This window comes from Brevibacterium sp. 239c (assembly GCF_900169365.1).
GTDB lineage: Bacteria > Actinomycetota > Actinomycetes > Actinomycetales > Brevibacteriaceae > Brevibacterium.
In genome coordinates, this window is record NZ_FXZH01000001.1 from 172,571 (window position 1) to 287,913 (window position 115,343).

At 62.9% G+C, this 115,343-nt stretch carries 92 protein-coding genes (2 of these 92 running past the window's edge); 56 read left to right on the forward strand and 36 right to left on the reverse strand.

Annotation, left to right across the window (positions count from 1 at the left end):
- Together BSP239C_RS00815 and BSP239C_RS00820 are read left to right on the forward strand one after the other, a co-directional pair.
- On the forward strand, positions 1 to 960 hold the 3' portion of the coding sequence (locus tag BSP239C_RS00815) for an ATP-binding cassette domain-containing protein (RefSeq protein WP_101569901.1). The gene continues 51 nt to the left of window position 1, outside the view; the window shows 960 of its 1,011 coding nt (coding positions 52-1,011); its start codon lies off the left edge, out of view; the stop codon is at positions 958 to 960.
- A complete protein-coding gene (locus tag BSP239C_RS00820) occupies positions 957 to 1,811 on the forward strand; it encodes an ABC transporter permease (protein ID WP_101569717.1) in 855 nt (284 codons plus the stop codon). Before BSP239C_RS00815 ends, BSP239C_RS00820 begins: the two co-directional genes overlap by 4 nt.
- A gap of 47 nt (positions 1,812 to 1,858) precedes the next feature.
- On the opposite strand, the gene BSP239C_RS00825 is transcribed toward BSP239C_RS00820, so the two are convergent.
- A complete protein-coding gene (locus BSP239C_RS00825; RefSeq protein WP_180958870.1) occupies positions 1,859 to 5,026 on the reverse strand; it encodes a BTAD domain-containing putative transcriptional regulator in 3,168 nt (1,055 codons plus the stop codon).
- A 145-nt stretch (positions 5,027 to 5,171) separates the two neighbouring features.
- Between BSP239C_RS00825 and BSP239C_RS00830 the strand changes: the two genes are divergently transcribed.
- From BSP239C_RS00830 to BSP239C_RS00850, 5 genes are read left to right on the forward strand one after another with little or no spacing between them, the layout of a single operon-like run.
- On the forward strand, positions 5,172 to 6,125 hold the full coding sequence (locus tag BSP239C_RS00830) for a zinc-binding alcohol dehydrogenase (RefSeq protein ID WP_101569719.1): 954 nt from the start codon (positions 5,172 to 5,174) through the stop codon (positions 6,123 to 6,125).
- Positions 6,126 to 6,509: a 6-carboxytetrahydropterin synthase gene (locus BSP239C_RS00835; protein WP_101569720.1), complete on the forward strand. Its 384-nt coding sequence runs from the start codon at positions 6,126 to 6,128 to the stop codon at positions 6,507 to 6,509.
- The gene (locus BSP239C_RS00840; RefSeq protein WP_101569721.1) at positions 6,506 to 7,498 is read left to right on the forward strand and encodes a glycosyltransferase family 4 protein; all 993 of its coding nucleotides are present in this window, start codon (positions 6,506 to 6,508) and stop codon (positions 7,496 to 7,498) included. Before BSP239C_RS00835 ends, BSP239C_RS00840 begins: the two co-directional genes overlap by 4 nt.
- On the forward strand, positions 7,495 to 8,475 hold the full coding sequence (locus BSP239C_RS00845) for a class I SAM-dependent methyltransferase (RefSeq protein ID WP_101569722.1): 981 nt from the start codon (positions 7,495 to 7,497) through the stop codon (positions 8,473 to 8,475). The genes BSP239C_RS00840 and BSP239C_RS00845 overlap by 4 nt, the downstream gene beginning before the upstream one ends.
- Complete coding sequence (locus BSP239C_RS00850) at positions 8,472 to 9,344, forward strand: lysylphosphatidylglycerol synthase domain-containing protein (protein WP_101569723.1); 873 nt, start codon at positions 8,472 to 8,474, stop codon at positions 9,342 to 9,344. The genes BSP239C_RS00845 and BSP239C_RS00850 overlap by 4 nt, the downstream gene beginning before the upstream one ends.
- Here BSP239C_RS00850 and ribA read toward each other — a convergent pair.
- Both ribA and BSP239C_RS00860 read right to left on the reverse strand, forming a co-directional pair.
- The gene (gene ribA / locus BSP239C_RS00855) at positions 9,274 to 10,704 is read right to left on the reverse strand and encodes a GTP cyclohydrolase II RibA (protein WP_101569724.1); all 1,431 of its coding nucleotides are present in this window, start codon (positions 10,702 to 10,704) and stop codon (positions 9,274 to 9,276) included. The two genes, BSP239C_RS00850 and ribA, sit on opposite strands and share 71 nt — an antisense overlap.
- A complete protein-coding gene (locus BSP239C_RS00860; RefSeq protein WP_101569725.1) occupies positions 10,701 to 11,522 on the reverse strand; it encodes a CDP-alcohol phosphatidyltransferase family protein in 822 nt (273 codons plus the stop codon). Before BSP239C_RS00860 ends, ribA begins: the two co-directional genes overlap by 4 nt.
- 143 nt (positions 11,523 to 11,665) lie before the next feature.
- Between BSP239C_RS00860 and BSP239C_RS00865 the strand changes: the two genes are divergently transcribed.
- Complete coding sequence (locus BSP239C_RS00865; protein WP_257929987.1) at positions 11,666 to 12,967, forward strand: amidohydrolase; 1,302 nt, start codon at positions 11,666 to 11,668, stop codon at positions 12,965 to 12,967.
- Positions 12,968 to 13,020: 53 nt separating this feature from the next.
- Entirely contained in the window at positions 13,021 to 14,526 is a 1,506-nt protein-coding gene (locus BSP239C_RS00870; RefSeq protein ID WP_101569727.1) for an acetyl-CoA hydrolase/transferase family protein, read from the forward strand.
- Between the two features lie 37 nt (positions 14,527 to 14,563).
- On the opposite strand, the gene BSP239C_RS00875 is transcribed toward BSP239C_RS00870, so the two are convergent.
- The 3 genes from BSP239C_RS00875 to BSP239C_RS00885 form a co-directional block, all read right to left on the reverse strand.
- Entirely contained in the window at positions 14,564 to 15,859 is a 1,296-nt protein-coding gene (locus BSP239C_RS00875; protein WP_101569728.1) for an ArgE/DapE family deacylase, read from the reverse strand.
- A 131-nt stretch (positions 15,860 to 15,990) separates the two neighbouring features.
- The gene (locus BSP239C_RS00880) at positions 15,991 to 17,109 is read right to left on the reverse strand and encodes a helix-turn-helix domain-containing protein (RefSeq protein ID WP_101569729.1); all 1,119 of its coding nucleotides are present in this window, start codon (positions 17,107 to 17,109) and stop codon (positions 15,991 to 15,993) included.
- Between the two features lie 78 nt (positions 17,110 to 17,187).
- Complete coding sequence (locus tag BSP239C_RS00885) at positions 17,188 to 18,501, reverse strand: SLC13 family permease (RefSeq protein ID WP_101569730.1); 1,314 nt, start codon at positions 18,499 to 18,501, stop codon at positions 17,188 to 17,190.
- Between the two features lie 359 nt (positions 18,502 to 18,860).
- On the opposite strand from BSP239C_RS00885, the gene BSP239C_RS00890 reads away from it, so the two are divergent.
- From BSP239C_RS00890 to BSP239C_RS00915, 6 genes are all read left to right on the forward strand, one after another.
- A complete protein-coding gene (locus BSP239C_RS00890) occupies positions 18,861 to 19,328 on the forward strand; it encodes a nuclear transport factor 2 family protein (protein ID WP_101569902.1) in 468 nt (155 codons plus the stop codon).
- Positions 19,325 to 20,695 carry a cytosine permease gene (locus BSP239C_RS00895; RefSeq protein WP_257929988.1) on the forward strand — a complete coding sequence of 457 codons (1,371 nt, stop codon included), beginning with the start codon at positions 19,325 to 19,327 and terminating at the stop codon, positions 20,693 to 20,695. The genes BSP239C_RS00890 and BSP239C_RS00895 overlap by 4 nt, the downstream gene beginning before the upstream one ends.
- 231 nt (positions 20,696 to 20,926) lie before the next feature.
- Positions 20,927 to 23,278, forward strand: coding sequence for an HNH endonuclease signature motif containing protein (locus tag BSP239C_RS00900; protein WP_101569731.1), 2,352 nt, complete (start codon positions 20,927 to 20,929; stop codon positions 23,276 to 23,278).
- 212 nt (positions 23,279 to 23,490) lie between these two features.
- On the forward strand, positions 23,491 to 24,966 hold the full coding sequence (locus BSP239C_RS00905) for a sensor histidine kinase (RefSeq protein ID WP_101569732.1): 1,476 nt from the start codon (positions 23,491 to 23,493) through the stop codon (positions 24,964 to 24,966).
- Complete coding sequence (locus tag BSP239C_RS00910; protein ID WP_101569733.1) at positions 24,963 to 25,730, forward strand: response regulator transcription factor; 768 nt, start codon at positions 24,963 to 24,965, stop codon at positions 25,728 to 25,730. The genes BSP239C_RS00905 and BSP239C_RS00910 overlap by 4 nt, the downstream gene beginning before the upstream one ends.
- A gap of 87 nt (positions 25,731 to 25,817) precedes the next feature.
- On the forward strand, positions 25,818 to 26,969 hold the full coding sequence (locus BSP239C_RS00915) for an acyl-CoA desaturase (RefSeq protein WP_226830668.1): 1,152 nt from the start codon (positions 25,818 to 25,820) through the stop codon (positions 26,967 to 26,969).
- Between the two features lie 149 nt (positions 26,970 to 27,118).
- On the opposite strand, the gene BSP239C_RS00920 is transcribed toward BSP239C_RS00915, so the two are convergent.
- Together BSP239C_RS00920 and BSP239C_RS00925 are read right to left on the reverse strand one after the other, a co-directional pair.
- Positions 27,119 to 27,946: a hydrolase gene (locus BSP239C_RS00920; protein ID WP_101569735.1), complete on the reverse strand. Its 828-nt coding sequence runs from the start codon at positions 27,944 to 27,946 to the stop codon at positions 27,119 to 27,121.
- A gap of 129 nt (positions 27,947 to 28,075) precedes the next feature.
- Positions 28,076 to 29,284, reverse strand: a complete 1,209-nt coding sequence (locus tag BSP239C_RS00925) for a hypothetical protein (RefSeq protein WP_101569736.1) — start codon at positions 29,282 to 29,284, stop codon at positions 28,076 to 28,078.
- A gap of 122 nt (positions 29,285 to 29,406) precedes the next feature.
- Between BSP239C_RS00925 and BSP239C_RS20645 the strand changes: the two genes are divergently transcribed.
- From BSP239C_RS20645 to BSP239C_RS00955, 6 genes are all read left to right on the forward strand, one after another.
- A complete protein-coding gene (locus BSP239C_RS20645) occupies positions 29,407 to 29,976 on the forward strand; it encodes a TetR/AcrR family transcriptional regulator (RefSeq protein WP_180958871.1) in 570 nt (189 codons plus the stop codon).
- A 144-nt stretch (positions 29,977 to 30,120) separates the two neighbouring features.
- The gene (locus BSP239C_RS00935) at positions 30,121 to 30,717 is read left to right on the forward strand and encodes a TetR/AcrR family transcriptional regulator (protein WP_101569737.1); all 597 of its coding nucleotides are present in this window, start codon (positions 30,121 to 30,123) and stop codon (positions 30,715 to 30,717) included.
- 253 nt (positions 30,718 to 30,970) lie between these two features.
- Positions 30,971 to 32,377: an MFS transporter gene (locus BSP239C_RS00940; RefSeq protein WP_180958872.1), complete on the forward strand. Its 1,407-nt coding sequence runs from the start codon at positions 30,971 to 30,973 to the stop codon at positions 32,375 to 32,377.
- A gap of 13 nt (positions 32,378 to 32,390) precedes the next feature.
- Positions 32,391 to 33,740, forward strand: a complete 1,350-nt coding sequence (locus BSP239C_RS00945; protein ID WP_257929989.1) for an amidohydrolase family protein — start codon at positions 32,391 to 32,393, stop codon at positions 33,738 to 33,740.
- Positions 33,741 to 33,750: 10 nt separating this feature from the next.
- Complete coding sequence (locus BSP239C_RS00950; RefSeq protein WP_101569740.1) at positions 33,751 to 35,412, forward strand: amidase; 1,662 nt, start codon at positions 33,751 to 33,753, stop codon at positions 35,410 to 35,412.
- A 102-nt stretch (positions 35,413 to 35,514) separates the two neighbouring features.
- Positions 35,515 to 36,705 (forward strand): M20 family metallopeptidase, encoded by a 1,191-nt coding sequence (locus BSP239C_RS00955; protein WP_101569741.1) that lies wholly within the window; start codon positions 35,515 to 35,517, stop codon positions 36,703 to 36,705.
- Between the two features lie 18 nt (positions 36,706 to 36,723).
- Here the strand turns inward: BSP239C_RS00955 and BSP239C_RS00960 are convergent, their stop codons facing one another.
- Genes BSP239C_RS00960 through BSP239C_RS00970 form a run of 3 tightly spaced genes read right to left on the reverse strand, consistent with a single transcriptional unit; the run spans position 36,724 to position 39,139 of the window.
- Positions 36,724 to 37,461, reverse strand: coding sequence for an MgtC/SapB family protein (locus BSP239C_RS00960; RefSeq protein WP_101569742.1), 738 nt, complete (start codon positions 37,459 to 37,461; stop codon positions 36,724 to 36,726).
- A gap of 29 nt (positions 37,462 to 37,490) precedes the next feature.
- Positions 37,491 to 38,549, reverse strand: coding sequence for a saccharopine dehydrogenase NADP-binding domain-containing protein (locus BSP239C_RS00965; RefSeq protein ID WP_101569743.1), 1,059 nt, complete (start codon positions 38,547 to 38,549; stop codon positions 37,491 to 37,493).
- Positions 38,546 to 39,139: a hypothetical protein gene (locus tag BSP239C_RS00970; protein ID WP_101569744.1), complete on the reverse strand. Its 594-nt coding sequence runs from the start codon at positions 39,137 to 39,139 to the stop codon at positions 38,546 to 38,548. The genes BSP239C_RS00965 and BSP239C_RS00970 overlap by 4 nt, the downstream gene beginning before the upstream one ends.
- 82 nt (positions 39,140 to 39,221) lie before the next feature.
- On the opposite strand from BSP239C_RS00970, the gene BSP239C_RS00975 reads away from it, so the two are divergent.
- On the forward strand, positions 39,222 to 39,788 hold the full coding sequence (locus BSP239C_RS00975; RefSeq protein ID WP_101569745.1) for a TetR/AcrR family transcriptional regulator: 567 nt from the start codon (positions 39,222 to 39,224) through the stop codon (positions 39,786 to 39,788).
- Positions 39,789 to 39,878: 90 nt separating this feature from the next.
- Here BSP239C_RS00975 and BSP239C_RS00980 read toward each other — a convergent pair whose 3' ends face one another.
- A complete protein-coding gene (locus BSP239C_RS00980) occupies positions 39,879 to 42,362 on the reverse strand; it encodes an ABC transporter permease (RefSeq protein ID WP_101569746.1) in 2,484 nt (827 codons plus the stop codon).
- Positions 42,363 to 42,565: 203 nt separating this feature from the next.
- Here BSP239C_RS00980 and BSP239C_RS00985 point away from each other — a divergent pair, with 203 nt between their 5' ends.
- A complete protein-coding gene (locus tag BSP239C_RS00985) occupies positions 42,566 to 43,222 on the forward strand; it encodes a TetR/AcrR family transcriptional regulator (protein ID WP_101569747.1) in 657 nt (218 codons plus the stop codon).
- A 26-nt stretch (positions 43,223 to 43,248) separates the two neighbouring features.
- On the opposite strand, the gene BSP239C_RS00990 is transcribed toward BSP239C_RS00985, so the two are convergent.
- The 3 genes from BSP239C_RS00990 to BSP239C_RS01000 form a co-directional block, all read right to left on the reverse strand.
- The gene (locus tag BSP239C_RS00990) at positions 43,249 to 43,998 is read right to left on the reverse strand and encodes a DsbA family oxidoreductase (protein ID WP_101569748.1); all 750 of its coding nucleotides are present in this window, start codon (positions 43,996 to 43,998) and stop codon (positions 43,249 to 43,251) included.
- 60 nt (positions 43,999 to 44,058) lie between these two features.
- Complete coding sequence (locus BSP239C_RS00995) at positions 44,059 to 45,162, reverse strand: Rv2578c family radical SAM protein (protein ID WP_101569749.1); 1,104 nt, start codon at positions 45,160 to 45,162, stop codon at positions 44,059 to 44,061.
- 77 nt (positions 45,163 to 45,239) lie between these two features.
- A complete protein-coding gene (locus tag BSP239C_RS01000; RefSeq protein ID WP_101569750.1) occupies positions 45,240 to 45,812 on the reverse strand; it encodes a flavin reductase family protein in 573 nt (190 codons plus the stop codon).
- A 321-nt stretch (positions 45,813 to 46,133) separates the two neighbouring features.
- On the opposite strand from BSP239C_RS01000, the gene BSP239C_RS01005 reads away from it, so the two are divergent.
- From BSP239C_RS01005 to BSP239C_RS01030, 6 genes are all read left to right on the forward strand, one after another.
- On the forward strand, positions 46,134 to 47,474 hold the full coding sequence (locus BSP239C_RS01005; protein ID WP_101569751.1) for an MFS transporter: 1,341 nt from the start codon (positions 46,134 to 46,136) through the stop codon (positions 47,472 to 47,474).
- Between the two features lie 99 nt (positions 47,475 to 47,573).
- On the forward strand, positions 47,574 to 48,953 hold the full coding sequence (locus BSP239C_RS01010; protein WP_101569752.1) for an LLM class flavin-dependent oxidoreductase: 1,380 nt from the start codon (positions 47,574 to 47,576) through the stop codon (positions 48,951 to 48,953).
- A gap of 159 nt (positions 48,954 to 49,112) precedes the next feature.
- Positions 49,113 to 50,399 carry an MFS transporter gene (locus tag BSP239C_RS01015; RefSeq protein ID WP_101569753.1) on the forward strand — a complete coding sequence of 429 codons (1,287 nt, stop codon included), beginning with the start codon at positions 49,113 to 49,115 and terminating at the stop codon, positions 50,397 to 50,399.
- 114 nt (positions 50,400 to 50,513) lie between these two features.
- Complete coding sequence (locus BSP239C_RS01020) at positions 50,514 to 52,010, forward strand: MFS transporter (RefSeq protein WP_101569754.1); 1,497 nt, start codon at positions 50,514 to 50,516, stop codon at positions 52,008 to 52,010.
- A 293-nt stretch (positions 52,011 to 52,303) separates the two neighbouring features.
- Positions 52,304 to 53,821: an NCS1 family nucleobase:cation symporter-1 gene (locus tag BSP239C_RS01025; protein ID WP_101569755.1), complete on the forward strand. Its 1,518-nt coding sequence runs from the start codon at positions 52,304 to 52,306 to the stop codon at positions 53,819 to 53,821.
- A 13-nt stretch (positions 53,822 to 53,834) separates the two neighbouring features.
- A complete protein-coding gene (locus tag BSP239C_RS01030) occupies positions 53,835 to 54,560 on the forward strand; it encodes an aspartate/glutamate racemase family protein (protein ID WP_101569756.1) in 726 nt (241 codons plus the stop codon).
- A gap of 2 nt (positions 54,561 to 54,562) precedes the next feature.
- On the opposite strand, the gene BSP239C_RS01035 is transcribed toward BSP239C_RS01030, so the two are convergent.
- The gene (locus BSP239C_RS01035) at positions 54,563 to 55,315 is read right to left on the reverse strand and encodes a GntR family transcriptional regulator (protein ID WP_257929990.1); all 753 of its coding nucleotides are present in this window, start codon (positions 55,313 to 55,315) and stop codon (positions 54,563 to 54,565) included.
- A 24-nt stretch (positions 55,316 to 55,339) separates the two neighbouring features.
- Positions 55,340 to 57,010 carry a DUF885 domain-containing protein gene (locus BSP239C_RS01040; RefSeq protein WP_101569757.1) on the reverse strand — a complete coding sequence of 557 codons (1,671 nt, stop codon included), beginning with the start codon at positions 57,008 to 57,010 and terminating at the stop codon, positions 55,340 to 55,342.
- 287 nt (positions 57,011 to 57,297) lie between these two features.
- Here BSP239C_RS01040 and BSP239C_RS01045 point away from each other — a divergent pair, with 287 nt between their 5' ends.
- The 4 genes from BSP239C_RS01045 (at position 57,298) to BSP239C_RS01060 (ending at position 62,160) form a co-directional block, all read left to right on the forward strand.
- Positions 57,298 to 58,494 carry an MFS transporter gene (locus tag BSP239C_RS01045; RefSeq protein WP_101569758.1) on the forward strand — a complete coding sequence of 399 codons (1,197 nt, stop codon included), beginning with the start codon at positions 57,298 to 57,300 and terminating at the stop codon, positions 58,492 to 58,494.
- A 116-nt stretch (positions 58,495 to 58,610) separates the two neighbouring features.
- Positions 58,611 to 59,408: a carbon-nitrogen hydrolase family protein gene (locus BSP239C_RS01050; RefSeq protein ID WP_101569759.1), complete on the forward strand. Its 798-nt coding sequence runs from the start codon at positions 58,611 to 58,613 to the stop codon at positions 59,406 to 59,408.
- 71 nt (positions 59,409 to 59,479) lie between these two features.
- Positions 59,480 to 60,313, forward strand: coding sequence for a TetR/AcrR family transcriptional regulator (locus BSP239C_RS01055; RefSeq protein WP_101569760.1), 834 nt, complete (start codon positions 59,480 to 59,482; stop codon positions 60,311 to 60,313).
- Positions 60,310 to 62,160 (forward strand): MDR family MFS transporter, encoded by a 1,851-nt coding sequence (locus BSP239C_RS01060; RefSeq protein ID WP_257929991.1) that lies wholly within the window; start codon positions 60,310 to 60,312, stop codon positions 62,158 to 62,160. The genes BSP239C_RS01055 and BSP239C_RS01060 overlap by 4 nt, the downstream gene beginning before the upstream one ends.
- A 241-nt stretch (positions 62,161 to 62,401) precedes the next feature.
- Here the strand turns inward: BSP239C_RS01060 and BSP239C_RS01065 are convergent, their stop codons facing one another.
- Both BSP239C_RS01065 and BSP239C_RS01070 read right to left on the reverse strand, forming a co-directional pair.
- Positions 62,402 to 62,680, reverse strand: coding sequence for a hypothetical protein (locus tag BSP239C_RS01065; RefSeq protein WP_101569761.1), 279 nt, complete (start codon positions 62,678 to 62,680; stop codon positions 62,402 to 62,404).
- The gene (locus tag BSP239C_RS01070) at positions 62,677 to 64,257 is read right to left on the reverse strand and encodes an acyl-CoA carboxylase subunit beta (RefSeq protein ID WP_101569762.1); all 1,581 of its coding nucleotides are present in this window, start codon (positions 64,255 to 64,257) and stop codon (positions 62,677 to 62,679) included. The genes BSP239C_RS01065 and BSP239C_RS01070 overlap by 4 nt, the downstream gene beginning before the upstream one ends.
- 67 nt (positions 64,258 to 64,324) lie before the next feature.
- On the opposite strand from BSP239C_RS01070, the gene BSP239C_RS01075 reads away from it, so the two are divergent.
- Positions 64,325 to 65,272: a biotin--[acetyl-CoA-carboxylase] ligase gene (locus tag BSP239C_RS01075; RefSeq protein ID WP_101569763.1), complete on the forward strand. Its 948-nt coding sequence runs from the start codon at positions 64,325 to 64,327 to the stop codon at positions 65,270 to 65,272.
- Complete coding sequence (locus BSP239C_RS01080; RefSeq protein WP_101569764.1) at positions 65,269 to 66,891, forward strand: adenylate/guanylate cyclase domain-containing protein; 1,623 nt, start codon at positions 65,269 to 65,271, stop codon at positions 66,889 to 66,891. Before BSP239C_RS01075 ends, BSP239C_RS01080 begins: the two co-directional genes overlap by 4 nt.
- 353 nt (positions 66,892 to 67,244) lie before the next feature.
- Here BSP239C_RS01080 and BSP239C_RS01085 read toward each other — a convergent pair whose 3' ends face one another.
- The 3 genes from BSP239C_RS01085 to BSP239C_RS01095 all read right to left on the reverse strand — a co-directional run bounded on the left by BSP239C_RS01085 (position 67,245) and on the right by BSP239C_RS01095 (position 73,791).
- Positions 67,245 to 69,983 carry a DNA topoisomerase (ATP-hydrolyzing) subunit A gene (locus BSP239C_RS01085; protein WP_101569765.1) on the reverse strand — a complete coding sequence of 913 codons (2,739 nt, stop codon included), beginning with the start codon at positions 69,981 to 69,983 and terminating at the stop codon, positions 67,245 to 67,247.
- Between the two features lie 307 nt (positions 69,984 to 70,290).
- A complete protein-coding gene (locus BSP239C_RS01090; protein ID WP_101569766.1) occupies positions 70,291 to 70,845 on the reverse strand; it encodes a TetR/AcrR family transcriptional regulator in 555 nt (184 codons plus the stop codon).
- 273 nt (positions 70,846 to 71,118) lie between these two features.
- Complete coding sequence (locus tag BSP239C_RS01095; protein ID WP_101569767.1) at positions 71,119 to 73,791, reverse strand: bifunctional GNAT family N-acetyltransferase/acetate--CoA ligase family protein; 2,673 nt, start codon at positions 73,789 to 73,791, stop codon at positions 71,119 to 71,121.
- Between the two features lie 122 nt (positions 73,792 to 73,913).
- Between BSP239C_RS01095 and BSP239C_RS01100 the strand changes: the two genes are divergently transcribed.
- From BSP239C_RS01100 to manA, 9 genes are all read left to right on the forward strand, one after another.
- Positions 73,914 to 74,501: a DUF5998 family protein gene (locus tag BSP239C_RS01100; protein WP_101569768.1), complete on the forward strand. Its 588-nt coding sequence runs from the start codon at positions 73,914 to 73,916 to the stop codon at positions 74,499 to 74,501.
- On the forward strand, positions 74,501 to 75,664 hold the full coding sequence (locus BSP239C_RS01105) for an alkaline phosphatase family protein (protein ID WP_101569769.1): 1,164 nt from the start codon (positions 74,501 to 74,503) through the stop codon (positions 75,662 to 75,664). Before BSP239C_RS01100 ends, BSP239C_RS01105 begins: the two co-directional genes overlap by 1 nt.
- Positions 75,665 to 75,699: 35 nt before the next feature.
- On the forward strand, positions 75,700 to 76,986 hold the full coding sequence (locus BSP239C_RS01110) for a methyltransferase (RefSeq protein ID WP_101569770.1): 1,287 nt from the start codon (positions 75,700 to 75,702) through the stop codon (positions 76,984 to 76,986).
- Between the two features lie 130 nt (positions 76,987 to 77,116).
- Positions 77,117 to 78,298 carry a 5-(carboxyamino)imidazole ribonucleotide synthase gene (locus BSP239C_RS01115; RefSeq protein WP_374701006.1) on the forward strand — a complete coding sequence of 394 codons (1,182 nt, stop codon included), beginning with the start codon at positions 77,117 to 77,119 and terminating at the stop codon, positions 78,296 to 78,298.
- A gap of 121 nt (positions 78,299 to 78,419) precedes the next feature.
- Positions 78,420 to 78,893: a 5-(carboxyamino)imidazole ribonucleotide mutase gene (gene purE / locus BSP239C_RS01120; RefSeq protein ID WP_180958884.1), complete on the forward strand. Its 474-nt coding sequence runs from the start codon at positions 78,420 to 78,422 to the stop codon at positions 78,891 to 78,893.
- Positions 78,894 to 78,930: 37 nt separating this feature from the next.
- Complete coding sequence (locus BSP239C_RS01125; protein ID WP_101569772.1) at positions 78,931 to 80,079, forward strand: acyl-CoA dehydrogenase family protein; 1,149 nt, start codon at positions 78,931 to 78,933, stop codon at positions 80,077 to 80,079.
- A 262-nt stretch (positions 80,080 to 80,341) separates the two neighbouring features.
- Positions 80,342 to 81,862: an LCP family protein gene (locus BSP239C_RS01130; RefSeq protein ID WP_101569773.1), complete on the forward strand. Its 1,521-nt coding sequence runs from the start codon at positions 80,342 to 80,344 to the stop codon at positions 81,860 to 81,862.
- Positions 81,863 to 82,124: 262 nt separating this feature from the next.
- A complete protein-coding gene (locus BSP239C_RS01135; protein WP_257929994.1) occupies positions 82,125 to 85,025 on the forward strand; it encodes an NlpC/P60 family protein in 2,901 nt (966 codons plus the stop codon).
- Positions 85,026 to 85,387: 362 nt separating this feature from the next.
- The gene (gene manA / locus BSP239C_RS01140) at positions 85,388 to 86,701 is read left to right on the forward strand and encodes a mannose-6-phosphate isomerase, class I (protein WP_101569775.1); all 1,314 of its coding nucleotides are present in this window, start codon (positions 85,388 to 85,390) and stop codon (positions 86,699 to 86,701) included.
- Between the two features lie 399 nt (positions 86,702 to 87,100).
- Here manA and BSP239C_RS01145 read toward each other — a convergent pair whose 3' ends face one another.
- Genes BSP239C_RS01145 through BSP239C_RS01160 form a run of 4 tightly spaced genes read right to left on the reverse strand, consistent with a single transcriptional unit; the run spans position 87,101 to position 90,460 of the window.
- Positions 87,101 to 87,766, reverse strand: coding sequence for a CoA transferase subunit B (locus tag BSP239C_RS01145; protein ID WP_101569776.1), 666 nt, complete (start codon positions 87,764 to 87,766; stop codon positions 87,101 to 87,103).
- Positions 87,767 to 87,778: 12 nt separating this feature from the next.
- On the reverse strand, positions 87,779 to 88,567 hold the full coding sequence (locus BSP239C_RS01150) for a CoA transferase subunit A (RefSeq protein ID WP_101569777.1): 789 nt from the start codon (positions 88,565 to 88,567) through the stop codon (positions 87,779 to 87,781).
- On the reverse strand, positions 88,555 to 89,280 hold the full coding sequence (locus BSP239C_RS01155) for a hypothetical protein (protein ID WP_101569778.1): 726 nt from the start codon (positions 89,278 to 89,280) through the stop codon (positions 88,555 to 88,557). Before BSP239C_RS01155 ends, BSP239C_RS01150 begins: the two co-directional genes overlap by 13 nt.
- Before the next feature lie 52 nt (positions 89,281 to 89,332).
- Positions 89,333 to 90,460, reverse strand: a complete 1,128-nt coding sequence (locus BSP239C_RS01160) for a coenzyme F420-0:L-glutamate ligase (protein ID WP_101569905.1) — start codon at positions 90,458 to 90,460, stop codon at positions 89,333 to 89,335.
- Positions 90,461 to 90,957: 497 nt separating this feature from the next.
- Between BSP239C_RS01160 and BSP239C_RS21255 the strand changes: the two genes are divergently transcribed.
- Genes BSP239C_RS21255 through BSP239C_RS01175 form a run of 3 tightly spaced genes read left to right on the forward strand, consistent with a single transcriptional unit; the run spans position 90,958 to position 96,022 of the window.
- Positions 90,958 to 91,401: a WhiB family transcriptional regulator gene (locus tag BSP239C_RS21255; RefSeq protein ID WP_308298048.1), complete on the forward strand. Its 444-nt coding sequence runs from the start codon at positions 90,958 to 90,960 to the stop codon at positions 91,399 to 91,401.
- The gene (locus tag BSP239C_RS01170) at positions 91,398 to 94,568 is read left to right on the forward strand and encodes a glycosyltransferase (RefSeq protein WP_180958874.1); all 3,171 of its coding nucleotides are present in this window, start codon (positions 91,398 to 91,400) and stop codon (positions 94,566 to 94,568) included. The genes BSP239C_RS21255 and BSP239C_RS01170 overlap by 4 nt, the downstream gene beginning before the upstream one ends.
- On the forward strand, positions 94,565 to 96,022 hold the full coding sequence (locus tag BSP239C_RS01175) for a DUF5719 family protein (RefSeq protein WP_101569779.1): 1,458 nt from the start codon (positions 94,565 to 94,567) through the stop codon (positions 96,020 to 96,022). Before BSP239C_RS01170 ends, BSP239C_RS01175 begins: the two co-directional genes overlap by 4 nt.
- A gap of 36 nt (positions 96,023 to 96,058) precedes the next feature.
- On the opposite strand, the gene BSP239C_RS01180 is transcribed toward BSP239C_RS01175, so the two are convergent.
- Positions 96,059 to 96,418, reverse strand: a complete 360-nt coding sequence (locus BSP239C_RS01180; RefSeq protein ID WP_101569780.1) for a metallopeptidase family protein — start codon at positions 96,416 to 96,418, stop codon at positions 96,059 to 96,061.
- Between the two features lie 130 nt (positions 96,419 to 96,548).
- On the opposite strand from BSP239C_RS01180, the gene BSP239C_RS01185 reads away from it, so the two are divergent.
- From BSP239C_RS01185 to ahcY, 3 genes are read left to right on the forward strand one after another with little or no spacing between them, the layout of a single operon-like run.
- On the forward strand, positions 96,549 to 96,899 hold the full coding sequence (locus BSP239C_RS01185; RefSeq protein ID WP_374701004.1) for a DUF3499 family protein: 351 nt from the start codon (positions 96,549 to 96,551) through the stop codon (positions 96,897 to 96,899).
- Positions 96,896 to 98,389 carry a phosphomannomutase/phosphoglucomutase gene (gene manB / locus BSP239C_RS01190; protein ID WP_101569782.1) on the forward strand — a complete coding sequence of 498 codons (1,494 nt, stop codon included), beginning with the start codon at positions 96,896 to 96,898 and terminating at the stop codon, positions 98,387 to 98,389. The genes BSP239C_RS01185 and manB overlap by 4 nt, the downstream gene beginning before the upstream one ends.
- Positions 98,390 to 98,433: 44 nt before the next feature.
- Positions 98,434 to 99,894, forward strand: a complete 1,461-nt coding sequence (ahcY, locus tag BSP239C_RS01195) for an adenosylhomocysteinase (RefSeq protein ID WP_101569783.1) — start codon at positions 98,434 to 98,436, stop codon at positions 99,892 to 99,894.
- A 106-nt stretch (positions 99,895 to 100,000) separates the two neighbouring features.
- Here ahcY and BSP239C_RS01200 read toward each other — a convergent pair whose 3' ends face one another.
- Positions 100,001 to 100,825 carry an RDD family protein gene (locus BSP239C_RS01200; protein WP_257929995.1) on the reverse strand — a complete coding sequence of 275 codons (825 nt, stop codon included), beginning with the start codon at positions 100,823 to 100,825 and terminating at the stop codon, positions 100,001 to 100,003.
- A gap of 93 nt (positions 100,826 to 100,918) precedes the next feature.
- Here BSP239C_RS01200 and BSP239C_RS01205 point away from each other — a divergent pair, with 93 nt between their 5' ends.
- Positions 100,919 to 101,917: a stage II sporulation protein M gene (locus BSP239C_RS01205; protein WP_101569785.1), complete on the forward strand. Its 999-nt coding sequence runs from the start codon at positions 100,919 to 100,921 to the stop codon at positions 101,915 to 101,917.
- Positions 101,918 to 101,985: 68 nt separating this feature from the next.
- Here the strand turns inward: BSP239C_RS01205 and BSP239C_RS01210 are convergent, their stop codons facing one another.
- The 5 genes from BSP239C_RS01210 to BSP239C_RS01230 are packed head-to-tail and all read right to left on the reverse strand — an operon-like array spanning position 101,986 to position 107,355.
- Entirely contained in the window at positions 101,986 to 103,272 is a 1,287-nt protein-coding gene (locus BSP239C_RS01210; RefSeq protein ID WP_101569786.1) for a DUF58 domain-containing protein, read from the reverse strand.
- On the reverse strand, positions 103,273 to 104,391 hold the full coding sequence (locus BSP239C_RS01215) for a MoxR family ATPase (protein WP_101569787.1): 1,119 nt from the start codon (positions 104,389 to 104,391) through the stop codon (positions 103,273 to 103,275).
- The gene (locus BSP239C_RS01220; protein ID WP_101569788.1) at positions 104,388 to 105,653 is read right to left on the reverse strand and encodes a DUF4350 domain-containing protein; all 1,266 of its coding nucleotides are present in this window, start codon (positions 105,651 to 105,653) and stop codon (positions 104,388 to 104,390) included. The genes BSP239C_RS01215 and BSP239C_RS01220 overlap by 4 nt, the downstream gene beginning before the upstream one ends.
- Positions 105,650 to 106,306, reverse strand: a complete 657-nt coding sequence (locus BSP239C_RS01225) for a hypothetical protein (RefSeq protein WP_101569789.1) — start codon at positions 106,304 to 106,306, stop codon at positions 105,650 to 105,652. The genes BSP239C_RS01220 and BSP239C_RS01225 overlap by 4 nt, the downstream gene beginning before the upstream one ends.
- A complete protein-coding gene (locus tag BSP239C_RS01230; RefSeq protein WP_101569790.1) occupies positions 106,303 to 107,355 on the reverse strand; it encodes a hypothetical protein in 1,053 nt (350 codons plus the stop codon). Before BSP239C_RS01230 ends, BSP239C_RS01225 begins: the two co-directional genes overlap by 4 nt.
- 136 nt (positions 107,356 to 107,491) lie before the next feature.
- Here BSP239C_RS01230 and mtrA point away from each other — a divergent pair, with 136 nt between their 5' ends.
- The 5 genes from mtrA to hpf all read left to right on the forward strand — a co-directional run bounded on the left by mtrA (position 107,492) and on the right by hpf (position 113,401).
- Positions 107,492 to 108,172 carry an MtrAB system response regulator MtrA gene (gene mtrA / locus BSP239C_RS01235; protein ID WP_101569791.1) on the forward strand — a complete coding sequence of 227 codons (681 nt, stop codon included), beginning with the start codon at positions 107,492 to 107,494 and terminating at the stop codon, positions 108,170 to 108,172.
- Positions 108,169 to 110,199, forward strand: coding sequence for an MtrAB system histidine kinase MtrB (gene mtrB / locus BSP239C_RS01240; protein ID WP_101569792.1), 2,031 nt, complete (start codon positions 108,169 to 108,171; stop codon positions 110,197 to 110,199). The genes mtrA and mtrB overlap by 4 nt, the downstream gene beginning before the upstream one ends.
- The gene (locus tag BSP239C_RS01245; protein ID WP_101569793.1) at positions 110,196 to 111,917 is read left to right on the forward strand and encodes an LpqB family beta-propeller domain-containing protein; all 1,722 of its coding nucleotides are present in this window, start codon (positions 110,196 to 110,198) and stop codon (positions 111,915 to 111,917) included. The genes mtrB and BSP239C_RS01245 overlap by 4 nt, the downstream gene beginning before the upstream one ends.
- A 35-nt stretch (positions 111,918 to 111,952) precedes the next feature.
- Positions 111,953 to 112,675, forward strand: a complete 723-nt coding sequence (locus BSP239C_RS01250) for a ComF family protein (protein ID WP_101569794.1) — start codon at positions 111,953 to 111,955, stop codon at positions 112,673 to 112,675.
- A 66-nt stretch (positions 112,676 to 112,741) separates the two neighbouring features.
- Entirely contained in the window at positions 112,742 to 113,401 is a 660-nt protein-coding gene (gene hpf, locus BSP239C_RS01255) for a ribosome hibernation-promoting factor, HPF/YfiA family (RefSeq protein WP_101569795.1), read from the forward strand.
- A 108-nt stretch (positions 113,402 to 113,509) separates the two neighbouring features.
- Here hpf and BSP239C_RS21015 read toward each other — a convergent pair whose 3' ends face one another.
- From BSP239C_RS21015 to BSP239C_RS01270, 3 genes are all read right to left on the reverse strand, one after another.
- Positions 113,510 to 113,620, reverse strand: a complete 111-nt coding sequence (locus BSP239C_RS21015; RefSeq protein WP_257929997.1) for a DUF418 domain-containing protein — start codon at positions 113,618 to 113,620, stop codon at positions 113,510 to 113,512.
- A 253-nt stretch (positions 113,621 to 113,873) separates the two neighbouring features.
- Entirely contained in the window at positions 113,874 to 114,506 is a 633-nt protein-coding gene (locus BSP239C_RS01265; RefSeq protein WP_101569907.1) for a response regulator transcription factor, read from the reverse strand.
- 52 nt (positions 114,507 to 114,558) lie between these two features.
- Positions 114,559 to 115,343, reverse strand: the 3' portion of a protein-coding gene (locus tag BSP239C_RS01270; RefSeq protein WP_101569796.1) for a sensor histidine kinase. 352 nt of this gene lie beyond the right edge of the window; 785 of the gene's 1,137 nt are visible here — the last part of the coding sequence; its start codon lies off the right edge, out of view; it ends in the stop codon at positions 114,559 to 114,561.

The window sequence follows — 115,343 nt, forward strand, 5'->3', positions numbered from 1 at the left end:
TCGGCGGTACGCATTCGCGGACTCGTCAAGACCTTCGGCGACTACACCGCTGTCAACCACATCGACCTCGACATCCGCAGGGGAGAGATCTTCGGCGTCCTGGGCCCCAATGGGGCCGGCAAGACGACGATGATCAACATGCTGGCCACGCTGCTGCCCATCGATGACGGGAGCGCGGAGATCTTTGGTGTTGACGTCGCCCGCGAACCCCATAAGATCAGGCAGCTCATCGGAGTGACAGGACAATACGCCTCGGTGGACGAGAAACTGACCGGACGCGAGAACCTCCAGCTGATCGCCCGACTCCAGGGATTGAGCAGGACCGCGGCACGCTCCATCGCCGTCGAACTCCTCGAGGAATTCGGGCTCGGCGCTGCCGCCGACAAACCGCTGTCGACGTTCTCCGGCGGCATGCGCCGACGCCTTGACCTTGCCGCCAGCCTCATCACCCGGCCTCCTCTCATCTTCCTCGACGAACCCACCACCGGACTCGACCCCCGCACCCGCAACCAGATGTGGGAGACGATCCGCAACCTCGTCGCCGGTGGCGTCACCGTGCTGCTGACCACGCAGTACCTCGAAGAAGCCGACCAACTGGCCGATCGCATCGCCGTCATCGATCGTGGACAGATCGTGGCACAGGGCACGCCCAACGAGCTCAAAGCCTCCATCGGCGGCTCCAGCCTGCAGCTGATACTCAGCGAGGCCGGCGAGGAAGAGCAGGCCCGTGGTGTCATCAGTGAGCTCTTCGCCGGCGACGTCGTCCACGTCCCGAACGCTGGAGCGATCACGGTCGCCCTGCATGACGCCAGCGATGCTGCCACCGTGCTGATGGCCCTGCGTGAGCATTCGATCGACGTCGTATCGATCAATGTCCAAGAGCCCAGCCTCGACGATGTGTTCCTCACCATCACCGGCGAAACCGCCACTGAAGCAGACAGAGAAGAGATCTCAGCATGAGCACCACAAAGACCGCGCCGACCACCCACGCCGCACGCCGTGCACCCATCGGCCCGGTCAGCACCGACACGAGCCAGCTCTCGGCCCGCCCAGGACCCGTCGATACCTGGAATCAGACCATGGGTTTCGCTTCCCGTGCGCTCAAGCGCATGCGCCGCGAACCCGAGCAGTTCTCCGACGTCGCCATCCAGCCGATCCTCTTCACTGTCATGTTCGGCTTCATCTTCGGCGGCGCCATCAGCGGCGACATCGCGAATTACCTGCCGCTCATGGTTCCGGGAATCCTCGCGATGACCTGCCTGACCGCGAGCATGGCCACCGGCGTGCAGCTGCGCGAAGACATGGACACCGGCATCTTCGACCGCTTCCGCACCTTGCCCGTCGCCCGCATCGCGCCCCTGGCGGGGCCGATGGTCGCCGACCTGGTCCGCTACGCGATCGCCGCATCATTGACGTTCCTGACCGGGATCGCCATGGGCTACCGACCCGAAGGCGGTGCCCTCGGCGTGATCGCAGCGATCATCCTCGTCGTCGTCACCGGTTGGTCGCTGTCCTGGGCATTCGCCTACATCGGCACCGTGGTCCGCTCCGCCCAAGGCGCCCAGGGCATCTCGATGATGATCCTCTTCCCGCTGACATTCCTGTCCAACGCCTTCGTCCCTGTCGAGTCTCTGCCGAACTGGCTCCAGTGGTTCGTCACCATCAACCCGATCTCACACGTCGTGTCCGGGGTCCGCGACCTTGCGAACACCGGTGCCGTGACCGCCGAGGTGGGATGGGCGCTCGTCGGATGCGCCGTCGTCATCGCGATCTTCGCTCCGCTGGCGCTGCGGTCCTACCAGCGCAAGTGATCATTAAGGGTGTGCGCGATTTCAGGACCTGCGTGAGTGGAGACCGTTCACGGTGTGCACAGGCGACCGTTCATGGTCTGGGCGCAGTCGTGGAGCCTGACGATCACCTCGGCAGAGGCGAGGTCTGCGAGCGTGCGGGTCTCGGATTCCAGCAGAGCTATCTGGTCCGTTGTCAGGCCATCGGCCAGGGTCCGCCAGTTCAAGGAGGGGAAGCCTCGGTTGTAGCTGAGCCTGTCCGCCAAAGCCATCAGCGTGGCAATCTGATCCTCATCGACGCCCCCGCGGTGGTGTCCCCACGCCGCAAGCGCAAACGCGACGGTACCCAGCACCGGGAAGTCATAGTGACCCCGGTGCTGGGCCGTTGCGCGTTCTGCCTTGTCGAGCAGGACCAGATACTTCTGCTCCGCGTCCCGAAACGCATTCTCCCTCTTCTGCTCGTCCACCTCGGCGGGGGAGCAGCGGGCACGGACAGCCGTGCTCACCGCGGCACTGACGAGAATCCACGGGTCGAGGCCATCGCTGGTGGGAACACCAGGCAGGGACGCATGGTCACTTCCGGCCTCCAGCGCACGATCGAGCAGAGTGAGTCCTTCGTCGACCCGACCGCGCATGAATGCGAGCTCGGCCCGACCTAACATGAGCATGTACCGATGACGGTAGGGCTCGTCATGGTCATTCGACATCGCGAGCGCATCGAGTTCGGCTTCGGCCGCAGCCATCTCGCCGAGGTTGAGGTGGGCGAATGCGAGCACCGACCGGCATTCGACGGTGTCACCCAGATCATTCAGCGTCGGGAGCGCGATCCGGGCGTGCTCGAGCGCCTCAGCGAAGTTCCCGAGCTGCAGATGCAGCTGAGACAGAGACTCCCGGTAGCGCGTGGACAGCCATGGCGGATCGTCGGCACGGATATCGGCCATGGCATCTTCGAGCAGCGTGATCGAGGTGCCGACCTCACCCGCGTTCTCCTTGATCCCGGCGAGGAACGGCGCCGCCAAAAGCCGTGTGAAGCGATCGTCTGATTCGCTGAGCGCGTGAAAGCGGGCAAAGTCCTCCGCTGACTGTCCTGGCTCTTCTGCTTCGATGATCGCGATGCCCAGGCGGGCCAGGGCGCGGATGAAGGGCTCGTCCGAGTCCGGACCCAGCTGCTTGAGCACACGCCGTGTCTCGGGAAGCTCATGCCAACGCGGGAGCATGCCCCACGTGGTCGTCTCGACTGCGAGAACCTGACGAGTCATCTCCGCGAGGTGATCGGGCATCGTCCAAGTCGAGAGGAACCGTTCGATGAGGTCGAAGTGCGTGACGATGTGGATGTGCTCGCCGGTGACCATCCAACACGGCAACAGGGCCGCGAGCATGGTGACCGTGTCATCGTCCCGACGATCGAGGAGGCGGCGCAGGACGTGCACGAGGTTGTGCTCCTCGGAGCGCAGAACTCCGACCGCACGCAGCTGAGCAGATCCCATGATGTCGGGGACCGCTTCGGCGCAGAGGCTGATCGCCCAGTTGTCGACGGCGGCCTCAGCCTGCGCGCGCCCGCCTGACTCGTCGAGTTTGAGCAGACCGTATTCGCGGATCGTCTCGAGCATGCGGAAGCGGACCTCGTCACCGCGCTCGATGACCGTGATGAGCGATTGGTCGACGAGGTCGGTGACGGAGTCGAGGGGGTTGACACCACGGAGGGGGCTGGTGACTGCTGGTTGTGTCGTACGGGAGCCGAGCACCGCCTCGGCACAGTCGGCACTGAACGCATCGGGCAGGAGCGCAAGATGGGCCAGTGCCCGGCGGGAATCCTCGCCGAGCAGCTGCCACGACCAATCGATGACGGCCGAGAGCGTCTGGTGGCGCGCCGGTGCGCTTCGATCACCACCGCGCAGCAGTTCGAATCGGCGGGCCACATTGTCGAGGATTGTTTCAGGGGAGTGCGTGCGCGTGCGTGCAGCCGCGAGCTCGATCGCCAGCGGTAGGCCGTCGAGGTGCTCGACGAGTTCGGCGACGACCGGCCGGTTGAGCGTGACGCTCGGGCGCACGGCACACGCCCGCTGGGTGAAGAGCTCGATGGCTTCGGTACCCGGGAGCTGATCGAGGTAGTAGGTATGCTCGGCGGTCAGGCGCAGCGGAGTGCGGCTCGTGGTGAGGATGCGCAGATCGGACACCGCCGAGAGCAGGTCGCTGACGAGGTCCGAGACTGCGCCGACGAGGTGCTCACAGTTGTCGAGGACGAGCAGATTGGGCCCCATGCTCAGCTGGGCGACGATGCGAGACTGCAGGTCGGGTAGAGGAGTCTGGCGGTCGATGCGCGAAATCGTCTCCCGCACCTGCAGGGCTTCAGCCACGGCCCCCATGACCTCATCGGGTTGGCGGACGGCGGCGAGCTCGACGACGCGCACATGCGGCAGGGGACTCAGCCGCGCCAGCTCTTGGGCCAGGCGGGTCTTGCCCAGGCCGCCGGGGCCGACGATCGTGACGAGCCTGGCAGACGAGAGAAGACCGGTGACCCGGTCGAGGTCGTCGTCGCGGCCGAGCAGGCTCGTTGCCGGATAACGCACGCCGGAGCGGACCGGGCGGTCCAGAGCGAGGAGTTCCTCGTGGACGGCCTGCAATGCGGGCCCCGGTCGTGAACCGAGGTCGTCGGCCAAGCGGGTCTGGATATCGGCGTAGGCGTGGAGAGCGGCGGGCGTTCCCTCCGCACCGGCGAGGGCACGGAGGTATTCGGCGGTGAGCTCTTCGTCGAAGGGGGCGGACTCGTGGAGTCGGGTGAGCTCGGGCAGGGCCTCACGGTGGCGGCCCTGCTTCGACGTGGCGAGAGCGATGACGCGAACGGCACGGGAATCGACGTCGAGGTCGATGGCAGTGCGAGCCAGCTCGAGCGCTCGGGTGATGTCACCGGAGGTCAGTGCAACCTCGGCGTCCGTGGTCAGAATGTCGAGAGCCCAGAGGTCGATGTCATCGGTCGGCAAAGCCAACCGATAGCCGGTCGCGGTGCGTTCGATCGCCTCGGCTGTGGTTTGGGTCCGGGTTCGGGAGACGAGGATCTGCAGCGCTTTGCTCGGGTGGTCGGGTGGATCATCGGCCCAGATGGCGTCGATGAGGGCGTCGGCGGACAGACCCCGGGGCCCGGCCTCGGCGAGGGTGAGCAGCAGTGCCCGCAGGCGCTCGCCCGGGATGGGTCGCGAACACCAGGAGACGGTGTTCAGAAGTTTCAGCCGGGGGTCCACGTGTCCCAGTTTACGGAAGCTCGGACGAATCGGTGACCCGTGGGCGCTGTCGAACGCCCTCACCCGAGCTCACCTGCGCTGTTAGGATGCTCATATGGCTTGGCAGTACTGGACCGAAGCCCACCGACAGGGATGTTGGAGGGAGGTGACGACCCCTCATACAGGTGCTGAGACCGGGGCCGACGGACAACAGATGATGCGGGTCCGCACAACTGCCTCGGCCGTGTCGAAGGGGACCGAAACACTGGTCCATGCCGGCCGAGTGCCACCACGAGTCGCAGAGCTCATGGCCGCCCCACACCAACTGGGTGATTTCCCCTATCCTGTCTCCTACGGATATCTCACTGTCGGCGTCGTCGATGAGGGCCCGGCCGCATGGATCGGAAGGCGCGTATTCGGGCTGCTGCCCCACCACAGCCATCACCTGGTGACCCCGAACGATGTTCATCCGATCCCCGAGGGCATCTCCGACCATCGGGCGCTGCTGGCCGGAGCCGCAGAAACCGGACTCAACATCCTGTGGCAGTCACCCCCGTACTACGGGGACCGAGTGGCGATCATCGGTGCGGGCATGATCGGAACCGCCACCGCGCTGCTGGCTTCACATCTTCCGCTCGAGCGCCTCGAAATCATCGAAACCAACCCCGTACGGCGCACCTTCCTGACCCGTCTGGGACTGACTGCTCTCGCACCCGAAGATGCCGGAGATGACTGCGATATCGTCATTCACACCTCAGGGAGCGAAGGAGGTCTGGGGCGCGCCCTCGAGATCGCCGGCGATGACGGGACTATCGTCGAAGCCTCGTGGTACGGGGACACAGAGCCCCAAGTGGCACTCGGCTCTGATTTCCACGCGAGGCGACTGGCGATCGTCGCCAGCCAAGTGGGCCAGATCCCGGCCGGACACCGCGCGCGGAGGACCCGCAGCGAGAGACTGGGTGCCGCACTGAGCGCACTCCACGACGACCGCTTCGACGCCCTCATCACCGGAACTTCGGGGTGGCAGGACCTGCCATGGCTGATGGACGAACTCGGCAGCGACACTGCGCTCTCGACAGCCACCCTGTGCCATGTGCTCGACTACGAAGAAGGATCCTGAATGTTCACCCTCAGCGTCAACGACCACGTCATGATCGCCCACAGTCTGCCGCACGAATTCTTCGGGCCAGCGCAGGCTCTCCACGGTGCCACCCTCGCAGTCGAGGTGACGTTCACCCGGGAGGAGCTCGACGAACATCGTGTCGTCCTTGACATCGGTGAGGCTCTGGCGCTGCTCGACGAGGCCCTGACACCGCTGCGGTACACGAACCTCGATGAGCATCCCGATTTCGCAGGCCGTCTGTCGACGAGCGAGGCGATCGCCGAATACATCGGCACCGGCCTCTCCACTTCCCTCGCAGACCGTCCCGAGATCGGGATCACGGTCCACCTGCGCGAGAACCCGCGCGCTGCGGTGTCCTTTACCGTTGCGAATCGGCCGTGACCTACACCCTCATCGAACCGGACCTCGGCCGCACCAGCGGGGGACTGCGCTTCAACTCCGAACTCGCCGCCGCGGCCGAGGGGCGGATCGAGCGCATCACCGCGCCTGGAACCTGGGCAGAACCCGCGGGCGAGGATGTGGCCAGGTTGCGCCAGCTGGTTGCACGATGTCAGGAAGCCGGCGATGCTGCAGCTGGGCGGGACCGCCCGGTCCTCATCGACGGGCTCATCGGATGCAGCCTCCCTACACCTCTGCAGGGTCCGATCGTGATCCTCCAACATTCGCTGGCACAGACACCTGCCGCTGCCCGTCGTGAAGCCGTCTGCCTGCGGTCCGCATCCGCTGTGGTGACGACGAGTGCATTCGCCGCCGCCGAGGTGGCCCGGAAGTACGGCATCACCGCCGAGGTGGCCCTGCCCGGAACGCATCCACGTTCCGTGACGCAACCCGGTTCGCCAGCCCACCTCATCTGCCTCGCAGCGATGGAGAACAACAAGAACCAGCTGTTCCTCGCACACGTCTTTCAGGAGCTGAGACGACGCGGCATCACCGATTGGCGTTGCACCTTCGCCGGGCCCATCACCGACACCGACTATGCCGCGGACGTGCGTGATGCACTGAGTGGACTGAGCTCGGTGGATTGTGTGGGCGAACTCGACGGTGCCGCCGTCGATGAGCTCTACCGGCACGCGGACCTGCTTCTCCTGCCTTCGAAGGCCGAGACCTTCGGGATGGTCGTGCGCGAGGGCGCCGCCGCTGCTATTCCTTCACTCGTGAGCGCGGGCACCGGGGCACAGGAGGCTCTGGTTGCCGGGCACGCACTGGAACTGGACGTCCCCACATGGGCAGATGCCCTGGGACGGTGGATGAGAGACGCGACCTACCGAACCGAACTTGCAGCCACGGCGCTCGAAGCTAGGGAATCCTCTGTGCACGGGTGGGACGAGACTGCGCGCACCATGCTCTCCGTCCTGGAGAGCGTCTCATGAACGCCGCAGAACCGGACTGGCTGGATCTGCGGGTGCCCTTCGATGATGCTGCACGACAGTATGCACTTCCGCTCCTGGACAAGGCGGCCCGCGCGCTGAGCCTCGACGCAGAACGACAAGTCGGCACAGAACGACCACTGGTCGTCATCGACCTCGGAGCCGGAACCGGCAACTCCATGCGCTTCTTCGACCGCCACCTCGCTCAACGACTGCCGGAGCGTCCTCTGCACTGGGTGCTCGTCGATGCCGATGAGTCCGCACTCGAGATCGCGGCCGGCAGATTTGGTGCAACGGTGCGCACGGTGGCGGCCCCAATCTCCTCCCTGCCGGCCATCGCTGCCGAAGTGCTGGATGAGGTGGCGACGGAGGTGGGCACAGCCAGCCTGACGGAGGTGGGCACAGTCAAGCCAAGGGGCGAGCGGCGAACAGCAGCCGCTGCGTCGCCAGATTCGTGTGATCTCCTCATCACCGGCAGCGCTCTGCTCGACGTGCTCACACGCGAGGACTTGGCGACCATCGTCGAGACGCTGCATCGCTTCTCCGGGGCCGGGCTCTTCCTGCTCAGTATCTCCGGGCAGTGGCGTCTGAGGCCATCACACCCAGATGACGATACCCTCGACGAGGCATTCGGTCGCCACCAGCGCCGCGAATCACGCCTCGGCACCCACGCAGCGACGGTGCTGGAGACGATGGCGCGCAGCACAGGTGCACGAGTGGAGACATCGGCCAGCCCCTGGCAACTCGAAGCACCAGGGGACGCGGAGTTCCTCACCCGATTGCTCACCGAACGCGTCGATGCCGCCATCGAGGAGGAACCCCGTCTGCGGGCGAGGGGCCGGGCATGGCTGGAAGACCGGTGGGCACAGTCTGGGCTCCGCGTCGTCATCGACCACACCGATGTGCTCATCGACGCCACGGACCAACGTGGCCCGAGGAGACCTCAGTTCAACCCTAGGAAAGGTGAGCCGAAGCGATGAGGAAGATGTGGGCGCGGCGCGGGCTCATGCTGCTCATCACCGTCGTCCTGCTCGTTCTCACCGCTCGCATCGTCGGGGTCCAGGCCCTGCTCGAAGGCGGAGAGGTGGTCACGCCGATGACGGTCCTCGCGGCGCTGGTCCTCGGACTGCTCGCCACGACCGCCCAGGCCATGCGGTTCTCTCTGCTGCTGAAGCAGACCGGAACACAGGTGACTCGGCGCCGAGCCCTTGCCGACTGCTACTCGGCCGGTCTGCTCAACACCCTCCTGCCCGGTGGACTGAGCGGAGACCTGGCTCGTGTCGCCGCCTACCGCAATACCGGGCCACGCCGGTGGCTGTCTCCGCTGACCGTCGTCGGTGCCGAACGGCTGAGCGCAACCGCTCTGCTCTTCATCACGGCCACGCTCGCTCTTATCCCCGTGGCCCCGGCCTTCGCTTGGATCGCCGCAGCTGTTGCCGTGGTCACCGGGGTTCTCTCAATAGTGGGCATGCGGGGGATGACAGCAGCAACCATCGGGCTCGTGTGGCTGATGGCGGCGGTGACCATCGGGTCCTTCCTCGCCCTCTACCTCATCGCGATGTTTGCCCTCGGAGGTCCCGTGATCCCGGCGCTCGCCGTCGTCGGCTTGGCAGCGATGAGCATCCCACTTGGCGTCGGCGGCTGGGGAGTGCGCGAGGTCAGCGTGAGCATCCTTGCCGGCAGTCTCGCGAGCTCGGTCGAATGGGCGGTCACCTCATCGGCGGGCTACGGTCTCCTGGCCGCTATCTCAACACTGCCAGGCGCGATCACCCTCATGGTCAGGCTGTGGAGGCGTCACCAGGAGAGCGATCAGCATTCTCCGTCGACCCGCCGCTCGCCGACTTGCTGAGCAGGTATTCGGTGCACATGTCCTCACCGAACCGGTAGCGGCGGAACGGGCGGCGCAGCGCTTCAGCCATGACCTCAGTGCCCTCGAAGCGGATGCCTGGGACACCATTGCCGATGAGTACGGGCGCCGAGGTGAGGAACAGTCGGTCGAGCACGCCGGCCGAGAGGAACGATGACACCGTCCGTCCGCCGCCCTCGACAAGGATCGATCCCGAGGCATGCTCACGAATGAGCGAGATGATGGTGGCGGGAGAGATCTCACTGTCCGCCGTCGCCGGCAGGCGAACCATACGGACGTGGTCGCCGATGTCCTTTGGGGGGACAACCTCGGCGCCGGTGAGCCACAGCGTGGGAGCCTCGGGCGAGGTGAGGACGGTCGCTGTGGCCGGGATCCGACCGTGGGGGTCGAGGATGACGCGGACGGGGTTCTTCCCGGGGACGGCACGCACCGTCAGCTGGGGATCGTCGGCCACGACCGTGCCGCAGCCGACGAGGACGGCACCAACAGACGCTCGGACCCGATGGAGATGGGCGCGGTCGATCTGCCCGGAGACGAACTGTGCGTCACCATTGGACGTCGCGATGAAGCCGTCCTCGCTCTGGGCCAGCTGTGCGACGACCTCGTCACCACCGGCGATCGTGTCGTAGACGGCCAGCGTGTCCTCTTCGACGACTGTGCTGATTGTGCCGACTGTGCTCGCGGTGTCCTCGGTGTTCGCCTCCGTTGTGTCGACGTGTGGGTGCTCGGCAGGGGCGATATGGTTCATAAGGCGGCGTTTGGCCTCGAGGTATCCGGCGCTCTCCGGCCGGTCCGGCACCTGGAGGCTGAGGCGGTCGGCCACCGTGATGGACATGCCCTCAAGGGCGGTGACCTTGCTCGGGTTCGAGGACAGCAGGGTGATCTGCGGGCAGTCGAGATCGTGAAGGATCGCTGCCGCCGCCGTGTAGTCCCTTGCATCATCAGGCAGGTTGAGAGCACGGTTCGCGGCGACGGTGTCGAGACCGGCGTCCTGGAGGGCGTAGGCGCGCAGCTTGTTCTCAAGTCCGATCCCGCGGCCCTCATGCCCGCGCAGATAGATCAGAATACCGGTGCCGGCGTGAGCAATGGCGGCGAGCGAAGCAGAGAGCTGGTCACCGCAGTCACAGCGATGCGAGCCGAGGGCATCGCCGGTGAGACATTCGCTGTGGACTCGCACGAGGGGAGCATCCACCGCGGCCGGGTCGCCGATCGACATCACTGCGTGGGACGTTCCATCGTGAGTGTAGGTGCGGAGAGTGAAGAGCCCGTGGACGGTGGGCAGCTTGCTCGGCGGCCCGCCGACCAGGACGGTTGAGTCCGTGCTTCTGTGCAAGGCAGTCATGGTCCAAGTCTACGTACAGGCAGGCGTTCTGAGTCTTCTGCATTCCCCGAAACAGCTTCTGCCTTCTGCGAAGCAGGCTGGAGCCGGACGGAGTATTCTGCATGTCTGTGGGTGGTGCCTGGCGTCAAGGTTCCGGCATGTCGCTCGAGCCATACGATGTCGCGGCCGAAGGAGAACACGAGTGCAGCGAGGGCGATCACTGCACTCATGATGCCGAGACTCGGATTCGCCAGAGCCACTGGTGATCCAGCGGTGAGGAGGAGGATTCCTTGGCTTGCCGCGATCGTTTTACGCAGGGCCGAGGGCGGCAGCTGCTGCTGTCTCCAGGCGGGCCGCAGCAGAGCTGCCCCGCGGAAGAGATAGTAGAAGGTGCCTGGCAGAACAACCCACCATCCCCAGATAGGGACGAGTGCGACGGAGAGGACGAGCACAACGAGAGCATCGACGGATTCGTCGAAGTCGGCCCCCGCCGAGGTGGCTCCGGTTCGCCGTGCCACGTAGCCGTCGCAGGCGTCGAGGATGAGCGCCAGCCCACCGACGACGATCGCCGTCCACGAGAAGCCATCATCGCGGATGACGAGGGCGGTGAAGACCATGATGAGTCCGAGCCGCACGGTCGTGACGTCGTCGGCTGGCCGCCACGTCTCAGCGCGGAGCAGACTCCGTCCGGCGCCGAGGCCGAAGAGTGTGAGCACGATGAGAATCGTTGACCACTGCGGATGGAGCGCCGCAGAGATCAGGGTCGCAGCGCTGAGCATGGCCAGCGGCGAGAGGAGACGGAGGCCGGGAGACGTTCCGGAGGAGTGGGAAGAGCGCATGCTTCCGTTCTACCAGAGTTGAGGAGGCTGTCAGCGGGCGACAGCCCAGCCTGTGGCTATCACGATCAAATCTATGACGATCACCGCCATGGAGGAATAGGATGCGAAGGTACCCTTCTGCCGATCGAATCGAGGCTGTGCACGTGAGTGTGCCATTCCAACTCCATGACCAGCTCGTCGCTTGGCGACGGGACTTCCACCGGTTCGCAGAGCCGGGATGGACGGAATTCCGGACCACCTCGGCGATCATCACAGTCCTGCGTGATCTGGGCTGGGACACGGTCTACGGACCTGAGCTCCATGAGGCAGATGCCCGGTTGGGCGTCCCCAGTGCAGAGGTGCTCGCTGTCGAACGCGAGCGGGCTGTGTCGCAGGGAGCCGACTCAGAATTGGTCGAGGTGATGGGTGACGGGTTCACCGGTGTTCTGGGCGTGCTGGAGACCGGGCGCCCCGGACCGGTCGTGTGCTTCCGCTTCGACATCGACTCGAACGACTTGGTGGAACTGGCCGATGAGACGCATCGGCCCTTCTCCGAAGGATTCGCCTCCATCAATGACGGTGCCATGCACGGCTGTGGCCACGACGGCCATGCCGCCATCGGATTGGGTCTGGCCACGACGCTGACGAAGCTTCAGAACGAGCTGAGCGGGACAGTGAAGATCATCTTCCAACCCGCCGAGGAGGGTGTGCGTGGCGCTCATTCGATTGTGGCCGCGGGCTGGTTCGACGACGTGGACCTGTTCGTCGCCACCCACCTGAAATCCGATGATGGGAAGGGCAATGTGCTCACCGGGTCCGATGGATACCTTGCCAGCACGAAACTCGACGTGACCTTCACGGGTGTTGGCTCTCATGCAGGAGGAGACCCGGAGAAGGGTAAGAACGCGCTGCTCGCGGCCGCCTCGGCGACGTTGAACCTGCATGCGATTCCCCGGCACTCCGAGGGCGCCAGCCGCATCAACGTCGGCACCTTCCAAGCTGGTGAAGGGCGTAACGTCGTGCCGCGGACGGCGACGCTGCGCGTCGAGACTCGGGGCGAATCGAGCGCGATCAACTCGTTTATGTATGACAGAGCGCAGGACGTCATTGCCGGTGCTGCCCGGATGTATGACGTCGATGCTTCGGTCACGGTGGTCGGGAAGGCGGACCAGGAGTCGCCGAGCCCGGAGCTCTTGCCCTATATCCGCACGTGCTTCGAAGGCGTCGACGGAGTCGCCGAGATCAGAGATGCCGGTGGTCTGGGCGGATCCGAGGACGCGACCGCGATGATGAAGCGGGTCAAGGAGCGCGGCGGCCTGGCCACCTACGTCCAGATCGGTATGGATACCTCGTGGGGCCACCACACCGAACGCTTCGACGTCGACGAGGACATGCTCGATGTTGGAGTGGAAGCTGAGGCCGCTATTGCGATTGGTGCGGGGGAGTTCCTGGCTGGGCTGAAGTGACCAGAGCACGGGCAGTCGTAACAGCGGAAACGGCATCGGATAAACTCATGTGAATGTCGAGAATTACCTGCTCAGCCCTGAGTTCGAAGGTCGTCACCGCGGATGCAGCGGCTGTTCACATCGGCCACGGCGATCGCGTCGCCATGAGCGGGTTCACCGGTTCGGGGTATCCGAAGGCTGTGCCCGGTGCCATCGCCGCGCAGGCTCGCACCGAGCATGATCAGGGTCGTGACTTCGGCATCGAGCTGTGGACCGGTGCCTCGACCGCACCGGAACTCGACGGTATCCTCGCCGAGGCGGGAGCTGTGAGTAAGCGACTGCCCTTCCAGTCGGACCCGGCAATGCGGAAGTCCATCAACGCGGGCGACACCGAGTACGTTGATACCCACCTCAGTCACTCCGCCCAGCAGGCCTGGTTCGGCTTCTATGGCAACCTCGATGTCGCTGTTGTCGAAGTCGCAGCGATTCTGCCCAATGGTCTGCTGGTCCCCGGCAGCTCAGTGGGCAATTCGAAGACCTGGCTCGACCTGGCCGACAAGGTCATCCTCGAGGTCAACTCCTGGCACCCACGCGCCTACGAGGGATTCCACGACGTCTACTACGGCACTCGCCGGCCACCCGAGCGTCTGCCCATCCAGCTCCTGGAACCCATGCAGCGCATCGGCGACCCCTACCTGCGTGTCGATCCTTCCAAAGTAGTTGCCATCGTCGAGACCAAGGCGCCAGACAGGAATCTGCCGTTCAAACCCGCCGACGAGGACTCGAAAGCCATTGCCTCCCACCTCGTGGACTTCCTGCGCCATGAGATCCAAGCCGACAGGCTGCCTCCCGAGCTGCTGCCGCTGCAGTCGGGTGTCGGCAACGTCGCCAATGCCGTCATGGGCAATCTGGCCGACAGCGAATTCGAAGGCCTGACCGCCTACACGGAGGTCATCCAGGACGGGATGCTCGACCTCATCGACAACGGCAAGCTCGCCTCTGTCTCGGCGACGGCCTTCTCACTCTCGGCCGAGCGCGCCGCCGACTTCAACGAGAACATCGAGTCCTACAAGGGGCGCATCCTCATGCGCACACAGGAGATGTCGAATCATCCGGAAGCCATCCGCCGCCTCGGCGTCATTGCGATCAATGGGATGGTCGAGGCCGACATCTACGGCAATGTGAACTCCACCCACGTGATGGGCTCATCCATCATCAACGGCATCGGCGGGTCCGGCGACTTCGCTCGCAACGCCTACCTCAACTTCTTCGTGTCGAACTCGATGGCCAAGGACGGAGCGATCTCCTCCATCGTGCCCTTCTCCAGCCATATCGACCACACCGAACACGACACCCAGATCCTCGTCACCGAGCAGGGGCTGGCCGATCTGCGCGGTCTGTCCCCGGTCGCGCGAGCACGCAAGATCATCGCCAACTGTGCGCACCCGAGTTACCGCGACCGCCTCGGCGACTATCTGGATCGGGCGATCGCAGAGAACCCGAACGGACGTCATACCCCGCACCTGCTGGGCGAGGCTTTGTCCTGGCACGGGAACTTCCAGGCCAACGGGAGCATGTGAAGCCTGCCTGTGAGGGTTGCAGATCCAATGTGCCGAACTATTCGTCGATGCCGCACCATTCGGCGATGAAGAGCGCCATGGATTTCGTGCATCTACGCACTGATTCGATGCTCACTCGTTCGTCGAAGCCGTGGATGTTCTCCGAGACAGGGCCGTAGACCAGAGTCGGCATATCGCCGTAGTTGACGAAGACGCGACCATCGAGATAGCCAGGAGTGGTGAAGCTCGTGAGCTCCGCACCGAACGCCTCTCGGTGGGTGCGTTCAAGCAGCTCTTCGGCGGCGCTGCCGGGTTCGAGGACATAGCCGTCGGCGTAGAAGCCGTTCGGTGTCAGCACCGTGTCGAAGGTCGGGCGTGATGGGGAACCGACGACCGTCGACCGTCCGGCTCCAGCATCTCTCACGCACTTCTCGACCTCGGCCCAGGCGTCGTCGGCTCTCGTACCCGGGTAGGTGGCGACGCGGACCTGGAGTTCACACCAGGCCGGCACGCTTGATGGCCAGTCGCCCCCGCGGATCTCACCGAAATTGAAGTTGATCGGGTGGTCGAGGTCTTCGAAGTACGGGTGCTCGCTTTTCCTATCGTTCCATGTCTGTTCGAGGACGCGCAGAGCCTGCATCACTTCGAAGGCGGCATCGATGGCGTTGAAGCCGTTGGCCATCTCGCGTGGGTGCGTGGGATTGCCGCTGACCCGGACCGTGAACCACAGGACGCCGACGTTGGCTCTGACCAGGGCATCTTCCTCCGGTTCCGAGATGATGACCGCGTCTGCGGTGTAGCCGCGCAGCCAGGCGGCCAAGGACCCGTTTCCGGTGCATTCCTCCTCGACGACGGATTGCAGGTGGACCCGACCGGTGAGGTCGAATCCGGCCCGGCGGACCGCGTCGAATGCGAACAGATTGGCGATCAGTCCGGCCTTCATGTCACCGGCACCGCGGCCATACATCCATCCATCTCGCACCTCGGCGTCCCAGGGTGAGCGCGACCATTTGTCCTCCGGTCCCTGCGGCACGACATCGATGTGGCCGTTGAGGATCAGGGACTTTCCGCTGTCTCGGGCAGGCGTATAGGTGCCGACGATATCGGTCATCCCCGTGTAGTCGACGGTGGAGGGGCCGAAGCCAGGGTGGGCCTCCAGCTCGGGCGAGTCGATGACCCACCGGTCGATATCGAGGCCCAGGTGCTTAAGGTGGGTTTCGATGAGATCCTGCGCAGGTTCCTCATGCTCACGACGTGAGGGGGAGCTCACCAGTTCGGCGGTGGCCGTCAGCTGGTCATCGAACGCGGAATCGACCGCTGCAAGGATTCGTTGCTTGGCGTCGTTGGTGATCATGGGTTCTCCTTCGAGCGCAGCTCGTTTTGGTTTCGGGCGCTGTTTCGAGATTAGGGGAGTGCAGGCCAATAGGCAGTGGATGGATGTCTCGACTTCGAGCACCTCGGTGTGCATTTCAACCCCTCGGCCGATCAGTCGTCCTGCGTCAGGATCAGGGCGATCGCTGCATCCCGGGGGATGGTCACGTCCAAACCGGTGATGTCGTGGAAGGACTGCAGACGTTTGAACACAGTGTTCCTATGGACAAAGAGCGAGTCGGCTGCTTCTTGAACGGAGCCGTGTTCCAGGTATGCGGCGATGGTTGTGGCCAGACGGCTCAGTCTCTCAGTGCGCTTCTCACCGGCCGGGGTCGCAAAGTCACCGAGCAGTTCATGCTCGAAGCCGCTGATGCGCGATTGAACTGCGGTACGTGCAATGGCGGCGAATCCTTCCCTCACATTGACCGCAGACCTGCCCGGGTGAAGCTCGCCGAGGTGTTTGGCCAGTGCCGCTGCGCGCGGCACCTGACCTATTCCGTCGATCTTTGCTATGTAACCGCCTGGTAGACCGGGTAGTTCATCGACTAAGGTGATCAGCTTGCGCCGGTGACGGAACAGATAGGTCATCTGTTCGTCTCCGTAGGAGTGCACTTCGAGCGTCGAGAATCTCTGCCCCAACTCATCGGTCACGACTTTGGTGGGCACTGCAATGAGTTCGAATTCACCGGTGTGCCTCATCCCAAGCACTGTGGCGATGGCAGTTATCTCGTTCTCGTCGGCATAGCCGGAGAACAGTTTCGTCAGGGCACGTTCGCGGGCGGTCCTGCGCGAGCGTGCCATCTCCTCTGTCTCGTTGAGGAACGACCGCTGCACCTCGGTCGCATAGCGTTCCACCACATCGAGGACGCGTTCTCCATTGTCCATGAGCACACTGGTGAGATCTGGCTGCGCTGCCCGATGGAGTGCTCGCCACAGGACCCGAAAATTGATGCGCACAGCCTCTGTGAAGTGGTCGACTCGCAGACCTTGCCGGGCTCGTCGTCGTCCCAAAGCATCCGGAAGTGCCGAATCTTCGGCTACGTGTTCCGCAGCCGAGAGCCGACGGAGGAAGAGGTCGAAGACCTGCTCAGCGGTTCCGTTGAGGTCGGACTTGGGCACGCGACCGTGGGTGTAGCCCTCATGTTCAGTGAGTTCGCCAAAGAAGTCCTCGAGAAGCTGCGGAGTGTCTTGTCGCACTCGCTCGAGGAGCTCATGCCAAAGCGGATCGGTCATACTGCATTGTTGCACCGTGGGGCGTCAGCGAGGTGGGATGAGGAGGCTGGCAAGACGGACACGCTCGAGAGAGACTTCTCATTTCATCAGCATTGTCGGCACAGCGGCCACCACCCAGGCCAGTCCGGGACCGATCAGGCACATGAGGCCCGCGTAGCCGATCATCTGCTTGTAGTAGCGATCACGGATCGTCGAGTGAACATTGGCCAGCAGCATTGCTCCGTTGGTCGAGAAGGGGCTGATGTCGACGATGGTTGCCGCAATCGCCAAAGCTGCGACGAAACCGCCCACATGCACGTCCCCCGATTCGAGGAATGGCACGGCCAAGGCGATCACGACGCCGATGATCGCCAGCGATGAGGCCAGCGCAGAGATGAGGCCCGACATGTAGAAGAGCAGGAGGGCAGCCAGCAGAGGAATTCCGATCGCCGAGATCCCCGTGGAAACCCACTCAACTGTGCCTGCTTCCTGGAGCACAGCGATATAGGTGAGGACACCAGTGATGAGAATGACGACTGACCATGACACTTTCGTCATCGCAGCCTTACCCGCGGCTGGGTTGATGAAGGTGAGGACGACGGCGATCGTAATCGTCACGATCCCGACGTCCCAGCCGAAGATCAGTACGGACAGTGCCATGGCGATGAGTCCGATCAGGGTCGGAACCTGGCTCAGCGTCAACCTTATGGTGCTTGTTGCGACGGCGGAGTTTCCGGTCCCCGAACTTCCTGTTTCAGAACTCTCGATATCGGAACTCGCATTTCTGGCGGACGGGGCGTCGTCTACCTCGGCGCGCAATCCGGGTCGACGACGGAGGACAACGTAGACGACGAGAGCGAAGACCACGTTGAAGATCAGCGGCGCGAAGAACAGTGACACTGGAGTCGGAGCCAGGCCGTTCCTGGCGAGGTAGTCGTTGATGAAGATGCCGTAGACGCTGATGGGGGAGAAGGCCCCCGCCAGCGCGCCGTGGACGACGAGGAGACCGACCATGAACTGGTTGATCCGATGCTTGCGTGCGAATGACAACGCCAGCGGCGCGATGATGGCGACGGCGAAGAGCGCACCCAGGGAGATGAGGATCGCGGTGAGCGCGAAGAAGATCCACGGCATGAGCGCAGTCCGACCGCCGACGAGCTTGACGCACCAGTTGACGATGACCTCAATGACCCCGTTGTTCTGGGCGAAGCCGAACAGATAGGTCAGACCCACAAGCGTGAGGAAGAGGTCGACGGGGAAGCCGGCGAGGAACTCCTCTGGGGCCTGGTGGAGGACGAGACCGCCGACTCCTGCCGCTGCGACGAAGCCCAGCAAGCCCATGTTGATGTCACGCCAAGTGCCGATGACGAACATCAGGCCGAGGACGATCACGCAGATCAGTTCCGCACTCATGGAAGCAGTGTCTCCTTCATCTTCACTATGACGATCATCGACGCACGGTTGCGGCGGGAGCTGCGGATGCAGCCGCACGTCACACGCTCTTCAACCTAAGCGAAATCTCAATTGCTGACAGCGCTATCTCGCGATGCAGGCAGTGGCTTGGGCGTGGAGTGCGCCGCTGCGGGTGGTCGGTGGCGCTGTCCGCAGTGGATGGTCAATTCCAAAATCACTCCACTGCGTACAGTGTGCTGGGTCACCAAATCACTAGAGTTTCACTCGGCCCATCAGCTCTGCCTGCGGCTGGCTGTGAGAACCTGCGACCGCCCGCGAGAACCTGCGAGAACCTGCGACAAAGAAAGTTGACGATCGTCATGCCCAACGATGTGAATGAACCCAGCCACGCCGAGGTGCTTCGCGCCGCCGACGCCATCGTCGCCGCCTTTGCGACGACCGATGCGAAGGCCTACTTCGCAGCATTTGCCCCAGACGCCACATTCATCTTCCACCCCGAGGACAACCGCTTGGACTCACGTGCGGAGTACGAGGAGACCTGGGACTCATGGATAGCCGACGGATGGTCAGTAGCCGACTGCGTCTCCTCAGCCAGGCTCGTGCAGACCTTCCCGGGCGGAGCGGTCTTCTCTCATACCGTCGATACGACGGTGACGACGAGGGAGGGCGCAGAATCGTATCGGGAACGTGAGAGCATCATCTTCCGCCACCTCGGCGACGGAAATCTCCTGGCGATACACGAACACCTGTCGACCGTCCCCGACGCTGTGCCTGCCGATGAGTCTGCTGATGCAGAACCCAACGTCGCCGAGGTGGTCGCCCAGTGAACTGGTACCGCAGCCTCGAGTCGCGCTTGGAATCCGGAAGCGACGATTCCGGAGTCATCCGCGGGCACTTGGGCACCAGACGAATGTTCATGATCTGGTTGGCCGCCAACCTCGTCGTGACAACCATGCTCACCGGCACACTCTTCGTCCCGGGCATCGACTACGTCACCGCCGTCATCGTCATCATCGCAGGCACAATCATCGGCACAATCGTGCTCACTCTGATCGGGAACATCGGCACCCGCACCGGGCTGGCCACCATGGCGATCACCAGGGGAGCATTCGGCCCCAATGGCAGCTATCTGCCCGTCGCAGCCAACGTCGTCATCCTCATGGGCTGGAGCTGGGTCCAAGCCATGCTCGCCGGCATCAGCGTCAACTTCGTCGTCGCGCAGACGACCGGATTCTCCAACCCGATCCTCTTCTCCGTTCTGTGCCAGGCTCTGGTCGTCGGGCTTGCCATCCTCGGGCATGAGGGCATTGAGAAGGCCGAACCTTGGTTCGCGCTCCTTATCCTGGCGGTCATGGCCTATGTCTTCGTCATCGCCTTCAGCGGGCACTCACCGAGCGAATACACTGCGGTTCAGGCCGATCCCAGTCTGGAATTCACCCCGGTGCTCGCTCTCGACATCGTCATCTCGACTGCGATCTCGTGGACTGTGCTCTCTGGTGACCTCAACCGCCTGGCCAAGAGTCAGAAGTCAGGGATCATCGGTTCCGGCCTCGGCTATATCGCCTCCACGGTGCTTGCTATGGTCCTCGGTCTCACCGCCTTCAGCTATATCCTCCTCGACGGCGCAGGCGCGGCTCCCTTCGACCCGACTGCGCTGGCCGCGGAATTCGGGTGGGCGTTGGCGATCGTCATCTTCCTGTCCGTGATGGCGACGAACACGATGGTTGTCTATGGGATGGTCAACTCAGTCGTCGGCGCGCAGCGGCGGACGAAGCTGAAGTTCCTGCCAGTGGCATTGGTGCTCGGGATCGTCTCGATTCTCGGGTCGACCTGGCTGGCCCTGCTCGACCAGTACACGGACTTCCTCACAATGATCGGGGCCTTCTTCGTTCCCGTGTTCGCGATCCTCATCGTCGATTACTACATCATCAAGCGCCGGACCTATACGAGAGACATCTTGAGTGACGCCGGCGGAATCTACGCTTATACACGTGGCGTCAACTGGGCCGCCGTTGCTGTGTGGGTTATTGGTGCGCTTGTGTCCTACCTGTTCACCTATGCTTTCCTGAGTCCGATTGGGGCGACTATTCCATCGTTCCTCGCCTCGTTCCTGTTGTATCTGGGGCTCTCCTGGCGTTCGCGCCACCGATTCGCCGAGGTTGCCGGCGGGCATCTGTCCGAATTCCGTAAGTGAGTTGTCCGGGCCCCAGCCGCCGTGTGAAGGATCGCGTGTCAGTGCCGTCTGAGAGCATGAATAAACGAACTGAGCTGCGCGTGATTAAAGCGTCATAGAGTGAATCAGAAGTTTTCTTTGAAAAGCTATATACAATTAACAATCGAATAACATAGAATATAATTAGCAGTTGACTCACTCAATGTTCTACTCACTCCTCCCGACGATGACGTACGAGGCAGGTGACACACAATGAAAAACACATCCGCAACCCACAATGAGAAGCATCGCGAAGGCAACGGAAAGGCCGACCCCGCTGGCGCAGACGTCGGCACGGGTAAAGACGACAGCGTGTCTCCTCGCTACAGCGTTCGATACGAATCCAGCGTCACCGATCTCGGGAGTGCATCTGCAGAGTACGACCAAGCTCAGCTGAAGGTTTATAAGGTCAGCTCTGGAGTCATTCTCGAACAGGTCATTCAGCACTACGGCACCGACGTTCCTGCGGGGGACGCCCCGTACACGTTCACCACGATCGCCGGTTCGGTCGATCGCTGCAAAAAGTCCTCCAACGAAGAGCACGTTCGGGATGCCGATCGGCGAACGACCGTGAGCGATCTTGCGTGGACTTCGGCACCGCCGGACGAATTCGAAAGCTACCGAGGCTGTACTGATCTCGTGATGGTCGGCGACACACCGACGACGGTGATGCACTACGACGCCGAATTTGCGCGGAGTGTCCGATCACCCGAGGTTGAACCTGAGCCCGAAATCGTCGAATCTCCAGACTTTCCCGGCTTCAAACCTGACACCGATTTCTCCAGGTGGGTTCACGACAATGTGTTCACCGAGGACATTGTCGAGATCTCCGCGGTCTTCGGAACTTCCACGCCGCGCACCTACCGTCGCCTGACCGCGGCCATGACGGTCATTCACGGACTCCCACGATTCGCCGACCGCGTCAGCAACGGCGAATTCACCCAAGCTCACGTGGATGCGGCCGCCGATCTATGCCAAACGGTTGCCATGCGGTTTCTGCCCAGGTTGGATGAGCATCTCGCAGTCAGGAGGGCCGATGTGACGAGCGAGTACTTCCGCACCGCACTGCGCAAGAAGATCCAGCTCCTCGAACCAGCAGAAGACCGTGCCGAAACAGTCGCGCGTCGTCGCCGAGTAGATGTCGACACTTTCAAGGATGGAACCGCATGCATGTCGATAACGGGCCCTGCAGCTGAGGTTCATGCCAGCTTTCAGCGCATCCAAGCCATGGCACGAGCGATCCATGCAGGACAGGCCAACACTTTCAACCTGGCACCTGGTGTCGAAGTCATCGACGAGCGCACCATCAGCAACCTCATGTTCGACATTGTCACCCGCCCACAGCCGAAACTCAGCATCAAGGTGAAACGGATCGACCCGGTGACGGGCATTCAGGGCACTTCCGAATCATCACTTCTTGACGACAGCGGGAGTCCGTTGTTTGACTACGACGGCCAAGGAGTTAGCGGGCTAACTGACTGTGTCAAAGACGCGGCAACACCACCTGCGAGTGGAAGAGCCTTCGCCCCGGGTTTGCCTCGGCAAGAAGAAGTCACAGAATATGACATTACCGTCGGCATGCCCACCGACCAGTGGTGGATGGCGAATCAAGCCGCAGTCGTGGTCACGGTTCCGTATCTGACGCTGACCGGTGTATCGGAACTGCCTGGAACAATGGCCGATGGTTCGCCAGTGCCGGCGGAGACCGCACGACGCATTGGGGCCCGTTCGAAAACGCTGACGAGAATACTGACCGATCCAGCCACAGGCACACCAATCGACGCAAAAGCCACCACCTACAGGATTCCAAGCGATGTTCGGAAAACACTCGTCGCCAAGTGGGCGATCTGCACGGTACCTGGGTGCAACCGAAGGGCAGAGAAGTCAGAGATCGATCACATTATTCCGTTCGACCATGACCATCCCGACCAGGGCGGACTCACTCGCTTCAGCAACTTGCATCCACTGTGCAAAAAACACCATGCGGTGAAGACTGCCCGAAGCTACTCGGTGCGGATGCCGCAATCTGGCCTGGTCGAATACGAGTTCTCTCACGGCGTGACGGCAACAGTTGCGGCACCCGATCAGCCCGTCGACGCAGCTCAAGCCCTCGAGTTCTATGCACTGACTGAGATCGGTTTGAAAAAGTGGTGGCTCCCAACGGAAATGGTTCCTCCGCCGCCGTATATTTTGGAGCTCATGCCCGGGGAGACCACGATTCGAAAACGTGAGGATGCGAGGCAGCGTGAACAAGAACGTGCCGACCACCGCCGACGTTTGCAGAAGGACTATGATCTGACGAAGGTCAGACGCCGACAACTGATGGTCGATCGCATGTTGGATTGGGACAATGCAGCATTCCAACCCTGCCTGCCACCGGGGTCGAACTCTGTAACTATGAAGCGACTTCCGCGGGGCCGTCGCAGAGGTTACCCAAGCTCCAGGGCGAAGAAGAGACTAGATGGCTGGTCTTCGAAGGCCGAATACATGCGTATGAGCAGAGAGTGGCAGGCTGCGCGCGTGCAATGGGAACACGACCTCGCGAAAGACCCTCCACCATTCTGAACGTCACTGATTCGGACTGACTGGCTGGCAGAAGCCAGGGACCACCTCGGCGGTCTCTGGCTTCTGCTGTGTCATTGGACGAATAGAAATAGGACCGGCTCGGAACTCTCACGGGACGCATAGCCGTGTTTGCTAGTGTCGCACTGACAAAGTGTGCCAGGTGATTCGACCTATCGGGTCGGCTCGCGGCCGCAGAAGGAGAACCGGAATTCGTGCTGCTCAGTAAGCTGTTCGACAGATTCCTGCCACCGGACCGCAGATTCAACCCTGAGGCGCTGGCCTGGGTGGCGGTGATCTTCACTGCTATCGTGATGCTCGCCGTCGAGTCCTCAATCGCGGTCGGGGTCCATGAAGCCCCCGTTGCGCTGGCATTCATCGTCACCGTGATCCACGCGGGGTCGATGCCGCTGTCGATGTTGCGCCCACTCTTCGGTGCGATCCTCTCGGTCATCGCGTGCGGTGTCCTGCCGTTGCTCGGCCCTTACCTTTCGGGTGCTCCCTGGCCATGGATGGTCCCGATGATGATCACGCAGATCCTCATCATCCTCATCGTCGGACTCCGCGCCCATTGGGGTGTGGCGTTGGCCGCGCTGCTGGCGAGCATCGCGATCTCTGCTGCGGCCGCCGTCTTCGGCCATATTCAGTACCCCGAAAGCGGGTCGGATTCCTCGATCGTCAATATCGTGGTGTTCTCCTGCATCGCGGGTGGATTCTATGTGGCCGCAGTCATCGTTCAGCAGTGGCATCTGATCCGGTCACAGCTGTTGCAGGAACAGGAGAACACCGCCGAGGAGCATTCGAAGCGTGTCGTGGTCGAGGAGAAGACGCGGATTGCCCGCGAACTGCACGATATCGTCGCCCACAGCATGTCGATTATCAACATCCAGGCTTCGAGTGCACCATTCCGCCACCCCAGCATCGATTCGGACGTGGTGAAGGAGTTCGAGGACATCTCCGTGTCTGCACGCCATGCTCTCACCGAGATGCGCGGACTGTTGGGCGTGCTGCGCAATGACGATGCGGGCCAACAGCTTGCCCCGCAGCCGAAGTTCTCTGAGGTGGAAGGCCTGGTGAACAAGGCGCAGCAGGCCGGTGTCAACGTCACTATGGAACGCAGCGGGGGACCGCTTGATCGCAGCTTGCGCGACAGCACCGGGCTTGCCGGGTACCGCATCGTTCAGGAAGCGCTGAGCAACGCCATCCGTCACGCCACCGATTCCCACATTCACATCATGATCGACAGCGGCGGCACCGCACTGTGGATCAACGTCGTCAACACTGCCGGGAACGGCACTTCGGAGGTGACGAAGAACGAGCTCCACCGTCATCAGGGACTGATCGGGATGCGAGAACGCGCCGCCTCGGTCGGAGGCGAGCTGCGAACCGGTTGGAACCGCGATGGCGGTTTCGAAGTCGAAGCGGTGCTGCCGTTGGCTGTGGCCGATTCGCGCAAAGATAACTCAGCTAAAAACGACTCGGGAAAGGGCACGTCGCTTAAGACTGACTCAGATAAGACGGGCTCAGACAAGACGGGCTCACACACAAATGCGGGTGCGGACAGCAGAAACGCAGGTGCAGACACCTCAGACACAGGTGCAGACACCTCAGACACAGGTGCAGACAGCACGGGCACCGGCATAGACGAGGCATCAGTTCAATCGCAGGGCGACGAGAGGAGCAACGCGTGATTCGCATCGTGATTGCTGATGATCATGCAATGGTTCGAGCAGGCTTTGCCGCGCTGCTCGACGTTCACCCCGACATCGAAGTCGTGGGCCAGGCGCAGGACGGCGTCGAATGCGTCAGCCTCGTCGCCGAGCTGAAACCCGACATCGTCCTCATGGATGTGCGCATGCCAGAACTCGACGGCATCGAAGCCACCCGGGAGATCCTCACCTCCGGGACCCGGCGGGTCGCTCGACAGAATGATCGGGTGCCTGTGGGGCCGCAGACCGCCGATTCCCGAAGGTCGAAGTCGACATTGAGCACGATGGGTACAAGCACCATCGACGACGATGTTCCGCGCATCATCATGCTCACGACCTTCGACATCGATGACTATGTCTTCGATGCGATCCGCGCCGGTGCCAGCGGCTTCCTCCTCAAGGATGCTCCACCCAGTGAACTCGCCGAGGCGGTGCGGGTGGTGGCATCGGGCGACGGGTTGTTGGCCCCGAGCGTGACCCGCCGCGTCATCGAACACTTCGCCGCAGGACCTCAGGTATCAAACGCGGCCGCACTGCCGGATCTCACCGACCGCGAACGGGAGATCCTGGTGTTGGTGGCCCGCGGTGAGACCAATACGGAAATCGCTGCCTCACTCTTCATCGCCGTACAGACCGTGAAGACCCACATGTCGCGGATTCTCTATAAACTCGACGCTCGAGACCGCGCCCAAGCGGTCATCGCCGCTTACGAATCGGGACTCGTTGTGCCCGGCGCGCAAGTCTGATGACACAACCCCCTACCTGGGTAGGGGGTGAAATACGGTGCTCTGGGGTGACGCCAAAGCGATGGTCGCCCTCGTACTGTAAGTAATATGGAACCAGTAGATGTCGTGAATAGGTCGCTGTCGACACCCACCCTTGGGAAAGAGTCAAGGGCCGAGGTGCTCGAACGAAGGCGCGCCAACCGCGGCACCGACAAACAGGAATTCACCAGCGACTTCAGTGCGCTGATGGCCCAGGTGAAAGAGGCCGGCCTGCTGGCACGTCGCCCCGGGTGGAACACCCTGCGCTTCGTCCTCTTGGGACTCTCCTATGTCGTCGCATTCGCGATGCTCTTCCTAATCGGCGAAAGCTGGTGGCAGATGGCCACAGCAGTCGTCTTCGGAATCCTCTTCACCCAGACCGCATATGTCGCCCACGACGCGGCACACCGTCAGATCTTCACCAATGGCAAGGTCGGCGAGTGGGTCTCCACGATCGTCGGCAACCTATTCATCGGCCTCAGCTATGGCTGGTGGCTGAAGAAGCACAACGCACTCCACCACGCCAACCCGAACAAGGCTGGCGTCGACGGTGACATCGCCCCGGGCGCCCTGATCTTCGACCCTGAAGACGCTCACGGACTCACCGGACTTCGGAAATGGCTCGCCGCGCACCAAGGGTGGTTCTTCTTCCCTCTGCTCACACTGGCTGGTCTGCAGCTGCACGTGAACTCGGTCAAGGCGATCATCGTGGGTCAGTCTTCGATCAAGCGCCGTTTGATCGAAGGCATCTTCATCGGAATCCGGCTCATCGGCTTCCCTCTCATCGCCATCTGGGCCGCCGGGCCCCTCATCGGCATTGTGTTCACGATCGTCCAGGTCATGGTCTTCGGTCTGCACATGGGCGGCTCGTTTGCGCCCAACCACAAGGGGCAGCCGATCGTTCCCAAGGACGTGAAGATCGACTTCCTGCGCCGCCAGACATTGATGTCACGCAATATCTCGGGAGGGCGTCCGATGGGCTTCCTCATGGGTGGACTGAACTATCAGATCGAACACCACTTGTTCCCCAGCATGCCCAGCGTCAACCTGCACAAGGTTCAGCCGATGGTCCGCGAATACTGCGCCCAGAAGGACATCAAGTACACAGAGACGACGCTCTTCGAATCATTCGGCATCATCGTCCGCTACCTCAACCGGGCCGGACTGGGTCAGGCCGACCCCTTCGACTGCCCAGTCACAGCACAGTTCCGCTCACGCTGATTCCACGCTAGGTCAGTCACAGCGAACGAACCGACCAGCGGATCCTACAGGCGTACCCCCACTGCCCACCTCGGTGGTGGGGGTTTTCTGCCTCATACATGAGACTCAAGTACGCGGGTCCGGTCAGATGGTCAGGTCAGGTGGTCGTGTCAGGTCAGGTGGTCGTGAACTCCTGAGACCCACTCGGCGTAGCGTTCGGCTGAGGTTGCCACTGCCTCTTTGGCTCCGGTTGAGATCATCTGTCCGAAGTTGCCGTACATGCGATCGAAGTCGAGGTCGGTCACCGAAGCGGCGATGGCTCTGACAGCTCGTGCCGATAGCGGCAGATAGTTGGGGAAGCTGCGCATGAACGTTACCCAGCCCGACCGGGCGACCGGTGCGATCGAGTCTCCGCTGAGCATGACACCGCGGCCGTCCTGGCCGGTCCACAGGGCCACAGCACTACCTGGGAAGTGGCCACCCGTGCGCTGCAGGCGGACTCCGGGAACGGGTTCCGCGACGTGATAGTAAAGCCAGATGTTGGGGCCCTCACGCTGGACCCAGTCGGCATCTGCACGGCAGACGAAGATCGGGGCATCGTCGAAGGCTGCGCTCCACTCGAGCTGCAGGCCGAACATGTGGGGGTGGCTGGCTGCGATAGCCTGAACGCCGCCGAGGTCTGCTACTGCGGCGATGACGTCTTCGTCGATATATGGCGGGACGTCGAAGAGGACATTGCCGTGCTCGGACTGCGTCAGATAGCACGTCTGCCCGATGCCCAGTTTCGGTTCCACGCGCAGAGCGTAGAGACCGGGTTCTCGCTCGACGATGGAGACGCTGTGGTATTCGGATACTAATTCTTCTCGCGTCGTCCAGTCCTGACCAGCCGAGGGCAGCCACTGGCGCTCATCTGCACAGATCGGACACACGTCCGGGGGAGGCGTGCACGTCTCGACACCGCACGTACGGCAGATTGTCACGTTCGTCAGTGCTGTCATCGGGGTGTACCTCCTGCACCCGAGGATAGTCCTCGAGTGCAGGTGGGGCCAGGTACCCGATGATTGGTGTGGCGCGACCTGCCTTCATCGGCTTCTCACCGCTGGAGGAGTTCTGGCAGATCAGGCAGCTCAGCTCACGGCAACGCGCTTCCTCGAATGAGCCTTGAGGTGACCGACGAGAATGAGGACGATGCCTAAGACGAACCATCCGATGAGCACCCACCACTGCATCGCCATGGGTGCGTCCGGGAAGTAGGAGAGGTCGCGCAACAGCGTGCCCGAGGCGCCCGGGACCAGGAACTGTCCGATGTCGCCCCAAGCCCCTGCGAGGAACTCCTTCGGTGCCTGGAGAGAAGCGATCGGGTTGCCGATGAACATCGTGAGCACAGCGCCGATCGCAATGCCGCCGGGGCCTATCAGCGAGACGAAGCCGTTGATGAGTGCCGCTGTCGCCGCTACAGCAAGGCCGGCCGCCAGCATGTTGAGCCCGAAATTGCCCTGCAGAATGCCGAACCACGACTGCAGGACGAGAGTCAGTGCGAGTCCGCCGATTGCGCCGTAGGCCACCACCGCGACGGCCCGCATGCGGCGGGAGTGGACGATCATGCTGGTCAGCACACCGCCGACAATTCCACCGATGGTCAGGGGCAGGCCGGCGATCGCGAGACCAGCACCGGTGGAGTCGTTGTCGTTGAGCGGCACGACGTCGGTGACCATGACCTGAGGTACCTCCATCGCCGGGGCGGCTGGGGCCTGTGCCTGATCACCTGGGTTTCCCTGTGGTCCGCCAGGACCTTGAGACGCAGCCATTGCCTTCTGCATCTTCTTCATTCCATCGTGCATGCCGGAGATCGCCTGCTTGTCGATCTTCTGCTGCATCTGGGTGGCGATCCCATTGAGCTGCTGGGCCACCGGTGGGGAGGCCGCGGTCGAAGTGAGAATCTCGGGTTCGTCGCCTAAGACGAATGCCCCGTAGACCTCACGCTCTCGGATGAGCTGCTGCGCCTCGGCGCGAGAATCGACCTTCTTGAGATCGAGCATGCCATCGGGCGCGTTGGACACGACCTGATCAATCTGCTCCTGATCGCCGACGGCGGCAATCGGCAGATCTTTGGGTTCAGACGTGACCGTCGGCCAGCTGAACGCCAGCAGAATGATGGTGACGATGGCAGCAGCGAAGACAGCGGCGAGCAGAGCCTGCTTGATGCTGGGCTTGGGTGCCCTCTCATTGGCAGCGGCCGCTTCCTTATCGGTTTCGGCGGCGGCCTTGTTGGCCGTGCTCTCGGTGTCGTGGCCTTTCCCGGCGCCGTCCGAGGTGCTGAGGATTCTCGTCTGCATGCCTGTCCAATCATTGAAAACGAATACTCGTTCTTTTTACTCCTGCGGGTACGATATATCAAGAATGGTCATTCGTTTTTGGGGGATTGGTGCCGAAGGTCACGGACGAACACAGGGAAGCCATGCGCACGCGAATTCAGGATGCCGCGCTTACATGCTTCTTTCGCAAAGGCTTTGCCGGCGCTTCGATGGCCGACATCATCAAGGAGGCGGATCTCTCCGCAGGGGCAGTCTATGTCTACTATTCGTCCAAAGCTGAGCTCACGCTCGATGCCGGCAGGCGAATCATGGAGCAACGCGCAGCCGAACTTCAGGATTTCGGATCAGCAGGCGAGGTTCCACCACCGCAACAGGTCTTCCCGCAGCTTCTGAACACGATCCTCCACGACACCCCATTCGCCCCACTGCTGCTGCAGGTGTGGGGAGAAGCAGCGCATTCCCCAGACTTCGCTCAGATCGCCGCGGAAATCTACAACGATCTCATCGAACGCTTCGCGGCATACCTGAGCGTGTACTACCAGCGGGGCGCAGGGCTGGCTGAAGGTGAGGCAGAGGCCAAGGCACACCAGATCGCCCCGGCGATCCTCGCTGTGATGCAGGGAGCCATCGTCCAGACCACGGTCCTCGGGGATGAGTCACGAGGGCGGATCACGAGCGCGATCGAAGCACTCCTGACCGAGCTCGTGGACTGAGACTCGCTGGTTCGAAGCCCTGCTGGCTGACCTCGAGGACTGACCTCGAGGACTGAAATGATCCACTCCGGCGCCTGTCTGTCTGCATATACGAAACGGAACGTACTGTTGCACAAGTCACTGTGAGTGTGCCAAGATGCAGATATGACGCAAGCCACACCAAGGGGTCGACCGCTCGACGACGAGCTGACCGGACGGGTGCTCAACGAAGTGCGCGAGGCCCTCGATGCTGTGGGTTACGTCAATTTCAAAATTGAGAAGATCGCAGCGGCCGTCGGCTGCGGCAAAACTACGATCTATCGCCGCTGGCCGACTAAGGCCGAGCTCGCGGCGGCGGCAATCCTCGATGGAGTCGACCCCGGAGAAACTCCGGACACAGGCGACGTCGTTGAGGACCTGGTTGAGCATGCGTGGCAGCACCTCAGGAACTTCAAACAGGAGGGACAGCAGAAAGCGACACACAACCGTACTCTCCTGGCGATGTTCGACGCTGAGGTCATTCCACTGATCGAGGCTCGCTACATGAAGAAGCGTCACGAGATGGGTCGCGAAATCCTGGATCGTGCCGTTGCTCGTGGACAGTTGAGTGAAAGCCTCGATCAGGATCTCATCATCGACACCATCGCCGGTCTGACCTTGTTTCGTCTGTCGCTCAAGCCCGATGCCAGGGTCCACAGCGATGTCGAACTCAAGGACTCCTACCGACGACTGATCCGATCTCTGGTCGCATCGCCGGACTGACTTCCTGACGGGCTGACGTTCCCTCCTCTGCCCGAGCCTGTTTGTTGAACCTGGTTCGTGATCCGTAACCCGGTCATCGAGCCGCCATTTGTGCACCACACCTCGCACTACGATTCGCATCACTATCACTGGCGCCACAATCCGCGCTACCTCTTTGCCGAAACGCATACATATCTGCCAAAACAAAGACACGCTGACCGCATGGCACTGCCGCCATGTGGTCGACGGTCGAACCCGAAAGAAAGGAATCAGTGTGTCCACTCCTCCGACTTCACTGGTGAACAAGTCACAGAAACGTGTGCTGGCGGTCGTTGGCTTCCTCGTCTTCGTCGAATTCTCCAGCGGTTTCCTGCAGGGCTACTACGTACCTCTGTTGAACAATATCCGCGACCACCTCGGCGTCACCGATGCATCGATCGCCTGGTTCATCACCGTGCAGACGCTGGCCGCAGGTGTCTGCGTGCCGATTCTGGCCAAACTCGGCGACATCTTCGGCCACCGGCGAATGCTGCGGATCGGAATCGTGTCCGTCCTTGTGGGCACCGTGCTCGTGGCGTTTGCTCCCAGCTTCCCCCTCGTCCTCGTGGGCCGCATCCTCTCCGGACCGCTGGCAGTCTGGCTGCCACTGGAACTGGCGATCGTCCATAACCAGATCCAAGGCGAGACCGCACGCCGAGCCATCGGCATGCTCATCTCCTCGCTGACCATCGGTGCTCTGGCCGGAACACTGTGCGCCGGATTCTTCTCCTCGTTTCTGGAATCACCGGCAGCCCGTCTCAGCGTGCCAGTCGTCATCGTGGCCGTTTCGGCCGTTCTCGTGTTCACAGTGATTCCCGAATCCACCGTCCGGACCTCACGAGCCATCGACTGGCCAGGGTTCATCCTCCTCGCTGTGTTCATGCTGGCGCTTCTGTCGGGAATCAGAATGCTCGGCGCGGAACCCGGTCTCGCCGTCGCCGTCCTTGTGATCGCGCTCGTGCTGATCGCGGTCTTCGTCTGGTGGGAACTGCGTTCCAAGACCCCAGCTCTCAACCTCCGGGTCCTCTTCTCCAACCGCCTCTGGCCCGTCTACCTGACCTCATTCCTCTTCGGCATCGTGCTGTTCGGAACCCAGAGCATCACCACGACTTTCCTCGCCGGCCAGCCGGATACTCTCGGATACGGGTTCGGCTTCAGCGCCGGACAGATCTCCCTCGTCACCGGCCTCAACATGCTGCTGGCCGCAGTGGGTGCGATTCTCTATTCCAGCATCGCCGCGAAGATCACGCTCAAAGGTGTCCTCATCCTCGGTACGATCAGCGTCGCCGTCGGACAGGTGATGCTCATCGTCGGGCACCTGGCGTTCCCCGTGGTGCTGGTGTCCATCGCTCTGTCGGGTCTGGGCGGAGGCCTCCTGCTGGGCGGCCTGCCCGCAGCCACCACCGAGGCATCGCCAGACGATGAGACCGGTATTGCCACCGGCGTCTACAACTCGGTGAAGACCCTGGGCGGCGCCATCGCGGGCGCAGTCTTCGCCTCGACATTGGGTCTCTTCCTTATCCCGGAAGCCGGAGCATCCAGCATCGGCGGCTACATCACCGTGTGGGTCATCTGCGCGGTCGCCACCGGAATCTGCCCAATCTTCCTCGCCATGATGCGATCACATCGCACCGCTGTGTGAACAATGATCAACAATGGCACCTGAAACGCTTGTTCTCCCGATGAAAGGATCATCACCACTCATGTCGACCGCCTACCTGCCCACCACGAACAGCGATTCCGAGCACATCCTCCTGCGCGGAGCCACCCTCATCGACGGAAACGGCGGCGACCCGCTCACCGACTCCGAGATCGAGGTCGAAGACGGACGCATCGTCTACGCCGGTGCCCAGCGCACCCAAGGGGCCGCCTCGGCGGGGGAGAGGCCTCGGATCATCGACCTGCAGGGCAAGACGATCATGCCCGGCTTCATCGACTCCCACGTGCACTTCGGACTCTCAATCGAGAACCAGATGGCGAACCTCGCCCGCTTCGCCTCGGAACGCATCGTGCGCAGCGCAGTCAATGCTCGGAACACGCTCATGGCCGGGGTCACCACGGCCCGCGACCTCGGCGGAACGGACCGCGGCGTGCGCGACAGCATCACACAGAGCCTGATCCTGGGGCCGCGGATCCACCTGGCCATCACACCGCTGTCGCCGACCGGTGGGCACACCGACTTCACGATGCCCAACGGCATGTCGACCATGCCGGAGATGCCCATCAATCCGATCATCGACACCGATGACGATGTCCGCCGGACCATTCGCACACTCGTACGTTCGGGGGCAGACGTGATCAAGGTCTGTACCACCGGCGGCGTTTCGAGCCCTTCGGACACACCCGATGACATCGGAGTTCCCGAGGAGCATGTGCGGCTCATCGTCGAAGAGACAGCCAAACGTGCAGGTCAGCCCGTCGCCGCCCACGCTCAGGGGGCCGAAGGCATCAAGGCGGCTATCCGCGGCGGCGTCCGGTCCGTTGAGCATGGGTACGGCATCGACGACGAAGGAATCGATCTTATGCTCGAGCATGGAACGTTCCTTGTCCCGACGCTGAGCAGCGCACTGCGGGTCCCGGACCCGAAGAACGTCCCCGGCTACCTGTATGAGAAGAAGGTCAAATGGTCCGCGATCGCCCGTGAACGCGTGGCTGTGGCGATGTCGGCAGGTGTGAAGGTCGCGCTGGGCACCGACGCCGGCGTGTGCCCTCACGGACTCAACCTGCGCGAAGAGATGCATGCCGTCGAACTCGGCCTGACACCGATGCAGGCGATCGTGGCGGGCACGAAGAACGCGGCCGAACTGCTTCGCCTGTCGGCAGATGTGGGCACCCTCGAAGAGGGCAAGCTCGCCGACCTCGTCGTCGTCGACTTCGATCCGCTGGCCGATATCACCCAGTTGGCCGAACCCGACAACGTCAAGGCTGTTGTCCAGGGAGGCTCCCTGGTCAAGGACTCCGCCGGATGGTTCAACGCCGCAATCGCGGCCTCGGCACTGGGCTGACACGGTGACCATGCACGACCAGACGGGCACAGCAGACGACCAGACGGGAAAAACCGTCTCGGCGCGGGGAGGAGCGGGAGACATCATCCGGGCCTATCCTGACCTCACGGCACAGGTGGAAGCTGTGGCCTCTGGTGATATCAGTGCGGTGGAGCTGCTGCAGGATTCGCTCGCCCTCGCCGAGGAGGTGGGAAAGGACGCAGGTGTCTTCCTCTGCCGCTTCGACGAAGGGGCGATGGCAGCGGCGGAGGACGCCGACCGCGGGGGTGGGAGTTCGAATGCCGGAACCCGGCCTGGTGGCATGTTGGCCGGTGGCCCATTGTCCGGTGTGCCCGTGGGAATCAAACCGATGATCGCAGTCGCCGAAACAGCGACGACGGCGCAGAGCCAGGTCTTCGACCCGACATTTCACTCGGGCCAGGACGCTGAGGTGGTCGCTCGTCTGCGCGCAGCCGGTGCGGTCATCGAAGGAACGACGAGCATGGCCGAGCATGCCGCTGGTCGCCCGGACCCGGCGCTGAGCTTTCCGATTCCCCGGAACCCCTGGGATCTCAACCGGTGGCCCGGCGGCTCCAGCTGCGGAACGGCGATTGGAATCAGCCTGGGCATCTTCGCCGGAGGGCTGGGCACAGATACCTCGGGCAGCTGCCGCATCCCGGCGGCGTACTGCGGTATCACGGGACTTCGTCCAGCGCGTGGAACGGCGCCCATGGACGGCATTCTCCGGGCCAGTCCCACACTCGATGTGGTCGGGCCGATGGGCAGGAGCGCCCGCGACTGCCGTCTCCTGCTCGACATCATGGGCGGCAGCGACACAGCAGCGGGGGAGGGCGCTGCTCAGCGCCACCGGCTGCATGCCGGAGACCCGAACACGGTCAGACGGGTCGGCGTTCCTTCACAGGTCCTCGAATCCGACCGTATCGCCTCGGCTGTGAGCACCGCTTTCTCCCGGGCACTGGTCGATCTCGTCGCCAGCGGTGTCGACGTCGAATACGTCGACCTGCCCATCATCGACGATCTCATCGCCACCACGATGGTCATCATGGTTCGTGAGATGTTCGAGGTTCATCGGCACACGCTGTGCACGCGGTGGGGTGACTATGGGCGATCCTTCAGGCGGCTGGCCGTGCTCGGAGCTGCCGTCCCCGATGTGGTCTATCACCGAGCATTGGATGCGGCAACGCCGCTGGGCGCTCGCCTCGACGAAGCACTGTCCGGCGTCGATGCCCTCGCTCTGCCGACGTGGCCAGACTCCGCACCACCCTATGTGTTCAAGGGCGGCACTCCGCAGGAGGAATGGAATCTCACCGCAGCGTTCTGCGCCACCGGGCACCCGTCCCTGGCGCTGCCGATGGGCTTCGACCAACGTGGGCTGCCACTGTCCCTGCAGCTGGTCGGTCCCCTCGACGTGCAGAACCCGCACCGGGGAAACTCGGTGATCCTCGACATCGGTGAGGCATTCCAGACCAAAACCGACCACCATCAGCATTTCGCACCCACCGATCCTCGTGCACGCGTGAATGCCATTCCCGATCCCGACGATGGAATTGCTGACGATGGTGGCGCGTTCGATCGTCTGCCTGAATCCCTCAAGAAATTGGACATCCCATTCGACGCAGCCGACATCGCCACACTGCACTCGCTGTCTCGTTTCATCGGCAGCCTGAGCTGATCCCCATTGGGTGCATTGACTCATCGGCACCACCACAGACATCGACATCAACACTGAAATCAACACCAACACTGAAATCGACACCACTTAAGAGGAGCCACAATGACGACTGAATTCCGGACAGAGGCCCTGTCGCTGACGACCGAACTGCGTGACCTGCGCCGTGAACTCCACCGCAACCCGGAGCTGGGGCTCGAACTGCCCTTCACCCAGCAGAAGATCCTTGACTCACTTGAGGGGCTGCCCCTGGAGATCACGACCGGCACCAGCCTCAGCTCTGTCATCGCCGTACTCCGCGGCGGCAAGCCCGGCCCCACGGTTCTGCTGCGCGGAGACATGGATGCCCTTCCCGTCACCGAAGCAACCGGCCTCGACTTTGCATCGATCAACGGAAACATGCACGCCTGCGGCCATGACCTGCACGTGACAGGACTCGTCGGTGCCGCCAAACTGCTGTCCGCGCACCAGGCTGATCTAGCCGGAACCGTGGCGTTCATGTTCCAGCCCGGCGAAGAAGGACAAGGCGGAGCGAAGATCATGCTCGAGGAGGGAATGTTCGAGTCCATCGGAACGACACCGGACGCTGCCTACGCCATCCACGTCGCTCCAGGCGTTCCCGGCACGTTCGTCAGCCGCCCGGGCACCGTCATGGCTGGAGCCAACACTCTGCATGTGACGATGCACGGCAAAGGCGGCCACAGCTCACGACCCGAGGACTCCACCGATCCCATTCGTCCCCTCATGGAATTCGGCCAGGCACTGTATTCGATGATCACCGGATCCTTCAGCGTCTTCGATCCCATCGTTGCCGAGGTGACTCAGCTTGAGGCCGGAAACGCAGTCAACATCATCCCTGCGACAGCGAAGCTCGGCGCTTCCGTGCGCACACTGTCAGCCGAGACGACGAAGAGGTTCCCTGTCGTGGCCACCCAGCTGGCCCAATCGATTGCCGCCGCTCACGACTGCACTGCCGAAGTGGTGTGGAACGAGCAGTATCCCGTGACGATCAACGATGCGGAGGAAACCGAGTTCGTTGCGGCGACGCTCAGGGAGACCTTCGGCGACGGCCGTTATGTCCAAGCTCCGGATCCGGTCATGGGCTCCGAGGACTTCTCCTTCGTGCTCAATGAAGTGCCCGGAACGTTCCTCTTCCTCTTCGTCTCGCCAGAGGACGTGGACACGGAGACGGCAGCGACGAACCATTCGCCCGAGGTGCTTTTCGATGACGCTCACCTGTCGGATCAGGCCGCGGCGCTCGCCACTCTCGCCTGGAATCGGTCGCTGCGCGGTTGAAAGACCTGACCGGCTGTATCAGACGGTGTCGCCGTCCTCGTCGACCGAGTGGACCTGATCCTCGCGCATACTCACCTTGTCGACTCCCTCGAGCTCCATGAGCTGGGGGATAAGCAGATGCAGGGGCGGCTTGCCCTCGAACTTGCCGTCGATCTGGACCATGCGCACGCCGTCCTCGTTCTCGAAGCGCTTGGAGTCGACGATCGTGTTGGCGAAGCCCATCGTGGACGCCACCGCGAGGATGTCGCGGAGGATCCCCGAACCGTCCTGATACGTGATCCGCAGCAGCTTACGATGATCACTGTCGGGGATCCGCTTGATCAGGGGCGCGATGACGAACAGCGTCAGCAGGTGCAGGGTCGTGAGCATCACGGCCAAGGACACCATGCCCGCGCCGCACGCCATGCCCACGGCCGCCGTCACCCAGATGGTGGCGGCGGTGGTGAGGCCGCGTACCATGTTCCGACCCTTGAAGATCACGCCCGCGCCCAGGAAGCCGATGCCCGAGACGATCTGGGCGGCGATCCTCGAAGGGTCGAGGCGAACGTCGTTCTCGAGCACACCGGCGAACCCATAGGCCGAGACCAGAGTGAACACGCACGTGCCGATGCCCACGAGCACATGTGTGCGATATCCGGCGCTCTTCTGCCGGAACTGTCGTTCGAATCCGATCAGTGAACACAGGACGAAACTGGCCAGAAGCAGTTTGGCTTCGATGAAACCGGTCGTGCCGAAGAATTCGATGTGAGAGCCCATAGTCCCTCCGACTGTAGTCGCATTGCTGCTCAGCTGCCCATGAGGTGTTCACCACCGCACGAGGTGACGATATCGGCGCCGAACAGTGCTGCGGGAGTGAAGACGCCCGGGCGCCCCGAGCCGGTGAGCAGTCGCTGCGCGATCTCTGCCGGAACGGCTCCGGTGAACTCTTGCGCCTCGCCCAGCCGAAGCCAACCTTCACGGGTCGTACCATCGGCCCAGGTCGCGACTGCGTGGCCCCACGAGTGTTGGCGTGGGGCGTCCTTTGCTTTGACATGAATGCGCCCGAGCTGGCGAGTGGCGACCGAGCGCAGCCAGTCCCAGCGCATGAGTGTGCTCAAGGCAGTGACCGCCGTGCGGGCAGGGAGAGAGGACGGCGCCGCACTGGAGGCAGAGACGACAGAGGGCGCCCCGCTTGCGCGGTGAGCGGCCAACAGCTCCCCGAGCGGCATGCCTGCTGTCGTTGCTCGTGTGCCGTCCGGCAGGGTCAGAGTCATCGCCTCGGCGCCTATCGGTGCAGGCACAAGTCGGCCATCACTGATTCGACGGCCCTGCAGGCTGCCGAGAAGCGAGCCGACCAGGGCTTCACCGGCAGTGCCCTCGGCTGTTGCCATCGACGGCAGCATATCGACCCGAACGTGGAGGGGCGCGGGACGTCCTGCACAGAGCTTCACAACGATGCTCTCGGTGGCAGTCACGCCGAACCCTGCGCCAGTGATGACGCTGTGTTCGGATTCAGCGGCTCTCGACTGGCGTTCGAATGCGGCAGCGAGCGAGTCGGGGTCATTCGCCAGGTCGATGTAATGGCTGCCAGTGTCGTGACAGGCGTCGATGATGAGCGGGGCTGTTGCCGTGAATGGGCCTACGGTGTTGATGACGACCCGAGGCCGCTGCTGTCGAATCTTCTCCGCTGTTGCGACGATCGATGGGCTCACGAGCAGCTGTCCACCAGTCTGCTGCGCAGCGGCTTCGAGACGCCCAGCGTCGCGGCCGACGAGGACTGCCTGACGATTGCGTTGAGCCAATTGCGCTGCGATCGTTTGTCCGCTGCGGCCGGTGGCGCCTATTATCCAGATTTCGTCAGTCATGGTGTGGTTGCTCCTGCTATCGTGACGACGAGTTTGCCGCCCTTTGTTCTACCGAGGTGTTCGGGGTCTGAGGTGCTCGGTCGAGTCACGAGCACCCGGAATGGTTCCGGAACTGCTGCGCGCGCAAATGCAGCGGCTGTTGGGTGAATGCAGACGATGCGCCCACCAGGTTTGCCGAGGGCTCGCTTGATTGCTGGAGACAGTGTGTCAGCAGTGTCGATGGCAACATGGAAATTCGCGCTGAGTACTGCCGGATGGACATCGGGGTCGACGACCGGGTCGATGCCCAGCTTTCGTGCTTTCTGGTGTGCGCTGGCACGGCCGCTTCCACCGACCGACGCTCCGCGTGCCAGCGCGAGTTCACCAGCAGCTCGATCGACTCCGTCCAGCCTCCCGTGGTTGAAGATCGATTGTCCGGGCCGCAGCCTCCTGAACCTGGTCAATGCCCGCAGGGCTGTGGGACCCGCCGTCGGACGTGTCGTAGCCATGACACGGACAAGTACCTCGCCGGTGCGCGGGCGAGAGAGCGCACACTCTTCCGGGACCAGCACTTCTGGTCCTCCGTATCGATGGTGTTGAGTGCGTTTCATCTGTGCCTCTCCTTGTTATGTCACTGTGTGACATCACAATATCACTGCGATGTCACACAATGACATCGGCTAGGCTCGGACCATGGGACGTTGGAGGCCGGGAGCTGGAGAGCGACTGCGAGAGGCGGCGGTGTCGCTGTTCGCGGAGCGTGGCTTTGAGCAGACGACTGTGGGGGACATCGCCGAGCGGGCAGGAGTGAGTGCCCGTACCTATTTCCGTTACTTTGCCGACAAGCGCGAAGTTCTCTTCGCTGACACCACTGACCTGCAGGATCGTATGATGGCGGGTATCGATAGCGTGGCGGCCACTGCTTCGGCGGCGGAAGCAGTGGCCGCCGCCCTTGAGGTGGTTGCAGAAGCAGCGGGCGATGATCGCGAGACCTCGAAGATGCGTCAGCTCATCATCATGGACCATGCCGATCTGCGAGAGCGCGAGCTGATGAAGCTGGCTTCTCTGTCGGCGGCCCTGTGCGAGAGGCTGCGAGACCGTGGCAGCGACGATATCGAAGCCGAGCTTGCTGCGGAGATGAGCATTGTCGTGTTCCGTATTTCCTTGTCACGGTGGATCGATGCCACTGACGACCTCGACCTGCGGGCCATCATTCACCAGACACTGGATCACATGCGGGTCTTCGCTGCTCACAGCTGAATGCAGGCAGGCCGTCGCGGAAGGTGGTTGTCCACCTCGGCGACGGCCTGAGCATGTTGTGCCTGTGATCCATCAGATGCTGCCAGGGAATCACACGGTGGAGGGGATCCACTCCCGATGGTCCACCGATTCTGAATCCGTGGCAGTCCGAGGGACGGGATCGGGATTCTCACCGGCTGCCTCGGCGGACTGGTGCTTCAGTCCGTCGCCGGCAGTGGGTGCAGCTGTGTATTCACTCGAATCCGTGGATGGTGTTGGTGCCGTGAAGTCGATCGATTCGTCTTCGACGATTGTCGACTGCACGGTCTGGCCGGACTGTCCGGTTCGGGCAGGCCGTGATCCTTCCAGTGACCTGGCCTGCTGCCGGGCCTGCTTCTTCCGCTCCCTCTCGTGTTCGAGATGGAGGTTCCCGAAGTCGTGTTCGGTCCGCAGCGGCTTGATGCTGTCGATGAGGAACACCAGTGCCAGGGAGATCAGGCCCCAGAGTCCGAGGACCTGCATATGCTCGGTGACGACATCACTGTCGAAGTAGATGATCGACCGGATAGTCTCCACAGCGGCTGCCATCGGCAGGAAGTCGTGCAGCGTGGCGAAAAACGACGGAATCATGTACTCGGAGATCGCCCCGTTCGAGGCAGGCATTCCGGCGAACATGAGGGTGCCGATGACCGGAATGATCGCGAGCATGCCGATGAGTCTCTCGAAGACCATGGCGAACATGGCGATGCAGAAGACCGCGATGATTCCGGCACCCCACAGCTGAGCGAAGTGACCGTCGACTGCTCCGGTGATCGGACCCGCGATGAGAGCGACCACAAGCGACATGAACGGTGCATAGAGTGCGGTCAGCGGCACCATCCGCTTGAGTGGGCGGCTCCAGGGGTTGGCATTGGCACCGACGATGACGACCATGAATCCGGACATGATCCAGCCCATGGCCACATACATGACGGTGACGCCGTTCTTGTCGCGATCCGGCAGTGCCTTGACGTTGTCGACCTTGAGGTCCATGTCCTGGGCCGAAGCGACCTGATCGAAGATCCGGTTGACGACCTGATAGGCGCTGTTGTTCGCGGCTTCGTTCGCAATGAGACCGAAGTCTGGGTTCTTCTTCGTCGGCAGCACGAGAGCTGCGACCTCGTCCCGGTCCTTGACCTGAGCCCGTGCCTCTTCCTTATCTGTGGTCGCGGTGAAGTCGAACATATCATCGCCCATGGACTTCTCGAGGTCGGCGATCGTCTCCTTCGCCTGCTCGGTCGAGGAGCCGACCACTGTGACCGGCATGTCCTTGGGTGTGGGCGAACCCATCGTGCCCAGCATGAACGAAAGCATCATCGTGACCATGGCCAGTGGGAAGACGATGAGCGAGATATAGCGCCACACCCTCGAATCCGGGCGTCGGCCGCCGTGCAGCGACGGGATGTTGACCGTCAGCGGCTTCGGATCGGGATTGCGTCGATGGGAGATGAAGTCATAGGCCTTCGTGGCCAGCAGGCCGGCGACGGCCCCGACGGCCAGCACCAGGAGATGCCCGGTGACGCCGGCTCCGTCGAAGTAGAGCACCGAACGCAGGGACTCTCCGATGGCGGGCATCGGGAGGAATTCGTGAGTGAAACGGTAGAACGCCGGCATCGTGTACACGGGCATGGACAGGTTCGATGACGGCATGCCGAGGACCATGAGGAAGAGGATGCCGAAGAGCACCCCCATGGCGCCGAAGATCCGGGTGATGAACAGCTGCACGCAGGAGATCGCGAAGACTCCCAGCCAGGCAACGCCGAGAACGGCGACAGTGTCCTTGATATCGACGATGTCGAGGATCGGACAAGCGACCGTCCAGACCAGGCCGGCGATCACCGCAGCCCAGGTTCCGACGATCGGGACGATGCGTTTGAACTTGAGAAGCTCGGGCGAGTTCGAGCGCAGAACGCTGAAGGGCAGGTAGCCGGCCATGACGATCGCAGTCATGAGGAACATCGCGCCGAGGCCCGACGGATCGTTGTCCGGCAGGGGAGCGATGTCCTCGGTGCTGATGTCAAAGCCCTCCTCTTGCAGGGCGGGCATTATGAGTCCGGTGACCGTCGTCGCCTGCTGGACTCCGGCCCCGCCCGCGGTGTAAAGAGTGGCCTTGTTGCCCTTGATGACGACTGCTGCTGAGGCCTCGCGGTCATAGACCTTCTCACGGGCGGTGTGAGCGTCGTCGACTGTCTCCACGTCGAGTGCGTCGGGTTCGGAACCGTTAAGCGCGTACTTCATGTCCGCGGCCTTCGACTCGGAGCCGGTGACGACCACGGGCATGTCATTGGCCTGCGGGGAGTGCATTGTACCCAGGTATCCCGTAATCATCATGCCCACCATGATGAGCGGCATGATGAAGATCGCGACGGTCCGGCCGATCAGTTCGGCTTTGGCACGCTTGGCCGCTGCGGCCTCCGAGTCGACTCCATCGGTGGTATCGGAATCGGTATCGGTATTCTGCTCGGCGCCGCGGGCATCATGATCGTGTACGCCTGGCCCATCGTGAGGGTCGAGCTCACGCGCCTCTCGGCGTGTGCGCGGTGGTGGGGTGGTCACTGTCGTCCTCCTGGTGTTTCGGAAGTCGAGTGATCACCGTTGACCACCTTGAACTCGTCTACTTTAAGACACGTGACTTAGAATTGTGAAATCGGGAGAGGTTTGCCAGGGTGAGGGAAGCGCTCGCCGAGGTGGTCGGGCCGCTGAAATCGCGGCAGACCGTCCGCATCAGGAAGCGGCATTGAGAATGAAAGACAGGGATCATGGGAATCCAGAGTGATCGAGCGCGCGAGGTGCTGCTCAACTCCGCCGAAGAGCTCTTCGCCGTCCACGGCATCGACGCGGTGTCGAATCGTCGCATCGTCGATCACGCCGGGGCGGCAAATCACTCCGCGATCTCGTATCACTTCGGTGGGCGCGAGGGTCTGTTGCGTGCGCTTGTGGAGCGTCATGTCGCCGAGGTGACACTTCGCAGGGATGACTATGTCGAGAGCTTAGGCGCGAGCCCGAGCATTCATGATTTCGTCCGCTGCAGAATGGCTCCGCTGTTCGATGTGTTCGCCGATCTGCCGCGGCCCAGCTGGCGGGCACAGTTTCTCGCGCAGGTGGGAATCATGCCCTCTGCCGTTGAGATCATGAAGTCCGTGGTGGCCGAGTCTTCCTTGCCTGAGGACTTGAGGTTCATCCATGGCGAGATGGACGGTATCCCCGAAAGCGTCCTGCGCGGCAGGGCGTATCTGCTGGCTCATATGGTCACCAACGCATGCTCGGATCAAGAAGTGAAGATGAACGAGGGGACCCACAGAGGCGATTGGGAGCAGGTGGGGCGGTTCCTCATCGATGCCGCAGCAGGAATGCTTGCCGGCCGTGTGACATCACCCGACGGCGCGATCCGCTATCCGTCGACGCCCCTCCTCTGAGCAGTTTTGAGGATCTGAGCAGAGTCTCAGTCGCAGCCCTCGGAGCCGCATACTGCTCCATCGTGGAAAGTCTCGCCCCCACCCTTGCCTGATGTGGCGGTCTCCGAGCCCGAACCGCCGCCGGCGAGCACCGTGAGCTTCTGGCTTTCGCCCCACGCGGTCGCGAGTGCCTGAGAGAAGACTTCGGGTGGCTGTGCGCCGGAGATTCCGTACTTGCGGTCGATGACGAAGAACGGGACACCATTGGCGCCCAGTGCCTGAGCCTCGGCGATGTCGGCCTTCACCTCGGCGGTGTATTCGTCGGTGGCAAGGATTCGGCGGGTCTCGTCGGCATCGATGCCAACGCTTTGGGCCACCTCGGCGAGATAGTCGACATCACCGATGTTGCGGCCCTTCTCGAAGTGACCGGACAGCAGCTCCTCCTTGGCCTGGCTCATGACGCCGCGGGTCTTGGCTAGGTGGAGGAAGCGATGGGCGGTGAAGCTGTTGGCCACGACGATGGAATCGAAATCATAGTCCAGCCCCTCATCGGCGGCCTGTGCAGTGACATGGTCGAACATCTGGCGGACCTGATCGGCTGGCAGGCCCTTGGCCTGACTGAGGTACTCGGTTTCAGTGCCTGCGTACTGATCGGGCAGGCTCGGATCGAGCTGGTAGCTGCGCCATTCGACCTCGACGTCGTCCCTGTGTGCGAAGCCATCCAAAGCGGTCTCGAAGCGACGCTTTCCGATAAAGCACCAAGGGCAGGCGATGTCCGACCAGATTTCAATCTTCATATGAGCTTGAACCCGAGGGCGGGGTGGGTTATTCCCCGTCTGAGCACCGGTGAGCTCGAATCAGAACAGTGCTTCTTGGGGTGGGGGAGTCAGGCTCGCGACTAGTGGCATGTTCGAAGTTGCGGCGCCGCTCTGTGCTCGGCTCCCGCGCTTGGTCATCGGGTAATCATCGTCGGCGCTTCCGCGCAGATCGTACTTATCGATGAGTGGATTGATGCGTCGGCTCAGCCAGGCCCGGTACTCCTTCGAAGCGTATGAGGACTTCGCGTACATGCGACGGTAGCGGGTGAGTAGTTCGGGGTGTTCACGTTCGAGCCATTCGAAGAACCATTCGCGGGCACCCGGACGCAGGTGCAGGGCCCCGTAGACCACCCTGCTTGCGCCCGCCTCTTTAACGGCGCGGAGTGCAGTGTCAAGATGTTCCATCGAGTCGGTGAGCTTCGGCATCACCGGCATCAGGAAGACTGTGACGTTGAAGCCGAGGTTCGCGGCGGCTCTGACTGTGGCCAGACGTGCGGTTGTCGTCGGTGTGCCCGGTTCGACCGTCTGCTGGAGCGCATCATCGTAGACGGCGATCGACATGCTGATCTCCACATCGACCTCCTCATCGGCGCGTGCGAGCAGGGGCAGGTCACGGCGCAGAAGGGTGCCCTTCGTGAGAACCGACATCGGAGTCCCATGCTCGGCTAAAGCGGTGATGATTCCCGGCATGAGGGAGTAGCGTCCCTCCGCACGCTGATAAGGATCAGTATTCGTGCCCAACGCCACCAGCTCACGTGACCACTTCGGTTTGGCCACCTCGGCGGTGAGGACTTCGGGAGTGTTGACCTTGACGATGACCTGCCGGTCGAAATCCTCACCGGAGTCAAGGTCGAGGTAGCGGTGAGTGCTGCGAGCGAAGCAGTACACGCAGGCATGGGAGCACTCACGGTATGGATTGATCGTCCAGGTGAACGGCATCGAGCTGGCAGCGGGCACCTTGTTCAAGGCCGACTTCGCCAGCACTTCGTGGAACGTGACGTCGGCGAACTCCGGTGTTCGAACACTGCGCACCAGGCCTTTGACGCCGAACAGCTCGGCCGGAGGGGCTGCGCCTGTTCCTGTTTCAGTACCGGCCCCTGATCCGGGAGCTGATCCTAGAGCGCTCTGCTGATTCCACCTCATGACTACATTCGAACACGTGTTCTAGTCGGCGTCAAGGGTGCGTGACACAGGCACGGTGTGAAGTGTGCAGGCGTGGGCTAGGGGGCCGTCATGCCCTTGAAGGCGCTGCGGTGGAAGACGAGCGCGTCGGTGGCGGCCACGTCGGCGGCCGGAATGCGGGCATCAGTGCCAGCGCCGGTATCAGTACGTCTGTCGGCGTCGGTGCGACTGCTGGTGTCGAGAACCTCAAGGAATGCGACAGTGTGATCGCCGGCTTCGACCTCGCTGTAGAGGCGAGTCCACAGGTGCGCGGGGCCGCCCGGAATGGTCAGCGCGCCATCGGGGGTGATCTGGGGGTCGATCCCAGCGAAGCGCGAGGTGCGGTCCTTCGATGCCAGCTGCCTAGCCAGGAGTGATTGGTGGGTGCCGAGGAGGGAGATTCCCAGTGCGGGTGCGGTCCGCAGGAGCGGCCATGTGCTCGAGGTGGTCTGGACCGCGACGCTGATCAGGGGCGGGTCGAGTGAGACACCTGCGGTCACTGTCGAGGCAACCAGCCCGAGGGGAGTTCCGGCGACCTCCGCGCCGATGAGTGCGACACCCTGCGGGAAATGCGAAAAGGTCTCGCGCAGTGCATCCGGGGACACGGCTGCGGCTCGTGTGATCGTCGTCATGAACTTGCCTCCGGTGGAATGTGAGTGTTGAGGAGTCGTGAATGCTGGCGTGTTCCGCTCAACAATGCTCCATTGACCTCTTGTGATCATCACAGAGTTTGCGGGCAGGTGCATCCCACTATGACGCAACCGAGTCAGCGTATGTCCCAATGTGACGATCAAAGTCCAACAGTGACGGGGCCGCGGCGCAGAGCACGGCGGAGTCCCTAGATTGCTCAACGAAACCCTGGCTTTGAAGCGAAAGTCCGACCCGGATGCGGAATCTGACCCTGCTTAGAGCACCCTGCTTAGAGCCCTGACCATGTCGATGAGGGAGACCCCATGCCACAGTCCTCCGTAACGGAGACGATCACCCAGGACCCACCTCGGCGGCTTTTGGACGGGAAGAAGCGGGTCCTCGCCTCGGCCTTCGCCGGTACCACCATCGAGTGGTACGACTTCTATCTCTACGGCACTGCGGCGGCACTGATCTTCAACGTTCAGTTCTTCCCCAGCGGCAGCGAACTCGGCAGCAGCCTGGCCGCATTCGCCAGCCTCGCCGTCGGATTCTTCGCCCGACCGTTGGGCGGCATCATCGCCGGACATCTGGGCGACCGAGTCGGGCGCAAGGCACTGCTCGTCGTGTCCCTGCTGTCCATGGGCACCGCCTCGACGCTCATCGGTCTGGTGCCGAACTTCAACGCCATCGGCTGGTGGGCCGCGGCCGCACTGGTCGTGCTGCGGATCGTGCAAGGGCTCTCCGCCGGTGCCGAATGGGGCGGCTCCGCGCTGCTCTCGGTCGAACACGCCCCACCGCGCAGACGCGGACTGTTCGGATCCTTCACCCAGATCGGATCCGCAGCGGGAATGCTCCTGGCCACCAGTGCCTTCTTCGCTGTGCAGAAGCTCCTCACCCCCGAACAGTTCGAAGCCTTCGGCTGGCGCATTCCCTTCCTGGCCTCGGCACTGCTCGTGGCCCTGGGGCTGTGGATCCGCCTCGGCGTCTCCGATGCACCGCAATTCCAGGAGCTCAAGGCCTCGGGCAATGTCGCCAAGGCTCCGCTGCGTGACGTCTTGACCAAATACCCGCGCATCCTCCTGATCACGATCGGACTCCGCTTAGCCCAGAACAGCGTCTTCTACCTCATCACGGTCTACATGCTCAGCTATCTGGCCGATCACCGTGATGACTCGACCGCCGGTGTCACCGCCGTCATGATCGCCTCCGGCATCGGCCTCTTCACCGGGCCTCTCTGGGGGTGGGTCTCTGACAAGGTCGGTCGCAGACGGGTGACGATCGGAGGCATCGTTGGGGTCGCCGTCTTCGGGTGGATCTTCTTCGCTTTTCTCGACGCCGGCCCATTGGCCTTCCTGCCCATCGTCGTCATCCTCGGCATGAACTTAGCCCACGACGCCATCTACGGACCCCAAGCGGCTTGGTTCGCCGAACAGTTCCCCATCGAGATCCGTTACTCAGGAGTCAACATGGGCTACCAGTTGGGCACCGTCATCGGCGGAGGCATCATGCCGATGGTCGCAGCTCTGCTCTACGTCGTCGGCGGGCATTCGCCGTGGCTGATCTGCGGGTACCTCACTCTGCTGTGCCTGCTCTCACTCATCGCGGCATCAGCGGCGAACGACCCCGCTCGCGAACTGGCGCTCAGCACCGAGGTGCGCGGCTGACCGCGCGCCCGGCTGCCACCGCCCACTACCCGTCACCTGACACCCGATACTCGACTCCAGCTACGTGCCACACGACTCCGAATAGGAAAGAGACACACTATGACGAAACCCATTATCCTCAACGCCTTCGACATGATGACCCCGGTCCACCAGTCACCCGGACTGTGGCGCCACCCCGAATCCAGAGTCGAGGAGTTCACCCAGCTGAACTTCTGGACCAACCTCGCCACGACACTCGAAGACGGTGGATTCTCCTCCCTGTTCCTTGCCGACATCCTCGGTGTCTACGACGTCTACGGAGGCAATGCCGACGTCACCAACCGCGGGGGAGTCCAATTCCCCCTCCTCGACCCGCTTGTGGCAGTTCCCGCCATGGCCGCAGCGACGAAGACCCTGGGATTCGGCGTGACCGCCTCGGTGACCTACGAACAGCCCTACCTGCTGGCCCGGACGCTGACGACTCTTGATCACTTCACCAATGGGCGTGTGGCCTGGAACATCGTCACCAGCTACGTGGACTCCGCAGCACGAAACCTGGGCCTCGAGGGGCAGATCCCACACGATGAGCGCTACGACCGGGCCGACGAGTACATGGACGTGATGTACAAACTCTTCGAAGGCTCCATTGCTCCCGAGGCTCTGCGCGCCGACGCCGAGGCCAACGTCTTCGTCGACCCCGAACAGGTCCACGACATCAACCACGAGGGCAAATTCTTCACTGTCCCCGGTCAGGCGCTCGCCGTACCCGGACCACAGGGAACGCCGCTGCTGTTCCAGGCTGGTGCCTCCAAGCGCGGACAGGAGTTTGCCCTCGACCACGCCGAGGCGATCTTCTTCTCCGGACCCACACCGCAGATCCTGCGCACATGGGTCGACAAGGTCCGCGACGGACTCGAGGAACGAGGACGCAGCCGCGACAGTGTGAAGATCTTCGCGCTCGCCACCGTGATCGTCGATGACACCGACGAAGCTGCCGAGGGCAGGCTCGCCGACTACACACGCTACGTCGACACCGAATCGGCCCTCTCACTCTTCGGCGGCTGGACCGGCGTCGACCTCTCCGGCGCCAAGCCAGACGATCCGCTGGAATACGTTGCCACCAACGCGAACCAATCCGCGCTCGCCTCATTCACCACTATGGCCGGGGATAAGACCTGGACCATCCGCGATCTCGCCGAATTCGTCGCCATCGGCGGACGCGGGCCCGTCATCACGGGCTCACCCGCCACGATCGCCGACGAATTCGAACGATGGATGGACGAGGCTGATATCGACGGCTTCAACATCGCAGCCGCCGTACGCCCCGCCGACGCCGAGCGATTCACGAAGTACGTCTCGCCCGAACTGCGCCGCCGTGGTCTCCTCCCCGAACCGGTCGAGGGCGCGACCGTTCGTGAACGGCTCACTGGAGCGGGCCCCCGACTGGCCGATGACCACAAGGGGGCAGGTTTCCGGTTGAGTGCCGACGCTCTCGTGTGACTCGGTTCATCTGAGCACATGATTCCGACCTCATGAATCCGACTTCCAGTGCCGGTGGATGCTTTCGCGTGAGTGACCTGTGTGTTCATCCATCGGCCCTGACTGGTGGATAATGGTCTGCGGCCATTTTCCGATCCGCCGATCGACAAAGGATCCCGCATGAGCGCAGCGACGCCCCAGACCTCAACCGAGACCGCCTCGGCGCCCACCTACAAGCGCAAGGCGCTCTTCGCCGCCGCAGTCGGCTACGGGCTCGACGGCTTCGATCTGCTCATCCTCAGCTTCGCCCTCGGTGGAATCATCGCCACCTTCGGACTCAGCGACGTGGAGGCAGGATCGCTGTCGACGATCACCCTCTTCGGGGCAGTCCTCGGCGGCATCGTGTTCGGGTCACTGGCCGACCGCTACGGCCGCGTCCGGGTTCTCACCTGGACCGTTCTCATCTTCGCAGTGTTCACCGGCCTGAGTGCGATCGCGCAGGGGTACTGGGACATGGCGGCCTACAGGTTCGTCGCCGGCGTCGGAATCGGCGGTGAGTTCGGCATCGGCATGGCCTTAGCTGCCGAGGCGGTCCCGGCCAACCAGCGCGCCCGCGCTACCTCGTGGGTGGGCGTGGGATTCCAGATCGGTGTCTTCGCCGCCGCTATCGTCGCCGCTCCCGTCATTGCTCTGTGGGGTTGGCGGGCACTGTTCGTCATCGGTCTGTTCCCCGCGATCTTTGCCTTCGTCATTCGCCGAGGTGTTGAGGAGCCGGACAAATTCGTGCAGTCCCAGCGGGGCCAAGGTGGGAATGGAGTCTCGGGAGATTCCGCGGCCGGTTCAACTACAGCGGAGCTTCCGACATTCGGCGCGAAGATCCATGCGCTGGTCAAGGACGGGGCGACCGTGAAGATCACCTTCGCGCTGATCATTCTCTCGACGGTGCAGAACTTCGGATACTTCGGCATCATCGCGTGGCTGCCCAACTACCTCTCCGAGAAGATGGAGCTGGGCGTGACGAAGGGATCGCTGTGGACGGCGGTGACGGTGATCGGGATGCTCGCCGGCATCCTCATCTTCGGCCAGGTCGCCGACCGCTTGGGCAGGCGCCCAGCCTTCTGGATCTTCCAGGCCGGAGCGATCATCTCGATCCTCGTCTACAGCCAGATGACCGATCCCTCCGCATTGCTGGTGGGCGGCTTCTTCATGGGAGCCTTCGCCAACGGCATGCTCGGCGGGCACGGGGCGCTGCTGGCAGAGATGTACCCGACGCAGGTGCGCGCGACCGCCCAGAACGTCATCTTCAACATCGGTCGTGCCCTGGGTGGACTCGCACCCGTGGTCATCGCCTTGCTCGCCGATTCCTTCGGCTTCGCATTCGCACTCGCGCTGCTGCCCACCATCTACATCATCCAGTTCCTCGCCATGTTCCTGCTGCCGGAGAAACGCGGCATCGAATTGGAGTAGGTGGGCGCACTGTCGGCTGCCGCTGGACCGCGCCGTAGCGGGGCGGGGAGTTCGTGACATATTGTGACGGCGAGGAGACCGGGCGGGGACGTGCCCAGACCATACTGAGCGATTGTGAATAGTCCAGAACCGGCCGGCACTTCGGCACACGCACCAGGTACCACCAGCACAGGACGCACGTCCTCGCGGATCATCCGCAGTGCCTCCGACATCCATTCGGTCCTCGCGGAATTCGGATCCCAAGGCACGAAGACCAAAGCCGTCATCATCCTGGCCCTGGGCGGGATCTTCATGGACGCCTACGACTTCTCGTCCCTGGCCTTCGGCATCACTGCGATCAAGGAACAATTCGGGCTCTCAGGGTTCATGACCGGTCTCGTCAACGCTTCGATCATGGTCGGCGCGGTCATCGGTGCGCTGTTCGGCGGCTACCTGGTCGACCGGTTCGGACGCTACAAACTCTTCATGGCCGATATGGTCTTCTTCGTCGTCGCCGCCATCGGCTGTGCCCTGGCTCCCAACGAATGGGTTCTCATCTTCTTCCGATTCGTCATGGGCATCGGAGTCGGACTCGACCTCCCCGTGGCGATGGCCTTCCTCGCCGAATTCTCCAAACTCAAGGGCAAGGGCAACCGTTCGCAGCGCGTCAACGCGTGGTCACCCGCCTGGTACATCGCCACCGGAATCGGCTACCTCGTGGTCCTCATCATCTTCATCAGCCTGCCCTATGACCAGCACGCCATCCTCTGGCGCCTCGTCGTCGGATTCGGTGCCGTCCCTGCCCTCGTCGTGCTCCTCGTGCGCCGCCGCTACCTTGCCGAATCACCGGAGTGGCTGGCCAATCAGGGGGACCTGCGTGCGGCGGTCGACGTCATGCGCTCACACCACAACCTCGACGTGAAACTCGCCGCCGAAGTCGATGGTGCCAAGACGGCTGCCCCAGAGGTCGACAGGCAGACTTCCACGCCGGGACGCGGCGGAAAGTGGAGCGGGTTCGCTGAACTCTTCGCCCCGCAGTACCGTGTGCGCACGATCGTCGCCCTCTGCGTGTCCGTCTTCTCCACTTTCGGATACAACGCCGTCGCCTACGGCACTCCGCTGATCATCACGACTCTGTTCCATCAGACGCCGCTGGTCACGATCATCGCTTCACTCGTGATCAACCTCGGCTTCGGTGCCGTCGGCGGCCTCTTGGGCATGAGCATCGTCAACCGGTTCGGCACCCGCCGCATCACCCTCGTCGGCTTCGTGATCCAAGCAGTGGCACTGGCCCTGTTGGCGCTCGTCGGCATCCCCTCAGGTGCTCTCGTGCTCGTGTCCGTGGCGATGCTCGCAGCCTTCGTCTTCGCACAGGCCGGTGGACCCGGAGCCAACCTGATGAACTACGCGACCCTGTCCTACCCGACGAGGCTGCGCGGAATCGGCATCGGCTTCAACCAGTCCGTGCTGCGTGCCTTCTCGATCGTCTCCCTCATCATGTTCCCGATTCTGGCTGGTTCCATGGGCACCGGAGTCTTCTGGGTCGTCGCCTGTGCACCCCTGGCCGGAGCCATCGCGGTGGGCATCGTGAAATGGGATCCGACCGCAAAAGACGTGGAGGAGGAGATCTGATCCTCTAAATCAGACGACCTGAAGGGGGAGTACGTCCACTCTACGACGCCTTCGAAAACTAAATGGTATGCCAAAAATGTGACTCGATCCCGAGGGGCCGCAGGCCTGTGGTCAGCGGCGGAAGGTGGCGAACGATCACTGTAGTTGACGCGATGTAAGGCAGGAAAGCGCGGACGCCATTGCGAACACTCTGTGACTCAGGTTACGCTGAGGTCGACAGAACTCGCCGTCACAGCGCTGTGATTCAAATTTTGGTATCCCAGCGATGTGCTCTTCAGATTTGAGTGACACCCATGGCAAAGACCGAGGCCATCCAGGACTCCGCGCCCAAATGGATGGGGCCGAGCCCTGAGCAGTTGGCGGCTCATCGAATCAGCCCGCGATTCTACAACTCGGATCTGGCGCCCAGTCAGAAGGAAGGGCGCAGCTGGACTGCCTACAGCGTCTTCACTCTCTGGGCCAATGACGTCCACTCACTCGGCAACTACGGGTTCGCGCTCGGTCTCTTCGCCCTCGGCCTGGGGGCCTGGCAGATTCTCGTCGCACTGCTCGTCGGGGCCGCCCTGCTCTTCTTCCTGCTCACGCTCTCCGGTTTCATGGGGCATAAGACAGGCGTTCCCTATCCGGTGATGAGCCGCATCGCCTTCGGCATCCACGGTGCGCAGCTGGCAGCCTCGGTGCGCGGAGTCGTCGCCATCGCGTGGTTCGGCATCCAGACATATCTGGCCTCCAGCGTTCTCAATGTCCTGCTCATCATGCTTGTGCCCGGCCTTCAGTCGTGGGCCGACACAGAGTTCCTCGGTCTCTCCGGTCTGGGCTGGTTCTCGTTCACCCTGCTCTGGATCGTCCAGGTCATCATCGTCAGCTACGGCATGGAGATGATCCGCAAATATGAGGCGATCGCCGGACCGATCATCCTCGTCACCTTCGTGTCTCTGGCCATCTGGATGCTCGCTCGCGTCGACTTCTCCATCTCCTGGGCCCGCGACGGAGCCCTGTCCGGTTGGCCGATGTGGATGCACATCCTCGGCGGAGGGTCCCTGTGGGTCGCTATCTACGGCACCTTCGTCCTCAACTTCTCCGACTTCACCCGCGCCGCGAAGAAGAAGGGGTCGATCGTCGTCGGCAACTTCTGGGGCATCCCGATCAATATGCTCGTCTTCGGCCTCGTCGTGATCTCGCTTGCCGGGGCTCAGTACCAGATCGACGGCACGGTCATCACCTCACCGGCCGATATCGTGCAGACCATCGGCAATCCGATCCTGCTGGCGCTGGCCTCCCTGGCGCTGCTGATCCTCACGATCGCGGTCAACCTGATGGCGAACTTCGTCGCCCCGACCTACGCACTGACGAACATGTTCCCCCGCCACCTCAACTTCCGCAGCGCGGCAATCATCAGCGCAATCATCGGCTTCATCATCCTGCCGTGGAACCTCTATGACTCACCCGTCGTCATCGTCTACTTCCTGGGCGGACTCGGCGCACTGCTGGGGCCCCTGTTCGGTGTCATCATGGTCGACTACTGGGTGATCCGGAAGACGAAGGTCAACGTTCCCGAGCTCTACACCGAGGCCAACGACGGCGAATACTTCTACCACCGGGGGATCAACTGGCGCGCCATCGGAGCCTTCATCCCGGCCTCCCTCATCTCCCTTGTCTTCGCCCTCGTTCCCGCGTTCTCCGGATTCTCCGAGTTCTCCTGGTTCAGCGGGGCAGGCATCGCAGCGATCATCTACTTCTTCATCGCCCGTCGCAGCTTCACCTTCCGCGAGGTCGACGGCGAAGAGATCGCAGTGCCCACCACACACTGATTGAGAGCACATCGTGAAAATTCTGATCGTCAACGTGAACACAACCGAGTCGATGACGCAGTCCATCGCCCGTGCGGCACAGGAAGTCGCCTCGGCGGACACCGAGATCATTGCGCTGACGCCCAGCTTCGGAGCTGAGTCCTGCGAAGGCAACGTCGAGAGCTATCTTGCGGCATTAGGGGTCATGGATGCGGTGATGAAATATGAGGGGGACTTCGACGCGGTGATCCAGGCGGGCTACGGCGAGCATGGGCGCGAAGGTCTGCAGGAACTCCTCGACGTACCCGTCATCGACATCACCGAGGCGGGGGCGGCCCTGGCCATGTTCCTCGGCCACAGGTACGCGGTCGTGACGACGCTCGATCGCACCGTGCCTCTCATCGAGGACCGGCTTCTGCTGGCCGGGCTGAACGCTCACTGCACCTCGGTCAGGGCCTCTGGGATGGCCGTGCTCGAGCTGGAGAACCAGCCCGAGCGGGCAGTGGAGGCGATCGCTGATCAAGCCGCCGAAGCGGTCGAACGTGATCGTGCCGAGGCCATCGTCCTCGGATGCGGGGGAATGGCAGACCTCAAGCAGATCATCGTCGAGCGCTGCGATGTCCCCGTCGTCGACGGGGTCACCGCCGCCGTGAAACTGGCCGAATCGCTCGTGGGGCTGGGACTGAAGACCTCGAAGGTTCGCACCTACGCCCCGGCGCGTCCCAAGCAGCTGAACGGGTGGCCCTTCAACGCTGCGTGAGCTCAGTCCTCGTCTGACTCAGTTTCCCTGTCAGAGGCTGTTCCAATGTCTGACTCTGTTCCAATGTCTGACTCTGTACCCTCGTCGACGGCTCGGGCGAGGCGTTCCTTGTGTTTGTCATGCTGGTCCTGACTGGTCCCTAGGTGTCGGGCAGCCAGATCCCTGACCTTCGCCTGATCTCGATGTGCGATCGCGTCGTAGAGCTGGGCGTGCTCGGTGGCGACGAAATCGAGATCGTCGTGCTGACTCAGCTGCCAGCGCATTCGCGAGTCGAGGAGCTCACCGATCTCGGTGAGGAGCCGGTTACCGGAGAGTTCGGTGACGATGGCGTGGAAGTCCGCGGCCGAACGGTGGGCGCCGACGACGTCCCCGGCCTTCGACAGTTCCTTGCCCTTGGCCATGGTGGCTTCGAGCTTGGCCAGGCCCTCACGGTTGTGCCGCTGTGCGGCGAGTTCGAAGGACAGAATGTCGAAGGCCGTCCGCACCTCGTTGAGGTCGGCGATGTCGCTGGGGGAGAACTCGCGCACGGTTGACCATGTGTTGGGCCGATTGGCCACCAGGCCTTCGGCGGCAAGCTGTTTGAGGGCTTCACGGATCGGCACTCGACTGACGCCGAGTTCCGTTGCCAGGTTCCGTTCCACCAGTTTGCTGCCGGGTGCCCGGACGCCGTCGATGATCTCGTTGCGCAGGATCTCGGTGATCCGTGCGGTCTCTGAGCGCGGGCTCTCGCTGCTCGAACTGCCATTGTTCTTCACCAAGTCATTCTCCCACCAATGTCATCAGCGCTTCATGGCCCGGCCCAGCGTGTCCAGACCGACGGAGCCCAGATTGAGGGCCTTGGTGTGGAAGGCCTTGAGGTCGAAGTCTGTTCCGGCTTCGGCTTTGGCCTCATCGCGGAACTGCTCCCACAGCCGTTGTCCGATCTTGTAGCTCGGGGCCTGTCCGGGCCAGCCGAGGTATCGGTCGAGTTCGAAGGAGAGGAAGGACCGGTCCATAGCGACATTGTCGGTGAGGAACTGCCAGGCTTTCTCTCGGTTCCAGATTCCGCCACCGAGGCTCTCGGGAGCCTCGAGTCCCAGGTGGAAGCCGATGTCGAGGACCACGCGTGCTGCGCGCAGACGCTGGGAGTCAAGCATCCCCAGGTAGTCGCCGGGATCTTTCATGAAGCCGAGGTCGGCCATGAGCTTCTCGGCGTAGAGGGCCCAGCCCTCACCGTGTCCGGAGACCCAGCACATGAGGCGGCGCCAGCGGTTGAGGGTGTCGGAGACATATGTGGCCTGGCCGACCTGCAGGTGATGGCCGGGCACCCCTTCGTGATAGACGGTCGTCTTCTCCTGCCAGGTCGCGAACTCGGTGACGCCTTCGGGCACCGACCACCACATGCGACCAGGGCGGGAGAAGTCGTCGGTGGGTCCGGTGTAGTAGATGCCTCCGGTCGCCGACGGTGCGATCTTGCACTCGATCGTGCGCACCGGCTCCGGAATGTCGAAGTGGGACTTCCCCAGCTCGGTGATCGCCTCATCGGCGACCTTCTGCATCCACTTACGCAGCCCTTCGGCGCCGTGAAGAGTCCGTTCGGGATCATTATTCAGTGTTTCCATGACCTCGAACAGATCGGCACCGGGCTGAATCTTCTCGGCGACCTCACGCTGCTCGGCATCGATGCGAGCAAGCTCCTCGAGCCCCCACGCATACGTTTCATCGAAGTCGACCTCCGCGCCCAGGAAGTCACGCGAATACAAGGCGTAGGCTTCACGCCCGCACGCCTCGTCCTCCGGCGCGGCCGGAAGAAGTTCGGCAGCCAGGAAATCGGCGAGGTGGGCAAACGACTCACGAGCCGCCTCGGCGTGGGTGCTCAGCTGTTGAGTCAACGACGAGGGTACGTCGGTGGCTGCGGAGATGAGCTGGTCGAAATTGCTGCCGGGTTCGGCCAGCGTGCGGGCCTGTTCGATGACCTTCTCGATCTGGATCCGGGCGGAGATCTGACCACGGCTCTTGGCCAGGGACAGAGATTCCTGGTAACCGGCGACGGACGTGGGTACGGCGCCCATCGTCGTATCCACCGTCTCCCAGTCCTGGGTGGTCTCGGTGGGCATGAGGTCGAAGGCGTCGCGGATGGCCTGCAGGGGGGACTCGATGACGTTGAGGCTCGAATGGTTGAACCCGGCCTCGAAGTAGTCGCGATCAACGGTCAGCCGCTCGCGCATCGCATCGATGGTGACGAGGTCGACGTCGTCGAGATCGGCCGTCTTCTCAACCTCGGCGAGCTTCGCCAGCGTCTCGACGGTGAGATCGTTGGAGGCGGCTAGGCCGGCGGGGGAGAAGTCATCGAATCCCTTCGCTCCCTCCAGCCCGAGGTAGAGGGCGAGGGAGGGGGAGAGTGCAAGTGATCTGTCGACATATTCTTCGGCAACGGCATCGACGGCCGAAGGGGTTCTCTTCTGGGTCATGGTCTTCACCCTATATGACTGAGAACACACCGGCTTGTGTCGATCTGCCCCCGGAAGCCGGCGGCGGGAGCCCACATTCCTCCCGTCGGCTCTCGGGTGACTAGAGCAAGATCACCCCGGGCTGGGTCCCGTGCAGCAGGATCCACCGGATAGCATAGATAGGTTCCCAGCTCGACTGCAGCGGATCAGCCGATCACAGCCGATCGGCCAACTCAGCGGATTGCCCATGGTGGCAGGCGGCCAGGGGACGCAGCGCATCATTCAACAGGAAGAGAGACTGATCTTCAGTGGCACGGGCACAGCTATGGACCAAGGACTTCGTCGTCGGCATCGGCCTCAACCTGTCGATGTCGATGGTGTTCTACCTCCTCATGACGTCCATGGCAGGCTACGCCGTCGCCAGATTCTCGGCAGGGGAAGCCGCAGCCGGATTCGCGTCCTCCTCCTTCGTCGTCGGTGCGGTCGTGGCGCGTGTGCTGACCGGAAAATATCTGGATTTCATCGGCCGCCGGAAACTGCTCATCATCACGATGGCGATCTCCATCCTGGCTTCCGTGGCCTACATCTTCGCCGACACACTTGTCTGGCTCCTTGCCATTCGCATCATCCACGGCATCGCCTTCGGGGCCGGAAACACGGCCATCATGACCGCGATCCAAAGCGTCATCCCGTCCTCTCGCCGAGGTGAAGGCACCGGTTACTTCGGCACCGCCACTACGCTGTCCACCGCTTTAGGGCCGTATCTGGGCGTCGTTCTCCCGCGCGCCTACGACTTCCCGATGCTCTTCGCCGCCTCGGCGTTCATGTCGCTCGTCGCTTTCATCCTCTGCTTCATCATCAAACTGCCGAAGCAGGAACTCAGCGACTACCAGCGGCGCAGCAAATGGCACCTCAAGCTGTCGACACTCGTCGATCCGGCGGGTCTGCGGATCGGGTCGATCATGCTTGTCGTCGGCACTGCATATGCCGCGGCGCTCGTGTTCCTCGCCGGCTATGCCGAGGACAATGGGGTCGCCAGTGCCGCTTCTCTGTTCTTCGTCGCCTTTGCCGCAGCATCACTGGTGGCACGCCTGTTCGTCGGTCGCCTGCAGGACGTGCTGGGCGATAACTTCGTCATCTACCCGGTCTTCATATTCAACCTCATCGGCAATATTCTGCTGGCGATGTGGCCGACCATGACGGGGATCATCCTCGCCGGTGTCTTCGTCGGTCTGGGCTTCGGTTCGCTCATGCCGTGCATGCAGGCGATCGCCGTGAAATCGGTGCCGATGTCGCGAGTCGCCGTCGCCACCTCGTCGTTCTTCCTGCTGCTTGACGCAGGATCAGGCATCGGTCCGATCATCCTCGGCGCCATCATGCCTTTGACCGGCGGCAACGGCATGTTCATACTCTGCGCAGGACTCGTCGTCCTCGGTATGATCGTCTACACATTCGTCCATGGTCGGCACCGAGGCGGCCGCCCGGGCCGCGAATATCTGCACTGAGAGTTGTACCCAGGCGGAGGGTGGGGGGCGCTCCCAGGTGGACGGAGGTTTCTCCGCGCGTGCGATCGCGATAGCCTGAATCAACCGCTGACACCCCCGGATCGCAAGGACTGGCCATGAAATTCGCACTCGCGCAGATCAACTCCACCACCACAGTTGCGGACAATCTCGACAAGGTCCGGGACTACACGCACAGGGCCGCCGAAGCGGGAGCGAACTTCGTCGTCTTCCCCGAGGCCACAATGTCTGCGTTCGGCCCCGGTCTGCGCGATGTCGCCGAAGCCAATACGCAGTCCTGGCGAACCGCTATGGCCCAGTTGGCAGCCGAGGCCGACATCACCGTCATCGTGGGTGAATTCGCCACCTCCGGTGAGAAGGTGATCAACCTGCTTGCCGTCTACCCGCCGCAGGGTGAGCGCCGCGATTATGCCAAGATCCATCTCTACGATGCCTTCGGGTTCAAGGAATCAGACACTGTCGTCCCCGGTGAGGACCCCGTAGTCATTGACCTCGACGGTGAGAGCGTCGGGCTGACCCTGTGCTACGACATTCGTTTTCCGAAACTGTTCGCCGAGATCAGTCGCCGCGGTGCCAAGCTCGCCATCGTCTCCGCATCCTGGGGTTCAGGGAAGGGCAAGGTCGAGCAGTGGCAGATCCTGGCCCGGGCAAGGGCGCTGGACAGCAATATGTTCGTCGCAGCCATCGGTCAGGCCGATCCAGAGGTCAGCGGTGTCGAGGTGCCCAAGAAGGGGCCCACAGGTGTCGGCCACAGCCTCGTCTCCGATCCCTTCGGCCACGTTATCTCCTCCCTTGAGGGTGAAGAGGCCCTCGAAGTCGTCGAGGTGGACCTTGCCGCAGCCGATAAGGCCGCCGAGGCGATCCCCGTGCTGGCGAATGCGAAGCTCGGGTACTGAAGCTGGGAATGTGCCTTAAAACACAATAGGTGCACTTGAGGCAAAAATGCACCGAGTGCAATAATGATTCTATGCATTCCACACCTTCTGGCGAGCCTACGCGCGCCGACTCTGCTGCGGCCGAGCCTGCCGACGTCACCGGCGACGCCGCGAGCAGCACAGCCGAGGCAGTTCAGTCCGAGGGCTTGCGCGAACGGAAGAAGCGCAAGCGCGGTCAGGCCCTGCGCCAGGCCGCCCTCGAATTGGCGCTCGAGAACGGCTATTCCAATGTCACCGTCGAAGACATCTGCGAACGCTGTGGAGTCTCACGGCGGACCTTCTTCAACTACTTCTCCAGCAAGGAGGAGGCGCTGCTGGGCCGTTCCGACACCATCTTCGACGATGAGGATCAGTCCGACATCGAAGCCTTCGAAGCAGGCGGTCCGAACGGACGCCTGCTAGCCGACCTCCAGCATCTGCTGGCCTCGGTCGTGCGGACGCGTCTGAATAAGCGCGAAGAGATGCACCAGTACCACCAGCTGATGAAGCAGGATCCCTCGCTCATGCAGGCGCAGATGTCGCGCATGGGCAACAACGAGCGCCTGTTCCGCGAAATGATCCAACGTCGTCTCGACGGGACCTCGGCTTCCGCGGGGAACTCAGCCTCCGCCGGGACCTCAGGTTCCGGCGAGAGTCGCGCACCCACCTCGGCGAGCGAAGCCTCTCCTGATGCCTCCGTTTCTCAGGAATGTCATGACGGCGGCGGTGTGCCCGTCTCCACGCGGGCCGAGGCTCTCGCCGCGTTGGCGATGATGTCGATCAAGGCGACGTTCATGCGTCTGCGCAAGGTCGAGGGCGATCCTGCCCCGGTCATCAAAGAGCTGTTTGACGAACTACGAGACATTTTTGAGGAGGAATCCGCATGAGCTCAGCAACCGCAACTGCTGAGAAGGCACCGATCGTCCTGACCAAGAAGACGATCATCCTGATCTTCTCCGCGCTCATGGCCGCGATGTTCCTGGCGACTCTGGACCAGACGATCGTGTCGACGGCAATGCCGACGATCGTGGGTGAACTCGACGGTGTCGAGCACCAGGCTTGGCTGGTCACCATCTACCTCCTGGCGATGACGATCGTCATGCCCCTGTACGGAAAGTTCGGCGATATGTGGGGCAGGAAGGTCATCTTCCTCGTCGCGATCGCGATCTTCGTCGTCGGCTCGTTCGGGTCCGGCATGTCGCAGAACTTCTGGGAGCTCATCGCTTGGCGCGGCTTCCAGGGCTTGGGCGGCGGCGGTCTGATGATCCTGTCGCAGGCCATCATCGCCGACATCATTCCTGCCAGCGAACGCGGCAAATACATGGGTCCTCTCGGCGGTCTGTTCGCGATCTCCAGTGTGCTCGGACCGGTCCTGGGCGGATTCTTCACCCAGCACATGGACTGGCGCTGGTGCTTCTGGATCAACGTGCCGATCGGCATCGTCGCATTCATCATTGCGCTCTTCGCCCTCAAGCTGCCGAGCCACAAATCGGACAAGAAGATCGACGTACTCGGCATCATCTTCATGGTGGCAGCGACCTCGCAGCTGATCCTCGTGACCAGCTGGGGCGGACACGACTACGACTGGAACTCGCCGACTATCATCTCCCTGATCATCGGCACCGTGGTCGCCGCACTCATCTTCGTCTACGTCGAATCGAAGGTCAGCAACCCGATCATTCCGATCTTCCTGTTCAAGAACAAGACCTTCGTGCTCTCGACGGTCATCGGCCTGCTGCTGGGGCTGGGAATGTTCTCCGCGATGGCGTTCCTGCCTACGTTCATGCAGATGGCATCCGGGACCGACGTGACGGGCTCCGGTCTGCTCATGCTTCCGATGATGGCCGGTGTCATGCTGACCTCTATCGTCTCCGGCTTCATTGTGTCGAAGACCGGCAAGTACAAGATCTACCCGCTCTTCGGTACCCTCATCGCCGGGCTTGCTCTGGCCTGGATGACCACGCTGACGGCCGGCACCTCGATGGTGCTCATCGGATGCATGATCTTCACCATGGGCTTCGGCCTGGGCCTGGTCATGCAGATCATCGTCCTCGTGATCCAGAACTCCGTGGCGCCGGAGCTGGTGGGCACCGCGACCTCGACGAACAACTACTTCCGCGAGATCGGTGCCTCGGTGGGCACGGCGCTGTTCGGATCAATCTTCACCTCCAGGCTGGCGGACAAGGTGGGCGAAGCGATGTCGCAGACACCCGGTGGTGCAGGCGGTGGGGGAGGCGCTCCGACCACTGACTCGCTGACACCTGAGTCCGTGGCCTCGTTGCCTGGACCTATCCATGACCTCGTCGTCAACGCCTATGCGGACGCCCTGGCGCCCTCGTTCTGGTACATGGTGCCGGTGTTCATCGTGGCCTTCGTCCTCGCCTGGTTCCTGCCGCAGCTTAAACTCTCCGATGTCGCCGGCATGGTGGCCCGTGGTGAAGCCGTCTACGGCGATGACATGGGCGGACCGACTCGAGGCGTGACGAGCGCTGGCCCTGATTCGGCGATGGCCGACTCGGCGATGGCCGGTTCGGCGACAACAGGCTCGGGGGCGACTGGTTCGGGGGCGACTGGTTCGGTAATGACCGGCTCGTCGGGCACAGCTGCGGGCTCATCCGGCTCGGCGCAGACTCATGCACGCAGTCCGCAGCGATTGAGCACCGTGACGGTTGAGGGCAGGAGGGTGCCTCGCCCTGGAGCCGATCCGGACAAGGATCAGTACCGGCTGAAGTGAACTGACACGATGCCGCTGACGATGTGCTGACGTGCGGGTGGCATCGAGGGGACCACTTAGCGTCGAGGGGACCCCTTAGCGTCGAGGGGGCCAGCTGTAATCAGACCCCTGGACGGTAAGTGGTCCTTTCGGTGACTGGACACGCGTGCCGACGCACTTCGGGCGCCGACAGTACATCTGTCGACGCCCGAAGCGTATGCGGCTGCTCAGCCCTACTCGGCCCTACTGGGCAGGCGAGATCTCAGCGTCCCAGCGTCTGCGTCCAGGCCTGAGGGAGTCGTCTGCGCACATTGCGGCGGGGTGCGCTGAACCCGGCTCGGCCGTGTTTCGTCGTCTCCATCAGGTCCAGAGCCGCCGCCTGGTTGGCAGCGTAGGCAAGGGCCACCTGGCGGATCGCAACGACGGCCGCCACCGCTGCAGCACTGGCCATGTCGTCGCTGACGGGCTCACCGTCGTGTGCTCGCACCTGTGTCCGGTCCTCGACCGAGGTGGCTGTGGCCTCTTGTGCATCCTGGCTCATAGTGGGATGTTACCGTGCTTGCGCGTTGGAGCGTCAACATGCTTGTTCTTCAGCGCCCGCAGCCCACGTACGATCCGGTTCCGAGTCTCACTCGGTTTGATGACCGCGTCGATGTAGCCTTCTTCGGCCGCCAGGTACGGATTGAGGAGTGCATCCTCGTAGTCCTGGATGAGTTCGTCACGCAGCGCATCGACGTCTTCGCCTGCCTCACCGGCGGCCTTGAGCTTGCGCCGGTAGACGATATTCGCCGCGCCCTGTGCACCCATGACCGCGATCTGAGCACTGGGCCAGGCGAGGTTGATGTCCGCGCCCAGCTGCTTCGAACCCATGACGCAGTACGCTCCACCGTAGGCCTTGCGGGTGATGAGCGTGATCAGCGGGACCGTCGCCTCACCGTAGGCGTAGATGAGCTTGGCTCCGCGACGGATGATGCCGCTGAACTCCTGGTCGGTGCCGGGCAGGAAGCCGGGCACGTCGACGAAGGTGAGGATCGGGATGTTGAAGGCATCGCAGAGGCGCACGAAGCGGGCGGCCTTCTCCGAGGCATCGATGTCCAGCGTTCCCGCCAGCTGCATCGGCTGGTTCGCAATGACGCCGACGCTGACACCTTCGACGCGACCGAAGCCGGTGACGACGTTCGGGGCGAAGAGTTCGGAGACCTGTAGGAACTCAGCGTCGTCGAGGACGGTGGTGACGACATCGAGGATGTCATAGGGCTGTGAGGGCGAATCCGGCATGAGCGAATCCAACGCCTCGTCCTCGGGTGCGACGGACAGATCCGACTCGAACTCGTCGGCATCGGCAGGGTCGAGGTTGTTCTGGGGCAGGAACGAAAGCAGATCGCGCACATAGTTCAGCGCATCGTCCTCGTCGCTGGCCAGATAGTGAGCGTTGCCGGAGACGGTGTTGTTGGTGCGGCCACCGCCGAGCTCCTCATGGCCGACCTCTTCGCCGGTGACCGTCTTGATGACGTCGGGGCCGGTGATGTACATGTGGCTGGTCTGATCGACCATGATCGTGACGTCGGTGAGTGCAGGGGAGTACACTGCTCCGCCGGCAGAAGGCCCCATGATCAGTGAGATCTGCGGGATCACGCCGGAGGAGGCCACGTTGAGGCGGAAGATCTCGGCGAACAGGGCGATCGATCCGACGCCCTCCTGGATCCGGGCACCACCGGAGTCGTTGATGCCGATGATGGGGCATCCCAGCTTGATGGCGAGCTTCTGGACCTTGACGATCTTGCGTCCATTCGCCTCGGCGAGGGAGCCACCGAGGACGGTGAAGTCGTGAGCGAACACGGCCACAGTCTTGCCCTCGATCGTGCCCAGACCGCAGACGACACCGTCACCGTCGGGGCGGTTGTTCTCCATTCCGAACTGGTGGTTGTGGTGGCGTGCGAACTCGTCGATCTCCTGGAAGGAGCCTTCGTCGAGGAGTGCTTCGATGCGTTCGCGAGCGGTCTGCTTGCCGCGGTTGTGCTGGTTCTCCACCGACTTCACATTGCCGGTGTGGGCCGCATCCCGGCGCTGGACGAAAGCGTCGATGCGCTCAACTGTTGTACGTGGGGTATCCGTCATGCCTCCACAATAACGACGCACGGTGCGATCATTGTGTACTCTCGCCAAAAGAATCTAAAGTGGACTGGTGAACAGCCAACACATTCCCCTCCTCGTCGATGTCGATTCCCTCCGCAGTAAGGCTGCGGACCGCGGCTTCGAGCTACCTACTGTCATCTGGGACGACGTGTGCTCGTCGACGAACGACGAGCTGGCTGGGCTGGTGCGGGGGCAGTCCACCCTCACCGACTTTCCCACCGATCGCACCCGCCAGATTGCCACGGCTGATGGTGTCGACCTCGCGAAGGTGCCTGGCCAGTTCTCCGTGTACGGCACCGATCATCAGAACGCCGGCCACGGTCGACTGGGGCGGACGTGGACGGTCCCGCCGCGTCGTTCACTGACGTTTTCGATCCTCCTGGAGCCGGGTGCCGTCTTCGATTCGTGGGGGTGGATTCCCCTGCTCGCCGGTGAAACAGTGCGAGCCGCCATCGCCGAGGCGGGTGTGCCTGCCGTACTCAAGTGGCCCAACGATGTGCTGACGACGGATGGGAAGAAGCTGTGCGGGATCCTCGCCCGGGTCGAACCCTTGCCCACAGGCCCGCGGATCGTTCTGGGGATGGGAATCAACACTCGTCTGCTGCGTGAGGATCTGCCTCGTGAGAGTGCCAGCTCAATTGCGATTGAGACGGATACGGACGGTTCAGAAGTTGCTCATGAAGACTTGTTAATCTCGATTCTGAGCACACTGATTCCTGCCTACAGAGAGCTTGTCGAGTATGACGATGACGATTTCAGCCGCAGCTCAGTCGGCTGTGAGGTGCGTGCGAACATGGTGACTCTGGGGACACAGGTCAGGGTCGAACGCCCCGACGGCAGCAACCTCTTCGGCCGTGCCACAGGGCTCGACGCCAGCGGCGACCTCATCATCGACAATGACATCTGCGTCAGCGCGGGCGACGTCCACCACCTGCGTCCGGCCGAGGACGGGGCAGGGTCAGGATCTGCAGGAATGGAAGCTGGGGGCCGCAGATGACGGGCGTCTCGGACTTCACCGCAGAATTCAACACTATCCCCGAGCGCGATTCCGATGGCACCGACGACATTTCGTCGAACGGCATGGATTCTGACGACGCAGCTTCAGGTGGGACAGGCTCGGCAGGGACTAGCGCAGCTGGGACAAATTCAACTGGGACAAACACAGCCGAGGCAGCTGCCGACGAATCCACTGAGGTGGAGGACAGCGCGGACCCAGAGGATTCATACCATGGCCTGAACTCGATTCCGGTGATCACGGAGGAACAGATCGACTCGTCACCTGACTCGGCTGGCTCACCTGGCTCGGCCGCCGCCCATGCCTCACCTGCCGCCTCGGCGCCTCCCTCGGTTCCCGGCATCGAACACGGTGACGAAGACCTGCTTGACACCTCGGTGATGTCGACGATTCCGCGGGCAGAGGACGGGGCATCGGATGACGAAGAGTCCTCGGGCAGCGAACCGGTCGATGAACATGGTGGGGACTTCTTCGAAGGACTGCACGAAGATCCGCGCACCGCTGCCCTGCAGATCGTCGACGAGGCAGACGAAGACGAGGACGACACCGTCTACGAGACCCGCAGTGCAGCCGAACGGCTCGAGGAGATCCTCCTCGACGGCAAGCGTGTGCTCGACCGGCGTGAAGCGGCGAAACTCGGCGGCATCTCCACGGTCTCCGCGCGCAAGATGTGGCGAGCATTGGGAATGTCGCAGACGGACGGTTCGGAGAAGGCCTACACCGTCAGCGATGCCCATGCGCTGCGCATGTGGGCCAAGCCCGTGGCCGACGGGCTCATCGATCAGGGCACAGCGCTGTCTTTGGCCCGCGCGATCGGCCAGACCACGGATCGTCTCGTCGTGTGGCAGATGGAGACCCTCGTCGACTTCCTCACCGAGGAGAAGGGCCTGACCGATCCCGAAGCCAGACGCGATGCGCTGCAGGTCGTCGAGGACATGGTCGACCCGCTGCAGAAGATGCTGACGTATTCTTGGCGGCGCAACCTCGCCGAGGTGATGGGCCGGCTCAACGTCAACGTCTCCGACGGCCTGGCCATGGACAACCGGCAGGGCTGGTACGACTCGTCGATGCCGTTGGCTCGCGCAGTCGGCTTCATCGACCTCGTCTCCTATACGCGTCTATCGCAGAAGATGGAACCGCGACAGCTGGCGAACCTCGTGCAGGAATTTCAGGGCATGGCCTACAACATTGTGGCCACCGGCGGCGGTCGAGTCATCAAGACCGTCGGCGATGAGGTGTTCTTCGCCGCCGAGACGCCGATGAGCGGAGCGGAGATCGCGATGACGCTGATGGAGCGGGTGACAGCGGCCGAAGACCTGCCGCAGGCTCGCGTCGGCTTCGTCTGGGGCAGAGTCCTGTCCCGGCTGGGGGACATCTTCGGTTCGAGCGTGAATCTGGCCGCTCGGCTGACCGCCGTGGCTGACCCTGGAACGATCTTCACCGACGAGGACACAGCTCGGGTGCTGTCTGCATCCGATGCCTACGTGTTCGAGCGACGCGAGTCTCTGTCACTCCAAGGCTTGGGGGAGACCGGCATCGGTGAAATGAAGCGAGGAACGGCTGCCCGCATGCAACTGGACCTCGACGACGACGAGAGCTGAGTCAGCCCCCAGCGAGCATTACGCGCCGGTGGGCGCATCTCCTATCCGTATGTGTGCCTCAGGCCGGTGCTTCGGCTCGCACCACGCAGCGCTGCGTCTACGCGGCACCACTGGTTGCCTTTTGGCACGGTTAGCTGTAAGTCTTACAGGTGCAGTGGTTGTTTTTGCCCGTACGGGTATCACGTGTGAAGTGGCATGTGATTACGGTCACTGTTGGCGGCAGGGTGGCTTTCCCCTGCAACTTCCTACCCAATTCTGCAGCGCGGTGCTCAGAGCTGGTCTGAGGACAGGTCAGAGCCCACGCTTCAGAACTGGATTCAGCTCAGGTCCTCTGGCAGGTTACAGCTCAAGCCTCAGAACAGTGCTGTGTCGTCATCATCGTCATCGTCATGGGAGACGATGACGGCGCCGTCGGAGTCGATCTTCGAGCGGGCGATCTCTTCCTTCGCCTCGTCGAGATCGGGTCGATCGTCAAGGTCGAGATCGAGGCCGTCGAAGCTCGTTGCCAAGCCTGGGGTGCGCGCCGCAGCAGAGGACGATGCCCCCTCGCCTGCGCCGTCTCCCGCGCCACCGTTACCCTGAGCATCGGTACCCTCACCAGCACCCGCCGCACCCGCAATAGCATTGTCGGCGGCGCCGAGGCGGGGGACCGTTCCGATGACATCGATCTTGGATTCGAGGGGCGAGCCCGTGGCATCGCGTTTGGACGTCTCGGCCGGAAGGGTCCTGGCGCCTCCGGCTTGGGCGGCGGCCTGCGGGGTGTCGCCGACCCAGGCCAGAGACAGCTCGGTTTCGCCCTTGAGGAACTTATGGGCACGCACGCCCGAGGTGGCACGACCCTTGGTCGGGAACTCGGAGAAATCGCTGACCTTGATCGATGACGATGGTGCGCCATAGAAGTTCTCACCGCTGGCGATAGTGACCACAGAGAACGTGCCGATGCTGGTGTCGGCATCCCCGTCTTCGTCGGTCTTGGCCTCCTTGGGCGTCATTCCGAAGAAGAGAGCGCGTGCATCGGCTGGGACCTTCATTCCCGCCACACCTGAGGCGTTCCAGCCCTGGGCCCGCAGCCCGGAGGCGTCGAAGGCCAGCAGCTGTGCATTGGAGGTTACGAACACGGCCAGAGACTCATCGATGTCCTTCGGCTGAGCGACTCCGATGACGGAGTCCTTGCCCTTGAGCGTGATCGCTTCCCATTCGCTCTTGTTCGGCTGTGTGGCCACAGATACGCGTTTGACGACTCCGCCTGCGGTTCCGAGGACGAATTCGCGGTCGAGGTCGATGAGGCCGAGGACGGTCTCATTCTTCTCCAGGCTCACGTAGTCGGCGATCTTGACGCCTCCGGCGACATTCGGACGTGTCGCGGCCGGCGGCAGGGCCGGCAGGTCGACGACGTCGACCATGTGCAGACGTCCTGTCGAGGTCACCGCGCCGACCTTGCCCTGAGTCATCGACACGATCTCTGAACGCAGCGCATCATGGCTCGAGCGCTTCCCGATCCGCTGCAGAGCCGAGGCATCAGCGGTTCGGGCGATGCGCCCGGAAGTCGAGAGGAGGACTCGGCAGGGGGCGTCGGCGATCTTGAGGTCCGATTGAGCCTTCTTGCCCTTGGCGGAGAGCTCCTTCATCGAACCTTCGATGAGGACCGTGCGCCGAGGTGAGCCGATGGCTTCTGCCGTTGCCTCGAGCTCGGTGGCGACGAGTTCGCGCAGTTTGGCCTCGTCGGCGAGCAGCGCCTCGAGGTAGTCGATCCTCTTACGCAGTTCGTCGCGTTCGGCCTCGAGCTCGATGCGCGAGAACTTGGTCAGTCGGCGCAGCTGCAGGTCGAGGATGTAGGTGGCCTGGAGCTCCGAGAGTTCGAAGACATCCATCAGGCGCGTGCGGGCGGTGGCCGCATCGTCGGAGGAGCGGATGAGTTGGATGACCTCGTCGATGTCGAGGATCGCGATGAGCAGACCCTCGACGAGGTGGAGGCGGTCCTTGGCCTTGCGCAGCTGGAACACGGTGCGGCGGCGGATGACGTCGATGCGGTGGGCCAAGTAGACGGTCAGCAGCTCGCGCAGTCCCAAGGTCCGCGGCTGGCCGTCGACGAGGCAGACGTTGTTCATGCTGAACGATTCCTCGAGTGGGGTCTGCCGGTAGAGCTCAGCGAGTACTGCCTCCGGATTGAATCCGTTCTTGATGCCGATGACCAGGCGCATTCCGTTCTTGCGGTCCGAGTAGTCATCGATCGAGGCGATGCCGGTGAGCTTCTTCGCGCCGACAGCGTCCTTGACCTTGGCCACGACCTTCTCGGGCCCCACCAGGTAGGGCAGCTCGGTGACGACGATGCCCTTGCGGCGGGCATTGATGTTCTCGATCGAGACCGTGGCCCTGGTGCGAAACGTTCCGCGGCCGGACTCGTAGGCTTCGCGGACACCGTCGAGTCCGATGATCCGGCCGCCGGTGGGCAGATCGGGTCCGGGAATGAAGCGCATGAGCTCGGCCAGGCCGGCCTCGGGATTGCGGATCAGATGGCAGCAGGCGGCAATGACTTCGCCCGGATTGTGCGGGGCCATATTGGTGGCCATGCCCACGGCGATTCCGGAGGTGCCGTTGATGAGCAGGTTCGGGAACGCACTGGGCAGAACATCGGGCTGGGTCAGCGTGTTGTCGTAGTTTCCGACGAAGTCGACGACGTCTTCGTCGAGGCCGGCGATCATCTGCATGGAGGCTGAGGTCAGCCGGGCCTCCGTATAGCGCGGGGCGGCAGGACCGTCGTCGAGGGAACCGAAGTTTCCGTGGCCGTCGACGAGCGGCACGCGCATGATGAAGTTCTGGCTCAGGCGCACCAGCGCATCGTAGATCGCGGTGTCACCGTGAGGGTGGAGTTTGCCCATCACATCGCCGACGATGCGGGAAGACTTCACGTGGCCGCGCTCGGGGCGCAGGCCCATGTCTCCCATTTGGTAGACGATGCGTCGCTGGACGGGCTTCAGTCCGTCGCGTGCATCGGGGAGGGCACGGGAGTGGATGACCGAGACCGCATATTCGAGGAACGAACTCTCCATCTCTGACGAGACGTCGACATCGATGACTCTGCCTTCGGTCATGGAACTCCTTTGACGCACGAATTTTCCGCTCCGGGTGCCCTCTCACACACCGAGGCTCGGCATCGACAACGGAGAGCACCTGTCGATTCTAGCGTTCGATTTGAGTTCTACGGCTCAAGCCCGCTTTTCGAGGCGTCCGTGTCGTCGTCTGCGGAGGCCCCGTGTCGTTACCTGCGAGGGTCCGCCGCATCATCTGCGAAGGCCCGTGTCGTTTCGAACTGTGCCTGCGCCTGAGCACTGTGCTGGGCTCAGGGCTTTGTTCAGACCCGGGCTGTCAGAACGGCCCAGGCGGGATGCTCAGTGAGCTTCAACCCTGCTTTCGCGTGGCGTTCATCCAGGTCAGGAACTGCCCCATGAACGTGTCGATGTGAGCGCGGTCGGCCGTCCCTGAGATCAGTTCGGTGATCATCATTCCCATCACCGAGCTGTTTATCGAACGCGCCATTTCAGCATCGACTTCGGCCAGTCGCATCACGAACTCGTCGATCTTCGCCATGTTCTTCTGCTTCGCAGCCAACGCCTCATCCGGAAGTGCGGGATCGAGGCTGAGCATGATCATCGTATAGAAGCGATTGCGGTCCGTTGTCAGCCAGTTCATGCAGAAATCGACGGCGATTTCCTGAGCAGGCTTGTCGTTGGCGCGGAACGAGTCAGGCAGGCGTTCAAGCTGTTGCGAGTTCAGGTCTCCGATGCGCTCCATGATTCCGGTGATCAGCGCATCACGCGTGCGGTAGACATTCGAGGTGGAGCCGACGGGCAGCTCGGCCAGGGCATCGACTGCCCTGTGGGTGAGTCCACGAACTCCCTGTTCGGCGACGACGGCTATGGCGGAGTCGGTGACGACGTCTCTTCGTGAAATCATTTCTTTTGGGCCTCATTCTCGTGAGGCACCTGCGGTGCAGGTGCCTTGTGGACGGTGGATGACCAGCAGCTGGCCACAGACTATGGCCAATGTTTGGCCTCACACTAAAACACGAATCCATAACGTTTCGTGTCGAACGGATACAGATACTACCTGCAATAGAGAAGAATTGGTATAAGACTCGCCAAACTTCCAGTCGGTTCCCACTTAATGAGTCATATCTGCATTCCTCGGACACGTCAGCTGAACAGAAGTGACATTTCATCCGAGGGATCAGCTCAGCAGTCTCCGCGTTGAATCGATGCGTGTGGAATCGGTGAGCAGCTCAATCCTCACACTCAGCAGATGTCCGCCGGTCACGGTGGCGACCATGGGATGGATTTCGAGTTCGAGAATCTGCGGATGCCTCTCGACGAGTACCGACAGACGTTCGATCACGTCCTTCAGCGGGTCGATGTTCACCGGTGGCAGGCCCCGATACCCGAACAGCCTCGGTGATGATTTCACCGATCGGATCATGTCTTCGGCATCTTTATCCGTCAGGGGAGCCACGCGATGTTCGACATCGCCGAGCAGTTCGGTCGTATCCCCGGCCAGGGAGAACGAGAGCAGCGGCCCCAGCAGGTGGTCCTCGCCGGCGCGGATCACGCAGGGCACGCCTGGGGGCGCCATAGCCTGAACGTCGACCAGCGGATTCTCCTCGACGAGGAGGGAGCTGATGGTCTCCTGGATCGCTTGGAAGTCCTCGCGCAGCTCTTCCGGTGAGTCGATGTTCAACCGCACACCGCCGAGCTCCATCCGGTGGCGCAGGGTGTTCGACACTGCCTTGAGCGCAACCGGATAGCCGATCTCATCGGCAGCGGCCAATGCATCGTCCACCGAGGCGGCTGTGATGTGGGGCAGCACCTCGATTCCGTAGCAGGAGAGCAGGGAGCTCGCCTGGTCCCGGTCGAGCCGGACGGGTTTGCCCGGCCCAGCATCGGAGAGTACCGATTCGATGATCGAGCGCACACCCTTGTCGTCGAGATCCTCGACCTCAAGGAAGCGACCGTGGTCGGCACTTCGCCACCGCGAATAGTCGGTGGCGCGGGCCAGAGACCACACTGCATCCTCTGGACCGACATAGCTGGGCACGGTGTGCGAGTTCCGCGTGCCCTCGCTGTCGCTGAGGTGGGTGGTCAGCTCATCCTGGACACCCTGGATGCCGAGGAAGCAGGCCACGGTCGTCTTCTTCGAACGAGCCGCCGCCTCGGAGAGGTGAGCCGCGATCTCGGATTCCTCGGCCCCGGCCGAGGGGGTGAAGGTGACGATCACGGAGTCAATGTCCTCACGGGCATACATGGCCTCGAGCTCGGCCCGGAACGTTTCGGCCTCGACCTCAGGGTGGAGCGACACAGGGTCAGTCTCGACGTGCAGCCCCTCGGAGCGGGCGCGTTGGATCACGAGGGTGGCCATCGCCGCCGAGTTGCCGATGACTCCCAGTCGCCTGCCCGCCGGCAGAGACTGCGTCGAGAACACCTGGGCCAAGTCGTAGAGTTGGTGGATCGTATCGGCCCTGATCACCCCGGCCTGGCCGAGCACCTGATCGAGGGTGTTCGGTGCCAAGGATGAGGTGCGCACGATGTGGCCGGGCGGCAGTTCCCGTCCGGTGAGGTCGGATTTGATGACGATGACCGGTTTCACTCGCGAGACCCGGCGGGCGATGCGGGCGAACTTGCGCGGGTTGCCGATCGATTCGAGGTAGAGACCGACGGTCTTCGTCGCCGGATCTTCCTCCCAGTATTGGAGGACGTCGTTGCCGGAGAGGTCCGCACGATTGCCAGCGGAGACGAACGTGGAGATGCCGAGTCCGCGCTTCTTCGCCCCCGCCAGGAGTGCGGTGCCCAACGCTCCCGACTGGCTGAATAGACCCAGCGTGCCGGAGGCCGGCAGGAAAGGGGCCAGCGATGTGTTCAGCGAGATGTCTGCGGCTTCGTTGACGAGGCCGAACGAGTTTGGGCCGACCACGCGCATTCCGTAGGCGCGAGCGGTGGAGACCATCTGGCGCTGCAGCTCGGCCCCGTCCTCACCGGTCTCGGCAAAGCCGGAGGAGATGACGAGGACCGCTTTGACCCCGTGGGCCGCGCACTCCTGGACCACCTCGGTGGCGGATTCCGCGGGCACCGCGATCACGGCCAGGTCGGCCTTGCCCGGCAGATCGCCAAGGCTCGGGTACGCCTGGACTCCGGCGATCTGGTCGACTTCCGGGTGGACGACCCACAGATCGCCGGTGAATTTCGCGGCGGTGATATTGCGGATGAGGAGATGGCCGGTGGAGTTGCGTTTGCGGCTGGCGCCGATCACCACCACCGAGGTGGGGTGGAGGACCGTGCGCACGCTCAGTGCCTCGGCACGGTGCTCTCGGGAGGCCTGGACCTCGATGGACCGTGCGGTGGGATCGATGTCGAAGTTCACGGCCACGACGCCGTCATCGAAACCGCGGGACACCTCGTAGCCGGCGGCCTGGAAGACCTGCAGCATCGAACGGTTCTGAGGCAGCACCTCGGCGGTGAATTTGCGGATCCCCAGATCCCGGGCCGCGGCGGCCAGATGCTCCAGCAGGATCGAACCGATGCCGCGGCCCTGGTGGGCATCGGCGATGTTGAAGGCCACCTCGGCGGATGTGGTCGAAATCTTGTCGAAGCGACCGACGCCGATGATGTCGGACCCGACCAACATGATCATCGCCACTCGTTCTCGGTGGTCGACGTTGACGAACCGCTCCAGATCGCGCTTGGGCAGCCGGGGCAGAGGAGCGAAGAAACGCAGGTAGACGGACTCGGGCGACTGCGCCTCGTGCATCTTCGACAGGGCGTCGGCATCGGCAGGGACGATGGGACGAAGATGGGCGGTTCCCCCGTCGCGCAAGACGACATCGGCTTCCCACTCGGCAGGATAATTTTCCATGACCCCAGCATAAGCGGACAGCGAGGATCTCCGGCCGAACATCAACTGGAAGGTGGCAGAACGGGAGCCGAAGGAATAAGCCCAAGTGGGAAGAGACGGGCGAGTACGGCACAATGGTAGTCATGGCTTTACCCGAAGTTCTCGTCCACGATCTGCAGTCGGCCGGATACTACCCACAGCTCACACAGGGGATTCTGGCGGATTCTCTGTTCGACGAACCGGTTCTGGCTCACTTCGTCCACATCGACACACACGTCGACATCGAATCCATCCACCGTCACGTCACGGCCTTCGTGCTCACCGAAACACGCCTGCTGCTGGCGCACGTCGACGATGACCCGAACGTCGTCCCCGGCTCCAAGCCACGGGCCGTGACGAGCAGCGAAGACATCGAACTCGAACGCCTCGGCACAGTCATGGTCGGCCGGACCTTCGCAGACCCCGCCGGATACATCCCCGGAGACAAGCCGGTCGAGGTGTCTCTGACCATGTCCTGGGGCGCCTCACGGCGCATCGAAGCCTTCCCGGAGACCTGCGGCGATCCGGACTGCGCGGCCGATCACGGCTACGGCGGATCCATTTTCTCCGAAGACGTCATGCTGCGCGTATCCGCCGAGGCCGAAGGTCAGTCCGCAGTCGACCGCATCGCCGAATTCGCCGGAAAGCTGCGGGCCGCCGTGTTCCAAGCCAGGCTCCGGTCCCGCCGCTGATGGCAGCTGCGACCACCTCACCCCTGACAGGGCCGCCCGACTATTCGGGACCTATCCTCTCCGACGTGGTCCCGGCCGCGGCGCTCAGCCTCGGCGCGGGAGACATCTTCGATGACACTGCCCGGGCTCGGGCTGCGTCTCTGGGGCTGGACCGGGATTCGAGGACGACGATCGTGGTCCTCATCGACGGTATGGGAGAGAGCCAGCTCAAGCAGTACAGCGGCTACACACCCTTCTTCCGGTCCCAGGCTGCCTCGCGACGGACTCTGTCCACGGGATTCCCTTCGACGACCGCGAACTCCCTGTCCTCACTGGCCACAGGGCGACTGCCCGGCGGCCACGGCGTCGTCGGATACCGAGTCCTCGACCCGGCCAAAGATGCTGTGTTCAACCAGCTGACCTGGGACCTCGACGTCGACCCGGTCTCCTGGGTGCCCGACGCGACCCTGTTCGAACGCCTCACCGAGGTCGAGGTCGACGTCGTCAGCCTCGGCGAGGCCAAATTCGCCGGACGCGGCCTGAACAGAGCCTCTCTGCGTGGGGGACGGTTCCGTGCCTCGAAGACTCTCGAACAGCGCTGTGCCCAGGCCATCGAAGAGGCGAAGGCCCCCGGTCGTCGTCTCGTCTATCTCTACTGGGGCAACCTGGATAAGACCGGCCACGTCTACGGATCGAACTCCTCGCAATGGACCGAAGAGCTCGAACACGTCGACCTGGCACTGTCGCAGCTGGCCAACGATCTGCCAGCCGATTCGACGATGATCGTCACCGCTGATCATGGAATGGTCGACATCGACCACAATCTGCGCCTCGACCTCGCCGATGTTCCCGCACTGCGTACTGGTGTCAGACATGTCGGCGGCGAACCGCGCGCGATCCACCTCTACGCCGAGGACGGTGCTGAGGCCGATGTCTACTCGGCCTGGACCGAGACAGTGGGGGACAGGGCACTCATCCTCAGCCGCGATGAGGCCATCCGACGCGACTACTTCGGCCCCGTCGACCCCCGTTTCCGACAGCGCATAGGCGACTTCATGGTCATCTGCCAGGACGAATTCGCCATCGTCGACTCGGACAACGAATCTGTCTCCGCGATCGCGCTCATCGGCCATCATGGTTCGACGACGGAACGCGAACTCCAGATTCCCCTGCTCGTGGTGTGACGGGTGTCGTTGAACGCTGCATTCAGGAGCCCCCAGTGACCAGAGTCGACCCTTCCTCGACCGGTCCCGACCCCTCAGCGGGCGGACTCGTTCCTTCAGCGACCGGGCTCGACTGGACCGAGGGCGGAGCTCATCGTGCGGCGAACTGGCATTCGGAGAACCAGTCCGCACCTCCGGGACAGGTCATCGTGGTCAGCGATGACATCACTGCCGATGCCGCCTACCGGCTGGCCCGGACCGGGACCGGGCTGCTGTGGCGCGGCGACTATCACAACGGCCGTCAGCTGCTGCAGGCGATGGACCGCCGCTTCAAACGCCATAGTGCCCGCCGGGGATCCGGCAAGCGGGGCGGCGATAGACAGGGTGCTGATGGGAGAAGTGCAGGCCGGCACGGAGTCGACCAGGCGGACGGCCGGCGCAAGGGCGGGGCCGAGGCCTTCGATGCACAGCGTCTCTACATCGCCGATCGTGCTCGACTGCTTGGTACACTGATCGTCGAACTCGACGATGACTACCGCCTGAATCTGCGCCGCGCCCCCGATGTGAGCCTGGCCTGCGAAGCTGCCTACGGCCCGTCGACGGGCCCGATGTGCGTCTCCATGACCGAATTGAACGGGGTCCTCAGCGCCTACCAATGGCAGCTGAAGGGTGTGGCCATTCCCGCCCTCGGCGAGGACATCCACCCGCGCTACGGTGTGTTCTCCCCGATCCGCGGAGAATACGTCGACCTCGTCGCCCAGACACCACTTCCAGACTCCAGTACGGACAGTTCAGCGCCACCCGATACGGCCTTCGACCTGGGTACCGGTACGGGCGTGCTCGCCGCTGTGCTGTTGCGCCGTGGTGTGAGTCGGGTAGTGGCCACGGACATCAATCCTCGTGCCGTGGTCTGCGCTCGCGAGAACCTGGAACGCCTCGGACTGAGTCGAACCGCCGAGGTGGTCGAGGCCGATCTCTTCCCACAGGGGCGAGCCGACCTCGTCGTGTGCAACCCGCCCTGGCTGCCTGCCCGACCGACATCTGCCCTCGAGGCCGGAATCTATGACCCCGGCTCCGATGTGCTCCACCGATTCATCGACGGCCTGGCCGCGCACCTCTCTCCTGCCGGCGAGGGATGGCTGATTCTGTCCGACCTCGCCGAACACCTCGGCCTGCGAACCCGCGAAGCTCTGCTGGAGCGCTTCGCCGAAGCAGGGCTGCGGGTCCACGATCGGCACGACACCACCCCGCGCCATCCCCGTGCCTCTGACACCGAGGACGAGCTGCACAAAGCTCGCGGGGCCGAGGTCACGTCGTTGTGGAGACTGCGTCGCTCCAGCTGAAAATGGGCTCCTCAGCTGAGCCCGGGACTCGCAGAAGGAACCCGTGCGTCTCATGTCCGCGGCGGGCGATAGGATGGCAGACGTGACTTTTCCTCGTGTTGGTGTCATTGGCGGCGGCCAATTGGCACGTATGCTTGCCCCTGCCGCAGAAGCCCTCGGCATCCGCTTCTCAGTTCTCGCTGAGACCGCTGACGCCCCGGCCACCCAGGTCATCAATGAGGTGAGCGTCGGAGACTATACGGACTTCGCGACCCTCAAGGCCTTCGCCGAGACAGTGGATGTGGTGACCTTCGACCATGAGCATGTTCCTCCCGAACATCTGCAGGCCCTCGCCGAGGCTGGCCATGCGATCCGACCTGGACCCCAGGCCCTCATCTTCGCTCAGGACAAAATCCTGATGCGCAGGAGGATGGACGAACTCGGGCTGCCGAACCCCGCCTGGGCCGAGATCACCTCACGCGCCGATGTCGAAGCCTTCGCGCAGCGGGTCGGTTTCCCTTTCATCCTCAAGACTCCTCGTGGCGGCTATGACGGCAAGGGTGTGCGAGTCATCGACACTCTCGATGAAGCTCTGACTTGGCTCGACGAGGTCGGGCAGCTGCTCGCCGAGGAGAAGGTGGACTTCACCCGGGAGCTTGCCGTCATGGTCGGACGTTCTCCGATGGGCCAGACCGCAGTCTGGCCCGTTGTTGAGACCTGGCAGCAGAACGGTGTGTGCAAGGAAGCCATTGCTCCCGCTCCGGGGCTCGCAGTCGAGAAGGCGACGGAGATCACCGAGGCGATCCTCAAGGTCGCCGGGGCGCTCGAGGTCACCGGTGTGATGGCGATGGAGCTGTTTGAGACCGCCGAAGGCTTCCTCATCAACGAATTTGCGATGCGTCCCCACAACACGGGTCACTGGACTCAGGACGGGGCCGTGACCAGTCAGTTCGAACAGCACCTTCGCGCGGTCCTCGACCTGCCCCTGGGCAGCCCCGCGGCCCGGGAGGATGTCTCCGTGATGGTCAACATCTTGGGTGCTGACCATGAAGACCTCTTCCACCCGTATCTCCATGTCATGGCACACGACCCCGCTGTGAAGGTCCACCTCTACGGCAAGGGCGTGCGCCCGGGCCGAAAGGTCGGCCACGTCAATGCCTACGGACAGGACTCGGACCTTGTGCTCGCTCGTGCCCGTCACGCGGCGGACTTCATCGCCGGCGTCGACGTCGACCCGCATCCGAAGATGCCGGCCCCTGCGAATCTCGAAGCGACACCGGCCGCCGGCGACTCCGGTGGCGTAAGTGCCACCTCCAGTGACGAAAGGGCCTGATATGCCGCACACGAATGACGAGAACTCCACGACGAACGAGACCCCAGCTGTCGACGAGACCTCCGGGACCACCTCGGCGACGGGCTCTGCGAGTTCCGTGCCCGCTGTCGTCGGGATCGTCATGGGATCGGATTCGGACTGGCCGACGATGAAGGCCGCGGCGGAAGCGCTCGAGGAACTGGGCATCGACTCCACCGCGGAGGTCGTCTCCGCCCACCGCATGCCCGAGGACATGGTCGAATGGGCCAAGACCGCAGCAGATCGCGGCCTGCGCGTCATCATCGCCGGAGCTGGGGGAGCGGCCCACCTGCCCGGAATGATCGCCTCGATGACCTCACTTCCGGTCATCGGCGTGCCCGTCCCGCTGAAGTACCTCGATGGCATGGATTCCCTGCTCTCGATTGTGCAGATGCCCGGAGGGGTCCCCGTGGCGACGGTCTCCATCGGCGGAGCCAAGAACGCGGGACTGCTCGCCGCCCGGATCCTGGGCGCCGGTGACACGGCAGCAGCGGCGGAGATCCGCGGTCGACTCGACGACCATCGGAGCCAGCTGCGTCAGGTCGCTCTCGACAAAGGGCAGGCACTGCGGCGATAATAGTAGTACTTAACGATCGATCAGTTATAGGAGAATGATGTTCGACCTCTACCAGCCCAGCGAAGAACACGAAGAGATCCGCGCGGCAGTGCGCAACGTCGTCGAGAAGAAGATCACCCCCTTCGCCGCCGAGGTTGACGCCGATTCCCGCTACCCGCAGGAAGCCCACGACGCGTTGGTCGAGACCGACTTCTTCGCCGCCCACATTCCCGAGGAGCACGGCGGAATGGGTGCCGACGCGCTGGCAGTTGCCATCATCATCGAAGAGGTCGCCCGTGGATGCGCTTCGTCTTCTCTCATCCCAGCGGTGAACAAACTCGGCAGTATGCCGGTCCAGCTCGGCGGCAGCGAAGAGATCAAGGCGAAGTACTTCCCGCAGGTCGCCCGCGGCGAGGCCGGATTCTCCTACGGGCTCTCCGAGCGCGAAGCCGGATCCGACACGGCTTCGATGAAGACCCGGGCCATCGCCGATGGCGACGACTGGGTCCTCAACGGAGTCAAGACCTGGATCACGAACGCCGGCGTTTCCGATTACTACACGGTCATGGCCGTGACCGACCCGGACGGTGCTCGCGGACGCAACATCTCCGCCTTCGTCGTGGAGAAGTCCGATGAGGGCTTCACCTTCGGCGAGAAGGAGCGCAAGCTCGGCATTAAGGGCTCACCGACGCGCGAACTCCTCTTCGACAATGTTCGCCTGCCCGGTGACCGCATCATCGGTGACCCAGGTGAGGGCCTGAAGATCGCTCTGCGGACACTGGACCACACTCGCGTCACGATCGCGGCTCAGGCCGTCGGCATCGCCCAGGGCGCGCTGGACTATGCGCTGGGCTACGTCAAGGAGCGTCAGCAGTTCGGCAAGAACATCGCTGAGAACCAGGCCATTCAGTTCATGCTCGCCGATATGGGCATGAAACTCGAGGCGGCCCGTCAGCTCACGTACACCGCGGCAGCCAAGAGCCAGCGCTTCGATGACGACCTCACGTACTTCGGCGCAGCGGCGAAGGCCTTCGCCTCGGACGCGGCCATGGAAATCACGACCGATGCCGTCCAGCTCCTCGGCGGGGCCGGCTATGTCGTCGACCACCCTGTCGAGCGGATGATGCGTGATGCGAAGATCACACAGATCTACGAAGGCACCAACCAGATCCAGCGCATGGTGATGGGCCGTAAGCTCATCGGCTGATGTTTCAGCAGGTGAGAGCGCTCACCGCACGAAAGAAGGCCACCGCCTCCAAGTGGTGGCCTCCTTCGTATCTGTGATCAAGTACTCCTGGAACGACGCGACATGCGCAGGCGAAATGTGCCGGAATCCACGGCTCCCACGCGCCACAATGGATGAACACAGTGGACTCTCCAGAAGGTTTGGCACAGTGGTCTGTGTCGCCGCGGGCCTCAGGTCAGCGGGGTGGCCATAACAGCAGCGAGCGCGAGGTAAAGGTAGGTCAGTGGCCGAAACGAGATACGTCGACCCCATTCATCATCCCTCGTACGCTTCACAGCCGACGCGGGATGTACGGGCGTGGATCCTTCTCCTAGTCACTGTTCTCATTCCTGGGGGAGTGCAGCTGCTGTTCCGGGCTCGCCGCTGGGCCAAGATCTCACTGTCGATCACCGCGATCAGCTGGATCCTTACGATCATTGCTCTGATCGTGATTCTCATCGACAAGAAGTTCCTCTTCACGATCGGCACGAATCCATTCCTGCTGACGTTCCTCACAATCTGGCTGCCGGTCATCGCCATCAACTGGATCGTGTGCCTCTTCGACACGCTGCGCCGGATCAAGCTGGTCACACTCTCGGCGCGGGCGCGCAAGCGCTTTGTCGCCGCATTCTGCGCCCTGGTCCTCGTCGTTGTCGGCCCACTGGCCTGGGGTACCACTCTGCTGGATTCCCAGCGCGGACTGATGGCTGACCTCTTCGCCTCCGGAAAAGCGGCGAAGCCCGTCGATGGCCGCTACAACATTCTTCTCCTCGGCTCAGACGCCGGCAAGGGACGCACCGGCATCCGTCCGGATTCGCTGTCCCTGGTCTCGATCGATGCGAAGACCGGCAAGACGGTCATCGTCGGCCTTCCACGCAATATGGAGAACGTGCCCTTCCCCAAGGGCTCCCCGCTGTACAAGCACTACCCACAGGGGTTCAACTGTGGTGACGAATGCCTGCTCAATGCCGTCTTCCAGCAAGGCGAGCGACACAAGGACGAGTTCGAGGACCCGAAGCGGGCAGGGGAGCAGGCCACTATGGATGCTGCCTCGGCGATCACCGGTCTCGAAGTCCAGTACTTCGCCATGGTCAACCTCAAGGGGTTCGAAAAGCTCATCGACTCTCTCGGCGGGATCACGCTGGTCTCAGGCAAGCGAGTCCCCATCTCCTCGAAGGTCGATCCGACGACCGGCGAGCACGGTCCGGTCAAGGGCTGGATCGAGCCGGGCAAGCAGAAGCTCGACGGCTTCCACGCATTGTGGTTCGCTCGCTCACGGGAGTTCTCCAGCGACTACGAGCGGATGATCCGGCAGCGCTGCGTGCAGACGGCGATGGTCAAGCAGCTCGACCCCGCTACCGTTCTCACCCGGTACCAGGAGATCGCCAAAGCCACACCAGGCGCACTGTCGACGGACATTCCCTCCTCCGAGGTGGATGATTTCGTCGATCTCGCGCTGAAGGTGAAGTCGCAGAAGATCGAGTCGCTTGACCTCACTCCGCCCAACGTGACACCATCACACCCTGATTTCGACACCGCCCGGACCTTGATTGCGGACACGATCGAAAAATCGTCCAAGGATTCTGAGAAGGACAAAGGCGCTCAGGCGGCGCCAGGTGGCAACTCTGCAGCTCTTGCAGGGGTCAATGCGGGCCGTGGTCTCTCGGCTGGCAGTGACACCCGGGTCAGTGCTCAAAGTGGAAGCGAAGGCGGCTCTGACGAGGGCCAAGAGAGCGCAGAGAGAGCTATCTGCTACGTTCCCTGAGGTTGCGATGACCCAGGCGGTCTTGTGAGGCTGACGACAGAAGCCGGGAATCGCGGCCGTTTGCCAGAAAAACTTTCCCTCGGTGTGTCCCTTGCAAACACTGGGAACCACACTGGTGTAATTTGATTAATTTGTAATTTGGCTAGTGTGACACGCCGTATATGTGTAACAATTTTGAGATGTTGGGATTACCCACCGTCCTGCCAACGGTGAGATGATTCCAGGGCCTGAACTTCCCTGACTTCCTCGAAAAGGCTGAACGATGAAATACTTATTGCCCACAGTCGCGGGCTGCGCAACAGTCGCACTCGTCGGCACCTTAGCGGTCACGGCACCGACTGCCTTCGCGGCATCGACTGAGCCGGAAGTGACCCAAGAGGCGCTGAGCGTGAGCGAAGACGGACTCAATGTCCCCGGCGCCCGTGATTCCAGTGACTCCTCTGCCAGCGTTGCCAACCAAAGCACAACCAGCAATCTGCCGAACATCTTCAAGTCGCAGACGGCTGCCGCCTCGACGCAGGTGCCAGCCTTCGTCAACGCGAGTTCCGGTGCTGCTGCCGGCTCCACAGGGTCGATCAATCCTGTCTCTGCAGGACTGTCCTCACCTGAGGGTGCAGGCGAAGCGGCTGCATCGGAAGACTCCGCGCCGAAGGCTGACCCATCGGCGTCTGCTGAAGAGTCGGAGAAGAAGGATGGAGCGTCCGATGGCGAGACATCCAAGGGCTCCGAATCTTCTGAGGACTCGAAGGACAGCGATGACATCTCGGGTTCGGTACGTCAGAAGACCGAGGACGGCGTCAACATTGCGCTGATCTCCGACGTTCTCGACGTTCCGACCAACAACCCGAGCCTCATCGGCTTCACCTTCTCCCAAACGCAGTCCAATATCCGCATTCAGGTCCGCGTCAAGAGTGGTTCTGATTGGGGTAACTGGGAGTCTCTGGATGAGGAGAAGCAGGAGCAGGCGAAGAACGAAGGCTCCGAGCCGTTCACCGTCAACCGTGCCTCGGGTGTGCAGATGCGCATCCTGGGCGACAAGGCTCCCAGCGACGCCGAGCTCGTACTCGTCGACCCGAAGCAGAATCCCAACGATGCTGCCGCCGTGGCGGAGAATGCTCCTGTCGAGATCGAACCGCAGAACTCAGATTCCGCCGAGACCGATGCCGACACCTCGGAGACGAGCTCCGGCTCGACCGCCGATGCTGCGAACACCGAGAATGTGGCTGCATCGGGTCAGGCCGAGGTCACCAATCAGAACTACGTTCCCGGATCTTCTTCCGTGAACAACGTGGCGAAATCGGCCAAGGTGCCGAAGCCGAAGATCGGTTCGCGCTCCTCCTGGGGTGCCAAGGCATACAAGGGCAGCCCCGACTATGCCAGCGGCATCAAGCAGGCGGTCGTTCACCACACCGCAGGTTCGAACAGCTACTCTGCTGAAGACGTTCCCTCGGTCCTGCGCGGTATCCAGTCCTACCACCAGTCGGGTCGCGGCTGGAGCGACATCGGATACAACGTCATCGCCGATAAGTACGGTCGCCTCTGGCAGGCCCGCGGCGGCGACATCAAGAAAGCCGTCGTCGGTGCCCACGTTGCCGGACACAACACCGGAACATTCGGCATCTCGGTGATCGGCTCCTATGACAAGTCGGCCCCGCCGAAGAAGACCCGGGACGCAGTCGCCTCGGCGATCGCCTGGAAGCTCTCACTCGATGGCGTCAAGCCGAGCAAATCGACCGTCGTCGCACACCGCGACCTCGCGAACACCAGCTGCCCCGGTGATGCCTTCTACTCCAAGATGGGCGAAATCCGCTCGACTGTCACCAGCATCACGAAGTCCGGCGAACTGCCGTCCGATAAGAAGAAGGACGACAAGAAGAAGGACGACAAGAAAAAGGACGACAGCAAGAAAGACGATGGCAAGAAGAAGGACGATGGCAAGAAGGCAACGCCGAAGCCCAAGACTGCCATCGACAAGTACGCTGCCGACCACACGAAGGAACTCGGCAAGGCCACTGGCAAGGAACACGATGTCAAGGGCGTTGACGGGGCACGTACCCGCAGCTACGAGAAGGGCAACGTCTTCTGGTCCAAGAAGACCGGTGCCTACCACCTGACCGGTGCGATCAAGAACTCGTATAAGGGTGACGTTGTCACCCGGTTGGGCCTGCCCACCTCGCAAGAGAAGGGCGGCCTGAAAGACGGGGGATCGGCACAGTCGTTCCAGAAGGGCAAGATCTACTGGTCCAAGGACACCGGTGCTCACTACACCACCGGCACGCTCCTGAACTATTGGGCTGACAAAGGTACCGTCAAGGGACACCTCGGTTACCCCACCTCAGACCCGGTCTACAAGGACGGCAGAGGCGAGCAGCTGTTCGAAGGCGCTCGACTTGTCTGGGCCGAGGGATACGGGACTACGGAGTTCTCGCCCAAGGGAACCATTGAAGGCGGCGTAGTCGACAACAATGGTCCGGGCGATTCCGATGATGCCAACGCTTCCGGTGGTGCCGATGAGTCGGCGCCACCGGGCGACAAGGCCACCGATGGCGGTGCGGCTGCAGACTCCGGGGAAGGTTCTACAGACGCCAAGGCTGACGACAAGGGTTCCAAGGATGACAAGTCCAAGGCTGATGACAAGGCCAAGGACGATAAGAAGGACGACGGCAAGTCGAAGTCTGACAAGCCTAAGGACGATAAGAAGAACGACAAGTCCAAGGATGGCGACAAGTCCAAGGACAGCAAGAAGGACAAGCCGAAGGACAGCAAAAAAGACAAGAAGGACAAGCCGTCCAAGGCTGAGAAGATCCAGGCTCAGCGTGACTCCATCATCAGCGAAGCGAAGGGCCACCTCGGCGTGAGGTACGTCTGGGGTGGAACCTCTCCGACGAAGGGCTGGGACTGCTCTGGATACACCCAGTACGTCTATGGCAAGCACGGCATCAAACTGCCGCGTACAACCAGCCAGCAGCGCAACGCGGGGACGGTCATTCCGGTCAGCCAGGCCAAAGCAGGCGATCTGATCTGGATCCCAGGCCACATCGGCATCATCTCTGAAACCAAGGGGCAGATGTACGATGCGGGCTCGACCCGGACGAACACGACGAAGCGCAGCTACAGCTGGATGCTCAATCGTGGAGCGAAGGTCATCCGCGTAGTCGGCTGATCACAGCGACCTCGCCTCAGCTAGGAGCTGGGTGAGGCTTCGCAGAAAGTCCCACTGTCTCGTGGCCGGTTCTGAAAGGAACCGGCCACGAGACGTTTTGGTCTCCGGACCATGCACCGCCCGGTCCCAGTTCTCCTCAGGCCGGAATTGCGGACCGCCTCACTCTTCTCGTCCGGCCATCCCCATGTGCTTTTCTATTCGCCCTGGTCGCACCTGGTGAACAGCAGATGTCCTTAGCTGAACAGTCAGTGAAGGCACTCCCGAAATCGATGATTAGTCGAGATGAACGCGCTAACGTGGAGAAACACGCACAGCAAGTGCGTATGTTCATCCGATGAGTCCAGCCGAAGGGGACCAAGACAGTGCGTCGATTGCACAATACGGTCAAGAATTTTGCGTGGGGCAGCACGGACGCGATCCCGGCAATCCTGGGAACCGCTCCCGACGGCACTCCCTGCGCCGAGCTGTGGCTCGGAGCCCACCCTATGAGCCCCTCCCATCTAGACGCAGGACAGTTTGATCAGCAGCGCTCGACGCACCGTTCCGCGCAGCAGGGGGCATCATCATCTCTGGACGTGAAGACGGCCAGCAATACGGTCGGCCCCAACCTCATCGAATATCTCGCCGGTGATCCAGACGGACTGCTGGGCCACGATTCGCTGGACGCCTTCGGGCCGCGTCTGCCCTTTTTGCTCAAGGTCCTCTCCGCGCAGAAGGCGCTCTCGATCCAGGTTCACCCGAATCCCGAGCAGGCGGCCATCGGATTCGCCCGCGAAGAATCGCAGGGCCCCGATCTCGACGCACCGACCCGAAACTACAAAGATCCCTCCGCGAAGCCGGAGCTTATCTACGCCCTCACCGAATTCCACGCGCTGACCGGATTCCGGTCGCGTAAGGCCGTGCGAGCAACCTTCGAACGTCTGCTCTCGCTGTCTCTGTCGCCGGTCTCCCTGGACTTTCTGGGTGATGTGGTCTCCGCGCTGAAGTCCCTGACTGAGGCCAAGGCTTTCGCCAAAACGGTCGAACTCGTCCTCGGCGACTCGCGGTCCGCTGCATTCGTTGACGAAGTCGCCGCGCAGGATCTGGCTGAACTGCCCGAAGGCCACATCAGCCGTTCGGGCACAGCCGTCGATCCTGCGGAGACCTTCCAGGAACTTGTGGCCGATTATCCCTCCGATCCCGGAGTGCTGGTGGCGCTCATGCTCAATCGCGTCCACCTACAGCCCGGGGAAGCCCTCGCGATGGAATCAGGCGTGCTCCACGCCTACCTGGGTGGGACCGGGATCGAGGTCATGGCCTCAAGCGACAACGTCCTGCGGGGTGGACTGACGAACAAGCACATCGACATCCCGGAGCTGGGCAAGGTTGCGAAGTTCACCTCGGCCACACCTCGGATGGTCGAACCCGACCGTGACGGAATCCTCCTCGGCGCGACCGAAGACTTCGCCCTGCAGTCGTTGCGCTGCCCACGACTGACACAGGTCGAACGCCGAGGCGCGAGCATCGCCCTGTGCACCTCGGGCAGCGTCACTCTGACGTCCCTCGGGTCCACAGTGACACTCGCACGTGGCCAGAGTGTGTTCATCGCGGCCAACGAGCCCACAGTGACCGCAGACGGCCATGGAGATCTGTTCGTGGCCACTACCGGTCTCGACGCTACGCTGCCCTCCGTCTGAACCAGCTGCGACTGGATCTCTCGAGTCTCTCGGATCGTTCAGATTTCGCGAGCACCCCGTACCGTGAGCAGCGGATCAACCCATTGCTGCGGTGGCGTCTTGCATGGAGTGTAGGTGGTGCTGAGTGAGCTGTTGTCCGTGTGGGTGACGAGGTGCTGAACGTCCGACGGTGCGTGGTACGCGGGACGGCGAATAGGATGATCGCCGACGGTTAAGAGGCGAAGCGCTCCCGCCCCATGACGCCTGCACCGCGCTTCGCCCCATGACGTCTGCACAGCATTCCTCGCACGTGAAAAGGGCCGCCCTGGGCCGAACTCCTCAAAAGGAATCGGCTCAGGACGGCCTCTTTTCAGACTGCCGGGACCACAGGACCCGGCAACCGCGCTATCGCGCGGTGATTCAGGCAGCGTCGACGCTGATAGTGGGGACGTCGTCGGGGACGTTTACCTCGGCGCCGGTCTTCTCCTTGACTTCCTCAACGGTGACCCCGGGAGCCAGCTCGACGAGGGTGAATGAGTCTCCGGAGACGTCGAGCACTGCGATGTCGGTGATGACACGGCTGACGACGCCCTTGCCGGTCAGCGGCAGCTCACAGCTGGGCAGGAGCTTGTGTGAGCCGTCCTTGGCAACGTGGTCCATGATGACGATGACGCGCTGCGCGCCGTGGACCAGGTCCATTGCCCCGCCCATGCCCTTGACCATCTTGCCGGGGATCATCCAATTCGCGATGTCGCCGTTCGTGGCGACCTGCATCGCGCCGAGGATCGCGGCATTGACCTTGCCGCCGCGGATCATGCCGAAGCTGGCAGCAGAGTCGAAGTAGGAGGCACCGGGGGCCATCGTGACGATCTCCTTGCCGGCGTTGATGAGATCAGGGTCGATCTCTTCCTCCGTGGGGTAGGGGCCGACGCCCAGCAGGCCGTTCTCCGACTGGAGGACGAGATCGACTCCCTCGGGCAGGTAGTTGGGTACGAGTGTCGGCATTCCGATGCCCAGGTTGACGTAGCTTCCGTCTTCGAGTTCCTGGGCTGCGCGGGCCGCCATCTGGTTTCTTGTCAATGACATATCTGGTTCTCCTCAGCCCTCTACAGCGGTTGGCTCTGTGCGAACGGTGCGTTTCTCGATGGGCTTGTCGGCCACCTGCTCCGGGGTCAGCTCGACGACGCGGTGGACGAAGATGCCGGGTACGTGCACGTCATCGGGGTCGATCTCGCCGGGCTCGACGAGCTTCTCGACCTCGGCGATGGTGATCCGAGCCGACTGCGCTGCCGGGGGATTGAAGTTCCGGGCCGATGAGTGGAAGACGAGGTTGCCGTGACGATCTCCGACAGCGGCGCGAACGAGCGCATAATCGGGTGCCAGCGATTCTTCGAGAACGTATTCCTTCTCTTCGCCGAAGGTGTCGAAGACCCGGGTGTCCTTGGCCGGTGATTCCTTGACGACGTTGCCCTCTGTGTCGTACTTCCACGGCATGCCGCCGTCGGCGACCTGAGTGCCAGCTCCGGTGATCGTGTAGAACGCGGGAATCCCGGCTCCACCGGCACGCATCTTCTCTGCCAGCGTGCCCTGCGGGGTGAGCTCGACTTCGAGTTCACCAGAGAGGTACTGGCGTGCGAATTCCTTGTTCTCGCCGACGTAGGAGGCGATGATGCGACGGAGACGGTGGTCGGCGAGCAGCAGGCCCAAGCCCCGCCCGTCGACTCCGGCGTTGTTCGAGATCACTTCGAGGTCCTTGGCGCCCTGTTCCTTGATCGCTCGGATCAGGAATTCGGGCACGCCGACGACACCGAAACCGCCCACGGCGATCGATGATCCATCTGCAATATCGGCTACCGCGGCAGCGGGGGTATCAACTACTTTGTCCATGTTCCCAGTCTGCCACGGACCTCGCCGAGGCTGCTCGCCAGGTCCGTAATGCGAGCCTTGTCCATCCCGTTGGCCAGCAGCGACTCACCGCCGCGCAGAAGATGGCCCAGGAATGTCGCCCACTCCTCGGGGAGGGGAGTCGAGTTCGAAACGAGGATGCCGATTTTGGAGTCCTTCGGTGCTTCGGTCCACTCGACCTCCTGGTCACCGACGATGAGAGTCCCGGTGGATTGGAGGCGCCGAGGCGTCACGTCGGGGTAGGCGCGGATCGCGGAGTTGACGTCGATGAAGTCCTCACCGACCGGGGTGCTCAGAGCCAATGCCGGTGGGTTGTAGACGAAGACCTCTTCAGCATCGGAGAGACGTACATCGTCCTCGTAGCCCAGCGGCACGAAGGCATGGAAGTCACCTTCCGGTGCGGCCGAGGCGGCTGTTGAGGCCATCGAATCGTCGGACTGTGTATCTGTTCCCAGTACGACGCGACCATCGGCGAGGAGGACGGCAAGGATCGCGACGAGCTCACGCCAGTGCAGTCCAGCAGGCATCGGCACGAAGAGCGTGAAGTCGGGGCCGAGGTCGTAGTCTCCGAAGAGACCGACACCCTTGTTCACCCAGTTGGCCACGACCGGACCGGTGAGATCGAGTCGGTCGTAGTCAGGGCCGCGCCAGAAGAGGATGGGTCCGCCGGTGCGGCTGATGATGGAGAGATCCACGAGGGATGACCTGCTTTCTGGATGAGGATGAATCGTTCGATGCCTGCGACGTTCAGTGGTTGATGAGTCCGATGTTGATGCGCACCCCGCGGGGGAATGCTCCGAGTTCGCCCTCGGCCCACTCCCATTTCGTGGTGGCGCTGAGATCCTCGGCGAAGAGAGCGGTGTGCATGCGCTCGACGAGTGAGCCGAGGCCGACCATCGCCTCCAACAGGGGAGGGCCACCAGCCTGCGGCGTCGCCGGAGAGTCCGAGGGGGCAAGCGTGATCCTGGATCCGGAACCTTCAATGCGCATCCGCCACGCCGCCTGCCCTGGGGTGCGCGTGGTTCCCGCGCGGACGACGCGGATGGCTCGGGAGACGCGTTCGAGGATGTCGTCGCTGTTGTCTCCGGCAGCGGCGCGGCCCGGCAGCTTCGTGACTCCGAGCCCTCTGTGGATTGCTTCGACGTGGCCGTAGCGGAACCAGTCCTCGCCGAGGTCGCGGCTCAGCGCCTTCGCCCCGGCTTGGCCGTTGTCCAGGTACCCGCCGGCGCCTCGGACCAACGCCATCGGCAGGCCACGTGATGATCCCTTGACGAGATCTGCCGCTGCCGCGATCTCATCGGCGACCGCGCGAACAGTCACCGACTGCATTCGGCCATCGTCATCTGGCTTACCGCGCTGATCATCAAGTCCGGAGAAGCCGGAGAGACCGAGCGCGAAGTCGCCGACACCGATCCTCCAGGGCCGCGAAATGGTGTCGGAGATGACGACCCCGATCCGCACCGAGAAGGATTCTTCGACCCGCAGCCGCAGCTTCTGAGCCGAATCATCGCTGTCCTGAGGGTGGAGGACGACCGCGCCGCTCGAATTCGACTGGTCGAGCCCGGCCGCCGCCTGCACGGTGCCCGAATGGGTGCGCACGATCTGGACGGTCGACCCCGAGGCATAGGTCCGTTCGGCAACAAGGTGATTCGAGGAATCCTTGACCAGATCCTCGAACTCCGCTCGGTCCTTCACACTGCGCAGACGTCCGTCCGCTTTGGACACAACCTTCGATGCGATGACGAGGATGTCGCCGTCCTTGAGGTCGATCCGATTCCGGCGCAGAGCGTTGACAAGTATCGCTGCCAGATCAGACCCGGCTGTGATGTCCTCCTCGACGGGAGGCGCATACACGGTGAGCAGTCGGTCGTTCATCATCGCGTCTCTATCGTCTTCGGGCCGCCTGCACGCCCGTTTTCAGTGGGCGGATGCTGGGATCGGGCAGCGATCGCGAGTGATTCGACTCTCATGTCTCCATAATCCCACCGACGGCGAATGATTTCGAAATTCTCCAGATTTGTTCAGGTGCTCACCACAGGTTGTGTCAATATCAGCAGATGGTCGCTATATGTGGTGTTCATAGTGCGTGTGTATGTGAAGGTGTGTTCGATTAATCCACATGCGTCCCCGCCAATACTCCACAAGGGCTTGACGAGTCGGTAATGACACGCGTGTAATTTATACTTAACAGGGGAACGCACTTAGCACGAATTCTCGGATTCGAGCACCCACCACGCTGATACCGTCAGCACGAGCTTCACCTCCGGAACCATCCGGGGAGTCGGTCGCACCCAGACCATTTCACTCCTCGAACGGTACCGGAACAGAAGCCCGCAGTGGTAGGTGAGCTGAGCGTGAGAAAGGGGAAAACCGTGCAAAGCGCACAGAGCAAAAGGCAGGAGAGGGAAGACCTCTCCACAGTCGCGCCCGGAGTCACTTCACGAAGTGCCGAAGACTGGTTCGTCGAACCGGGGGCGCGTACACCGGATACTCTGCCTGATCCATTAGCGATCGATCCGAACGATCTGACACCGCTGCCCACGGACAACTCCGCAGTATCGCCGCTCTCACTGCTCTTCGGAGCAGGTGAAGACGGCGAGCTTTCCTGGCAGGACCAAGCGCTGTGCGCTCAGACCGACCCCGAGGCGTTCTTCCCCGAAAAGGGCGGATCGACTCGCGAAGCCAAACGTGTCTGTGCCTCATGCGACGTCCGCTCGGACTGCCTCGAATACGCGCTGGCGAATGATGAGCGCTTCGGAATCTGGGGCGGAATGTCTGAACGCGAACGCCGTCGACTCAAGAAACAGGTCGTGTGAAACCTGCCGTCACCGTTGTCGTCGCCTCAGGCGACGACAACAGCAGGGTTGAGCTTGAAACAGCTCTGAACGCGAGCTTCCCCGAGATCCCCGTTGTGGATCTCGGGGGTCTTGCCGTCACACAGGCCCTTGCACTCCCCGAAGTCGCCGACAGCACCCATCTGTGGTTCCTCTCCGCAGACTCGCGTCCCGACCCCGAGTGCCTCGAAGAGCTGCTTGATGCCATCGGCGCGACCGAATCGATCGCCGCTGTCGGTCCCAAGATCACGCACGAAGACCACATCGTCTCCGCCGGCGTCACCACCACCTCGGCTGGAGCCCGGGTCAATCCAGTCGGAGACGGCGAGGTCGACCAGGGACAGCGCGACGGTCAGTCGGAGACGCTGGGCCTCGACCTGCCGGGCATGCTCATCTCCACCGCGGAGCTTGAGAGAATCGGAGCTCCCTCCCGTGTTCTCGGCATGTCCTACCGCGGTCTCGAATACTCGCGTCGACTGCGCGACCTCGGTCGCAGGGTCGTCGTTGCACCAAACGCCAGACTGACGGTGTCCGCACGCTCGGCCGCTCAGCTGGGCTCCTCACCACTGCCACCCGCGTCGAAGTCACAGATCCGGACCGAACAGCGCTACCGCCTCAGCCTCTCCTGCCCCGGATTCGCCGGCATCTTCTGCCTCCTCATCCTCACTCAGCTGAAGAACACCCTGGCGGGACTGCTGTCGAACAACGTCCGCGCCGCCTCCTGGTATTTCTCCGCGCTTCTCGGACTCGCCGCCGACGCCCGCATCACCTCGCGGCTGCGACGATCCAACGCCCGCCGCAGCCGTCGGGCGAAACGCACCACCGACTCCCATGTGGCACCCCTCTACGCGGACCCGGACGAACTCGCCGTCCAGCGCCGGAGCATGAACTCCGCCGAGGAGGCCCGCCAGGCCCAAGCCGACTCGGCAGCCGGATCGAGCCCGGAGCACATCGACGAAACCGAACTCAACCCGGTCGGTGACACCGAAGAAGCAATCGATTCGTTCTCACGCCTCGAAGTCACCGGCGGTTCGGGACTCTTCCGCAGCCCCCTGACCTACCTCCTCATCGCAGCCGCGGCACTCAGCGGCCTCGTCTCCTTCCGACTCTTCGGCCCCGGCTACCTGGTCGGCGGTGCGCTCGGGTCCACCGACGTCAGCCTGGGCGAGCTGGTCTCCCGCCTGCTCAGCCCCCATCTCGACGTTTCCACCGGTGCTGCAGTCCCCGCCGATCCTTACCAGCTGCTCCTGGCGGCCCTGAGTGTTCCGTTCCTGGGCCACGTCGACATCATGGTTCGGACCCTGATCCTCCTGGCCCCGATCCTTGCCGTCATCGCCGCCTACAGCGCTGCGGGCGCAATCGTGAGACGGAACTGGGTGCGCGGATTCGCCGCCCTGCTGTGGATCGCGGCCCCGCTCTTCGTCACCGCGCTCTCGGACGGCCGCCTCGGCGTCATCTTCGTCTGGATTGCCGCACCTCTGTTCGTCATCGCCCTGCGACGCAGCCTGCGCACCGGGTCGATCGCCGCCACCGCAACCGCCGGACTTCTGCTGTTCCTGATGACCGCGGGTGTGCCGCTGATGCTGCCACTGGGAATCATCCTCACCGCAGTGCTCCTGTGCACCGGTCGTGGACTGCGCCACCTGTGGCTGCTGGCTCCAACCCTGTTCCTGGCCTGGCCCTGGCTGGTCGGCCTCGTCACCGACCCCGGCGCGATCTTCGTCATGCCCGGCCAGACCCTCGCCCCACCGGCACCACCGACCTACCTCCTGGCGGTCGGCTTCCCCTCACCGATCGACATGACCTGGCTGGCCGATCTGCTCGGCGCTGTCGGCATCAACGGCATCAGCCCAGGGATGCTGCAGCTGTGGGCACCGATCCTGGTGCTGCCGATGCTCATCCTCGCGTTCCTCACGCTCATCGAAGCTCACCTCAGACTGTCCCGCCTGATGTGGGCCGTCGGCCTCTACCTCGGCGGTCTTCTGGTGGCCACCGTCCAGATCCTCCTTCCCGCCCAAACCGGGCCTTTCCGCCTCATCGGCTCCTATCCGGCCGCGGGTCTGACTCTGCTCAGCCTCGGGTCGATCATGCTGCTCACGCTCGGTGCCCAAACCACGACGACGAAGTCGACGAACTCCCGCCGACTGCCCATGCGCGGCCTGTCCGGGCTCGTAGCCATCGCCGCCGTGGGACTCATCGTCGTCAGCGCCGGCCCCAGCACCACCTCGGCGGACATCGTCACCACCCAGGAACACGGCACCGTCCCGGCACTGGCCGCCGATCGGGCCACCGGTGACACTCAGTCACGCACGCTGCACCTCGATGTCGTCGATGGTGAGGTTCGTGTCCGCCTCCTCGCATCCGCCGACGGAACCGTCATCGGCACCTCGACCATCCGGTCCGCCGAGGCGGTCGGCGGGTGGCCGTGGGAGCGCAGACCCCTGCCCATCAGCGCTGATCAGACACTCATCGCCCAGGCCGCCGCGGCACTCTCAGCCGATGATGCAGGAGACGTCCGACCCATCCTGGGCCAGCTGGGCGTGGACTTCGTCCTGGTCGACTCGAGCGCGAAGAATCTGACGAACTCGGTGGCCGCCGCCGACGGTGTGATCCAGATCGGCCCAACCGAATCCGGCGGACTGTGGCAGGTTGACACCCCCTACAGCGGCCGATTCCTGGTGCGGGAACCCGACGGTGCGATGAGCACCGCACCGATGCACGGCACCGCCGCCGAGGTGGCTCCCGGCGACGATGGGCGCACCCTGATCGTGTCCGACAGTGCCGAAGACATCACCGCCAGCATCGATGGCAAGGAACTGCCGAAGCCGGAGAAGTCCACGATCAGCTGGGCCTCCGAATACTCACTGCCGGCCGCTGGCGGAGACGTCGAGCTCACCTACGGTTCCCCGCTCTATGCTCCGGGCGTCATCGTCGGCTGGATTCTCGGCCTCCTCACCATCATCGTTGCGATCCCCTTCGGGTCCCAGCGCCAGACCGAGGCGTGGTCACGCACGAGTCGTGCGAAGACCGGGCGAGCCAAGACTGGGCGTGCGATGCGGGTGAAGCCTCGGCGAAAGGCTGAACCGGCAACCGAGAGCCCAGCAACCAAGCAGTCAGCATTCGAGCACACTGTGGAGGCGAAGTCATGAGACATATGCGAAGCTTCGTGACCTTCGCGGCGATCGCCGTCCCCGGAGTGCTTGTGGCCACGACCTCATTCCTGACCCCGTTGACCCCGGGCACGCTCGATCGCAGCCCCGAGCAGGTCCGAATGCCCACGGCCGACACTCGTGTGATCTGTCCCGGCCCGCTCCTGACCGATGACGAGGCAGAAGGCACCGACGCGGAGTTCGTCGACGACTCCAACGTGTCCACCCGCGCAGTCTCCGCCTCTGCACCGATCAGCGCCGCAGACGGTTCGGTCTCCGCAGCGCGTCTGCAGGTGGCAGACCTGGGCGGGTCAGCAAACTTCGACAATCCCAGTTCGGACGGATTCGTCTCCGGCGATGACCCGATCGATCAGACCAAGCTCATCACCGGCTTCGCCCGCCCCGGGGCACCGGCGCTGACAACCGGCGTGCAGACCGTTGAAGGCACATCTGGAGACCTCACTGGGCTCGCGACTCTGACCTGCGGGTCAGCGGCAAGCAACTTCAGAATTCTGGCTGGCTCCGGGGCTGCGGGATCGAATTCCCAACTGCTGCTGAGCAATCCCGGCGACGTTCCCGTCCAGGCTGAGGTCACGCTCATGACGCCGTCGGGACAGCGCGGGGAACCGACAGAGGTCAGCATCAAGGCCGGCAAGCAGCGAGCCATCCGACTGGGAGGCCTTGCCTCCGGTGCAGAGGCTCTGGCCGTCGCTGTCAAGGTCGACGGGGGAGTCGTGGCCGGCTCTCTCCAAGAGACAGTGCTCGAGGGTCTGACACCCCAGGGCATCGACCTGGCCACCAGCGGAGCGGATGCCGCCTCGCAGCAGGTCGTCACCGGTCTCGACGGGAAGGACGCACGCCTGCGCGTGGCCAACCCGGGCGATGACCTGGCAGAGGTATCGCTTAAGGCCTACGGGCACGATGGGGAGGTCGACATTCCCCGCTCATCGATGACCGTGGTTGCACACGGAGTCGCCGAGGCAGACCTCGGCGATCTTGACGCCACGAGTGTCGTCCTCGACTCGGATCAGAGCATTCAGGCCAGCGCCTTCATCGGCCGTGACGGAGAGAAGGGCAGTGCAGACTTCGGCAGCATCAACGCCACCGACACTCTCGCTGACTCACAGATCATGGCCCTGCCGCGCACGGGCACCGGAAAGCTCTACCTCTCACCAGGACAGGGACAGGTGCAGGTGAGGGGCATGCTCGACGATGGTTCGCTCACGGATCCCCAGTCGATCGATCTCAACCCGACCGGCACCACCGAATTCAGCCCCGCCGAGGTGTCCCCGGACGCGGTCCGCGCCATCGTCATCAGCGGGGAGAACGCTTCAGGCTCGCAATCCGATGGTGTTCACGCCAGCTATGTGGTAACCACGGACTCTGGGATCTCTGCGGTGCAGCCCGCACCGGCACCTGCCGGCGTAGCCTACCGCGACATCCGCCTCGGCTGACTGCAGACGCTTCTGCGTTGGCTGCATCCGCTTTCGCTAGGAGTTCCGGAGGATCTCGACCTGATCGGCGACCACCTCGGCGATGAGAGAATCACGCTGGCCGCTGCTGTGGTATTCGATGACTCGCCGGTAGAGGACGATGTGCGTGAGCCTGTTGGCGGTGGCCGGGAAGACCCGGCCGAAAGCGGGCTCAGTGGAACTTGCCGGTGGAACCGCATCGATGGCCAGCACCACCTCGGCGAGCAGGGCCGGTTCCTGCGCCCGGAAACGGGCGAACTCCTCGGCCGCGACACGAGCGAAGCTCTCCCCTCTGCGCAGTCGGGCCGGGACGTCGGCCAAGAACAGCGGGGACCGCAGTCCGCGGCCATGCCGATCACGATGACGCCTGGTGCTCATGAGTCAATATTGTACTGACCATACGGCCCTGGCTGACAGGAACAGGCGGTACTCGCGTGTAAAGTGGTTGACTGTGTCAGCCGTGAGATTGTGTTCAAAAGTCAGCTGCTCGAGCAGTGCCGCAGCCACCATGACGTACGTGCACGCTGATGCTTGTGTCGTCATCGGTCCGCTGTCGCGTCGCGCCGAGCCCGGTGCCCATGACCTGTGCGCCGACCACGCCGCAAAACTGACCCCTTTGGTGGGGTGGGAGCTCATCCGCATCGGAGGTGAGCAGGCGCCTCCCGAGCGCACCCATGACGATCTGTTGGCCATCGCCGATGCCGTCAGAGAAGCGGCAGGACGCCCCGGAGACGGTGCGAGTGCGGGCGAGGCAGCGTCGTCACCCTCGTCTGCGTCGTCGTCGAGCGCTGAGAGGCGAAGCGACGGATCCGTGCCGGGCCGCAAACACGGTCACCTGCGCATCATCGGCGACTCATGACCGACCCCAGGCCCGGAGCTGTGCCGAGTCCCAGTCCAGACCTCGTCGAGGCCCGCACGACTGCGCTCGAATCCGCGGTCGGAGCCTATGACATTCGCGGCCGCATCCCTGATCAGCTCGACGAGGATGTGCTCTTCGCTCTCGGCTGGGCCACTGCCTTCGCTATGTCGGAGCTCGAATCGAGCGCCGAGGTGGTCGTGGGACACGATATGCGACCCAGTTCTCCCGGTTTCGCGCACGCCTTCGCCGCAGGCATCGAGGCAGCCGGTTATCGAGCGGTGCTGCTGGGGTTGTGCTCGACCGATCAGCTGTACTTCGCCTCGGGAATCTTCGACCTGCCCGGTGCGATGATCACCGCAAGTCACAACCCGGCCGACTACAACGGAATCAAGATCTGCGGCCCCCGAGCCGCAGGAGTCAGCCTCGCCTCAGGGCTGGGACGAATCAAGGAGCTGGCACCACAGGCGCCGACATTCGGCCGGGCCGTCGACGGTTCACACAGTTCTGCACCCGCGGTGGACATCAACGAGGTTGCGGCCGCGGACATGCGCAGACGCTACGTCGAACGCATCCGGACGCTGACGCACGTCGATGAGGTCACTGGTCTGAAGGTCATCGTCGACTGCGGCAACGGCATGGCGGGCAAACTCCTCGGTGAGGTCTTCGGCCCTGATTCCGGTTTTGCGAAGGTGCCCTTCGACGTCATCGGACTGTTCACCGAACTCGACGGTACTTTCCCCAACCACGAGGCGAACCCGCTGAAGCCGGAGAACCTCCTCGACGTCTCCCAAGCGGTTCTCGATCACGGCGCGGACCTGGGACTGGCCTTCGACGGAGATGCCGACCGGTGCTTCTTCATCGACGAAACCGGGGCGACCATGTCGCCCTCGGCGATCGGTGCACTCGTCGCCGAACGTGAGATCGCCCGTGCGAAGACGGCCGGCGTCACCGAACCTGTGGTCATCCACAATCTCATCACCTCCCGCAGCGTGCCTGCAACGATCACAGCCGCCGGAGGTCGGGCGGTCCGCTCGAAGGTCGGGCATTCGGGCATCAAAACACTCATGCGCACCGAACATGCCGTCTTCGCCTGCGAACACTCCGCTCACTTCTACTTCGATGAGTTCTACGGTGCCGACTCCGGCATGCTCGCTGCCTGCCACCTGATTGCCGCTCTGGCGAAGACAAAGGCACCTGCGTCTCGACTCGTCGCCGACTACGATCTCTACGCACAGTCGGGAGAGATCAACTTCACCGTGACCGATCCCGAAGCCGTGCTCACCGCCTTCTCGGCCGAATCCGTTCACTTCCCGGCCAACACGGTCGATGACCTCGACGGCATCGGGCTGCAGGGCGAAGACTGGTGGATCAACCTGCGCATGTCGAACACGGAGCCCCTGGTGCGACTCAACGTCGAGGCCAGCGACCCGCAGCGGCTGCGCGAATTGACGGCACAGGCCAGTGACTTCGTCGAGGCCCGAAGGCAATAGACTCAACTCAGACGACAACAGTTTCCGTTCTCCATGGAGGTACCGTGCTCGAATCCACCGACTTCAAGGTTGCCGATCTGAGCCTGGCCGAGGCCGGCCGGCACCAGATCCGACTGGCAGAACGCGAGATGCCTGGGCTGATGGCACTGCGTGAAGAATTCGGGCAGAGTAAGCCGCTGACCGGGGCTCGCATTGCCGGAAGCCTGCACATGACTGTGCAGACGGCTGTGCTCATCGAGACCCTCGTCGCGCTTGGTGCGCAGGTGCGGTGGGCCAGCTGCAACATCTTCTCCACTCAAGACGAGGCCGCTGCCGCTGTCGTCGTCGGCACCGGCAGCCTCGACGCTCCAGCTGGTGTGCCGGTCTTCGCCTGGAAAGGTGAGACCCTCGAAGAGTACTGGTGGGCCGCGGATAAGATCTTCGACTTCGCGCAGGGAGCCAACCTCATCCTCGACGACGGCGGCGACGCCACGATGTACGTTCTCAAGGGTGCCCAGGCCGAGCTCGACGGGGGAGTGCCCACCGCGGGTGAGGACGACCCGGAAGAGTTCAAGGTCCTTCTGGCACAGGTGCAGAAATCGCTCGAGGCCGCACCAGGACGTTTCGGTCGCATGGCTGCAGGCATCAAGGGTGTCAGCGAAGAGACCACGACGGGAGTCAACCGCCTCTACCGTCTGGCTGAGGACGGCAAGCTGCCGTTCCCCGCCATCAACGTAAATGATTCCGTGACGAAGTCGAAGTTCGACAACCGCTACGGCATCCGCCACTCCCTGCCCGACGGTCTCAACCGCGCCACAGATGTCCTCATCGGCGGCAAGATCGCCGTCGTCGTCGGCTATGGTGATGTCGGCAAGGGGGCCGCCGAGGCGCTGCGTGGTCAGGGTGCCAGGGTCATCGTCACCGAGATCGATCCGATCTGCGCCCTGCAGGCGACAATGGACGGCTACCAGGTTGAGCATCTCTCCGCGGTGGCACCGACCGCGGACATCATTATCACGACTACAGGCAACACGCGGGTGGTCGGAGTCGAGGTGCTGACCAGCCTCAAACCCGGGGCGATCGTCGGCAACGTCGGACACTTCGACGACGAGATCGATCTGGCCGGCCTGGCCAAGGTCTCCGGAGTCACCAAGGTCGAGATCAAGCCGCAGGTCCACGAATGGCGCGTGCCCGTCCCCACCGACCTGGGTCTGGACCGCGAACAGACGGACTTCCTCGTCCTGTCCGAAGGCCGCCTGCTCAACCTGGGCAACGCCACCGGCCACCCCTCGTTCGTGATGAGCGCGTCCTTTGCCAACCAGGTGCTCGCGCAGATCGAACTCTGGGTCAGCCCCGAACGCTACGACAACGATGTGCACCGCCTGGCGAAGGAGCTCGACGAAAAGGTCGCGCGCCTCCACCTGCCGGCACTCGGAGCGAACCTGTCCGAGCTGTCGAAGGAGCAGGCCGAATACATCGGCGTCGACGTCGCCGGGCCATATAAGCCCGAGCATTACCGGTACTGAGCTTCCCTGACGTCTTCAGGTCCGACCCCCAAACGACGGGGGCCGGGCCTGAAAAGTCTGCGGATCTCAGTGTAGAGAGATGAGCGCGGGGCCGGGTTTGAAACCTTCAGCGGTTCTGCAGATGCAGCCCATGTGGGAGTGTGTTGACGCCTGCACGGAACGCCTGTGACTGTTCACTGCGGCGCTGCTGCTTCGAAAACTCTGCCGAGCGCTGTCGGTGGATGACTGCAGACAGGAACTGTTCCGGCATCGTTCCCTCTGGCGGTGCGGGTGCGACATAGGGGTTGAGCTCGGTGGCGAGTTCCTTCGCCCGCTCCCAGCGCGAATCGCGGCCCAGGTTCTCAGCCATGGACAGAAACTGCACAACCCGGCGGTGCAGCCCGGCAGGGAGCGTGGCAATGTCGGTCTCTGCCAACCAGTTCTGCAGATGCGGTGAGACATGTGTGTGAACTGGTTGGGGTGGGGCGGTGCGTTCGCTGACGGCCAAGGTCCCAGCCATGTAGTCGCCGAGGCGCTTGGACTGTGGCGAGACCAGACCGGAGAGGGCTGCCAGTCCGCCACCGGTGGAGAGGATCTCGAAGGGCCAGAGGATGGCGCGAATGAACGAGTGCCTGGCCCGCACGGCCCCACCGTCGTCGCGGACGACGCGCAGACCCAGGATGAGCTTTCCGATCGAACGGCCGTGGGTGAGGACTTCGATGATCATCGGCAAGAGCACGAACACCGAGATGCTCATGATGGTCATCACCGATGCCAGCAGGAGCTCGTTGACGTCAAGGACCTGCAGCAGGAACCAGAACATGGCGATGAGGAGCCCGATGTTGACGATCGAATACACGATGTAGTCGATGAGGCAGCTCAACGCGCGCGCGGCCAAAGCCGCAGGCTGGATGCTCAATTCGACGGCTTCGCCCGTCACCAAAGTACTCACGATTCCATCCTGTCATAATTCGCATCCCCACTTCATTGCGGATCGCCTCGGACACAGATTCTGGTCTGCCTGACACTCAGATAGGGTTGAGTCATGGACCCGAATCTGCTGGCCGAACTGCACGGCGACAAGTGGCGAGAACTGTCCATGCTGGCGAAGAAGAACTGGCTGAATCCGGCCCAGGCCCACAGATTCCTCGACCTCTATCGGGATGCGTCGAAGGACCTCTCTCGGATCATGACGGTGGCTCCCGACTCCTTGGAAGCCGCACGACTGTCGGCGATCGTGCATCGTTCGCGCAACCATCTCTCGGCGGTTCCCTCCGGTGGCCTCAGCGGTCTCTCTCGTTTCTTCGTCATCAGCCTGCCGCTGTCGATCTATCGACTCCGGTGGGATTTCCTCATCGTCGCCGCATGCTTCTTGGCAGTGGCGAGTCTGGCCGGGATCTGGGCGGGAATGCACCCGGAGGTTCTCGAGACCTTCGGCGACCACGCCTTCCGCAAGCAGTTCGCGGAGCATGATTTCGTTGAGTACTACAAGGAGAATCCGAACGGGTTCTTCGCAGTCGGGGTGTGGACGAACAATGCGTGGATCGCCGTGCAGTTCGTGCTCCTGGGCATCACCGGCATTTTTGTCGTCTCAGGACTCTTCTCCAACGCGGTCAACGTCGGATTCTCCGGTGCGATGATGTTCGAGTTCGACCGCGGCTCGGACTTCTTCCTCTACATTCTTCCGCACGGAATCCCCGAGATCAGCTGCATCATCCTCGCAGGTGCGGCGGGACTGAGACTGTTCTTCGCCTGGGTGGTGCCGGGACCTCAGCTGCGGCGGAACAAACTCGCTTCAGAAGCCAGATCACTGCTGACCGTGGCCGGTGGTCTGGTCCTCATGCTGTTCATCTCGGGACTCATCGAAGGGTTCGTCACCCCCAATCCGATCCCGCCGGAGCTTAAAATCGCCATCGGCGTTGCCTACACAGCAGCAGTCATCGCCTATGCCTGGTACTTCGGCAAGCGTGCCGCGAGGGCCGGACTCAGCGCCGATCTCGACGAGCACCAGGCGGGCTACTCGATCCTCGCGACAGATCGGTAGAGCCTCCACCGCAGACAGATGGACCTTCCACCACTGACTGGTCTAGCCTGCACCACTGTGTGAGGGTCCTACAGCTTCCCAGTCGCCTTGAGATTGATGTAGAGGTCAGCGAGAGCTCCGGGCAGATCCTCAGGTCCCGCTTCGACCGACTGGACACCGGCACCGCGAAGACGCGTCTGCAGGGACTTCGATGTCAGCAGCTCCGATTCCGCAGCCGCAGCTGTGAAGATCTCATCGGCGCCCTCACGCTTCGCCGCAAGTTCACCCAGGCCAGGATCTTCCACCGAGGCCACCACGACGCGGTGACGTGCCAAGAGAGTCGGCAGGACAGGCAGGATCTCGTCGGAGACGCTGCCCTCATCCAAAGCGGTGACGAGGACGACGAGCGCATGTTGGCGTGAGGTGGACAGGACAGTCGACGAGATCTGCTCCCAGTCGGCATCGTAGAGTTCCGGGTGCACCGTCGTCAGCGCCACCGAAAGGTCATGGACGGGATCCTTCGAGCGATGGCTCGAGGCGATTGCCCGGATGCGTGCATCGGCGATAATGACATCGACTCGGTCGCCTGCCCCGGAGGCCAAAGCCGTCAACAGCAGAGCAGACTCCAGCGCAGCATCGAAGATGGTGCCGTCACCGCAGCGACGTGCGGCCAGTCTGGAGGAATCGACGACGATGACGATTCTCCGGTCACGCTCTGGCCGCCAGGTCTTGACGACCAGATCCTGAGCACGGGCACTGGCACGCCAATCGATAGAGCGCACATCATCACCGTCGACATAGTCGCGCAGCGAATCGAACTCTGTGCCCATGCCGCGGATCATCACAGCAGACCGGCCATCGAGTTCACGCAGCTTCTGCGTCTTCGAAGGAAGCTCGCGCCGGGAGATGAACGGCGGCAGGACGCGCACGATCGCCGGCACATCGAAGCTTTTCTGCCGAGCGATGAGGCCTAAGATGCTGCGGCTGCGGATGGTGACCTTGTCCGCGTGCAGAGCACCGCGGCGCACGGGCAGAAGGTGAGTGACCACCTGACTGCTCTCACCTGGGGACAGGTCGAAGTGCGAGCGTGTGTTTTCGGCTCTCGCACTCGGTGACCACGCATCACGGACCGCGATCCGCAGGCGTTTGGGGGAGTCATTGACCATGGTGAGCGTGCAGTCGGTCGGATCACCCAGCCGGACCATCGGTCCAGGCGTGCGCTGGAGGGACACCAACCTCGGCGGGGGGACGAGGAAGAAATCGAGCAGCGCGACGATGACGATGACGCCAGCGACGATCAGTGCACTCGTGAACCCCGGCATGAGCATGACGGGGACGAGCCCGAGCAGGGTCAGCAGGAGCAGTCGCGTGGTCATTCAGCGTGGTACTTCGGTGGTCGCGATGATCGAGTTGAGGACCTGATCGACGTTGAGTCCATCCATCTGAGCCTCGGGTCGGAGGATCACACGGTGGCTCAGGGTCATGTGCGCCAATGCCTTGACATCATCGGGTGTCACGTAGCCGCGGCCCGAGAGCCAGGCATAGGCGCGTGCGGCACCGAGCATTCGGGTGGCACCGCGGGGAGAGACGCCCAGGGCCAGCGACGGTGCCTGTCTGGTTGCGCGAGCCAGGTCGACGATGTAGGTGATGACCTGTGGTGCGATGTAGATGCCGGCGATGCGCTCCCTGGCCTGAGCGATCATGGCGGCGTCGACGACTGGTGTCAGTCCCGCCTCAGCAAGGTGAGAGGCGTCGAAACCGCGTGCATGACGGTCAAGGATCTCGAATTCCAGGTCGCGTTCGGGCAGTCCGAGGACGAGCTTGAACAGGAACCGGTCGAGCTGAGCCTCGGGCAGAGGATAGGTGCCCTCGTATTCGAGGGGGTTCTGGGTCGCCGCGACCATGAACGGTTCCGGCAGAGCACGGGACCCGCCGCCGACCGAGACCTGGTGTTCCTCCATGGCTTCGAGCAGCGCCGACTGTGTCTTGGGCGGGGTGCGGTTGATCTCATCGGCGATGAGGATGTTGGTGAACACCGGTCCGGCGCGGAATTCGAAATTCGACACGGACGCGTCATAGACCAGGGAACCGGTGACATCGCTGGGCATGAGGTCGGGCGTGAACTGGATTCGGGTGTTGTCGAGGCTGACCGAGGTGGCGAAACTGCGCACCAGGAGGGTCTTGGCGACACCGGGCACACCCTCAAGCAGCACGTGACCCTGGCACAGCAGTGCGATGAGCATCCCGGTGACCGCTTCGTCCTGTCCGACCACGGCCTTGGCGATCTGCGTGCGCACGTCGACGAACGCCTCCCGGAGAGGGTCGCGCTCCTGAGCCGCCTGCTGGGGCTGGCCTGGCTGTGCCGCCTGCGACTGCGCTGGCTGGGAGGGCTCGGCCTGTGCCTGTGCCGACTGGGGCTGGGCCTGTGCCGGTTGGGTCGGCTGGGCCTGGCCCTGCGGCTGCTGGGCAGAGTTCTCGCCTGGAGTCTGTGTCATGAGATCTCACTTTCGATGAGGGTGAGCTGATGGACGATGTTCGCTAATTCTGAGTCGGTGCTGGGCACTGCGGAGGAGAAGACCGAATCGACCTGGGCCGGATCTCGGCCGGTCGCGTTCGCGATGCCGACGATGATGTCGCGGGGCCCGGCCTCGGGACCCAGCGCCAGCCGTTTCGCAACGCGCAGGAGAGCGCCAGTGCGCAGGGTGTGCAGGGCACCAGTCCGGTCGTGGCTGCGCGCGGCCAGAGCCGCACGACCGTGCACCGTCTCCACAGCTGGAACGATGACCGGCAGGCGTTCGACGGCCAGGGGACCGAACCTGCGGCCGAGGATGAGCAGGAGGATGAGCACACACGGAACCAGCCACAGGGCTCCGGCGATGAACCAGCTGGGCACATAGTCCAAGGTCGACGGGGTCGACTCGGACTCACCGGACTCGGTGGGGTAGTAGACGACCAGGTGGTCGGACTGTGACAGCTGGGAGAGAACCAGTGAGGCATTGCCCTCTTCATCGATGCCGGCGTTGGTCGCCCAGTCGGGATTGCCGAGGACGGTGACGGGGAAGTCGGCCTTCCCTCCGCCGCCCTCATCGACGATGAGCTGCCCGTGCGCCGATCCAGGGGTGACTTCGCCACCGCCAACCTGGGAGACGCCAGGGCCGGTGAACGGGTAGCAGGTGCTCAGACCCTCGGTGCCTTTTCGGGCCTCGGCATACTCAGTCTCGCCGGTCTCAACGCCGCCGGCAGCCTGGGCCGCCGGCACCTCACAATGCGGCCGTGAGATCTTATCCGGGGTGGCCAAGGGGCTGATGCTGTCATCGACCGTGATCCTGTCGGTGAATTCCTGGACCATATGGCCGGGATCGATGAGTGCCAGTCGATTGTCATTGGCGGCGAGCTGAGACTGGAAGCCGTCGATATCGCCCTGGGAGAGCAGATCGGCCTTCGTCGGAATCAGGAGTGTCGTGTCCGGTTTCCCGGAAGCTTTGTGAGCCGTTTCGTAGTCCTCGGTCGTGGTCACCTCGACCCCATGGTCGCGCAGAGTTTCGACCATGGCCTTCGTGCCTTCACGAGCCGTGGAATCGTAGTGCAGAGGTGCCTCGGACTCGCGGTCCGAGGTCATCAGCATCGTGGCGATCACGGTGATGAGGATGGCGATGGCCGCCACGATCCACACACCGGCCGACCTCAGCCTAGCCGTCAGCGGGACCGCCGCACTCGAACGGGTGCCTCTGGTAGCGACGTCGATAAGGGCACTCATGATGCCACCGCCGATCGATGGCGCGGACTCAACGCGCTCAACGCCTCATCAAGTGCGAGGAACTCGTGATAGGTCTCAGATAACGAAGCGAGCGAAGTCCCATCAGGGTCCTCACCGAAGAAGAGGTCGTTGAACACCTCGGCGACTCGGGCCAACTGGCGCCGGTGTTCGGGCACTTCGTCTCCGGCAGTGCGGCTGAGTTCGCTGGCAGTCGATGCTGAATCGAGAGTGACGATGTGCTTCTGGGAGAGCACAGCGAAGATGGCACGTGCAGAATCGATGACCGCAGTCCTCATATCCCCGCGCTCGGCGGCGGCCCGCGCACTCTCTCTCCAAGGGCCGGGCTCAGGTGAGGCGACGACAGGGTCGAAGGCAGACAACGGAAGGGAGGTCTTCTTCAGCCCGACTCGGCGGACCCGCCAGATGATGAGGCCGACGATGGCGGCCAGAGCCACGATGACGATGAGAAGCATCCACGGAGAGTTGTTGTTGAGTGCGCCTGAGACGATCGAGTCCCAGAAGTTGCTCAACCACTGACCGATCTGTTCCAACGGGGTGAGATCGGTGTCCGAGTATTCCTTCTTCGACAGTTCGTGCTCGACCCATTCGCGCCCGGTCTCTCGATCGATGGTCGAACTTGCCAACATGCTCATGCGGCGTCCTCCTCACGGCGAATGAGAACCAGGTCGAACCCTTCAGTACGCATGCGTTGGTCAAAGTAGCAGACGCAGACGAGGCAGGAGAAGTATGCGAAGAGAATCGCCGAGGACACTGTCGTCAGGAGCAGAAGAAGAGCTCCGGCGATGGCGACGATGATCGTCATCGACATGGAGGCCGCACCAGCGGCGCCGATGGCGATGGTGGCGATGACGGTGACGACCATGACGAGAGGAGAGATGATGAGTTGGACCAACTGGTTGGACAGGAAGTAGCCGAGTCCCAACTGTCCGAGGGTGCGCCAGAATCCGGTGCCGGTCAGGCGCCAGGAGCGTCGCAGTCCGGCTCGCACGCCCAGCTTTTCGACGGCGATCGCAGAGCCGGTGAAGGCGAAACGCAGATTCAGCCAGATCAGGGCGCACAACCAGAGTCCCAGCGCGAGGAAGGCAGTGACGATTGCGATAACCGTGTTGTCGGAGAGTGCGAAGAGAAGCGAGGGCAGCCCGAGAAGAACCAGCAGACCCAGATTGACGGCGCCCAGGAGAAGGGCCGCGAGAATCAGTGACCAGCGGCGACCATGCAGCGACGCCCACGACTGAGTCAAAGTCGTCTTGCGTGCCCCGAACGAATTTTCGGCACCGCTGGCGGCCAGTCCGGCAAGGAAATGAGCGACGCCGAGGCTGAGCAGGCTGATCGCGAACGATCCCATCTGCGCGAGCAGGAAGAACCCGGACATCGCATCGTCATTGCTGACGAGATCGTTGAGGAAGGGCAGGAACTTGAGCGCGACGAAAGCACCGACCGCGGTGAGGACGAGACTCCAGAGCGTGAACACGATGAGAGCCGCACCGATGGTGAGCCCGGGAATGAATCGCAGCAGACGGAAACCGGAATCGAGCACCTCAAAGAAGGTCAGCGGTCGTTTGGCCAGAACTCCACGCGGGGAAGGCGGGTGCCATTCGTGATGCGTCGGGCCCTGATCTCGTCGTTGCCACTGACCTGTCTGCCAGTCGACCTCTGAGGTCCACGCATTAGATCGTCCCATTACCACGCAATCCTGCCATGATTTGGTGCCCAGCGCCGACTCGAATCGCACCCTGAAACAGAGTTCATAACGTCTGCAATGAGAGGTGGGGGTGTCGAGGTCGAAAGATTGGGCGCTCATAAGCGACAATGGAAAGATGAACGCTCGTATCCTCGTAGTTGATGATGACACGGCTTTGGCCGAAATGATCGGGATTGTGCTCAAAAGTGAAGGCTTCGAGCCCTTCTTCTGCGCTACCGGTGATCAGGCCTTCGGCGAATTTGAGAAGGTGAACCCGGACCTCGTCCTCCTCGACCTCATGCTGCCCGGCAAAGACGGGCTTGAGGTCTGCCGAGAGATCCGCGAGATCTCCTCGGTGCCGATCATCATGCTCACGGCGAAATCGGACACCGTCGATGTTGTCCTCGGTTTGGAATCCGGCGCCGACGACTACGTTCCCAAGCCCTTCAAACCCAAGGAGCTCATTGCCCGGGTGCGAGCCCGCCTGCGCATCTCCGAACCACAGGCCCCGGAGCTGCTCACCGTCGGTGACGTTGTCGTTGACGTCGCCGGTCACACCGTGACGAAGGGCGGTTCGCCGATCTCACTGACACCACTCGAGTTCGATCTGCTGGTGGCTCTCGCCCGCGAACCATGGCAGGTCTTCTCCCGCGAAACCTTGCTCGAAGAAGTGTGGGGCTACCGGCATGCGGCGGATACGCGCCTGGTGAACGTACACGTGCAGCGACTGCGGTCGAAAATCGAACGTGACCCGGAGAAACCAGACATCATCGTCACTGTGCGCGGCGTCGGATATAAGGCAGGCAGAGCGGCGTGAGTCGCTCTTCGGCTGTGGGCGGAGCAATCCGCACCGCAGCCTCGGCGATCCGGACGTTCTGGCGGTTCCTCCTCCGCTCGTTCAGCCATTCTCTGCAGCTGCGGATCGTCGTCCTCACCATCGTCCTCACCTCCGTGGCCATCTTCGGGGTGGGGACGTACATGTCACAGCAGATCTCACGTGGCCTCTTCGACACCAGGCTCCAGTCTCTGTCGTCCCAGGCGGGGACCATCGTCTCCGAGCTGCGCAGCCTCTCTCCCGTCGACGGTCAGGCCGTGACCCAAGAGAACCTGAGCTCACAGCTGTCATCGATCTACAACCGCTCCACCGGCTCTGTGTACTCGTTGACCTTGGAACCCAGCGATCCGAACTCCTCGTTCTCAACGATCAGTGCCGGTACGACGGACTCCGATGGTGCGGCGGCCGCGGTGCCCATCAGCGATGAGCTCAAGGCTGCCATCGGCAAGGCTCCGACCGACGACATGCTCTATCAGTCAGTGGCACTTCCCGATGGGTCCGGGCCCGGGCTGCTGATCTCCCAGGAGCTTCAGATCCCTGGCGCAGGACAGTTCCAGCTCTACTATCTGGGCGACCTGTCCGAACAGCAGGACACCCTCGACTTCGTCCAGAGGTCGATGCTCGTCGCCGCCCTCGTCCTCGTCGTCCTCGTCGGTGCTGTGGCGTGGATCGTCACCCGGCTCGTAGTGACCCCGGTGCGCACCGGCGCCGAGGTGGCACGACTGATCGCCGACGGTGACCTTGACGAGCGCATGCCCGTCCACGGCAACGACGAGATTGCCGTGCTGGGGGAGTCTTTCAATGACATGGCCGACACCCTTCAGCATCAGATCCAACAGATGGAGCGACTCTCCGTCCTGCAAAGGCAGTTCGTCTCCGATGTCTCTCACGAGCTGCGCACACCTCTGACCACCATCCGCGCCGCCGCGGACCTCATCTACGACTCGCGTGATGACCTCGATCCCGTGACAGCTCGCAGCGCCGAACTGCTGAACTCGCAGGCGGAGAGGTTCGACAACCTCCTCTCGGACCTGCTGGAGATCTCCCGCTATGATGCCGGCGCCGCTGCCCTGGTAGCCAAGCCCGTCGACATCGGCGCCATCGTCACCTCGATCATCGAGACGGTGTCGATGGTGGCAGATCAGATGTCGACGAACATCGTCGTCCACGCTCCGTCCTCGCCGGTGATGGCCGAGGTCGACAGGGTGCGCATCACACGGATCGTGCGCAACCTCGTCGTCAACGCGATCGAACACGGTGAGACCAACCCGATCGACATCTATGTCGCCTCCAACGCCGAGGCAGTGGCCGTGAGCGTGCGCGACCACGGTGTGGGCATGAACGAAGAACAGGTCGAGCACGTCTTCGACCGGTTCTGGCGTGCCGATCCCGCTCGCAAACGCACACTGGGTGGGTCTGGCCTGGGCCTGGCGATTTCACTCGAGGACGCTCACCTGCACAACGGTTGGCTGCAGGTCTGGGGCAAACCGGGCGAAGGCTCATGCTTCCGCCTGACCGTTCCACGCCGACCCGACCAGGAAATCACCTCCTCACCTCTGCCGCTGCCGCCTCGGGATGCGCAGATCCAAGGTGCTGCGCTGGTGGCAGGCCCTCTGTCCTCCGACGGTTCCGTGCGAATCCAGACGGGGTCGATCCCCATCGTGGTCGAAGCCAATCAGACTCCTCCCGCCCGTGGAGGATACGTTGACGGCCCTGAGGTCATCCGCGGCGATGCTGCCATCATCGACGACGGCACTGACATAGGCAGGAGCACGGAGAGTTCCAGCGACGCCGAGAGTGACTCGGCCGCTGACAGCAACTCGGTCGCTGAGGACCTCGGCGAGGCAGAGCAGACTGAGGACATGAGCGAAGACGCCACCGGTAACCGCGACGACACTGCTGCTGACGACACAGACGACACTGCTGCCGACGACACAGACGACACCGACACCAGCATTCACATTGACATGGACACCGTGTGGCCCCCCGAAGGAGGATCGAAGTCATGACGACACCCCGACGAAAGAAGGGTCTGAGCATGGCGATCCTCGCCGTCTTCGCCAGTCTGGCCCTGGGAGCCTGCTCTTCGATCCCGAGCAATTCGCCCGTGGGTCACATCGAGGCCGGTTCCGGTGACCCGGGTGCCAGCAACGCTCGGATCCCTGATGGCCCCGAACCCGGTGACAGCATCGGTGAGATCGTCCGCGGGTTCCTCGCCGCTGGCGCGGGCACCGGAAACAACTTCTCCGTCGCCAAGTCCTTCCTCACCGAAGCCGAGGCACAGGAATGGAATCCGCAGGAATCGGTGTCGCTGCTGCCCAACGACACCGATCTGGATTCGCTCAACGCCGAAGTCACCTCCGACCAGAAGACGCTGACGATGTCGGCGCCCGTCGTCGGACTGGTCAACTCCTCGGGCATCTTCAACTCAACCAAACCGGGAACCCAGTCGAACATGGAATTCTCGCTGAGGCAGGAGAACGGGGAATGGCGCATCGCCTCGGCGCCCGACGGTCTGCTCATCTCGCAGTCGGAGTTCCAGACGATCTTCCTCAACTACTCGCTCCAATTCTTCACCTCTGACTACTCCTACCTGGTTCCTGACTCCCGCTGGTTCCTCCGGTCGTCGTCGACGCCGACAGCTCTCATCAACGAACTCCTCAGCGGTCCAGCCCCATATCTGTCAGGAGCTGTCGTGACCTCGATTCCCGACGGCGCGAAACTCAGCGACACGAACGTGGTGAGCATCGAAAACGGTGTCGCACACATTGCCCTGAGTAACCAGGGGGATGCGCCCACGGACAAGGAGAAGGGGCTGATTCGAGAACAGATCGCATCGACTCTGAAGGTAATTCCCTCAATCTCAAGCATCGAACTGACTATCGGGGGACAACTCGTCCCAGAGAGTCTGCAGCCCGAGACCGATTCCTCGGTCCAGGTCGACGGTCCACCGGTGGTGCTGGCCAAAGACCGACTCTCGCGCATCTCCGGCACGACCGTGGCCAAAGTCGAGAACAGTCCTGACCTGTCCAAGGCCAGGGCCAGCGACCCCGCCGTCTCCTTCGACGATTCGCTCTACGTCTACCTGCAGAATTCCGGGAAGGAGCTGATGCGTCTCAAAGCCGACTCTGTTGATGCGACTCCGATCTTCAACGGAAAAAAGCTGGTGCGCCCCAGCATCGATCGGTTCAATACGGTCTGGACGGGGGAGTGCGCCAACAAGGGCAAGCTCACGGCCATCGGCGATGACAGCAAGGAACACACCATCAACACGGACTTCCTGGCCGGTCGCGACCTCATCGACCTGGAAGTTTCCCGCGACGGCACACGGATCGCGCTGCTGAGCAGACACAAGGGCGAACCATCACGCATCGACGTCGTCGGAATCCCACGTGACAAAGCGGGGAACCCCTCCGGCACCGTGTCTGATGCGCCGATCGAAGTCGGGTCGAACTTCGATGAGGTCAGGGACATCTCCTGGGCCGGATCGACCTCGGTGGTGGCGCTGGCTGCCACGGCAGGCGAACGGGTCCAGCCGTTCCGCATCGGCGTGACTGGGCCTCCCGCCCAGCTGGGAGAGGTCCCTGATGGCAGTCGGATCGCCTCCGGCGAAGACGGTCGTTCGATCCTCGTGACGAGCTCCTCTGGAGAGATCTACTCCTACAACTCCAATGCCTGGCAGAAGCTCATCGATATCTCGGCCAAGGACCCCTCCTACCCGGGCTGAGGATTCTTCTCACCATGGCATAGTAGATTTCTCCCATGGGACTGCTGACCGAATTCGGCGAGCTCTTCCTGCCCCGCCGGTGCGCCGGTTGCGGTCGGGAGGACGTCTCTCTGTGCACGGCGTGTCTGAGTCTGCTCGGCGGCATCCCCCGAGCCATGGAGCCGCGCTATGGCCAGATTCCCGTCGTCGGAGTCTCAGAATACAGCTCTGAGATTTCTCATATGGTGGTCAACTTCAAAGACAACGGCCGCCGAGACATTCTTGACCCTCTGGCCTTGGCCCTTGCGCGTTCCATCACCGCAGCCTTGGAGTTGGCTCATCATCCGGGTGGTCAGGTGAGGCTGTTTCCCGCGCCGAGCTCTGAACGAGCACGGCGACGCCGAGGCGGCTCCCACACTGCGGCACTGGCTCGCCGCGCGGCGGAACTCGTACCCGAGCTGTCTCTGGAGGTGGTCGACGTTCTCCTGGCCAGACGTCACCATGACCAGGTCGGGCTGGGAGCTCATGCCAGGGAGGCCAACGTGGCGAAATCGCAGTACCTCAACCCGAGGGTTCTGCCCTCGGAACCTTCTGAACGCGGAGACGAAAGTGCGTCCGCTCCCGGTGTGGATCTTCTCATCGATGATTTCTCAACTACCGGAGCAACTTTGGCAGAAAGCGCAAGGGTACTAGCATCGGTGCAGATCAGACCCGCTGCAGGAGCCGTTCTCGGTCTCGGCCGCGGGGGCACTCGATTTGTCTCTCCCTTTACTGTATAACGGTGGTTACCCATCCAAGGGAATGGGATCGGATGAATCCGACGAACGAGTCGCTAAGGACGCATCATGGACATTGTTGTCAACGGACGTCAACTGACCATCTCCGATAGTTTTCGGGCCCACATTGAGGACAAGATCGCCAAGGTCGAGCAGCTCGCACCGCGAGCTCAACGAGTCGAAGTGCACGTTGCCCACGAGAAGAATTCTCGTCAGCCCGAGACCAGCGAACGAGTCGAACTCACTGTAGTGGCGAAGGGACCCGCCATTCGTGCGGAAGCCATGGCAAGCGATAAGTATGCTGCATTGGATTTGGCCTGGGCGAAGCTCGTTGAGCGATTAAGGCGTGCCAGGGACCGCAATAAGGTTCCTCGAGCGGGTCACCACAGGAAGGAATCCACGGCCGAGGCCCTGGCGAAGATGCCCGTCGCAGATTCGCTGGTTCCCGAAGAAGGCCAAGCGATCGATGCGAACGAGTCTGCGAACAACGACCAGACGAACGGGCGCATCAAGGCTGAAGGCGATTCTCCCGTGGTTCTGCGTGAGAAGACATTCAACGGCGCACCCATCGGAATCGAGGAAGCCCTCAACCGGATGGAGCTCGTAGGGCACGACTTCTACCTGTTCATCGACGAGGAGTCGAGCAAACCCTCCGTGGTCTACCGCCGCAAGGGCTGGAGCTACGGTGTCATCGCTTTGGATCCTGAACTTCAGGCCGTCGGCGACTGACCGATTCCAATCTGATCATCATTGATCTGAACACACGCGAATAGACGCACACGATCGCCGAGGTGGGAACCCCCACCTCGGCGATCTGCGGTTACACCCACACCGGCCTCAGGCTCGTGCACCCTCGCGACCCCAGGTGACCAGGCGCCAGAGCTTCTCCAATGGCCCCTGCCCGACGAAGCGCAGCCACAGGGCCGAGACGATGATCTGGATGACCATGAGATGGCTGCACAGATGAGGATCCCGGCCAGATATCCGTCATGGTCATCAAACCTGCTCAGGTCAGGCTCGACGGCGTTGACGGCGAGGATGAGCAGTGTGGCTCCGATGTAGTTGCTCAGCGCCATCCGACCCCATGGTGCGGACGGCGGGGGCGGTGTGCGGTCGTTGGGGTTTGAACTCATGACATCCATCCTGGTCGAACCGCACCTCGGCCCGCATCGGCACAATGGCCGGACTGCGTGAGCAAGCCTCAGTCGTTCGGCCGATTCATTGCCCCCGATTCCCACATTCGAGCCGCGATCTCGACCCGATTGCGTGCTTCGAGGCGGGTCTGGATATTGCCCAAGTGGCTCTTCACAGTACCCAGGGAAATATAGAGTTCGGAACAGATCTCCTGGTTGGTCCGCCCCCGCGCAACCAGGCGAGCGACATCGTTCTCCCGTTCACTGAGCCCGGCCACCCGGTCCTCGCCCGTTGTGTTGTTGCGGGAACGGCGGCTGAGCAGGTCCAAGGTCAGCGACGGAGAGATCAGAGCGTCACCGTTCGCGGCGGCCCTGACCGCGGCCAGCAGCAGGTCAGGCCCGGCATCCTTGAGGAGGAATCCGCTGGCACCGCCGGCGAGAGCCGCATCGACATAGTCATCATCGTCGAAGGTGGTGACCATGATGACCTTGGAGATCGGCGTCAGGCGGGGCAGCGCGGCGAGACCGTCGAGTTTGGGCATTCGGATGTCGAGGAGGATGACGTCGGGGCGTTCGCGTTTGGCCAGTTCGATGGCATCGACCCCGTCGGCGGCTTGTCCGACCACAGTGATCGACTCATCGGCGTCGAGGATGAGGGAGAACCCCATCCGCACCATTTCCTGATCATCGACCAATGCCACTGAAATCACGTTCGTCCTCCATCGATCGTCGTCGCCAGTCATGCCTCGTCCGTCATGCCTTGCCCGTCGGACCCAAGGGTATCCGAGCCTCGAGCACCCAGCCGCTATCCTGGGCCGGTCCTGCGAACAGATCCCCGCCGAGGTGGTCGACCCGGGCCCGCAGACCCTGCAGCCCGGTTCCGCTGCCCGAACCGATCCCACCGGAACCGGGGCCGTTGACCACAGTGAGGACCACGTCATATCGAGACGGGTCTCCGGGCCTCGCCGAGGCTGTGGTGGACACCCGGACCGTGACCGGGACCCCGGTTCCCGCATGTCGGCGGATGTTCGTCAGCGCCTCGGCCAGCACTCGATCAAGGACGGGCCAGAGGGTGGAGGGAACCGCCTCGGCGACGGTGTCGGTGATGTCGAATCTGATGGTGTCCTGGGCACCGAAGCCGTTGACTCGGTCGATGAGTGCCTGAGCTCCGGATGCGATGGGCGACCGGGGACCGGTCGCGTTCGAGGTGTTCGAGACGAGCGAGCGGATCTCCTCAAGAGCACGGGTTCCCGACTCCCCGATCTTGGCCAGAGCGGTGGAGAGGACTCGGACATCTTCACTGCGGCCTGCCGCCTGGGAGAGGACGACGATTCCGGTCACCTCGTGGGCGACCAGGTCATGAAGCTCGGTGGCCATGCGACGTCGCTCCGCCTCAACGGCGGTGGCATGACGTTCGACCAGGGAACGGTCGATCATTCGCAGCAGCAGACCCAGAGACAGGCTCACTACGATCACGGTGGAGGCACCGAATGCAAAGGCCAGCCCATCGTCCCAGCCCATCAGGCAGGGCTCGACGA

Bases quoted from the DNA above. Each gene is read 5' to 3' on its own strand.
- BSP239C_RS00955 (WP_101569741.1), top strand. From the start codon at position 35,515: ATGACGACTGAATTCCGGACAGAGGCCCTGTCGCTGACGACCGAACTG.
- BSP239C_RS01150 (WP_101569777.1), bottom strand. From the start codon at position 88,567: ATGGACAAAGTAGTTGATACCCCCGCTGCCGCGGTAGCCGATATTGCA.
- BSP239C_RS01105 (WP_101569769.1), top strand. From the start codon at position 74,501: ATGGCAGCTGCGACCACCTCACCCCTGACAGGGCCGCCCGACTATTCG.
- BSP239C_RS01080 (WP_101569764.1), top strand. From the start codon at position 65,269: ATGACGGGCGTCTCGGACTTCACCGCAGAATTCAACACTATCCCCGAG.
- BSP239C_RS01070 (WP_101569762.1), bottom strand. From the start codon at position 64,257: ATGACGGATACCCCACGTACAACAGTTGAGCGCATCGACGCTTTCGTC.
- BSP239C_RS01185 (WP_374701004.1), top strand. From the start codon at position 96,549: ATGACGTACGTGCACGCTGATGCTTGTGTCGTCATCGGTCCGCTGTCG.
- purE (WP_180958884.1), top strand. From the start codon at position 78,420: ATGGGATCGGATTCGGACTGGCCGACGATGAAGGCCGCGGCGGAAGCG.
- BSP239C_RS00870 (WP_101569727.1), top strand. From the start codon at position 13,021: ATGTCGAGAATTACCTGCTCAGCCCTGAGTTCGAAGGTCGTCACCGCG.
- BSP239C_RS01085 (WP_101569765.1), bottom strand. From the start codon at position 69,983: ATGACCGAAGGCAGAGTCATCGATGTCGACGTCTCGTCAGAGATGGAG.
- BSP239C_RS01060 (WP_257929991.1), top strand. From the start codon at position 60,310: ATGAGCTCAGCAACCGCAACTGCTGAGAAGGCACCGATCGTCCTGACC.
- BSP239C_RS00985 (WP_101569747.1), top strand. From the start codon at position 42,566: ATGGGAATCCAGAGTGATCGAGCGCGCGAGGTGCTGCTCAACTCCGCC.
- BSP239C_RS00920 (WP_101569735.1), bottom strand. From the start codon at position 27,946: ATGACAGCACTGACGAACGTGACAATCTGCCGTACGTGCGGTGTCGAG.
- ribA (WP_101569724.1), bottom strand. From the start codon at position 10,704: ATGACTGCCTTGCACAGAAGCACGGACTCAACCGTCCTGGTCGGCGGG.
- BSP239C_RS00820 (WP_101569717.1), top strand. From the start codon at position 957: ATGAGCACCACAAAGACCGCGCCGACCACCCACGCCGCACGCCGTGCA.
- BSP239C_RS01040 (WP_101569757.1), bottom strand. From the start codon at position 57,010: ATGACCCAGAAGAGAACCCCTTCGGCCGTCGATGCCGTTGCCGAAGAA.
- BSP239C_RS00945 (WP_257929989.1), top strand. From the start codon at position 32,391: ATGGCACCTGAAACGCTTGTTCTCCCGATGAAAGGATCATCACCACTC.
- BSP239C_RS00845 (WP_101569722.1), top strand. From the start codon at position 7,495: ATGAACGCCGCAGAACCGGACTGGCTGGATCTGCGGGTGCCCTTCGAT.
- BSP239C_RS00965 (WP_101569743.1), bottom strand. From the start codon at position 38,549: ATGACTGACGAAATCTGGATAATAGGCGCCACCGGCCGCAGCGGACAA.
- BSP239C_RS01135 (WP_257929994.1), top strand. From the start codon at position 82,125: ATGAAATACTTATTGCCCACAGTCGCGGGCTGCGCAACAGTCGCACTC.
- BSP239C_RS00950 (WP_101569740.1), top strand. From the start codon at position 33,751: ATGCACGACCAGACGGGCACAGCAGACGACCAGACGGGAAAAACCGTC.
- BSP239C_RS01115 (WP_374701006.1), top strand. From the start codon at position 77,117: ATGCTTGCCCCTGCCGCAGAAGCCCTCGGCATCCGCTTCTCAGTTCTC.
- BSP239C_RS01005 (WP_101569751.1), top strand. From the start codon at position 46,134: ATGCCACAGTCCTCCGTAACGGAGACGATCACCCAGGACCCACCTCGG.
- BSP239C_RS01055 (WP_101569760.1), top strand. From the start codon at position 59,480: ATGCATTCCACACCTTCTGGCGAGCCTACGCGCGCCGACTCTGCTGCG.
- BSP239C_RS00835 (WP_101569720.1), top strand. From the start codon at position 6,126: ATGTTCACCCTCAGCGTCAACGACCACGTCATGATCGCCCACAGTCTG.
- BSP239C_RS01015 (WP_101569753.1), top strand. From the start codon at position 49,113: ATGAGCGCAGCGACGCCCCAGACCTCAACCGAGACCGCCTCGGCGCCC.
- BSP239C_RS01145 (WP_101569776.1), bottom strand. From the start codon at position 87,766: ATGTCATTGACAAGAAACCAGATGGCGGCCCGCGCAGCCCAGGAACTC.
- BSP239C_RS01220 (WP_101569788.1), bottom strand. From the start codon at position 105,653: ATGAGTGCCCTTATCGACGTCGCTACCAGAGGCACCCGTTCGAGTGCG.
- BSP239C_RS01160 (WP_101569905.1), bottom strand. From the start codon at position 90,460: ATGAACGACCGACTGCTCACCGTGTATGCGCCTCCCGTCGAGGAGGAC.
- BSP239C_RS01245 (WP_101569793.1), top strand. From the start codon at position 110,196: ATGACGACACCCCGACGAAAGAAGGGTCTGAGCATGGCGATCCTCGCC.
- BSP239C_RS00970 (WP_101569744.1), bottom strand. From the start codon at position 39,139: ATGAAACGCACTCAACACCATCGATACGGAGGACCAGAAGTGCTGGTC.
- mtrA (WP_101569791.1), top strand. From the start codon at position 107,492: ATGAACGCTCGTATCCTCGTAGTTGATGATGACACGGCTTTGGCCGAA.
- BSP239C_RS00900 (WP_101569731.1), top strand. From the start codon at position 20,927: ATGAAAAACACATCCGCAACCCACAATGAGAAGCATCGCGAAGGCAAC.
- BSP239C_RS00975 (WP_101569745.1), top strand. From the start codon at position 39,222: ATGGGACGTTGGAGGCCGGGAGCTGGAGAGCGACTGCGAGAGGCGGCG.
- BSP239C_RS00995 (WP_101569749.1), bottom strand. From the start codon at position 45,162: ATGAGGTGGAATCAGCAGAGCGCTCTAGGATCAGCTCCCGGATCAGGG.
- BSP239C_RS00935 (WP_101569737.1), top strand. From the start codon at position 30,121: ATGACGCAAGCCACACCAAGGGGTCGACCGCTCGACGACGAGCTGACC.
- BSP239C_RS00915 (WP_226830668.1), top strand. From the start codon at position 25,818: ATGGAACCAGTAGATGTCGTGAATAGGTCGCTGTCGACACCCACCCTT.
- BSP239C_RS01050 (WP_101569759.1), top strand. From the start codon at position 58,611: ATGAAATTCGCACTCGCGCAGATCAACTCCACCACCACAGTTGCGGAC.
- BSP239C_RS01065 (WP_101569761.1), bottom strand. From the start codon at position 62,680: ATGAGCCAGGATGCACAAGAGGCCACAGCCACCTCGGTCGAGGACCGG.
- hpf (WP_101569795.1), top strand. From the start codon at position 112,742: ATGGACATTGTTGTCAACGGACGTCAACTGACCATCTCCGATAGTTTT.
- BSP239C_RS21015 (WP_257929997.1), bottom strand. From the start codon at position 113,620: ATGGTCATCCAGATCATCGTCTCGGCCCTGTGGCTGCGCTTCGTCGGG.
- BSP239C_RS01025 (WP_101569755.1), top strand. From the start codon at position 52,304: ATGGCAAAGACCGAGGCCATCCAGGACTCCGCGCCCAAATGGATGGGG.
- BSP239C_RS01230 (WP_101569790.1), bottom strand. From the start codon at position 107,355: ATGGGACGATCTAATGCGTGGACCTCAGAGGTCGACTGGCAGACAGGT.
- BSP239C_RS01180 (WP_101569780.1), bottom strand. From the start codon at position 96,418: ATGAGCACCAGGCGTCATCGTGATCGGCATGGCCGCGGACTGCGGTCC.
- BSP239C_RS20645 (WP_180958871.1), top strand. From the start codon at position 29,407: ATGCGCACGCGAATTCAGGATGCCGCGCTTACATGCTTCTTTCGCAAA.
- BSP239C_RS01125 (WP_101569772.1), top strand. From the start codon at position 78,931: ATGTTCGACCTCTACCAGCCCAGCGAAGAACACGAAGAGATCCGCGCG.
- BSP239C_RS00850 (WP_101569723.1), top strand. From the start codon at position 8,472: ATGAGGAAGATGTGGGCGCGGCGCGGGCTCATGCTGCTCATCACCGTC.
- BSP239C_RS01010 (WP_101569752.1), top strand. From the start codon at position 47,574: ATGACGAAACCCATTATCCTCAACGCCTTCGACATGATGACCCCGGTC.
- BSP239C_RS00890 (WP_101569902.1), top strand. From the start codon at position 18,861: ATGCCCAACGATGTGAATGAACCCAGCCACGCCGAGGTGCTTCGCGCC.
- BSP239C_RS01095 (WP_101569767.1), bottom strand. From the start codon at position 73,791: ATGGAAAATTATCCTGCCGAGTGGGAAGCCGATGTCGTCTTGCGCGAC.
- BSP239C_RS01205 (WP_101569785.1), top strand. From the start codon at position 100,919: ATGGACCCGAATCTGCTGGCCGAACTGCACGGCGACAAGTGGCGAGAA.
- BSP239C_RS01090 (WP_101569766.1), bottom strand. From the start codon at position 70,845: ATGATTTCACGAAGAGACGTCGTCACCGACTCCGCCATAGCCGTCGTC.
- BSP239C_RS01250 (WP_101569794.1), top strand. From the start codon at position 111,953: ATGGGACTGCTGACCGAATTCGGCGAGCTCTTCCTGCCCCGCCGGTGC.
- BSP239C_RS00880 (WP_101569729.1), bottom strand. From the start codon at position 17,109: ATGACCGATCCGCTTTGGCATGAGCTCCTCGAGCGAGTGCGACAAGAC.
- BSP239C_RS01000 (WP_101569750.1), bottom strand. From the start codon at position 45,812: ATGACGACGATCACACGAGCCGCAGCCGTGTCCCCGGATGCACTGCGC.
- BSP239C_RS01100 (WP_101569768.1), top strand. From the start codon at position 73,914: ATGGCTTTACCCGAAGTTCTCGTCCACGATCTGCAGTCGGCCGGATAC.
- BSP239C_RS01210 (WP_101569786.1), bottom strand. From the start codon at position 103,272: ATGACCACGCGACTGCTCCTGCTGACCCTGCTCGGGCTCGTCCCCGTC.
- BSP239C_RS00925 (WP_101569736.1), bottom strand. From the start codon at position 29,284: ATGCAGACGAGAATCCTCAGCACCTCGGACGGCGCCGGGAAAGGCCAC.
- BSP239C_RS00990 (WP_101569748.1), bottom strand. From the start codon at position 43,998: ATGAAGATTGAAATCTGGTCGGACATCGCCTGCCCTTGGTGCTTTATC.
- BSP239C_RS01215 (WP_101569787.1), bottom strand. From the start codon at position 104,391: ATGACACAGACTCCAGGCGAGAACTCTGCCCAGCAGCCGCAGGGCCAG.
- BSP239C_RS00960 (WP_101569742.1), bottom strand. From the start codon at position 37,461: ATGGGCTCTCACATCGAATTCTTCGGCACGACCGGTTTCATCGAAGCC.
- BSP239C_RS00885 (WP_101569730.1), bottom strand. From the start codon at position 18,501: ATGAGTGCGGAACTGATCTGCGTGATCGTCCTCGGCCTGATGTTCGTC.
- BSP239C_RS00860 (WP_101569725.1), bottom strand. From the start codon at position 11,522: ATGCGCTCTTCCCACTCCTCCGGAACGTCTCCCGGCCTCCGTCTCCTC.
- manB (WP_101569782.1), top strand. From the start codon at position 96,896: ATGACCGACCCCAGGCCCGGAGCTGTGCCGAGTCCCAGTCCAGACCTC.
- BSP239C_RS01225 (WP_101569789.1), bottom strand. From the start codon at position 106,306: ATGAGCATGTTGGCAAGTTCGACCATCGATCGAGAGACCGGGCGCGAA.
- BSP239C_RS00875 (WP_101569728.1), bottom strand. From the start codon at position 15,859: ATGATCACCAACGACGCCAAGCAACGAATCCTTGCAGCGGTCGATTCC.
- BSP239C_RS01175 (WP_101569779.1), top strand. From the start codon at position 94,565: ATGAGACATATGCGAAGCTTCGTGACCTTCGCGGCGATCGCCGTCCCC.